We start from the raw sequence: 115343 nt of genomic DNA, 5'->3' as shown, positions 1-115343 counted from the left end.
GGGTTCCCTATCTGGTGGCCCTCGTCGCCTGCCAGGGGCATGTATTGGCGGATTCGGCCTACGTCCTGCTGCCGTCGTTGGCCGCGATCGTCTTCAAGGCGGTGGGGCGGAACCCGGTGGCGGGGCTGCTCGGTGCCTTTGTGTGCGTGGGGAGTGGCTATGACGGCGGGATTCTGCTCGGCACGCTCGATGTGACCACGACCGGTATCACGAGGAGCGCGGCCGATCTGCTGCCGGGTATCGACGGCTATCACGTCCATATCGCCATGAACTGGTTCTTCACCGCAACGACCGGACTCCTGCTGCCGCTGGTCGGCGGTTTCCTCATCGACCGGGTCCTCGAACCCCGGCTGGCGCCCTGGAATCCGCGGCACGACCCGGCGCGTTCCGGTGCGGAGGACGGGGCGGCCGAGGCCCTGGCGACGCCGGTGCAGCGCCGGGCGCTGCTGATCAGTGGTGGGGTGACGGTGACGGCCGCCGCGGCGATGGTCACCGCGTGGCTGCTGCCGGGCAGCCCGCTGCGCGGTGAGGACGGGGTACTGGCACCCTCCCCCTTCGTCGACAGCCTCGCCCTTGTGCTGTCCGGGCTGTTCTTCCTCTTCGGCATCGTCTACGCCCGCTGCGGTGGGGTGGGCAAGGAGGCGCGTGCCGTCTACCCGCATCTCGTCGGCGCGGTAAGGGACATGTCCGGGTTCGTGGTGCTCGTCTTCGCGATCGCGCAGACCGTCAATCTGCTGACGTGGAGCAACTTGGGCAAGCTGTTCGCCATTGGCCTCGCGGACGGTGCGAAGTCCGTCGGGCTCGGCGGATTCGGGATTCTGCTCGCGGTTGTCCTGGTGACCTCGCTGCTGAATCTGCTGATCACCTCGGGCTCCGCCCTGTGGTCGATCCTGGGCACCGTCATGGTGCCGGCCGGGATGCTGCTGGGCCTGTCGCCCGCCGCCGTGCACGCGGCGTTCCGGATCGGCGATTCCGTGACCGGGGCGATCACGCCGATGCAGGTCTTCTTGTACTTCGCGCTGGTCTCGGCGCAGAAGTACCAGCCCGAGCTGAGACTCGGCACGGTCATCTCCCGGCTGGTGCCGTTCGCCCTGTCCTTCGCGGCGGTCTGGACCGTGATCCTCACCGGGTTCTACTTCCTCGGCCTACCGCTGGGCCCCGGTGCCCCCATCCACCTGCCGTAAGCACATCCCCCGGCAACCGAGAAAACGAGACAAGGACTGCTGATCTTTGTGACCGAAAACGACCTCCTGTGGCTGCCGGCCCGGGAACTGGTGGAGCTCCAGCGGCGCCGTGAGGTGTCGGCGCGCGAGATCCTCGATGCGCACCTCGCGCAGATCGACGCGGTGAACCCGAAGGTCAACGCGATCATCACGCTCGCCGAGGACCGCGCCCGGGAGCTCGCCGCCCGCGCCGATGCCACCGCCGCACGGGGCGAACTGCTGGGTCCGCTGCACGGCCTCCCGGTCGCGCACAAGGACCTCGCCCCTACCAAGGGCATCCGGACGACCTACGGTTCTCCGCTCTACGCCGACCATGTGCCGGACCATGACGCGCTGGTCGTGGAGCAGTTGGTGCACGCGGGTGCCGTCACGGTGGGCAAGACGAATGTGCCCGAGTTCGGTGCGGGCATCCAGAGCACCAACGAGCTGTTCGGGCCCACCCGCAACCCGTACGACCTGAGTCTGACGGCCGGTGGCAGCAGCGGGGGTGCGGCGGCCGCCGTCGCGACGGGCATGGTGGCGCTCGCCGACGGCGGCGACACCGGCGGCTCGCTGCGCAACCCGGCGGCCTTCTGCAATGTGGTGGGGCTGCGGCCCTCGGTGGGCTCGGTTCCGATGTGGCCGGCCAACGATCCGTTCGCGCCGCTGAGCATCCAGGGCCCGATCGGCCGCACCGTCGACGATGTCGCGCTCCAGATGGCGGTGCTGACCCGGGCCGATCCGAGGTCTCCCTGGGGCCTGGGCGATCCGTCCCGGTTCCATGCCGGTCTGGAGGGCGACTTCTCGGACGTACCGGTGGCGTGGAGTCCGGACCTGGGCGGTCAGCTGGCGGTCGACGACGCGGTACGCACCGCGATGGGCCCGGTGCCCGGGGCGCTGGCCGGGATCTCCGGGAAGGTCGGCGTCGCGGCCCCGGACATGACCGGCGCCGACGAGGCGTTCCGCACATTGCGCGGCTGGTACCGGGCGCTCAACTACGGTGACCGGTACGCCGCGAACCCGGAGGCGTTCGGCGTCAGAGTGCGCCAGGACATCGAGAACGGGCTGGCGACGACCTCGGCCGGTCTGATGCGCGCGCACCAGCTGCGCGGGCTGCTCTTCCAGCGGTTCGTGGCATTCACCCGCGAGTACCGCTATCTGGTGACGGTCACGACCCAGGTGCTGCCGTGGAGCGCGGATCAGCTGTGGCCGGAGCGCATCGGGCACACCAGGAGCGAGAACTATCTCGACTGCATGCGCTCCATGTACTGGTTCACGGTGCTCGGTGTGCCCGCCCTGTCGGTGCCGGCCGGCTTCACGGCGGACGGGCTGCCGGTGGGGGTGCAGATCGTCGGGCGCAGCGGCGACGACCTCGGCGTGCTGCGGCTGGCCCGGCAGATCGAGCGGACGCTGGGTGCGGGGCTGCGGCGGCCGGCCGTCGCGCTCCCGGCCACCGGCGGCAGTACGGACGGCGCCCGCGTCACCCGCTGAGGCCGCTCGGCCGCCAGATGTCGAGGGGGACGACGCCACGGCTTCGTCCCCACACATCCAGCAGATGGCCGCACAGCTTGTCCTGGCGCAGCACCACGGAGCGGTCCGCGATCTCCGCGTAGGGCAGCGCCCGGCGCAGCTGCACCGCCCAGTCGTGGAGCGCGTCCACCGAGTGCAGGGTGACGGTGACCAGCAGGTTGTTCACGCCGGACAGCGCCGCGCAGCTGCGGGTCTCCGGGAAGGCGCCGAGCGTACGGCCGGCCTCCTCCAGCCGCTCGTCCGGGACGTTGAGCCACAGCAGGGCGCCGGTCGGCCAGCCCGCGAGGGGCCGGGCGATATCGCAGCGCAGCAGCAGGTCGCGGTTGCCCAGCAGCCGGTTCAGCCGGCGCTGCACGGTCCGGGGTGTGACACCCAGCTCCGCGGCGATATCGATATAGCGGCGCCGGCCGTCTTTGCTCAGCGCGACGATCAGTTCGCGCTCCCAGGTGCTGTACGCCGTGGCCTCGGCGCCCTGCGGTTCCGGCCGGGTGTGGAGCAGCGTCCGCTCCTGGCGCTGGTTGAGCACGCCCAGGCGCCACTGTGATCCGGTGCGGAAGTTGCGGGTCACCAGGTGGGAGCGGACCCGGACGACGCCCTCCTGCTGGGGCAGGCTCGTGAGGAGGTAGTCGGACATCGAGGCGAAGTCCGGGGTGAAGGCGATCGCGAACAGGTCGTAGGTGCCGGCGACATGCTGGAGGGTGAGCAGGTGGGGCCGGCGGGACAGCTCGGCCGACACCTGAGCGGCGCTGCCCGGCTCGCAGTGGATTTCGACGAAGGCCCGGCACGTCCGGTAGAGGAGGCCGGGGCCCAGCGCGGGGGTGACCCAGGCCAGGCCCTTGCTGCTGAGGCGCTCCCATCGGCGGGCGAGTGTCACCGCGTCCTGGCCGAGTACCTTTCCCAGCTCGCTCCAGGTCGCACGGGGCGCGGTCTGGAGGGCGTTGGCCAGCAGCAGATCGTCCTCGTCCAGGTGTTGCGGACGCGGCGCCTCGGTTTCGCTGCTCACCCGGCGAGTCTATAGAGGGGGCGACTTCGCTCTCCAGGATGCCGCCCATATGGCCGCCGGACCGTAATGCCGGCGGCGGGCAAAATACGCTCCGGACGCGGGGCGCAGATACCCCTGAATCGCCTTCAGGGGGTACGCGCGGGTCCGTGGGGCCGGGTTTGCGAAGCCGGGGTCGGTAGGGGTTGCCGCACGTTATGCGCGGAAATTAGGTTCCCACCGGGGAATACCGGTGGCCCACGGGGAACTTCGTACGGCGCGTGCCGGCTCTCCGCTTTGCGGGAACGCCGACCCGAGTGGTATCGGGATCCGCTCCGACCGCGACCGATCGAGAGGTTGCCTCATGACCTTGGCCAGTTCGGAACGAGTGACCATGTTCGTGCCGGATTTCCCTTTCGCCTATGACGACTGGCTGCGACATCCGGCCGGGCTCGGCACCGTCCCCCGGCACCGGCACGGCACTCCGGTGGCGGTGATCGGCGGCGGGATGTCCGGAATGACCGCGGCCTATGAGCTGATGCGGCTCGGGCTGCGGCCGGTGGTGTACGAGGCCGAGCAGCTGGGCGGGCGGATGCGCTCGGTGCCGTTCCCGGAATTTCCCGCGTTACAGGCCGAGATGGGCGCGATGCGCTTTCCGCTGTCGGCGACCACACTGTTCCATTACATCGACGCACTCGGGCTGCGTACGTCGCCGTTCCCCAATCCGCTGGCGTCCTGCACCCCTGCCACTCTGGTGCATCTGGAGGGACGCACACACCGGGCGCGGTCGGCGGCCGATCTGCCCTCGGAGTTCCAGGAAGTGGCCGATGCCTGGGCCAAGGCGTTGCAGGACCGCGCCGAACTCTCCAGCTTGCAGGACGCGATCCGCCGCCGCGATATACCCGTACTGAAGGCGATTTGGAATCAGCTGGTCAAGGAGTACGACGACCAGTCCTTCTACGGATTTCTCGCCACCAGTCCGGCTTTCGCGTCCTTCCGGCACCGGGAGATCTTCGGTCAGGTCGGTTTCGGTACGGGTGGCTGGGACACGGACTTCCCGAATTCCATCATCGAGATCCTCCGTGTCGTGTGCACCGCGGCGGACGACGACCAGATGACGATCGAGGGCGGCGCCCAGCAAGTGCCCCGTGGGCTGTGGGCACTTCGGCCCGACCGGCTCGCGCACTGGCCGGCCGGCACCTCGCTGGCCGGTCTGCACGGGGGCGCTCCGCGGCCCGCGGCCGTGGGCATCCGGCGCGATGCCGAGGGCTATACGGTGACCGACGCCGACGGGCGCCGGGACCGGTATCCGGCCGTGGTGTTCAGCCCGCACGTCTGGGCCCTGCTCAATCATGTGGACAGCGATCCGGAGCTGCTCCCGGCCGCCCTGTGGAGCGCCGTCGAGCGCACCCACTACATGGGTTCCTCCAAGGTGTTCGTGCTGACGGACCGGCCGTTCTGGCTGGACACCGATCCGGACACCGGCCGGATGGCGATGGGTATGACCCTCACGGACCGGATGCCGCGCAGTGTCTACCTCTTCGACTCGGGCCCGGACCGGCCGGGGGTGATGTGCCTGTCCTACACCTGGAACGATGACTCGCTGAAGTTCGCCACCTTGTCGGCGGAGCAGCGGCTGGAGCTGCTGCTGACCAAACTGGGTGAGATCTATCCCGGGGTGGACATCCGCTCGCACCTCATCAGCGCACCACTGGCGATCACCTGGGAGACCGAGCCGCGGTTCATGGGTGCCTTCAAGGCCAACCTGCCGGGTCACTATCGCTACCAGCGCCGCCTGTTCAGCCACTTCATGCAGCACGAGCTCGATCCGCGGCATCGCGGCTTCTTCCTGTGCGGGGACGACATCTCCTGGACCGGCGGGTTCGCCGAGGGCGCGGTGACCACGGCGCTGAACGCGGTCTGGGGCGTGGTCAACCACCTCGGCGGCAGCACGGCTCCGGAGAACCCCGGTCCCGGCGATGTCTTCCACGAGATCGCGCCGGTCCGGCTCCCGGAGTGAACGTGCGGGAATTTCGGGCCGCGTGACGAGGGCCTGCACCAGGCGGTGCAGGCCCTCGTCGGCTCTCCGCGGTCAGACGGTGCCGGAAGTCGCCGACACCGCCTGGGAGATGGCGGCGATGATGCGGGGCGCCTGGGCGTTCAGGTAGAAGTGCCCGCCGGGGTAGGTCTGCAACTCGAAGCGCCCCATGGTGTGATCGACCCAGGAGCGGGCTTCGTCGATGCTCACCTTCGGGTCGCTTTCCCCGATCATGGCGTAGACGGGGCAGTTGAGCGGCGGCCCCGGCTGATAGCGGTAGGTCTCCGCGGCCCGGTAGTCGCTGCGGATCGCGGGCAGCACCGCGCGGAGCATCTCGTCGTCGTCCAGCGTCTGGGACTCGGTGCCGTTGAGCGCCTTGATCTCCCGGACCAGTGCGGCGTCGTCGTACCGATGCGCCGTCTCCTCGCGGTGCCGGGACGGTGCCCGGCGGCCGGAGGCGAACAGCGCCTGGAGGGTGATGTCGCGCTGTTCGAGACGGAGTGCCACCTCGAAGGCGAGGGTGGCTCCCATGCTGTGTCCGAAGATGGCCAGCGGGCGGTCGGTCCAGGGCAGCAGCCGCTCGGTCACCTCGTCGGCGAGGTCCGCGATGTTGTCCAGGCAGGGCTCGGTCCGGCGGTCCTGACGGCCGGGGTACTGCACCGCCAGCACATCGATCGCCGGGGCGAGCGCCCGGGACACCGGGAAATAGAAGCTGGCCGAGCCGCCGGCGTGGGGCAGGCAGACCAGCCTGGTCGCCGCCTCCGGCGCGGGATGGAACCGTCGGATCCACAGATCCTCATCGGCGTGCGCGTTCACGTGTGCGTCCCCTCAGATTTCCGTACGGGTGAAACCCCTCGCTCGACAGTGCTTGCCGGCCGTGCCGTCGGCAACCCCTAACCCTCCGCGGACGCCCCTACGGTATGGGCGCGGAAACCACGATTTCCGGTCCGCAACAACGGACCGGAAATCGTGACGGTGTCATACCCCTGGCAGCGACGTTCGCGAACCGTCACCGACACGGGGGAGGGGCATTCACCGGAGGGTCGCCTCGCCCACCGTTTTGCATGGGCTCGGCGTCGCTATTCTCCGCGGCTTCTGGCGGTCTCCCTATCCGCCGGGCCGCTCTCCTCGGATTCCGCCTGCTGCTTGGGATCCTTGTAATTCGGGTCGTGAAGTTTGCGCCGCCCGTCCACCTTACGGACCGCCCAAATACTGGTCATGACGGCGAAGAAGGTCAGCGGCCAACCCATGACGAGCCGGGCGATGCCGAGCCAGGTGGTCTCGTCCATGTTGTAGAGCCAGCGCTCCACCGCGAACCGGGAGAAGCTCAGGAACGACCAGAGCAGCGTCGCCAGGTCGTAGTAGAACAGCGACTTGCGGTCCTTGCGCCAGAACGTGCCCTGGAGGTTGGCCGCCGACCAGACCTGGCCGATCAGGGGCCGGCGCACCAGGACGGACAGCAGCAGAATGCTCCCAATGCCAACGGTGATCCAGTTGCCCAGCAGGTAGTAGCCCTTGGCCTCGCCGACGAACACGGCGACGCCGGAGGTGATGAGGACGGTGCCGAGCCCGACGAACGCGGCGGCCAGCTTCTCCTTGCGCAGCAGCTGGAAGATGCCCACCAGGACCGCGGTGCCGATGGAGGCCCAGATGGCCGGCCACATGCTGGTCAGCGCGTTGACCACGATGTAGGTGATGACCGGCAGGATGGTCAGGATCGTGCCGTAGACCCCGCCGATGTACTCCCAGGCGTAGGCCAGCTGGTCCTGGAAGTTCTCCGGGACCTTCTTCGGCTCGTCCTTGGCACCCTCTTCCGGTGCGTCGGTCACGGACGAGGAATGCGACTCGGCCGAGTGGTTCACGTCTCCCCCAGGTGAGAGTTGCGGGCCTTGGCTCGGTGGCGCGTATGCGGCCTGGTCACATCGGTGTCGTGCACGGTTCGTTCTCCCCACGAGGCTCTTCAACGTGCTCCATGGTGGCCGGAGACGGCCCCTCGGACATCCCAGCTAGGTCCCAAGAAAAGGTGGAGGTAGCTCTACCCCCCGTCCGTCCGACGGGCCGCCGGAGATGCCCGGGGCGGCCGCTTCGCCCAGCGTCGGGGCACGGCCGCGTACGCATGGACGATTCACCGCATAGCGCCGGACCGTTCCACCCGGGCCCGGCGAGTTGAGCAGGCGTTTTACGCTGCGCGGCGGGCAATTTTGCAATTATTCATCCGTCGCCGAATTGGCGCCCGATTTGAGTAATGCGAGGGCATTTCTTCGACCGCTCTTCGCTGCGCCGCAGGACGGCTTGCGGGCAATAGGGAACGCCTTCATAAATGCCTGGCAAAAACTTTGGGATCTTGACTCCGCTACCTGTCGCCCATAAGTTCCTGGCCTGTCGCTTGGCAATTACCTTGAGGGGAGCATTCCATGACGGAGATTGACAGCAACGGGTCGGTGCGGGAATTGCGCTTCCCTATGGCCCGGCGCTGCCCCTTCGCCCCGCCACCGGAGTACGAAAGGCTGCGCGCGGACTCCCCGCTGGTGCGGGTACAGCTGCCGCACGGCGGTACCGCGTGGGTGGTGACCCGGCATGCCGAGGCCCAGCAGCTGCTGACCGATCCCCGGGTCAGCTCGGATGCGAACCGGCCGGGCTTCCCCAGCGTCCGGCCGCCCCAGGAGCCGCCGGCCGACGAGGGCACGGACGGCGCGGAACCGCTCACCGACGAGCAGCTCACCGAGCTGGCGGAGGTCGCCCAGTTCCACGAGGGCCAGTTCATCAACCTGGATCCGCCCCGGCACAGTCACTACCGGCGCATGCTGATCTCCGAGTTCGGCGCGCGGCGGATGAACGAGCTGCGGCCGGAGGTCCAGCGCATCACTGACCGGCTGGTCGATGACATGCTGGCGAAGGGCTCCCCGGCGGACCTCGTGGAGGATCTGGGGCTGCCGCTCTCCTCGCTGGTCATCTGCCGGTTACTGGGCGTCCCGTACGAGGATCACGAGTACTTCCAGTCCGCGACCAGGACCCTGGTCCAGCTGGACGCCGAGCCCGAGCAGCTCAAGGCGGCGATGGAGGGGCTCATCGACTTCCTCGACGAGCTGGTCAAGGCGGCCGTGCGGGAACCGGGCGACAACCTCATCGGCCGGTTGATCAACGAACAGATCGGCAGCGGTGAGCTGACCCGGGCGGCGCTGGTGGGCATGGCGTTCCTGCTGCTGACCGCCGGACACGAGGCGACCGCGAACATGCTTCCGCTGGGCATGCTGACCCTGCTGGAGCATCCGCGGCAGCTGGCCGAACTCCGCGAGGACCCCGCGCTGCTGCCCGGTGCCGTCGATGAGCTGCTGCGGTTTCACTCGGTGTCGGACTGGGCGGCCTTCGACCGGGTCGCCATTGAGGACATCGAGATCGGCGGCCGGAAAATCATGGCCGGTGAGGGCATTTTCGTGCTGAGCGCGTCGGCCAACCGTGACGAGCGGGCTTTCGCACACCCGGATACGTTCGACATCCACCGCAAGGCCCGGCACCACATCGCCTTCGGATACGGGGTGCACCAGTGCATCGGGCAGAATCTGGCCCGCGCCGAGCTGGAGATCGGTCTGGGCACCCTGCTGCGGCGGATTCCCTCGCTGCGGCTCGACAAGCCGATGGATGAACTGCCGTTCAAATACCAGAACTTCGTCTTCGGACTGCACGCGATGCCGGTCCGCTGGTAGCCGCTCCCCCGGCGGATCGCCGCCCCGAGCCACCGGCCCCCTGAGGGCCGGGGCCGGTGATCCGCCGGGGGCCCGGTCGTTATCTGCCGGCCTCCAATTCGCTGTCGAGGATGTCGAAGAGTTCCTCGGCGGTGGCGGCCCCCAGGGCGGGCTCCTCCGGCCGCTCTTCAGGGCGATGCGTTTCGGTCCATGTGGTGAGCAGTCCGCGCAGCCGGGCCGCGACACCGGCGTACTCCTCGTCGTCCGGGGCGACGGCCGCGAGCTCCGCCTCCAGCCGGCGGATTCCGGCGAACACCGAGGCGGTCCGGTCCGCTTCGCTCTCGATGAGACGGCCGGCCAAGTGCTCCGCGACCGCCTCGGGCGTGGGGTGGTCGAAGACCAGCGTGGCGGACAGCGTCACCCCGGTGGCGGCGGTCAGCCGGTTGCGCAGTTCGACCGCGGCGAGTGAATCCAGGCCGAGTTCGAGGAAGCCCCGTCCGCCGGCCACCGCATCCGGGCGGTCGTAGCCGAGGACCTCGGCGACCTGCGCGCGGACCAGGTCCCGCAGGGTGCGCCGCTGCTCGTCGGCGGAGAGCGCCGCCAGCCGGGTGGCCAGGGATTCCGCGGCCGGAGCCGGTGCCTGGGCGTCGGCGGCAGGCCGGGAGGGCGCCCGGACCACCCCGGCCAGCAGCGCGGGGACGCCGCCGGGGCGGGACCGCAGCACGGCCTGGTCGATCCGCAGCGGGACCAGAGTGGTCTCCGCGGTGGCGAGCGCGGCGTCGAACAATGCCAGGCCCTCGGCCGGGGCGAGCGGCGGGAAACCGGACCGGGTGGCCCGGCGCAGACCGGCCTCGCCGAGCCGGCCGGCCATCCCGTCGGCCTCGTCCCACAGCGTCCAGGCCAGCGCGGTCGCCGGGCGGCCGGTGGCCCGACGGTGCCGGGCCAGCGCTTCGAGGAACAGGTTGGCGGCCGCGTAGTTCGCCTGCCCCGCCCCGTCGAGCAAGGTGGCGGTGGAGGAGAACAGCACGAACCGGGTGAGTTCCAGGTCCGCGGTCAGTTCGTGCAGCAGCCAGGCCGCGTCCGCCTTGGGCCGGAAGACGCCGTCGAAGCGCTGTGGGGTCAGCGAGGTGAGTACCCCGTCGTCGAGCACCCCGGCGGCGTGCACCACGGCGCGCAGCGGGTGCGCGGCGGGGACCGCGGCGAGCAGCCCGGCCAGCGCCGTACGGTCGGAGACATCGCAGGCGGCCACGGTCACGGTGGCGCCGAGCGCGGTCAGCTCGGTGCGCAGGTCCGCCGCGGCCGGTGCGTCCAGTCCGCGGCGGCTGACCAGCAGCAGGTGCCGGACCCCGTGCGCGCTGACGAGGTGCCGGGCGATGAGCGCGCCGAGCCCGCCGGTGCCGCCGGTGATCAGCACGGTGCCGTCCGGGTCCCAGTCCGCACCGGTGTCCGGTGGGGTGACCCGCGCCAGCCGCGGCACGCACAACTGGCCGTCCTTCAGCGTCAGTTGGGGCTCATGGGCGGCCAGCGCACCGGCCACGGCCGGGCCGGAGGCCGTCCAGGAGTCCACGTCGAGCACCGTGATCCGGTCCGGGTGCTCGGCCTGCGCGGAGCGCACCAGGCCCCAGACCACCGAGGCGGCGAAGTCGTCGCCCTCGGTCACCAGGGCGAGCCGGGAGCCGGCGAACCGCTCGTCGGTGAGCCAGGACCGCAGCAGCGCGAGGACACGGTGGGCGGTGCGGCGGGCGGCCTCGGGTGGCGCGCCCTCGGCGGGAGCGCAGGGCACCACCAGGAGGTCCGGGACGTCCATGGCGGAGAGCTCGGTGTGACAGCGCGGGCGGACCCCGGCGGATCGCAGCGCCCGGCCGAGGGGGCCGTCGCCGTCGCCCAGGAGCGCCCAGTCGCCGGCGGGTGTGCCCGGGGTGGCCACCGTGGTCCAGTCCGGGCGGAACAGCGACTGCGCCACCACGCCCTTCCGGGCCGCCGCGGTCTGTTCGGCGGCGACCGGCCGGGAGACCAGGGAGCGCACCGAGGCAACCGGGGCGCCGGTGGGGTCGGCGAGGTCCAGGGCGACCGCGTGGTCCCCCGCGGCGGACAGCCGCACCCGCAGCGCCCGCGCACCGACGGCCCGCAGGGTCACCCCGGACCAGGCGAACGGCACCCAGGGCCGTCCGTCCCGTGGCAGGAACTCCCCCAGGTCCAGGGCGTGCAGGGCCGCGTCGAGGAGCGCCGGGGACAGCGCGAAGTCCGCGCTGTCGGCCGCCTCGGGCAGGGTGACCTCGGCGAACACCTCCGTGCCACGGCGCCAGGCGGCGCGCAGGCCCTGGAACTCCGGCCCGTAGTCGTAACCGCGCCGCACCATCCCGTCATACAGCCCGCCGAGATCGACCGGTGTGGCCCCTTCCGGCGGCCAGACGCGCAGGTCGGGGCCGTCGTGGTCCGGGGTGGTGGCGGTGAGCCGGCCGGTGGCGTGCCGGGTCCAGGGCACCTCGGCCGGATCGTCCTCGGCACGGGAGGACACCAGGACCCCGCGGTCGCCGTGTTCGTCCGGCGCGGCCAGCTCGACCTGGAGCCGTACCGCACCGGTTTCCGGCAGCACCAGCGGGCTTTCCAGGGTGAGTTCGGCCAGGACGGGGCAGTCCGCGCGGTCGCCGGCGTGCAGGGCGAGGTCGACGAAGGCGGTGCCCGGCAGGAGGACGGCGCCGTTGATGACGTGGTCGGCCAGCCAGGGGTGGGAGCGCAGCGAGAGACGGCCGGTGTAGCAGCGGGTGTCGTCCTGTGCGGACCCGATCACGGCGCCGAGCAGCGGATGGCCGGCCTCGGCCTGGCCGAGTGCGGCCGCGTCCAGCTCCTGGTCCCCGGTGTCCAGCCAGAACCGCCGCCGCTGGAAGGCATAGGTGGGCAGGTCCACCGGGTGGCCGGAACCGCCGTGGAACGCGGCCCAGTTCACTTCCGCGCCGTGCGCCCAGGCTCCGGCCAGGGCGCCGGTGACCTCGCGGGTCTCAGCGCGGTCGCGGCGGAGGGTGGGCAGGAACACGGGCCGGTCCTCGCCGGGCACACAGTCCGGTGCCATCGCGGACAGCACCGCGTCCGGCCCCACTTCCAGGAAGGTGCGGACCCCGTTGTCGGCCAGTGCGCGGATTCCGTCGGCGAAGCGGACGGCGCCGCGGACGTGGTCCACCCAGTAGTCCGGTGCGCAGAGCTCCTCGCCGGTGGCGATCCGGCCGGTGAGGTTGGAGACCACCGGAATCTTCGGTGGCTTGTAGGACATCACCCGGGTCACCCAGTGGAAGCTGTCCAGCATCGGCTGCATCCGCGGGGAGTGGAAGGCGTGGCTCACCCGCAGGCGCTGGGTCTTGTGGCCGCGCGCGGCGAGGGTGGCGGCGATCTCGGTGACGGCGTCCTCGTCGCCGGAGAGCACCACCGAGGCGGGCCCGTTGACCGCGGCGAGGCCCACCCGCCCCTCGAATCGGCCGAGTTCGGCGGTGACCTCCTCCTCGGTGGCCCGTACGGACACCATCGCGCCGCCGGCCGGGAGTTCCTGCATCAGCCGGCCACGGGCGGCGACCAGGGCGGCCGCGTCGGGCAGCGACCACACCCCTGACACATACGCGGCGGTGACCTCGCCGAGGGAGTGGCCCAGCAGGAAGTCCGGCCGCAGCCCCCAGGACTCCAGCAGCCGGAACAGCGCGGCCTCCAGGGCGAACAGCGCCGACTGGGCGTACACCGTCTCGTTCAGCAGGGCGGCCTCGGGGCTCTCCGGCTCCGCCCACACCACGGCGCGCAGCGGGCCGGGGAGATGGACGTCCAGCTCGGCACAGATCTCGTCCCAGGCACGGGCGAACACCGGGTGGGCGGCGTACAGTTCGCGGCCCATGCCGAGCCGCTGGGCGCCCTGGCCGGTGAACAGCACGGCGACCGCGCCGGGCTCCGACTGTCCTTGGCGGACCCCCGACCCCGGCGTGCCGGCGGCCAGGGCGTCCAGTTGGTGGGTGAGTTCCGCGTGGTCGGCGGCGACCAGCACCGCACGGTGTTCCAGCTGTGCCCGGGTGGTGCCCAGCGCGCGGCCGACATCGGCGAGGGCCGGCTCGGGGTGCTCGTCGAGGAAGGACTTCAGCCGGGCGGCCTGTGCCCGCAGGGCGTCGGGAGTGCGCGCGGAGACCGGCAGCGCGAGGACCGGGGGGTGTGCGGTGGCGGGCGGCGGTGCGGGGGCGGGCGGGGCCTGTTCCAGGATGACGTGTGCGTTGGTGCCGCTGAAGCCGAACGAGGAGATGCCGGCCCGGCGCGGCCGGTCCGTGCGCGGCCAGGGCCGGGCCTCGGTGAGCAGGGCGGCCGTGCCCTGCGCCCAGTCGACATGCGGGGTGGGCTCGGTGACATGCAGGGTGCGCGGCAGCAGTTCCTGCCGCATCGCCATGATCATTTTGATGATTCCGGCGGCACCGGCGGCGGCCTGGGTGTGGCCCAGGTTGGATTTGACCGAGCCCAGCCACAGCGGTTCGGTGCGTCCGGTGCCATAGGCGGCGATCAAGGACTGGGCCTCGATCGGGTCGCCGAGTTTGGTGCCGGTGCCGTGCGCCTCCACCGCGTCGACCTGGTGCGGTTCCAGTCCGGCGGCGTCCAGGGCCTGGCGGATCACCCGCTGCTGGGAGGGGCCGTTGGGCGCCGTGAGGCCGTTGGAGGCGCCGTCGGAGTTGACCGCCGAGCCGCGGACCAGGGCGAGTACGGGATGCCCGGCGCGGCGGGCATCGGAGAGCCGCTCCACGACCAGTACGCCGACGCCCTCGGACCAGCCGGTGCCGTCCGCGTCGGCCGAGAAGGGCTTGCACCGGCCGTCCGGGGCGAGGCCGCGCTGCCGGGAGAAGGACAGGAAGGTGCCGGGCGCGGCCATGACGGCCACCCCGCCGGCCAGGGCCACCGAGCACTCGCCCTGCCGCAGTGCCTGGCAGGCCAGATGCAGCGCGACCAGGGAACCCGAACAGGCGGTGTCCACCGTCATCGTGGGGCCTTCCAGGCCCAGGGCGTAGGCGACCCGGCCGGCGATGACGCTGGTGGTGTTGCCGGTGGAGAGATAGCCCTCCAGTCCGCCGGCCCGGGTCAGCCGGGGCCCGTACTCCTGCGGCTCGGCACCGAGGAAGACCCCGGCGCGGCTGCCGCGCAGCGCGGTCGGGTCGATTCCGGCCCGCTCCAGCGCCTCCCACGAGGTTTCCAGGACGAGCCGCTGCTGCGGGTCCATCGCCTGCGCCTCACGCGGGCCGATCCCGAAGAACTCCGCGTCGAACTCCGCCGCGTCGTGCAGGAATCCGCCGCGGCGGACGTACGTCCTGCCCGGGGCGTCCGGGTCCGGGTCGTACAGGGTCTCCGGATCCCAGCCGCGGTCCTCGGGCAGCCCGGCGACGACCTCGCCGCCCTCGGCGACCAGCCGCCACAGCTGTTCGGGGCCGCCGATCCCGCCGGGGTAGCGGCAGCCGATCCCTACGATGGCGATCGGGTCCGCGTCGTCGGCCCCAGCCGTCTGCCCTGTGCGCGCGGCGGTGGCTTCCGCGCCGTCCCCGCCGTCCGCGCCGTCCGCACCGTCCGCACCGAACAGTCCGATGCGCAGCTGCCGGGCCAGCCGTACCGGGGTCGGATAGTCGAAGGCCACGGTGACCGGGAGCGGCAGTCCGGTCACCGTCACCAGCCGGACATGCAGATCGGCCGCGGTGAGCGAGTCGAATCCGAGGTCGGTGAAGGGGCGGTCCGGGGCCAGGGTCCGCGGTGCGTCGTCGGGCCGGACGCGGCGCAGCGCCCCGAGGGCGTGGTGGCACACCAGGTCCAGCAGCGCCCGGTCCTGCTCGGACCGGGACGACCCGTGCAACTTCTGGATCAGTGAGGGGTTTTCGTCGAGGGCATTCATACGCGGACTCCGACCGAAGGGCCTGGGGATCAGGTGAGCGTGTGGTACTCCGCGCAGTCCTGGAGGACGGCGACCGGGGGGTGGAAGGTGTTCATCGGCTTCTTCCGGTCGAACGTGCCGGAGTGCGCGTACGCCACCAGGACGCCGTCGCGCTGCCGGACGAGCAGATCGGGCTTGCCGTCCAGGTCGATATCGGTCACCGCGAGCGCGTCCTCCAGCGGGTTCCAGTCCGCGCCGAGGTTGCCGACGGTGTACCAGGTGCCCTGACCGGCTCCGTCGCCGAGGAAGCCGTCCGGTCCGGGCGGGAATTCGTAGACGCACAGATCGCCGTTGTCGCGCAGGATCAGCAGATCGAGCCGGCCGGTGCCGGTCACATCGGCCATGCCGAAGGGGAAGTCGGTGGGTTCGGTGACGGTCAGCCGCTGGGGCGTCTTGTCGAAGGTGTCGTTCTCCACCACCTCGCCGGTGTTGCGGAACCAGTCCACATGGCCGAGTTCGCTCTCCCGGCCGAAGGTGTCGTCCTTGCCGTCCCCGCTGACGTCGGCGACGCCGATGCTCTCCCAGATGCGGCCGTCGTCGCGGCGGCCGGACATCCGGACCGGCTCGCTGAGGGTGTTCAGGCCGTTGAGGCCGCCCTTGTTCTCGTAGAGGTAGACCCCGTGCGGATGCTCGGTGTTGACCGATTCCTCGCTGCCGGCGAGCACACTGGCCAGGCCGTTGCCGCGGATGTCGATGGTCCGGATGATGAGGTGCTTCTCCCAGCTGAAGTCCGTACCGATCGTCACCGGGTCGAGAAAGGTGCGGGTGCCGTCGAACTTTCCGCTGTGCGGGAAGACCAGCAGTTCACCGTTGGTGTCATGGCGAACGAGCAGATCCCGCTTCCCGTCGCCGTTGAAGGATTTGCAATGGCCGTTCATGATCATCGCCGGCATGTCTCAACTCTCCTCGGTCAGCCGTTCTTGTGCGTGCTGGCGCGGGTACCCGGGGGTCAGTCGGTACCGGGATCCACCCCGTGGGACCGCAGGAACGCGGCGAGCCCCAGGGGGGTGGGCAGTGCGAAGAACTCGGCGAGCCGGACCTCCGCTCCGAAGGACTCCTGGATCCGCTGCACCAGCAGGGCGGCGAGCAGCGAATGCCCGCCCAGGACGAAGAAGTTCGCGTCGGCGGTGACGTCCTCCCGGCCGAGCAGCTCGCGGAACAGCGTGAGCAGCGCGTCGACCAGGGCATCCTCATGGTGTTCCGCCGCCGCGCCCTGGCCGGCCGCGGCGCGGCGGGCGGTGGCCAGCCGGGTGAGGTGGGGGTAGTCCACCTTCTCGTTGGCGTTGGTGGGGAGTTCATCGGTGAGCACGAAGTCGTGCGGCACCGCGGACGAGGGCAGCTTCGCCCTGGCGTGTTCCCACAGCCGCTCGGCGAGGCCCTCGGTGGGGTGGGCCACCACGAAGGCCACCAGCACGGCGTCCGCGCTGAGATCGCCGACGGTCACCACGGCGGCATCCGTCACCTCGGGATGCTCCCGCAACACCGCCTCGATTTCGGCGAGTTCCAGGCGGTTGCCGCGGAGTTTGATCTGTCGGTCCACCCGGCCGAGCACCTCCAGTGTTCCGTTGTCCCGCCAGCGGGCCAGGTCCCCGGTGCGGTAGAAGCGCCCGTACTCGGGGTGCTCGCCGAACCGTTCGGCGGTGAGTTCCGGGCGGTCGTGGTAGCCGATCGCGACTCCGGCGCCCGCCAGGCACAGTTCGCCGTGCACGCCGAGCGGGAGTTCCCGGCCGGCCGGATCCAGGACGAAGGCGGTGGTGTTCCGCAGCGGGGTGCCGGCGTGCACCGCCCCGTCACCGGCGTCGAGCCTGCCCGCGGTGGACCAGATGGTGGTCTCGGTGGGGCCGTAGACATTGCGGACCTCAGCGACGGTCTCCAGCAGTCGCGCCGCCAGGTCGGCGGGGAGCGCCTCGCCGCCGCACAGCACCCGCCGGCCGGCCAGCTGGTCGCCCACCTGACCGAGCACCGTCCGCCAGGTGGTGGGGGTGGCCTGCACGATGCCCACCTCGTGCCGGATCAACAGGTCCCTGAGCACGCTGCCGTTCACCCGGGCCTCGTCGGGGGCGACGGCCAGCCGTCCGCCGGAGGTCAGCGGGAGGAACAGCTCCAGCGCGGAGATGTCGAAGGCGAAGGTGGTCATCCAGAGCGTGGTGTCCTCGGGGCCTGGCGCGAGCGCGTCGAGGAAGTGCCGGACGAGATTGGCCAGGTTGCCGTGCGAGACCTTGGTGCCCTTGGGGCGGCCGGTGGAACCGGAGGTGTAGATGAGATACGCGCAGGAGGCGGGGTCGGGGTCCGCGGGGAGGGCGGTGGTCCCGCCTTCCGCGGCGCGGAGACCGGCCATGTCCAGGCGCGGGGTGCCGTCGGGCAGCGTGACCGTCTCACCGGCCAGTACGGCACGGGCGCCGGAATCCGAGAGCTGGTAGGCGATCCGGTCGGCGGGATGGTCGGGGTCGACCGGCAGGTAGGCGCCGCCGGCCAGCCATACGCCCAGGGCCGCTGCGGCGAGTTCGGGCCCGCGGCGGGCGGCCACGGCGACCACATCGCCCTCGGTCACCCCGGAGGCGCTCAGCAGCACCCGGGTGTCCACGGCCGCCTGCCACAGCTCGGCGTAGGTCACGTTGCGGTCGCCGTGCGCGACGGCGACCGCGTCCGGGGCGGCGGCCGCCCGTTCGGCGACGGTGCGCAGCACGGACGGGGTCGGTGCGTCGGTGGCGGTGCGGTTGGCCGCGGCGATGACCGTACGGTCCCGCTCCGACCACGAGGACAGTTCGCCGACGGGCCGGTCCGGTTCGGCGCCGACCGCGACCAGCAGCGCGTCATAGCGCTGGAGCAGGAGTGCGACATCGGCCCGGCGGTGGGACTCGACCCCGTACAGCGCCTCGATGGTGATGCGGTCCGGCTCCGACAGGATGTCGAATTCGAGGTTCATCCGGCTGTAGCCGTTGCGGACCATCAGCGCACGGGCCGGGAGGCCGCCGATGGTCGTCGCGTCGGAAAGCCCGCCCGGCAGGTAGTTGAACATGTGCCGGAACAGCGTGGTGCTCCACGCGGAGTTGACCCGCGGGATCTCCGGCAGCAGCAGGTCCACATGCACATCGACATGGGAGACCGCCTCCAGGAACACGTCCCGGGCCTGCCGCACCAGTGCGCGGAAGCTCTGTGCCGGGTCGGTCCGGACGCGCAGCGCCAGGATGTTCACGTAGTAGCCGATGGCGCCGGCGGCCTGCTGCCCGCGGATGTCCGCGGGCGAGCCGATCACGATGTCCGGCCCGGCGCCGTGCTGGGCGAGCAGCAGATAGTAGGCGGCGAGCAGGATGACGGGTTCGGAGGCCCGCAGTTCCCTGCGCAGCCGGCGGACGACGTCCCGGGCCCCGTCGGAGAGGTCGTGCGCGACGGTGGCCCCCTTCAGGGTGGTCTCCGCGCTCCCCTGCCGGTCCATCCACAGGTCCAGCGCACCGGCGTCGAAGCCGCTCAGATGGTCGCGCCAGAACTGGAAGCTCTCCGGGCGGGGTTCGTCGGCGGCGACCGCCGCGACCGGCACGATCGCCTCGCCGGAGAGATCCTTTCCGGCGAGGACCGCGTCGTAGAGCCGGGTCAGCTCACCCATCACGATCTGCGCGGACGCCACATCGAACACCAGGTGGTGGGCCACGACGCAGAGCACATCGCCCTCGGGCGCCTCGACCTGGCAGATCCGCAGCATGGGCCGGCCGTTGAACTTGAACGGGCGGGCGGCGAGCGCGGTGAGATCGTCCGCCAGCCCGTCCGCCGTCGACCGGCTCACCTCGATGTCGACCGTGGCGTCCGCCGGGGCCAGGATCGCCTTGCGCAGCCCGGCGCCCTCGTCATGGAAGACGGTGCGCAGCACCTCGTGCTTGCGCAGGAGCCGGGCGGCGGCCTCGCGCAGGGCCGTGGTCCGCAGCCGGCCGGCCACCTGGATGGCGGCCGGGATGTTGTTCACCCCGCTGTCCGGGACCAGCTTGTCGAGCAGCCACAACGCCTCCTCTTTCTGACTGGCCCGGGAGAGGGGCGTGCTCATGGGCTGCATGCGCGAGTTCCTTTCGACGTGCTGGGGTGCGGTCGGTCAGCTCAGCAGGCCGGTGACCGTGGTGGCGACGTCGGGCGTGCGCAGCAGATCGGCGTGCTCGACGGGGAAGCGGATCTCCTTGGCCACCCGGGCGGCCCGGTCGGCTTCGGAGAGGGGGTTGAGGCCACTGGTGACGGTCGCGGAGGTCATCGCGGTCAGCGCCTTCCAGCCGGCCGTCGGATCGAGGTCGCTGCCCCGTACGAAGAAGTGCAGGAACAGGCCGAAGGTGGCGACGAATTCCTCGCTGCGCTTGGCGTCCAGGCCCACCCGCGCGAAGGCCGCGCCGCCGACCTCCCGGAAGATCTCCAGCAGCCGCTCACCGAACTTCTTGATGTCGCCCTCGTCGGTCAGTGCCTGCCCCGCGGCCTGCTGGGCGTGCGCGATCTCCTCGGGCTTGAGCAGCCCGGACATCCCCTCCATGGTGGTCAGGAAGTGGTGACAGACCACATCACGCCGCGGCAGCTCGGGGTCGAAGCCGATGAGGGCGGGCGTCTCGCCCTGGCTGCGCCCGATGCGCTCGGCCAGCGCCGCCGCGTACACCGCTCCGACGCAGTAGCCCATGACGGCCCGGACCGGCCGGCCCTCCCGGAGCACATCCGCCGCCCAGCGTTCGACGTAGTCGGCGCCGGTCATTCCGGCGTCCTCCTCCGGGGCGGGCGGGAGTGTCTCCCAGAGCGAGAATTGCGGATGGGCGAGCGCGACGAAATCCGGAAAACCTGCCTGCGGCCTTCCGGTCACCGCGAAATCGACCGCGAGTACCAGATCCTTTCCGTCCGAAGTCAACGATTTCCACGAGCCAGGAACTGCCATGTGGATTCACTCTCCGAGCTGAGCGTGTCGGTGCACGCAGCGTATGGGCCGTCCCGGAGCCGGAACACCCCTAGGGAACCCCTTAACACCCCGAACCGGCCCAGGGGGAAGGCCGGTTCGCCGGACGGGACGGGCCCGTCCGGCGAGGACCTGAACAACACCCGGGCGGTGTCAGGCGAGTTCGGATTCCAGGAACTCGACGACCGCGTTGGGGGTCGGATAATCGTAGACAAGCGCGGCGGGCAGCGACAGTCCGGTGATGCGGTTCAGTGCATTACGGAATTCGACCGCGGACAGCGAATTGAAGCCGGCATCGAGGAAATCGAGGTCGGGTTCGACCGCCGAGGCGCTTTCGTGTCCCAATGCCCGGGCCGCGACACCGCGGGCGATGTCCAGCAGGGTCTCCTGCCGGTCCGCCGCGTCCAACTCCTTCAGATAGGCCCGCAATGCTTCCGGGTCCACGTCGTCACCGGTGTCCGCCGCGGGCTCCTGGGCGGGCCGGCGCACCTCGGGCAGGGCGCGCAGCAGCGAACCGGTCCGGGTGATGGCGAGTTCCGCCCAGTCCGCCTCGGCGACCGTGACGGACTGCTCGCCGCACCCGACCGCCCGGGCGAACACGCTCTCCGGGGCGGGCGCACCGTCCCAGCAGAGCACCGTCCCGCTGAGCCCTTCGGCCCGGCGCCGGCGCACCAGCTCCTCGCGGTACGCGCCCGCCGCGGTGACCGCGGCCTGCGACGGATCGCCCCAGGTGCTCGCCGCCGGGGCGAGCAGGACGAACGCCGAGGCGTCGCGGGCGAGTTCGTGCAGATTCTCGGACTCGCGCACGGCCCGCTCCAGCACCTGGCCGAACCGGTCGACGGTGGCGGAGCCGACCGGCTGGTCCTCGGCGCCGCCGATGCCGTGCACCACGGTGCTCAGCGGATGTGCCGCGGGGATGCGGTCCAGCAGCCGGGCCACCGCCTCGTGGTCGGTGAGGGCCTCGTCGATGATGGTCACCGGGACGCCGAGGGACTCCCCCGCGAGTGCGCGGGGCACCATCAGATGCGCGGCGCCGTTGCGGGCCAGCCAGCGGGCGACCGGTGCTCCGGCGGCGCCCAGTTCACCGGCGAGCAGCACGGTGCCCGTGGGCCGCCAGGGCCGGTGGGCGGTGCCCCGGCCCGCGTGGCCCAGGCGGCGGGCGAACACCCCGGAGGGGCGCAGGGCCAGCTCGTCCTCGCCGTCGGCATCGGCCAGCAGCTGGGCCAGCCAGGCGCCTTGGCGGGCGTCCAGGGTCTCCGGGAGATCGATCAGGCCGCCCCGGTGTCCGGACCGGGCCGCGGCGACCGCCCGGCCGAGGCCCCACACCAGTGCTGGTGCCGTTCCGGCCGTGCGGCCCGTACGGGTCAGCGAGACCGCGCCCCGGGTCAGGCACCACAGCGGTGTTGCCGGCGCCGCCTCGTCGAGCGCCTGGGTCAGCGCCAGGGTTCCGGCCACGCCGGACGGGACCGAGGGGTGCTCGGGGTGCGGCTGCTCGTCCAGTGCCCACAGGGAGACCACCCCGGCGATGCCTGCGGGGAGTCCGGCGAGCAGTCCGGTCAGCCGTTCCCGGTCGGCGTCCGCGCCGGTCACGGTGAGCTGCCGCACCTCGGCGCCGTGTGCCCGCAGCGCCTCGGCGACCGACCGTGCGCAGCCCCCTTCCCGGTGCTGCTCGGGGACGAGCAGCGCCCAGGTGCCGGACAGTTCCGCCGTGGGCAGTTCGCTGACCGCGTGCCAGTCGGCCCGGTAGCGCGTGCCGTCCGCCGCGGACTCGCCGCGGCGGAGGGCGGACAGGGCCGGCAGCAGCGCGCCGATCGGCTGGTTCTCGTCGAGGTCCAGGGTGCGCAGCAGCGCGCCGAGGTCCTCCTGTTCCACCAGCTCCCAGAAGCGGGACTCGACCGGGTCCGCTGCGTCCGGGCGGCTGTCACCGGCCGGGCCGTCGGCCTCGGGCCAGTACCGCTGCCGCTGGAAGGCGTAGGTGGGCAGGGCGACCCGGCGGCCACCGCCGCACAGCGGGAGCCAGTCCACCGTGGCGCCGCGGACATGGGCACCGGCGAGGGCCTGGAGCAGCGCCTCGCCCTCCGCCCGGTCCTTGCGCAGCGCGGGCAGGAACTCCCCGCCGGGCAGGCTCTCCTGGCCCATGGCGCTGAGCACGCCGCCGGGGCCGAGTTCGAGGAAGGTATCCAGCCCCTCGGTGTGCAGCGCCTGCATGCCGTCGTGGAAGCGCACGGCCTCCCGGACGTGCCGGACCCAGTAGCCGGGGTCGCGCAGCTGGTCCGGCTCGGCGGGCCGGCCGGTCAGGTTGGAGACCACGGGGATCCGCGGTTCGGCGTAGGTCAGGCTCTCGGCGACGGTGCGGAACTCGTCCAGGACGGGGTCCATCAGGGGCGAGTGGAACGCATGGCTGACCCGGAGCTGCTTGGTGCGGTACCCCTTGTCCGCCAGGGTCGCGGCGAGTTCGGTCACCGCGGCCCCGTCGCCGGAGAGCACCACGGCCTCCGGCCCGTTCACCGCGGCGATGCTCACCTGTCCGGAGAGCAGCGGCAGCACCACGTCCTCGGGGGCCCGTACGGCGACCATCACACCGCCGGCGGGCAGGCTCTGCATGAGCCGGCCGCGGGCCGCGACCAGCTTCGCCGCGTCCGCGAGCGGCCAGACACCCGCGAGATGGGCCGCGGTGACCTCACCGATGGAGTGGCCCAGCAGGGCGTCCGGGACCACACCGAGGGATTCCACCAGCCGGAACAGCGCGACCTCGACGGCGAACAGCGCGGCCTGGGCGTACTGGGTCTGGTCCAGCAGGGCCGCCTCGGGGCTGCCCGGTTCGGCCCACACCACCTCGCGCAGCGGCCGGGGCAGCAGTGCGTCGAATGCCGCGCACACCTCGTCCCAGGCGCGGGCGAACACCGGGTAATGCGCGTGGAGTTCGCGGCCCATCCCGAGGCGCTGGGCACCCTGGCCGGTGAAGAGCACACCGATCCGGCCCTCCCCCGCGACGCCGGAGGCCACACCCGCCGGGGTCGTCCCCGCGGCCAGTGCCCGGGCGCCGGTGAGCAGTGTCTCGCGGTCCCCGACCAGGACGGCGCGGTGCCGTAGCGCGGACCGGGTCGACACCAGGGAGAAGCCCACGTCCACCGGGTCCGGGTCGCCCTCGGCGAGGGCGGCCAGCCGGCCGGCCTGGGCCCGCAGGGCCTGGGCCGAGTGCGCGGAGAGCACCCACGGCAGCACCGCGGGGGCCGGCCCGGTGGCGGCGGCGGCCGGGGTACGGGCCGCCGAGGGCTGTTCCAGGATCAGATGCGCGTTGGTGCCGCTGATCCCGAACGAGGAGACCGCGGCCCGCCTGGGCTGTCCGGTCTCCGGCCACTCGCGTGCCTCGGTGAGCAGCTCGACCGCGCCGGACTCCCAGTCCACGTGGGTGGAGGGCCGGTCCACATGCAGCGTCCGCGGCAGTACGCCGTGCTGCATGGCGAGGACCATCTTCATCACCCCGGCCACACCGGCGGCGGCCTGGGTGTGCCCGATGTTGGACTTGATCGAGCCGAGCCACATCGGGTGGTCCTCGGGCCGGTCCTGCCCGTAGGTGGCCAGCAGGGCCTGTGCCTCGATGGGGTCACCGAGGGTGGTGCCCGTGCCGTGTGCCTCCACCGCGTCGATCTGGTCGGCGTTCAGACGGGCGTTGGCCAGGGCCTGGCGGATCAGCCGCTGCTGGGACGGGCCGTTCGGCGCGGTCATCCCGTTGGAGGCGCCGTCCTGGTTCACCGCCGAACCCCGCACCACGGCGAGCACCGGGTGCCCGTTGCGCACCGCGTCGGACAGCCGCTCGACGAGCAGGACGCCCGCGCCCTCGGCCCAGCCGGCGCCGTCGGCGGCGTCCGCGAAGGACTTGCACCGGCCGTCCGGGGCGAGCCCGCGCTGCCGGGAGAAGTCGATGAAGGTGCCCGGCGTCGCCATCACCGACACCCCGCCGGCCAGGGCGAGGGAGCACTCTCCCTGCCGCAGGGCCTGTACCGCGAGATGCAGGGCGACCAGCGAGGACGAACAGGCCGTGTCCACGGTGACCGCGGGGCCCTCCAGGCCGAAGGTGTAGGAGATCCGGCCGGAGACGGCGCCGCCGGCGACGCCGACGCCCACATAGCCGTCGAGCTGTTCGGACGCGGCGGTCAGCATGCCGTAGTCGTTGTACATCACCCCGGCGAACACACCGGTGCCACTGCCCTTGAGCGCCGCCGGGTCGATCCCGGCGCGCTCGAAGGTCTCCCAGGAGGTCTCCAGCAGCAGCCGCTGCTGCGGGTCCATCGCCAGGGCCTCCTTCGGGCTGATCCCGAAGAAGCCGGCGTCGAACCGCGCCGCGTCGTAGAGGAATCCGCCCTCGGTGCAGTAGCTGGTGCCCGGGTGGTCCGGGTCCGGGTCGAAGAGGCGCTCCATGTCCCAGCCCCGGTCCGCGGGGAAGGCGGAGACCGCGTCCGTGCCGCTGGTCAGCAGCTGCCACAGCTTCTCCGGTGAGTCGACGCCACCGGGGTAGCGGCAGCTCATCCCGATGATGGCGACCGGCTCATCGGCGCGGACGGCGGCGGGTGCACCGGCCGTGGTGCCGGCGGCCGCGCCGAGCAGTTCGTCCCGGACGAACCCGGCGAGCTCCAGCGGGGTCGGATAGTCGAACACCAGGGTCGCGGGCAGCCGGAGGCCGACCGCCGCGCCGAGCCGGTTGCGGAGTTCGACCGCGGTCAGCGAGTCGAAGCCGATCTCCTTGAACGGCCGGGAGGATTCCACGGCGTGCGGACCGGCGTAGCCGAGCACGGCCGCGACCTGGGCGCGGACCAGATCGAGCAGGGTGCGGTCCCGTTCCGCGGCGGACATCCCGGTCAGCCGCTCGCGCAGTTCGGAGGTGGCGGCGGCACCGCTGTCCACCTGCCGCCGGCCGGGCATCCGGACCAGGCCGCGCAGCAGCTCGGGCACCATCCCGGAACCGGCCTGCTGCCGCAGTGCGGCGAGGTCGAGCCGCGCGGGGACCAGCAGCGCGTCCCCCGCGGCGCGTGCCGCGTCGAACAGGGCGACGCCCTGCGCCGTGGACAGTCCGGTCATGCCGGAGCGGGACATCCGGGCGAGCGCGGCCTCGTCCAGCGTCTCGGTCAGACCGCTCGTCTCCGTCCAGCGGCCCCATGCCAGGGAGAGCGCGGGCAGCCCGGTGGCGCGCCGGTGTGCGGCGAGGGCGTCGACGAAGGCGTTGGCGGCGGCGTAGTTCGCCTGCCCGGAGCCGCCGAGGACACCGGCGGCGGAGGAGAACACCACGAAGGCCGCCAGGTCGAGGTCCCGGGTCAGCTCGTGCAGATGCCAGGCGGCGTCCACCTTGGGCCGCATCACCGCGTCCAGACGCTCCTGGTCCAGCGACTCCAGCACCCCGTCGTCCAGGGTGCCGGCGGCGCTGATCACGCCGGTCAGCGGACGGTCCTCGGGGATGGCGGCGAGCAGTTCGCGCAGCGCCGTACGGTCGGCCGCGTCGCAGGCGGCGATCTCCACTTCGGCGCCGAGTTCCCGCAGTGCGGCCGTCAGTTCGGCCGCGCCCTTGGCCGCGCTGCCGCTGCGGCTGGTCAGCAGGAGGTGCCGGACGCCGTGCTCGGTCACCAGATGACGGGCGAACAGCGCGCCCAGGGTTCCGGTGCCGCCGGTGATCAGTACGGTGCCGCCGGGGGTGAACTCGGGTGCGGGGTCGGCGGATACGGCCATCCTGGCCAGCCGCGGCAGCCGGATCTCACCGGCCCGCAGGGCGAGCTGGTCCGCGCCGAGGGCCAGCGCGGCGGGCAGGGCACGGGCAGAGGTCTCCAGCCCGTCGGAGTCCAGGAGGACGAACCGGCCGGGGTGTTCGGACTGGGCGGTGCGCAGCAGGCCCCAGACCGGGGCGTGCACCAGATCCGTGAGGTCCGCCCCGGGCCCGGCGGCCACCGCGCCCTGGGTGACAATCACCAGCCGGGCGTCGGCGAACCGCTCCTCGGCCAGCCATTCCTGGGCGAGTCCGAGCAGCCGGCCGGTCGCCTCCCGTACCGCCGCGGTGACCTCGGGTGCCTCCGGCGAGGCGCAGGAGAGGAGCACGACGTCGGGCACCGGCGCACCGGCGTCCATGGCGCGGCGCAGCGCGGCCAGTTCCGGGTACTCGTCGACCCGGGAGCCGGCCGCTTCGAGTGCCGCACGGTGGTCCGGCGCGGCCGCGCCCAGCAGGGCGACGGTGGCGGCCGGGAGGTCCGCCGGGACCGGCGCCGGGGTCCAGTCGACCCGGAAGAGGGCTTCGTGGAAGGTGGGGCCGGTCCCGTCGAGCGTGCCGGAGGTGAGCTGACGCAGCATCAGGGAGGCCACCGAGGCGACCGGGGCGCCGGTGGCGTCCGCGACGGTCACCGAGAGCGCGTTCGCGCCCGTCGGGGACAGGCGCACCCGCACCGTGCCGGCGCCCGCGGCGTGCAGCCGCACCCCGGACCAGGCGAACGGCAGCCACGGCCGGTCCCCGTTCCCGTCCTCGACGAACCCGCCGAGGGCGAGCGGGTGCAGGGCCGCGTCCAGCAGCGCGGGATGCAGTCCGAACGCGGCGCCCTCGTCCTCGGCCGCCTCGGGCAGCGCGACCTCGGCGAACAGCTCGCTGCCGCGTCGCCACACCGCGCGCAGGCCCCGGAACACCGGGCCGTAGGACAGGCCGGTGCCCTCGAACCGTTCGTAGAGCCCGTCGCAGTCGACGGGTTCGGCCCCCTCGGGCGGCCAGGACTCCGCGCGCGGACCGGCGGAGCCCGCGCCGGGGGCGAGCGTGCCGGTGGCGTGTGTGGTCCAGGGCTCCTCGTCGGGTGCGTCCTCCGGCCGGGAGCGCACGCTCAGCTCACGGCGGCCGGCGTCGTCGGGCCCGCCGACGGCGAGCTGGAGCCGGATGCCGCCCCGGTCCGGCAGTACCAGCGGGGCCGCGAGGGTGAGTTCCTCCAGGACCTCGCAGCCGACCTCGTCACCGGCGCGCACGGCCAGTTCCACGAACGCGGTGCCGGGCAGGACCGCCCGTCCGGCGACCACATGGTCGGCCAGCCAGGCGTGGGTGGACAGCGACAGCCGCCCGGTGAACAGCACTCCTTCGTCGTCGGCCAGGGTCACCACGGCGCCGAGCAGCGGGTGGCCGGCGGCGCTCAGCCCGAAGCCGGCGGCGTCACCGGTCGCGGTCATCGTGCCCTTCGGCCAGTACCGCTGCCGCTCGAAGGCGTAGGTCGGCAAGGTGACCGTGCCGTCCGCGGCCCCGCCGAACACGGCGGCCCAGTCCGGGCTCTGCCCGTGGGCATGCACCTGCCCGAGCGAGGTGAGGAACCGGGCCACGCCGCCCTCGTCGCGCCGCAGCGAACCGGTGACCAGCGCGGACTTGCCGGTGGCCTCGATGGTGTCCTGCACGCCGAGCGCGAGGACGGGGTGCGCGCTGACCTCGATCAGGGTGCCGTAGCCGGCGTCGAGCAGACCGCGGACGGCCGGCTCGAACAGGACGGTCTGCCGCAGACTGCGGTACCAGTAGTCCGCGTCCATGGTCGTGGTGTCCAGCCAGTCCCCGGTGAGCGTGGAGTACACCGGGATATCGGCGGCCCGCGGACGGACCGGGGCGAGCACCTCCAGCAGCCGTTCCCGGATCTGCTCCACCTGTGCCGAGTGCGAGGCGTAGTCCACCTCGATCCGGCGGGCGCGCACCCCGTCGGCCGCGCAGCCGTCCAGCAGCTCTTGCAGGGCCTGCGGTTCACCGGAGACGACCACCGAGCCCGGCCCGTTGACCGCGGCGACGGACAGCCGCTCGCCCCAGGCCCGCAGCCGCTCCCCGGCCTGGTCCAGCGACAGCGGAACGGACACCATGCCGCCGTGCCCGGCCAGTTCGATCAGGGTCTTGCTGCGCAGGGCGACCACCCGGGCCGCGTCCTCCAGGGACAGCGCCCCGGCCACACAGGCGGCCGCGATCTCGCCCTGGCTGTGCCCGACCACGGCGGACGGGGTGATGCCGCAGGACTGCCACAGCGCGGCCAGGGAGACCATCACCGCCCAGAGCGCGGGCTGCACCACGTCCACCCGGTCGAAGCCCGGGGCGCCCTCCGCGCCCCGCAGTACGTCGGTCAGCGACCAGTCGGTGAACGCCGACAGCGCGGTCTCGCACTCCCGTATCCGGTCGGCGAACACCGGGGCGGAGTCGAGCAGTTCCACGGCCATGCCGGCCCACTGCGATCCCTGGCCGGGGAAGAGGAAGGCGGCCTTGCCCCGGCTGCCGGTGATGCCTTCCACCAGGTTTCCGGCGGGTTCACCGTGTTCCAGCGCGGTCAGCCCGCCGAGCAGCTCCGCGCGGTCCGCGCCGACCACGACCGCCCGGTGTTCCAGGGCGGCCCGGGTGGTGGCCAGGGAGTATCCGACGGTGGCCGGGTCCAGCTCCGGCCGGTCCGCCACGAAGGCCCGCAGCTGTGCGGCCTGTGCCCGCAGCGCCCCGGCGGTCGCACCGGACAGGATCCAGGGCACGGTGCCGGTGGCGGCCAGGCCCGGGGTCCGGGCCGGGGCCTCCTCGGCGGCCGGGGGGCCGGCCTCCGCGTCGGGGGCCTCCTCCAGAATCAGGTGCACATTGGTGCCGCTGATGCCGAACGAGGACACCCCGGCGCGCCGCGGATGGTCGGCGCTCTCCCACGGCTTGGCCTCGGTGAGCAGTTCCACCGCGCCGGACTCCCAGTCCACATGCGGGGTGGGCGCGTCCACGTGCAGGGTCTTCGGCAGCACCCGGTGGCGCAGGGCCATCACCATCTTGATCACACCGGCGATACCGGCGGCCTGCTGGGCGTGCCCGATGTTGGACTTGACCGAGCCGAGCCACAGCGGCCGTTCCCCGGTCCGTGCCTTGCCGTACGTGGCGAGCAGCGCCTGTGCCTCGATGGGGTCACCGAGGGTGGTGCCGGTGCCGTGCGCCTCGACCGCGTCGACCTGGGCCGCGGTGATGCCCGCGTTCTCCAGGGCCCGGCGGATCACCCGTATCTGGGAGGGGCCGTTGGGCGCGGTCAGACCGTTCGAGGCGCCGTCCTGGTTCACCGCGGAACCGCGCAGCACCGCGAGCACCGGATGCCCGTTGCGCAGGGCGTCGGAGAGCCGCTCGACGAGCACCACCCCGACGCCCTCCGCCCAGCCGGTGCCGTCGGCCCCGGCCGCGAACGCCTTGCAGCGGCCGTCCGGGGACAGTCCGCGCTGCCGGGAGAAGCTGGTGAACACCCCCGGGGTGCCCATCACCGTGACCCCGCCGGCCAGGGCCAGGGAGCACTCCCCCTGCCGCAGCGCCTGGGCCGCCATGTGCAGGGCGACCAGCGAGGACGAGCAGGCGGTGTCCACGGTCACCGCGGGGCCCTCGAAGCCGAAGGAGTACGAGACCCGGCCGGACAGCACGCTGCTGGCCACACCGGTCATCGTGTAGCCCTCGGACGCGTCCGGGAGCTGCTGGATCACCGGGACGTACTCGGCGCCGCTGGCACCGAAGAAGACCCCGGTATCGCTGCCCCGCGCGCTGGTCGGGTCGATCCGCGCGTCTTCGAAGGCCGCCCAGGCGGCTTCCAGGACCACCCGCTGCTGGGGGTCCATCGCGAGCGCCTCGCGCGGGCTGATGCCGAAGAACGCGGCGTCGAAGTCGATCGCGTCGTAGACGAAGCCGCCCTGCTTGACATAGCTCTTGCCGGATTTCTCCGGGTCGGCGTCGTACAGCTCGTCGGTGTCCCAGCCGCGGTCGGCGGGGAAGTCGGAGATCGGGTCCGCACCGGCGGCGACCAGATCCCAGAGCTGCTCCGGGGTAGCGGCCCCCGGGTAGCGGCAGTTCATGCCGATGATCGCGAGCGGCTGCCGGCCCTTCTCCTCGGCCTCGCGCAGGCGCTGCCGGGTGTCGTGCAGATCAGCCGCGACCCGCTTGAGATAGTCGACCAGCTTCTCTTCATCCGCCATCAGGCGCGCCTTCCTTGTCGGTCTCCGGCTTGCGCATCAGGAGAGTCCGAGTTCGTCGTTGATGAACGCGAAGACCTCGTCGGTGCTCGCCGCTTGGAGCCTGTCCTTGACATCGGTCGGGCCGGCCGTGGACCGCCGGTCCTCCCACGCTTTGGTGAGGGCCTTCAGCCGGCCGGCGATGGAGGCTCCGGCGCCCTCGTCCGGGGACAGCCCGGCAAGGGCGCTCTCCAGCCGTTCGAGTTCGCCGAGCACCACGGCGGCCGGATCGGCGGCCTCGGGGGCCAGCGTCTCCTTGAGGTGCGCCGCCAGCACTTCCGCGTTGGGGTAGTCGAAGACCAGCGTGGCGGGCAGCCGGAGGCCGGCGGCCCCGTTCAGCCGGTTGCGGAACTCGACCGCGGTCAGCGAGTCGAAGCCCATCTCGTTGAACGCCCGGCCCGGTTCCACCGCGGCCGGCGAGCCGTGGCCGAGGACGGCCGCGGCCTGTTCCCGGACGAAGTCCAGCAGCACGCCGTCGATCTCCTCGGCGGTCAGACCGGTCAGCCGCTGGGCGAAGTCGTCCGCCGAGCGGGTGGCGGCCGCCACCGTCCGCCGGGCCGGGGCCCGCACCAGCCCGCGCAGCAGTGGGGGTACGGCCTCGGCGGGGGCGCCGCGGAACACCGAGACGTCCAGCCGGGCCGGCAGCATCGCCGGTTCGTCGGCCCGCAGTGCCGCGTCGAAGAGCGTCATGCCCTCTTCGGTGGACAGCGGGGGCATTCCGGCCCGGCTCATACGCCGGACATCGGCCTCGCCGAGGTGCCGGGTGATACCGCTGGTCTCCGTCCACAGGCCCCAGGCCAGCGCGGTGCCGGGCAGGCCGTTGGCCCGCCGGTGGGCGGCCAGCGCGTCCAGGAACACATTCGCCGCCGCGTAGTTGCCCTGCCCGGCGCCGCCGAAGGTGCCGGCCGCGGCGGAGTACAGGACGAAGGCGGCGAGATCCTGGCCGGCGGTGAGCTCGTGCAGATTCACCGCGGCGTCCACCTTGGGCCGCAGCACCGTGTCGAGCCGTTCCGGGGTCAGCGAGCCGATCACCCCGTCGTCCAGGACTCCGGCGGTGTGCACCACCGCGGTCAGCGGACGGTCGGCGGGGATGCCGGCGAGCAGTTCCCGCAGCGCCGGGCGGTCGGCCGCGTCGCAGGCGGCGATCTCCACCTCGGCGCCGAGTGCGCGCAGTTCGCTCTCCAGCTCCGCTGCGCCGTCCGCCGACCGGCCGGTGCGGCTGGTCAACAGCAGGTGCCGGACGCCGTGTTCGCGCACCAGGCGCCGGGCGGCCAGTCCGCCGAGGGTGCCGGTGCCGCCGGTGACGAGGACCGTGCCCCCTTCGTCGAGGGTCTCCGGCATGGTCAGCACGATCTTGCCGGTGTGCCGGGCCTTGGCGAGGTACCGGAAGGCGTCCGGGGCCCGCCGGACGTCCCAGGTGGTGACCGGGATCGGCCGCAGCGCACCGGAGTCGAGCAGGCGCACCACCTCCCGCAGCACCTCGCCGACCCGCTGCGGACCGGCGCCGATCATCAGGTCGAAGGCCTGGTACTCCACACCGGGGTAGGCGGCCGCGACCTCCTCGGGGGTGCGCACATCGGTCTTGCCCATTTCCAGGAAGCGGCCGCCGCGGGGCAGCAGACGCAGCGAGGCGTCCACGAACTCGCGGGCCAGCGCGTCCAGGACGACGTCCATCCCGCGGCCGCCGGTGGTGCGGCGGAACTTCTCCTCGAAGTCCAGGTCGCGGGAGGAGGCGAGGTGCTCCTCGTCCAGACCGCTCGCGCGCAGGGTGTCCCACTTTCCGGCGCTGGCCGTGCCGAAGACCTCCGCGCCGAGGTGCCGGGCGAGCTGTACGGCGGCCATGCCGACGCCGCCGGCCGCGTTGTGCACCAGCACCGACTCCCCGGCCTGGAGTCCGCCGAGTTCCACCAGACCGTAGTAGGCGGTGGAAAAGACGATCGGCACCGAGGCGGCCCGGACGTAGGACCAGTCGTCGGGGATCCGCGCCAGCATGCGGCCATCGGTGATGGCCACCGGCCCGAACGCCCCGGCGAACATGCCGATCACGCGGTCGCCGGGGGCGAAGTCGGTGACCTCGGGGCCGACTTCGAGGACCACACCGGCGGCCTCGATGCCCATGGCCGCCTTCTCCGGGTACATCCCGAGCGCGATCATGACGTCGCGGAAGTTCAGCCCGGCCGCCCGCACCCCGATCCGGACCTCGCCGGGAACCAGAGCGCGGTCCGCGTCCGAGGGCACCAGCGCGAGGTTGTCGAATGTTCCGGCGCTGGTGATGTCCAGCTTCCAGGCCGGGCCCCGGACCGGTGGCACCAGCGTGCCGCCGGAGGCCAGCGACGCCAGCCGCGGGGTCAGCAACTCGCCTTCACGCATGGCCAGTTGGGTTTCACCGGAGCCGAGCGCCGCGGCGAGCAGCTCCGGGCCGCCCAAGCCGTCCGAGTCGATCAGGACGATCCGCTCCGGGTTCTCCGACTGCGCGGACCGCAGCAGGCCCCAGACCGGGGCCGCGGCGAGATCCGCGATGCCCTCATCGGCGTGTGTCGCGACCGCGCCGCGGGTGACCACGGCCAGTGTGGTGTTCTCCAGACGCTCGTCGGCCAGCCACTCCCGCACCAGCTCCAGCATCCGGCCGGTCAACGCCCGTATCTCACGGGGCAGTTCGTCGGCATCGGTGTCGCCGGCGCACGGGACGAGTACCACCACCGGCGCCGGGGTGCCGGTGTCGAGCGCGGCGGTCAGCGCGGCCAGGCCGGCGTACCGAACGGCCGTCTCCGGTGCCCCGTCGAGTGCTCCGAGGGTCGCCCAGGCCGTGGTGTCGGCGGGTTCGGCGGCGACCGCGGGCCAGTCGATCCGGTACAGCGAGTCGGGCAGGGACGGTGCCGTGACCGTGGCGGCCGGGTCCTGACTGCGCAGGACCAGGGACTCCACGGTGGCGACCGGGGTGTTCGTCCCGTCCGCGGCGGCCACCGAGACGGCGTCCGTCCCGGCCGGTGCGATCCGCACCCGCAAGGTGGCGGCGCCGGCCGCGTGCAGCGTCAGACCGCTCCAGGCGAACGGGAGCCGTGCGCCCCCTTCACCGTCGAAGAAGGAGCCCAGCCCGGCCGCGTGCAGCGCGGCGTCCAGCAGGGCGGGATGCAGCCCGAAGGAGCCGGCGTCCTCGGCCGCCTCCTCGGGCAGGGCGACCTCGGCGAAGACCTCCTCGCCGCGCCGCCAGGCGGCCCGCAGGCCCTGGAAGACCGGGCCGTAGTTCATGCCTGCCTCGGCCAGGTGCGGGTAGTAGTCCGCGGTGTCGACGGGCTCGGCGCCGGCCGGGGGCCAGGCGGTTTCGGCGTAGCCGCCGGGGGCGCCGGCGGGGGCCAGGACACCGGTGGCGTGCCGGGTCCAGTCCTGCTCGGCGGCGGCCGAATCCGGCTGGGAGTGCACGCTCAGCGAGCGGCGGCCGTCCTCGTCCGCGGCGCCGACCACGACCTGGAGCCGGACCGCGCCCCGCTCGGGCAGCGCCAGCGGCGCCGCCAGCGTCAGCTCCTCCAGCAGACCGCAGCCGACCTCGTCACCGGCCCGTATCGCCATTTCGACGAACGCGGTGCCGGGCAGCAGGACCAGGTCGCCGATGGCGTGGTCGGCGAGCCAGGGGTGGCTGTGGGTGCCGATCCGCCCGGTGAACAGGACCTCGTCGGAGCCGGCCACCGCGACGGCGGCGCCGAGCAGCGGATGACCGGCGGCGCCCAGTCCGGCGGCGGTGACGTCACCGGCCGTGCCGGACGGCCGCGGCCAGTAGCGCTCGCCCTGGAAGGCGTAGGTGGGCAGGTCCACCCGCCGCGCACCGCGTCCGGAGAAGAAGGCCGTCCAGTCGGCCGGGACGCCCCGCAGCCGCAGCCGGGCCAGCGCGGTCACCGCGGCCCCGTCCTCGGCGCGGTCCCGGCGCAGCGTCGGCACCAGCACGGTGTCCTCGCCGGTCACACACTCCTGGCCCATCCCGGACAGCACGCCGTCCGGGCCGACTTCGAGGAAGGTCCGCACCCCGGCGGCCTCCAGGGCGCGCACCCCGTCGCAGAACCGCACCGCACCGCGGACATGGCCGACCCAGTAGTCCGGCGAGCACGCCTCCTCCGCGGTGAGCGGCCGGCCGGTCACGTTGGACACGATCTCCATGCGTGGTGCCCGGAAGGTCAGCCCGGCCACGGTCTGCCGGAAGGCGTCCAGCATCGGTTCCATCAGCGGGGAGTGGAAGGCATGGCTGACCGCCAGCCGCTTGGTGGTGACCCCCGCGGCGGCGAGGGTTTCCGCGACCTCCAGTACGGCCTTCTCCGCTCCGGAGATGACCACGGAGGCGGGGCCGTTCACGGCCGCGATACCGACCTCGTGCTCACGCCCGGCGAGCAGCGCGGTGACCTCGTCCTCGGTGGTGCGGACCGACACCATCGCGCCCTCGGCGGGCAGTTCCTGCATCAGCCGGCCGCGCGCGGCGACCAGGGCGCAGGCGTCCGGCAGCGACCACACCCCGGCCACATGGGCCGCGACCACTTCACCGATGGAGTGGCCGACCAGCCGGTCGGGGCGGACGCCCCAGGACTCCAGCAGCCGGTACAGGGCGACCTCGACCGCGAACAGGGCGGCCTGGGTGTACTGGGTCCGGTCCAGTAACGCGGCGTCCGGGGAACCGGGTTCGGCCCAGACGATCTCGCGGAGCGGACGGGGCAGCCACCGGTCCAGTTCGGCGGCGGCCTCGTCGAAGGCCCGCGCGAAGACCGGGTAGCGACGGTGCAGTCCGGCGCCCATGCCGGCCCGCTGGGCGCCCTGGCCGGTGAACATCACCGCGAGCGCACCGGTGGTGGCCGTGCCGGTCACCACCTCGGCCCCGGCGGCACCGGAGGCGAGCGCCGCCAGGCCGCGCCGGAGGTCGTCAAGGTCCGTGCCGATCACCGCGGCCCGGTGCTCGAAGGCCGTCCGGGAGGTGAGCAGCGACCAGGCGAGGTCGCCGGGCGCGGTGTCCGGGGCGTCCGTGAGGTGCTCCGCGAGCCGTGCGGCCTGATCGGCCAGTGCCTGCGGCGTCTTGCCGGAGAGCACCCACGGCAGCGGTCCGTCCGCCACCGCGTCGTCCACGGGGGGCACCGGAAGGTCCGGGGCCTGCTCCAGGATCAGATGGGCGTTGGTGCCGCTGAAGCCGAAGGAGGACACCCCGGCGCGCCGGGGCCGGTCCAGTTCGGGCCAGGCCCGGGCCGCGGTCACCAGTTCCACCGCGCCGCTGGACCAGTCCACATGGGTCGAGGGCGCGTCCACATGCAGGGTCTGCGGCAGCAGCCCGTGCCGCATGGCGAGCACCATCTTGATCACGCCGGCGACCCCGGCGGCGGCCTGCGTGTGCCCGATGTTCGACTTCACCGAACCGAGCCACAGCGGCCGGTCCCCGTCACGCTCCGCCCCGTACGTGCTGAGCAGCGCCTGCGCCTCGATGGGGTCGCCGAGGCGAGTGCCGGTGCCGTGCGCCTCCACGGCGTCCACCTCGGACGCCTGGAGACCGGCGGCGGCGAGGGCCTGCCGGATCACCCGGGCCTGGGAGGGCCCGTTGGGCGCGGTCAGGCCGTTGGAGGCACCGTCCTGGTTGATCGCGGAGCCCCGGACCACGGCGAGCACCGGATGGCCGTTGCGCACCGCGTCGGAGAGCCGCTCGACGAGCAGGACACCGACGCCCTCACCCCAGTTGGTGCCGTCGGCGCCCTCGGCGAAGGCCTTGCACTTGCCGTCGGGGGCGAGGCCGCGCAGTCGGCTGAACTCGATGAAGGAACCGGGGGTGGTCATCAGCGTCACCCCGCCGGCCAGGGCCAGCGAGCACTCCCCCGACCGCAGTGCGGCGGCCGCGAGATGCAGCGCCACCAGTGAGGAGGAGCAGGCGCTGTCGATGGTCATCGTGGGGCCTTCGAGGCCGAGGGCGTAGGCGACCCGGCCGGACATCACGCTGTAGCTGGTGCCGGTGCCCAGGAATCCGTCGGGTCCCTGTCCGGCGCCGGCCAGGACGCTCATGTAGTCGTTGCCGTTGGCGCCGACGAACACGCCGGTGTCGGTGCCGTGCACGGTCGCCGGGTCGATCCCGGCGGTCTCGATGGCCTCCCAGGCGACTTCGAGCAGCAGCCGCTGCTGCGGGTCCATCGAGATCGCCTCCCGCGGGCTGATCTCGAAGAAGCCGGCATCGAATTCGGCCAGGCCGTCGATGAAGCCGCCGTGCCGCACATAGCTGGCGCCGGCCTGGTCGGGGTCGCTGTCGTACATCCCCTCGGTGTCCCAGCCCCGGTCGGCGGGGAACGGGGTGATCCCGTCCCGCCCCTCGGCCAGGAGCTGCCACAGCTGCTCCGGGGTGCGGACCCCGCCGGGCAGCCGGCAGCCCATGCCGACGATGGCGATCGGTTCGTCGGACGCCGCGACGGCCGGAGTGGCCGACGGGGTGCCGGCGGAGTCCGTGATCTCGTCCCGCAGATGGCGGACGAGGACCGCCGGGGTCGGATAGTCGAAGATCATCGTGGCGGGCAGGGTCAGCCCCGACGCGGTGGTGAGCCGGTTGCGGAACTCCACCGCGCTCAGCGAGTCGAAGCCCAGATCCTTGAACGCCCGTGCCGGATCGACGAGTTCGGGACTGTCGTAGCCGAGGACGTCCGCTATCTGGGTGCGGACGAAGTCCAGCAGCGCCTTGTCCCGGTCGGCGTCGGTCAGCCCGGCGAGTTCCCTGCGCAGCGCCGAATCGGCGACCGCCGGGCCGTCACCCCCGCTCAGCAGACCGCGTGCCTCGGGCACTCCGGCGAACAGCGGGCTCGGCCGGACGAAGGTGAAACCGGGGATGAACCGGTCCCAGTCGACATCGGCGACGGTCAGACAGGTCTCGTCCTGGCCGAGCGCCGCGGCCAGCGCGCTGATGGCCAGCTCCGGCGCCATCGCGGGCAGTCCGCGCTGCCGGAGCTGGTCCTGTACGGCGGCGTCCTCCGCGAGGCCGCCCCCGCCCCAGGGTGCCCAGGCCACCGAGGTGGCGGTGAGTCCGCGGGCCCGGCGCTGTTCGGCGAGGGCATCGAGGTAGGCGTTGGCCGCGCCGTAACCGGCCTGGCCGCCGCTGCCCCAGACCCCGGCGACGGAGGAGAACAGCACAAACGCGTCCAGCTGCCGGTCGCCGAGGAGGGCGTCCAGGTGGGCCGCACCGGCGACCTTGGAGGCGAGGACCCCGTCGAGGTCCGCCTCGCCGAGCTCGGTGACCGGGACGACCGGCCCGCCGATGCCGGCGATGTGCAGCACCGCGGAGGGGGGTTCGGGCAGGCCGTCGAGCAGCCGGGCGAGGCTTTCGCGGTCGGCCACGTCGCAGGCGGCGAGGGTGACCTCGGCGCCCAGCGCGGTGAGTTCCGCGGCGAGTTCGGTGCTGCCGGGGGCGTCCGGGCCGCGGCGGCTGGTGAGCACCAGGTGCCCGGCCCCGTTGGCGGCGAGCCAGCGGGCGCACGCGGCGCCGAGCGCGCCGGTGCCGCCGGTGATCAGTACGGTGCCACGGGGCTTCCAGGGCGCGGCGTCCCGGTCGAGGCGGGCGCGGACCAGCCGGCGGGCGAACACCCCGGCCGGCCGGATCGCGAGCTGGTCCTCGTCTCCGCCGCCGCTGAGGACGGCACAGAGCCGGGCCGCCGCGGTCCGGTCCAGTTCCGCGGGCAGGTCGATGAGTCCGCCCCAGCGGTCGGACTGTTCCAGGGCGACGGTCCGGCCGAGCCCCCATACCTGGGCGAGTGCCGGCTCCCGCAGCGGGTCCGCCGCGCCGGTCGACACCGCCCCGCTGGTGACACACCACAGGGGCGCGCCGATACCCGCGTCGCCCAGGGCCTGTACCAGGGCCGGCGCCTCGGTGACGGTCAGCCGGGCCAGCACTCCGGCGATCTCACCGTCGAGTTCCGCCAAGGCGGCGGCGAGTTCCTCACGGCTGCCGCCGAGGGCGAACGGGACCACATGGGCGCCGTGCGCGGTGAGTGCCTCCGCGAGACGGTCGTCCTCGTCCGGTCCGGCGAGGAGCCAGGTGCCGGTGAGCGCGGCGGCGCCGGCCGGAACCGGCTTCCAGGAGATCCGGTAGGCCCACTTGTCCACCGTGGACTCGTGCTCCTGACGCCGGCGCCAGGCGGACAGCGCCGGCAGGATCGCGCCGAGCGGCTGGTCCTCGTCCAGCTCCAGGGTGTGCAGCAGTTCGGGGAGGTTCTCGCGGGCGACCAGGTCCCAGAACCGGGCGTCGTCCGCGGCGGCCGGACGGTCCGGCTCGCCGGTGACGGCCGCTTCGTCCAGCCAGTACCGCCGCCGCTGGAACGGGTAGGTGGGCAGCTCGACCCGCCGGGCTCCGGTGAGCAGCGGGTTCCAGTCCACGGTGGCGCCACGGGCGTACGCCCCGCCCACCGCCTCCAGCAGCGCGACGGGTTCGGTGCGGTTCTCGCGCAGGGCGGGCAGGAACCGGACGGTGTCGTGACCGGGCAGACAGTCCTGGCCCATGGCGGAGAGCACCCCGCCGGGCCCGAGTTCGAGGAAGGTGGTCACCCCTTCGGCGTGCCCGGCGAGCAGGCCGTCATGGAAGCGCACCGCCTCGCGGACGTGCCGCACCCAGTACTCGGGGTCGCACAGCTCCTGGGCGGTGGCGAGCCGTCCGGTCACGTTGGACACCACGGGCATCCGGGGCTCGGCGTAGGTGAGGCCCTTCGCGACCGCGCGGAAGGCGTCGAGCATGGGTTCCATCAGCGGCGAGTGGAAGGCATGGCTGACCCGCAGCCGCTTCACCTTGCGGCCGCGCGCCGACAGTTCCGCGGCGATCCGGCCGACCGCGTCCTCGGCGCCGGACAGCACCACGGACCCGGGCCCGTTGACGGCGGCGAGACCGACCTGGTCCTCGCCCGCCAGCAGGGGGCGGACCTCGTCCTCGGTGGCCCGTACGGACACCATGGCGCCGCCGGACGGGAGTTCCTGCATCAGCCGGCCACGGGCCGCCACCAGGGTGGCGGCGTCCTTCAGCGACCAGACTCCGGCCACATGGGCGGCGGTGACCTCACCGATGGAGTGGCCCATCAGGAGGTCCGGCGCCAGGCCCCAGGATTCGGTGAGCCGGTACAGCGCGACCTCGAGGGCGAACAGGGCGGCCTGGGTGTACTGCGTCTGGTCGAGGAGATCGTCGGTGCCGTGCACGACCTCGCGCAGCGGCTTCGGCAGCCGGCCGTCGAATGCGGCACAGACCTCGTCGAAGGCGCGGGCGAACACCGGGTACGTCGCATGCAGTTCCCGGCCCATTCCGGGCCGTTGGGAGCCCTGCCCGGTGAACAGCACGCCGAGCTTGCCGTCGGTGACGACATCGGCGACCACTCCGGCCGGGCGGCGTCCGGCGGCCAGCCCCCGGGCGGCGGACAGCAGTCCGTCCCGGTCGGCACCGAGGACCACCGCGCGGTGTTCCAGCGCGGAGCGGGTGTTGACCAGCGACCAGCCGATGTCCCCCGGCGTGGTCTCCGGCCGGTCCCCGGCGAACGACGCGACTTGGCCGGCCTGGGCGGCGAGCGCCTCTTCGGAACGGGCGGACAACACCCAGGGCACCGGCCCGGCGGTCGGCACCGGCTCCGCAGCGGACCCGGCCTCGGCGTCGGTCCCGTCGACTGCCACCGCTTCGGCCTGCTCCAGCACCACATGCGCATTGGTGCCGCTGAACCCGAAGGAGGACACCGCGGCCCGCCGGGGCTGCCCGGTCCGCGGCCACTCCCGCGCCTCGGTGAGCAGCTCCACCGCGCCCGCGGTCCAGTCCACATGAGTGGAGGGCCGGTCCACGTGCAGCGTCTTGGGCAGCACGCCGTGCCGCATGGCCAGCACCATCTTCATGATGCCGGCGACCCCGGCGGCGGCCTGGGTGTGCCCGAGGTTCGACTTGACCGAGCCGAGCCACAGCGGCCGCTCCCGGTCCTGTCCGTACGACGCCAGCAGCGCCTGCGCCTCGATCGGGTCACCGAGGGTGGTACCGGTGCCATGTGCCTCGACCGCGTCGATCTGGCCGGGGGCCAGTCCCGCGTTGACCAGGGCCTGTTCGATGACCCGTTGCTGGGCGGGGCCGTTCGGGGCGCTCAGCCCGTTCGAGGCGCCGTCGGAGTTCACCGCGGTACCGCGCACCACGGCCAGCACCGGGTGTCCGTTCCGCCGGGCGTCGGAGAGCTTCTCCACCAGCAGCACACCGGCGCCCTCGGCCCAGCCGGTGCCGTCGGCCGCGTCCGCGAAGGACTTGCACCGGCCGTCCGCGGCCAGCCCGCGCTGCCGGGAGAACTCGATGAAGGTCCACGGGGTGGCCATCACGGTCACCCCGCCGACCAGGGCCAGCGAACAGTCGCCCTTACGGAGGGCGTGCCCGGCCAGATGCAGCGCCACCAGCGACGACGAGCACGCGGTGTCCACGGTGATCGCGGGACCCTCGAAGCCGAAGTTGTAGGCGACCCGGCCGGAGAGCGCGGACCCGGAACTCGTGCTGCCGAAGTAGTCGTGGTACATGAGCCCGGCGAACACCCCGGTCCGGCTGCCGCGCAGGCTCGCCGGATCGATCCCGGCCCGCTCCAGGGCCTCCCAGGACGTCTCCAGCAGCAGCCGCTGCTGCGGGTCCACCGCGGGCGCGTCCTTGGGGCTGATCCCGAAGAAGGCGGGGTCGAAGTCGGCCGCCTCGTGCAGGAAGCCGCCCTCCTTCGCATACGACGTGCCCTCGGCCCGGCCCGTCGGGTCGTACAGACCCTCCGTGTCCCAGCCGCGGTCCACGGGGAACTCGCTGATTCCCTCGCCACCGGAGTCGAGCAGCCGCCACAGCTCCTCGGGCGAGGTCACCCCGCCCGGGTAGCGGCAGCTCATCCCGACGATGGCGAGCGGTTCATGGCTCTTCTCCTGGGCGTCCTGAAGGCGTTGACGCGTCTCGTAGAGATCGGCCGTCATCCGCTTGAGGTACTCGCGGAGCTTCTCCTCATTCGCCATCTGCTGCGGCCCTCCAGGTGACGCCCGCGACGTGTGCACGTGCCATATCAGGAACTCCCGAACTCTCGCTCAATGAAGTCGAAGACCTCGTCGTCGCTCGCCGCGTCCAGCGTCGCGGCGACCGTCCCCGCCCCGTCGTCCTCCTGCGCCCCGCCCAGCTCCGACAGCAGGCTCTGGAGCCGGACGGCGAGCCGGTCCCGGGCGACCTCGTCCGTGGCGATCTCGGGCAGCGAGAGTTCCAGCCGGTCGAGCCCGGCGAAGACGGAGAGGAGGGCGGACTGTTCGTCCCGTTCGCCGAGCAGCTCCGCACGGAGCTTCTCGGCGAGGACTTCCGAGGTCGGATAGTCGAAGACCAGGGTGGCCGGCAGCCGCAGTCCGGTGACCGCGGTCAGGGTGTTGCGCAGCTCCACAGCGGTCAGCGAGTCAAAACCGAGCTCACTGAACGGCCGCCCGCCGGGAACCTCTTCCGGCCCGGAGTAGCCCAGGACCGCGGCCACCTGCGTACGCACCACGGTGAGCAGCAGCTGCTGCCGCTCCGGATCGCTGAGCCCGGCGAGGCGCCCGCGCAGGTCCTCGGCCATGGCCTTCCCGCCGGCGGCGGAGCGGCGCACGCGCGCCCGGACCAGGTCCCGCATGACCGGTGGCAGCATCCCGTCGGCCGCACGGGCGTGCAGCGCGGCGGTGTTCAGCCGTACCGGAATCAGCAGGCTCTCCGCCGAGACGGTCCCGGCGTCGAACAGGGCCAGCCCCTCCGCGGAGGTCAGCGCGTCGATGCCGCCACTGCTCATCCGCCGCAGGTCGGCCTGGTCGAGCCCGCCGGTCATCTCACTGGTGTCGGCCCAGCGTCCCCATGCGAGCGAGACCGCCGGGAGGCCCAGCGAACGGCGATAGCCGGCGAGGGCGTCCAGGAAGCTGTTGGCCGCCGCATAGTTGGCCTGCCCCGGGGAACCGAGCACCCCGGCCGCCGAGGAGAACAGCACGAACGCGGAGAGCTCACGGCCCTTGGTGAGTTCATGCAGATTCACCGCGGCGTCCACCTTCGGCGCCAGCACCGCATCGAGCCGCTCCGGAGTGAGCGAACCGAACACCCCGTCGTCCAGGACGCCTGCCGTGTGCACCACTCCGGTGAGCGGGGCATCGGCGGGCAGCCCGTCCAGGACCCGGGCCAGGGCGTCCCGGTCCGCCGCATCACAGGCGACGATCTCCGCGCTCGCACCGAGCCCGGCGAGTTCCGCACACAGCTCCGCGGCGCCCTCGGCCGCCGGTCCCTGACGGCTCATCAACAGCAGGTGCCGCACCCCGTGTTCGGTGACCAGATGCCGCGCCACCAGGGCACCCAGGGCTCCGGTGCCCCCGGTGATCAGCACGGTGCCCTCGGTATTCCACCTCGGCGCACTCCCCTGTCCGGGCGCGGCGCACCGGGCCAGCCTGGGCACGAGAACACTCCCGCCGCGCAGGGCCAGCTGCGGTTCACCGCCGGCCACGGCGGCGCGCAGGGCAAGCCCGGCGTCCTCATTACCGAGGGCATCGGCATCGACATCGGAATCGGAATCACCGAGGGCATCGGCATCGATCAGCACGATCCGGTCCGGGTGCTCCGACTGCGCGGACCGGACGAGCCCCCAGATGGCCGCTGCCGCCGGGGAGACCGTCTCACCGTCCAGCAGCACCGCACCACGGGTCAGAATCGCCAACCGCGCGTCCTGATACCGCTCCTCGGCGAGCCAGCTCTGAAGCCGCTCCAGCACCAGGCGCGCGAGGACATGGGCACCATCGGCCAGGCCCTCCCCCGCGGTGTCCGGCACGGACCACAGCACCACGTCCGGGACCTCGTCCAGCTCAGCGAGCGCGGGCCAGTCGAGCGCGGGCGCGTCGAGAACGGCCTTCAGACCGATCCCGTTCTCGTCCAGCACGGCCCAGTTCCCGGCGGACACCGTCGTGGCGTCCGGGAGGGTCAGCGCAGTCCAGCGCAGCTGGAGCATCGACTCCCCGCGCCCGCCGGCCAGTTGCTCGGTACGCACCGGCCGGACGGTCAGCGTGTCGATGCCGGCCACGAGCGCACCGGTCTCGTCGAAGACCTTCACCCGCACACCGTCGCCGTCCCGGGTCAGCGTGGTACGCAGCGAGCCGGCGCCCACCGCATGCAGCCGGATCCCGCGCCAGGCGAACGGCAGCCCCGCTGCGGCGCCGTCGAGCAGTCCGACGGTCTGGAGCGCGGCATCGAGCAGGGCCGGATGCAGGGCGAACTTCGCCGCATCGGCGGTCGTTTCCTCGGGCAGTGTGACCTCGGCGTGCACCTCGTCCCCGCGCCGCCAGGCGGCCTGGACACCTTGGAACATGGGGCCGTAGCCGAAGCCGGCGGCAGCCAGCTCGTCATAGAAACCGTCCACGGAGACGGACTCGGCCCCGGCCGGCGGCCAGACCTCCGCACCCTCGCCGACCGGCACGGTGCTCCCGGCGGCCAGCACACCGACGGCGTGCCGGGTCCAGCTCTCCTCCGTGTCCTCCTCCAACCGGGAGTACACGGTCAGTGGCCGGCGGCCGTCCTCATCGGGCTCGGCGACGACGACGCGCAGCTGCACGCCGCCCCGCTCCGGCAGAACCAGCGGCTCCTGAAGGGTCAGTTCCTCGATGAGGTCGCAACCGAGCCGGTCGCCGGCCTGGAGGGCCAGTTCGACCAGAGCGGTTCCCGGCAGCAGCACGGTGTCCATGACGGCGTGGTCGGCCAGCCACGGATGCGTGGCCAGGGACAGCCGCCCGCTCAGGACGACGGCATCCGGCAGCGTCACGGTGGCGCCGAGCAGCGGGTGCTCGGCATTGCCCAGCCCGGCGGCCGTCATATCGCCGGCTCCGGTGGTCCCCTCCAGCCAGTAGCGCCGACGCTGGAAGGCGTAGGTCGGCAGCTCCACGGTGCGGGCGCCCGGGAACAGCGACGTCCATTCCACCGGAACGCCCCGGGCGTAGGCCACGCCGAGAGCATGCAGCAGGGCGACGGGTTCGGGGCGGTCCTTGCGGAGGCTCGGCTGGAGGGTGGTGGGGGCGGTGGTTGCGGCGGTCTGGGGTAGGCAGTCCTGCCCCATGGCGGAGAGGACGCCGTCCGGGCCGAGTTCGAGGTAGGTGGTGATGCCTTGGGCGTGGGCGGCCTGGATGCCGTCGTGGAAACGGACGGCTTCGCGGACGTGGCGGACCCAGTACTCGGGGTTGCGGAGTTCGGCGGGGTCGGCGAGGCGGCCGGTCACGTTCGAGACGATCGGCAACTGTGCGTCTGAGTAGGTGAGTTGGTTTAGAACCGTGCAGAATTCCGCCAGCATCGGGTCCATCAGCGGCGAGTGGAAGGCGTGGCTCACGCGCAGCCGCTTGACCTTGCGGCCCTCGGCCTCCAGGGCGGTGATGACCTGGTTCATCTCGGTCACGGCGCCGGAGAGCACGACGGACTCGGGGCCGTTGACCGCGGCGATACCGACCTGCGCACGACCTTCCAGCAGCGGCGCGACCTCATCCTCCGAGGCCCGCACCGAGACCATGACGCCGCCGGTGGGCAGGGCCTGCATCAGGCGCCCACGGGCCGCGACCAGCTTCGCTGCGTCCGCCAGCGACCAGACACCCGCCAGATGGGCGGCAGTGACCTCTCCAATGGAATGCCCCAGCAGCACAGCCGGTGTCACGCCAAGGGATTCGACAAGACGGAAGAGCGCGACTTCGAGGGCGAACAGCGCCGCCTGCGCGTACTGCGTCTGATCGAGCAGGTCTTCTTCGCCCCAGACCACTTCACGCAGGGGCCGCGGCAGCAGACCGTCCAGCTCCCCGCACACCTCGTCCCAGGCCCGCGCAAACACCGGGAAGGTGTCGTACAGCTCACGGCCCATTCCCAGTCGCTGCGCGCCCTGACCGGTGAACAGCACACCGAGTCGTGGGTCGCCGATGACATCGGCGTCCGGGGTGACGTTCCGGAGGGCGGTAAGGAGTTCCGTGCGGTCGGTGCCCAGGACCACCGCGCGGTGGTCCAGTGGGGTACGGGTGGTGACCAGCGAGAACCCGATGTCGGCCGGGCTCAGCTCCGGCTGTGCTGCCACGAAGGACGCCAGCCGTCCGGCCTGTGCGGCGAGGGACTCCGCGGAGCGGGCCGAGAGCACCCAGGGCACGACGCCGGTGTCGGAGCCGGTGTCCAAGCCAGCGTCGGAGCCGGTGTCCGAGCCGGAGCCGTTCGCGGTGGGCTCCTCGGCTGCCGTTCCGGGCGCCTCTTCCAGCACGACATGCGCATTGGTGCCGCTGATCCCGAAGGAGGACACGCCTGCCCGGCGCGGCCGCCCGGTGGCCGGCCAGTCGCGCGCCTCGGTGAGCAGTTCGACCGCTCCGGCCGTCCAGTCGACGTGCGAGGAGGGTTCATCGACATGCAGGGTCCGCGGAAGGACACCGCGTCGCATGGCCAGGACCATCTTCATCACACCGGCGACGCCCGCGGCGGCCTGGGTGTGCCCGATGTTCGACTTGACCGTACCCAGCCACAGCGGCTGTTCGCGGTCCTGGCCGTAGGTCGCCAGCAGCGCCTGGGCCTCGATCGGGTCGCCCAGCGTCGTACCGGTGCCGTGCGCCTCCACCGCGTCCACATCCGACGCGTCGAGTCCGGCATTGGCGAGCGCCTGACGGATCACCCGCTGCTGCGACGGGCCGTTCGGCGCCGTCAGACCATTGGACGCACCGTCCTGGTTCACCGCCGAACCCCGCACCACCGCAAGCACCGGATGACCGTTACGCACCGCGTCGGACAGCCGCTCCACCAGGAGCATTCCGCCGCCCTCGGCGAGGGTGGTGCCGTCCGCGCCCGAGGCGAAGGCCTTGACCCGGCCGTCGATCGCGAGGTTCCGCTGCCGCGAGAAGTCGACAAAGGTGCCCGGGGTCGACATCACCGAGGCGCCACCCGCCAGCGCGAGCTCGCACTCCCCCGCCCGCAGCGCCTGCATCGCCTGATGCAGCGCCACCAGCGAAGAGGAGCAGGCCGTGTCCACCGTGACCGCGGCCCCTTCAAAGCCGAAGGTGTATGCCACCCGGCCGGAGGCGACACTGCCGGACGTCCCCGTACCGAGGTGTCCTTCGACCTCCTCCGGTATGGAGTCGGTCTGCAAGCCGTAGTCGTGGTACATGATGCCGGCGAAGACACTGGTCCGGCTGCCGTGCAGGGAGGCCGGGGCGATCCCGGCCCGCTCGACGGCCTCCCAGGACATCTCCAGCAGGAGCCGCTGCTGCGGGTCCATGGCCAGTGCCTCGCGCGGGGAGATCCCGAAGAACGCCGGATCGAACTCGCCCGCGTCGTAGAGGAATCCGCCCTCGCGGGTGTACGTCTTGCCGGGCAGGCCGGGCTCGGGGTCATGGAGCCGGTCGAGGTCCCAGCCACGGTCGGCGGGGAACTCACCGATGGCGTCGGTACCGGCCGCCAGCAGCTGCCAGAGCTCCTCGGGCGAGGTGACACCACCGGGGTAACGGCAGGCCATACCGACGATCGCGATGGCCTCCTCGTCCGGGGCGGCGGCCCGTGTGGTGGGCACGACCGCCGCTTCCTCCTCCAGCAGTTCGCGACGCAGACAGTCGGTGAGTGCGAGGGGTGTCGGGTAGTCGAACACCAGGGTTGCGGGCAGCCGCAGCCCGGTGGCCCCGGTCAGCCGGTTCCGCAGCTCCACGGCGGTCAGCGAATCAAAACCGAGATCCTTGAACACCTGGTCCGTACGCACCGCGCCGGAGTCCTCGTAGCCCAGTACGGCCGCGACCTGAGCGGTCACCAGGTCGAGCAGCAGCGCCGCACCGTCCTCGGCCGGCAGCCCGGCCAGCCGCTCCCGCAGCGACGCGGCCTCACCGGCCGCTGCGGTGGCGCGCCGCACCGGCACCCGTACGACGTTCCGCAGCACCGCCGGCACCGCGCCGGAAGCGGCCAGACCCCGCAGGTCGAGCCGGATCGGCACGAGCAGCCCGGAGCCGGGCGCGGCACAGGCGAGGTCGAACAGGGCCACACCCTCGGCCTGGTCGAGCGCGAGCGCACCACCGCGAGCCATCCGCCGGACATCGGCGGAGCCGACCTCGCGAGTCATGGCACTGCGCTCCGCCCAGAACCCCCAGGCCAGGGAGGTACCCGGCAGGCCACTGAGACGACGGTGCTGAGCGAGGGCGTCAAGGAACGTATTCGCCGCGGCGTAGTTGCCCTGTCCGGCGCTGCCGAGCACACCGGCGGCCGAGGAGAACAGCACGAACGCGGACAGGTTCAGGTCCTGGGTCAGTTCGTGGAGGTTCCAGGCCGCGTCCACCTTGGGCCGAAGCACAGTGTCGAGACGCTCTGGGGTCAGCGAGCCGATGATGCCGTCGTCCAGGACACCGGCGGTGTGCACTACGCCCTTCAGCGGGGCGTCCGCAGGGATACCTGCCAGCACGGCGGCCAGCGCGTCCCGGTCAGCCGCGTCACACGCCACGACCTCAACCCGGGCACCCAGCTCAGTCAGCTCCGACTGCAACTCCCGGGCGCCGTCAGCGTCCAGGCCACGACGGCTCGTCAACACCAAGCTTCGGGCGCCGTGTTCAGACACCAGGTGCCGGGCGAACAGTGCACCCAGTGTGCCCGTGCCACCCGTGATCAGCACCGTGCCCTCGGTGTCCCACACCGGCGCACTATCCGCATCGGACGGTACGGACCTCGCCAGCCGCGGCACGGAAGCCACACCGTCCCGGATCGCCACCTGCGGCTCACCTGAAGCAACCGCCGCAGCGATGGCATCCACCGAGGACTGCTGCTCATCAAGGTCCAGCAGCACAAACTGATCCGGGTTCTCACTCTGCGCGGAACGCAACAGACCCCACACCGCGCCACCTACGGCATCCAGCGGTTCTCCCGCCACCGATACGGCACCACGGGTCGCCACCACCAGCTTCGAACGCGTGCAACGCTCATCAGCCAGCCACGACTGCACACTCTCCAGCACCCGGCCCACCGTGGCCCGGACCGCCGCCGGCACCTCCAACGCACCATCTGCGCCAGGCACCGCCAGCACGACATGCTCCGGCACCTCCACCGGCTCAGACCGAAGAGGCAACTCCGACCACTCCACGGTGAACAGGGCATCGGTGCTGTTGCCTTCGTTGAGCTGACTGGCGGTCACCGGCCTGGTCACCAGGGAGTCGACGGAGGCGACCACGGTTCCTGTGCCATCGGCGACCAGGACCGAGAATCCACCGCCGGCCGGGCTCAGTTTTACCCGCAGTGCGGCTGCTCCTACGGCGTTCAGGCGGACCGTGTTCCAGGCGAAGGGCAGCTGGGCGTGGCCCCCGGCCTCGGTGGCCGGGTGCAGACCGATCGCATGCAGCGCGGAGTCGAGCAGGGCCGGATGCAGCCCGAACTTGGCCGCGTCGGCAGCCATGTCCTCCGGCAGGGCGACCTCGGCGAAGATCTCCTCACCACGCCGCCAGGCTGCGCCCAGGCCCTGGAACACCGGGCCGTACGTCATGCCCACCGCGGCGAACTCGTCGTACACGCCGGTCACGGAGACCGGCTCAGCGCCGAGGGGAGGCCAGCTCTCCTCGCCGAAGTCCACCGGCTCGGCACCACCCAGCGCGAGCAGGCCGGTGGCGTGCCGGGTCCACTGCTGGTCTGCCGGAGCCTCCTCGGCACGGGAGTACACGGCGAGTTCACGGCGCCCGTCCGCATCGGACTCGGCGACGGTGACACGGAGTTGCAGACCTCCGGTCGCCGGAATGATCAGCGGGGCCTCAAGGGTGAGTTCCTCCAGCAGATCGCAGCCGACCTGGTCACCGGCCCGGATGGCGAGTTCCACCAGTCCGGTCCCGGGGAGCAGCACGGTGTCCATGACGGAGTGATCGGCCAGCCAGGGGTGGGTGGCCAGCGACAGGCGGCCGCTGAAGAGGAAGCCATCGCAGTCCGGCAGCGCCAGGGCGGCGCCGAGCAGCGGATGATCGGCCGCATCGAGTCCGAGTCCCGAGGCGTCCCCGCCGAAGAACACACCGGAGGGCCAGTAGCGCTTGTGCTGGAAGGCGTAAGTGGGCAGGTCGACCCGCCGCCGGCCGGCCGGGAGCAGGGTGCTCCAGTCCACCGGCACGCCGTGCGCCCAGAGCTGTCCGAGCGATTGCGCGAAGCGCGGCCAGCCACCTTCGTCGCGGCGCAGGGTCCCGGTCACTACGACGGGGCTGCCCGCTTCCTGCGCCGTGTCCTCGATGCCCGGAGTCAGTACGGGGTGCGCGCTGGACTCGACGAAAACGCCGTGCCCGTCGGCCAGCAGAGCCTGGACGGCCTCCTCGAACCGCACCGGATTGCGCAGGTTCTCGAACCAGTAGGCGGCGTCCAGTTCCTCGCCCGAGACGACTGACGCGTTCACCGCGGAGTAGAACGGGATGCGGCCTTCCTCGGGTGCCACCTCGGCCAGAACCGTCGCGAGCTCCTCGCGCAGCTCCTCGACCTGGGGGCCGTGCGAGGCGTAGTCCACCGGGATCTGCCGGGCCCGTACGTCCTGCTCGGCGCACTCCGCCAACAGCTCCTGCAAGGCTTCAGGCTCACCGGAAACCACGGTCGACGTCGGCCCGTTGATGGCCGCGACGGACACCCGCTCGCCCCACTTGGCGATGCGCTCCTGCACGGACTCGCGGGAGCCGGCGACCGAGACCATGCCGCCACGCCCGGCCAGCACACGCCCGATGGCCTGACTGCGCAACGCCACCACCCGGGCACCATCACGCAACGACAGAATGCCCGCGACACAGGCCGCCGCAATCTCACCCTGAGAGTGACCCACCACAGCCGACGGCACCACGCCACAGTCCTCCCAGACCGCAGCAAGCGACACCATCACCGCCCACAGCACCGGCTGCACCACATCAACCCGCGCCAACAGGTCCTCGTCGGAAAGAACCTCATCCAACTTCCAGGACACAAACTCCGACAGCGCCGCACCACACTCAGCCATCCGCCCCGCGAACACCGGGGAAGCGGCCATCAGTTCATCCGCCATCCCCAGCCACTGCGACCCCTGACCAGGGAAGACGAGCGCCACACGACTACCGGCTCCGGTACCGGTCGCCCCCCGCACCACACCCGCAGGATCCACCCCCGCAGCCAACCCACGAAGGCCGGAAAGCGCCTCCGCACCATCAGCGGCGAGCACCACCGCCCGGTACTCCAACCCCGCCCGCGTACTCAGCAGCGAGAACCCCACATCAACGGGATCCAGCCCCGGACGGTCCGCCACAAACGACGCCAACCGCCCTGCCTGAGCCAACAACGCCTGCTCCGAACGCGCCGACAACACCCACGGCACCACCCCAGCAGGCACGCCCTCAGCCGGTTCCACGGCCGAAGGCACCTCGTCGGGTGCCTGCTCCAGCACCACATGCGCATTCGTCCCGCTGATACCGAACGACGACACACCCGCCCGACGCAGCTGACCACTCTCCGGCCAATCCCGGGCCTCCGTCAGCAACTCCACCGCACCCGCGGACCAATCCACATGCGACGACGGCTCATCGACGTGCAGCGTCTTGGGCAGCACACCGTGCCGCAGCGCCATCACCATCTTGATGACACCGGCCGCGCCGGCCGCCGACTGGGTGTGTCCGATGTTCGACTTCACCGAACCCAGCCACAGCGGCCGGTCCTCCGGACGCCCCTGCCCATACGTCGCCAGCAGCGCCTGCGCCTCGATCGGGTCACCCAGCGTCGTACCGGTGCCGTGCGCCTCCACCGCGTCCACATCCGACGCGTCGAGCCCGGCATTGGCGAGCGCCTGACGGATCACCCGCTGCTGCGAGGGGCCGTTGGGGGCGGTCAGACCGTTGGACGCACCGTCCTGGTTCACCGCCGAACCCCGCACCACCGCAAGCACCGGATGACCGTTACGCCGGGCGTCCGACAGCCGCTCGACGAGCACCATGCCGGCGCCTTCGCCCCAGCCCGTGCCGTCTGCCGCGTCGGCGAAGGGCTTGCAGCGGCCGTCCGCGGCGAGGCCGCGCTGGCGGGAGAACTCGATGAATACGTCCGGGGTGGCCAGCACGGTGACCCCGCCGGCCAGTGCGAGTGAGCATTCGCCGGAGCGCAGTGCCTGGATCGCCAGGTGCAGGGCCACCAGGGAGGACGAGCAGGCGGTGTCCACGGTCAGTGCCGGGCCTTCGAGGCCGAAGGAGTACGAGATGCGGCCGGAGACCACGCTGCCCGCGGTGCCGGTGCTGGCGTATCCCTCGGTCTGGTCGAACACCGGGGCCAGCTGGGTGGAGTAGTCGTCGGAGGTCGCGCCGGCGAATACTCCGGTTTTGGTGCCGCGGACCGAGTGGGGGTCGATTCCGGCGCCCTCGAAGGCCTCCCAGGAGGTTTCCAGCAGCAGGCGCTGCTGGGGGTCCATGGCCAGGGCCTCGCGCGGGGAGATCCCGAAGAAGGCGGGGTCGAAGCCGGTGGCGTCGGCGAGGAAGCCGCCCGCGCGGGCGTAGGAGGTGCCGCGGTGGTCGGGGTCGGGGTGGTACAGCTCGTCGAGGTTCCAGCCGCGGTCCGTGGGGAAGCCGGACAGCGCGTCGGTGCCGTCGGCGAGCAGCCGCCAGAGGTCCTCGGGTGACTCCACTCCACCGGGGTAGCGGCAGGCCATGCCGACGATGGCGATCGGCTCGTCGTCGTCGGCGGCGGCGGAGGACCGCACGGGCGCGGGGGTGTCGGTCTGCCGGCCAAGGAGTTCGCCGCGGAGGTGGTTCACCAGGGCGAGCGAGTTCGGGTAGTCGAAGACGAGGGTGGCGGGCAGTCGCAGTGCGGTGCCGCCGTTGATCCGGTTTCGCAGCTCCACCGCGGTCAGCGAGTCGAAGCCGAGCTCGGAGAAGGCGCGCTCGGCCTCCACCGCCTCGGGGCCCGGGTAGCCGAGCACCGCGGCCACCTGTGTACGTACCAGGTCCAGCAGGGCCCGGTCCTGTTCGGCGGTGGACAGCGCGGCGAGCCGCTGGACGAGGGTGTTGCCGGCGTCCGGCGCGGTGAGCGCGGCGGCGCGCCGGGACGGGGCGCGTACCAGACCGCTGAGCACGGGCGGCAGTTCGGCCGCGGCGGCGCCCTTCAGTTCCAGCTTGGCGGGCGTGACCACCGCTCGGGCGACGGTGGCGGCCGCGTCGTACAGCGCGACGCCCTCCTCCGAGGTCATCGGCAGGACGCCACCGGAGGCGGCGCGCCGCACATCGTGCTCGGCCAGCTTCCCGGTCATGGCGCTGGCCTCGGCCCACAGGCCCCACGGCAGGGAGAGCGCGGGCAGGCCGAGCGCGCGGCGGTGTGCGGCCAGGGCGTCCAGGAAGGTGTTCGCGGCGGCGTAGTTGCCCTGGCCCGGGCCGCCGAACACGCCGGACACCGAGGAGAACAGTACGAAGGCGGAGAGGTCGAGGTCCTTGGTGAGTTCGTGGAGGTGCCAGGCGCCGTCCGCCTTCGGCCGCAGTACGTGGTCGAGCCGTTCGGGGGTGAGCGAGTCGATCACGCCGTCGGAGAGCACCCCGGCGGTGTGCACCACACCGGTCAGCGGGGTCTCCGCGGGGATGCCGGCGAGCAGCGCGGCCACCGCGGCCCGGTCGGCGATGTCGCAGGAGGCCAGGGTGATCTCGGCGCCGAGTGCGGTGAGTTCGGCGCGCAGGTCGGCCGCGCCGGGGGCGTCGGCGCCGCGCCGGCTGACCAGCAGGAGGTGGCGCACCTGGTGTTCGGCCACCAGGTGCCGGGCGATGACGGCGGCGAGGGTGCCGCTGGCTCCGGTGATCAGTACCGTGCCGTCCGGGTGCGGCGCCGGCGGGATGGTGAGGACCACCTTGCCGACCTGGCGGGCCTGGCTGATGTACCGGAAGGCGTCCGCGGCGCGGCGCACGTCCCAGGTGGTGAGCGGCAGCGGGCGCAGTACGCCGCGGTCGAACAGGGCGAGGATGTCGGTGAACATCTCGCGGGTGCGTTCCGGCCCGGCCTCGGGGAGGTCGAAGGCGCGGTAGCGGACGCCGGGGTAGGCGGTGGCGGTCGCGTCCGCGTCGCGGATATCGGCCTTGCCCATCTCGATGAACCGGCCGCCCGAGGGCAGCAGCCGCAGGGAGGCGTCCACGAACTCGCCGGCCAGGGAGTCGAGTACGACGTCCATGCCGCGGCCGCCGGTGGCGGCCAGGAACTGGTTCTCGAAGTCCAGGGTCCGGGAGGAGGCGATGTGGTCGTCGTCCAGGCCGAGGTCCCGCAGGGCGTCCCACTTCGCGGGGCCGGCGGTGCCGTAGACCTCGGCGCCGAGGTGGGTGGCCAGCTGTACCGCGGCCATGCCCACGCCGCCGGCGGCGGAGTTCACCAGCACGGTGTCGCCCGGCTGCACTCCGGCCAGATCGACCAGGGCGTAGTAGGCGGTGAGGAAGACGATCGGGGTGGCCGCGGCCTCGGCGAAGGACCAGCCCTCGGGGATGCGGACGATGGCCCGGTGGTCGGCGACGGCGAGGGGGCCGAAGGCTTCGGTGAACGTACCCATCACCCGGTCGCCGGGGGCGAGGCCGGTCACGCCGGAGCCGACCTCGACGATCACGCCGGCGCCTTCCAGGCCCATCGCTCCGGCGTCGCCGGGGTACATGTCCAGGGCGCTGAGCACGTCCCGGAAGTTGAGGCCGGCGGCGCGTACCTCGATCCGGACGTGGTGCCCGGCCAGTGGCCCGCAGGCGCGGTCGCTGTCCACCAGCGCGAGGGCGTCCAGGTTGCCCTTGGCGGTGCTGGTGAGCTGCCAGGCCCGGCCGTCCGGCGGGGTCAGCGGGGCGGCGGAGGCGGCCTTCATCAGACGGGTGGCGTGCAGGGTGCCGCCGCGCAGCGCGAGCTGTGGTTCGCCGGAGGCGAGGGCGGCGGGCAGCGCGTGGCAGGACGCGTCCTGGTCGTCGAGGTCGATGAGGAGAAAGCGGTCCGGGTGCTCGGTCTGCGCGGAGCGGACCAGTCCCCATACCGGGGCGGGTGCGAGGTCCGGGCTGCGCTCGTCGGTGACGGAGACCGCGCCCCGGGTGAGGATGACCAGCCGGGACGTGGCGAACCGCTCCTCGGCCAGCCAGCCGCGCAGGGCGGCCAGCGTCCGGGTGGTGGTCTCCCGTACCCGGTCCGGCAGTTCGCCGGGGGCGGCCTCCGGCAGGGCCCAGAGCACGGCGTCCGGCACGGCGTCCCGCGTGGCGAGGGCCGCGAAGTCCTCGGCCGTCACCACTTCGGTGCCGGCGGCGCGCAGTGTTCGGGCCACGGTGTCGGCGCCGCTGCCGACGGCGGCCCAGGTGACCGGGGCGGGCTCGCCGGCTTCGGGCAGCGTGATCCAGTCGAGGTGGAAGAGCGAGGACCAGTGGTCGCGGGCGGCGGACTTGAGGGTGCCGGAGACGGGCCGGATCGCCAGGGAGTCGATGGTGGCCACGGGCGTGCCGGTGTCGTCGGTGACGAGGACCGCGACCCCGCCGTCCGGGGACGGGGAGAGTCTGGCCCGCAGGGTGGCCGCGCCGACGGCGTGCAGCCGGACGCCGGTCCAGGAGAACGGCAGGCCGGGCCCGCCGTTGGTGAGGGACGCGCCGAGGCTCACGGTCTGTACGGCCGCGTCGAGCAGGGCCGGATGCAGTCCGAACCGGCCCGCCTGTTCCGCCGCTTCCGCGGGTAGCGCGACCTCGGCGAACACCTCGTCGCCGCGCCGCCACGCGGCCCGCACGCCCTGGAACACCGGTCCGTACGCGAATCCGGCGGCGGTCAGCTCCTCGTAGAAGCCGTCTACGGCGACGGGCTCGGCCTCGGCGGGCGGCCATGCCCCCGCGAGTCCGTCGGGCGTGCCGGTGCCGGCCGCCGCGGCGAGGAAGCCGGTGGCGTGCTGGGTCCAGGGCTCATCGGCGTCGGCGTCTTCGGGGCGGGAGAACACCGAGATCTCCCGGCGGCCGTCCGCGGCGGGCTCGCCGACGGTGACGCGGGTCTGCACCGCACCCTGGCCGGGGAGGGTGAGGGGCGTCTGGAGGGTGAGTTCCTCCAGGAGGTCGCAGCCGACCTGGTCCCCGGCGCGGATGGCGAGTTCGACCAGTGCGGTGCCCGGTACCAGCACGGTGCCGGAGACCGCGTGGTCGGCGAGCCAGGGGTGGGTGGCCAGCGACAGCCGGCCGGTGAAGAGGAAGCCGTCGGAGTCGGGCAGCGCCACGGCCGCGCCGAGGAGCGGGTGTCCGGCCGGGCCGAGGCCGGCGGCCGTGACATCCCCGGCGCCGGCGGAGCCTTCGAGCCAGTACCGCCGGCGCTGGAAGGCGTAGGTGGGCAGGGCGGTGCGCCGGCCGCCCCGGAGGTGGGGGGTCCAGTCGACGGTGGCGCCGCGTACGTGGGCACCGGCGAGGGTGTCGCGCAGCGCCTCGGGTTCGGGGCGGTCCGCGCGCAGGCTCGGCCGGAACGCGACGGTCTCCGGCAGACAGTCCTGGCCCATGGCGGAGAGCACCCCGCCGGGGCCGAGTTCGACGAAGAGGTCCACGCCTTCGCGGTGCGCGGCCCGGATGCCGTCGTGGAAACGCACGGCCTCCCGGACGTGGCGGACCCAGTACGCCGGATCGCGCAGTTCCTCGGGCTCGGCCAGGCGTCCGGTCACGTTGGACACCACCGCGAGCTGCGGTTCCTGGTAGGTGAGTTGCTCCGTGACGGCGCGGAACTCGGCGAGCATCGGCTCCATGAGCGGCGAGTGGAAGGCATGGCTCACCCGTAGCCGCTTGACCTTACGGCCCTCGGCCTCCAGGGCGGCGACGACCTGCTCCACCGCGTCCTCGGCACCCGAGAGCACGACGGACTCGGGGCCGTTGACGGCGGCGATCCCGACCTGCTCGCGGCCCTCCAGCAGCGGCAGGACCTCGTCCTCCGAGGCCCGCACCGACACCATCACCCCGCCGGCCGGCAGCGCCTGCATCAGCCGCCCACGGGCCGCGACCAGCTGCGCCGCGTCCGCCGTCGACCACACGCCCGCCAGGTAGGCGGCGGTGACCTCACCGATGGAGTGGCCCAGCAGCACGTCCGGGGTCAGGCCCCAGGACCGCATGAGCCGGTGGAGCGCGACCTCGACGGTGAACAGCGCGGCCTGGGCGTACTGGGTCTGGTGGAGAAGTTGCTGGTCCTCGCCCCAGACGACCTCCCGCAGCGGCCGGGGCAGCCGTGGGTCGAGCTCCGCGCACACCTCGTCCCACGCCTGCGCGAAGACGGGATAGGTCTCGTACAGCTCACGGCCCATACCGAGCCGCTGCGCTCCCTGGCCGGTGAACAGCACACCGACCCGGCCGTCGCCCGCGACCCCGCACAGCGCACCGGCGGCATCGACCCCGCGCTCGGCCAACTCCTCGACACGGGCGAGGAGTTCGGCACGCCCGGTCCCGAAGACGACCGCGCGGTGCTCCAGCGCGGCGCGGCTCGTCGCCAGGGAGAAGCCGATGTCGGCCGGGTCCAGATCCGGCCGGTCGGCCACGAAGGACATCAGTTCACGGGCCTGGGCGGCGAGGGCCTGCCGGGAACGGGCGGACAGCACCCACGGCAGCACCGCGGGAGCCGCCGGAGCGGCGGGCGCCGCCGGGGCTTCTTCCGGGGCCGGTTCGCGTTCCGGGGCCTGTTCGAGGATGACATGGGCGTTGGTGCCGCTGATCCCGAAGGACGACACCCCGGACCTGCGGGGCCGGCCGGTCTCCGGCCAGTCGCGGGCCTCGGTGAGCAGCCGCACCGCGCCGGCCGACCAGTCGACGTGCGGGGTGGGCTCGTCGACGTACAGGGTCTTGGGCAGCACACCGTGCCGCAGGGCCATCACCATCTTGATGACCCCGGCAGCTCCGGCGGCGGCCTGGGTGTGTCCGATGTTGGACTTCACCGAGCCGAGCCAGAGCGGCCGGTCGGCGGGGCGGTCCTGCCCGTAGGTCGCCAGCAGCGCCTGGGCCTCGATGGGGTCGCCGAGGGTCGTACCGGTGCCGTGTGCCTCCACCGCGTCGACCTGATCGGCCGACAGCCGGCTGCTGGCCAGGGCCTGCCGGATCACCCGCTGCTGCGAGGGGCCGTTGGGGGCGGTCAGACCGTTGGACGCGCCGTCCTGGTTCACCGCCGAACCCCGCACCACCGCGAGGATCGGGTGGCCGTTGCGCTGGGCGTCCGACAGCCGCTCGACCAGCAGCAGCCCGGCGCCCTCACCCCAGCCCGTACCGTCCGCGGCGCCCGCGAACGCCTTGCACCGGCCGTCCACGGCGAGACCACGCTGCCGGGAGAACTCCACGAACAGATCGGGGGTGGACATCACCGAGACGCCGCCGGCCACGGCCAGCGAGCACTCCCCCGCACGCAGCGCCTGCATCGCCCAGTGCAGCGCCACCAGCGAGGAGGAACAGGCGGTGTCCACGGTGATCGCGGGACCTTCGAGGCCGAAGGTGTAGGCGATACGGCCGGACAGCACACTCGCCGAGGCACCGGTGACGCCGTAGCCCTCGGCCACCTCGGGCGCCACCCGCAGCTGCGAGGCGTAATCCTGGTAGTTCACCCCGACGAAGACACCGGTCCGGCTGCCGCGCAGCGAGAGCCCGTCGATGCCGGCCCGCTCGAAGGTCTCCCAGGAGGCTTCGAGCAGCAGCCGCTGCTGCGGGTCCATCGCGGTCGCCTCACGCGGCGAGATCCCGAAGAACCCGGCATCGAACTCGCCGACGCCGTCCAGGAAGCCGCCTTCCCGGACGTAGGAGGTCCCACGGTGGTCGGGGTCCGGGTGGTAGAGACTCGCCACATCCCAGCCGCGGTCGGCCGGGAATTCGGTCATGGCGTCGGTACCGGAGGCCAGGATCCGCCACAGCTCTTCGGGAGAGTTCGCGCCGGGGAACCGGCACGCCATCGCGACGATCGCGATCGGCTCCCGCATCGCGCCCGCGAGCTTGCGGTTCTGTTCACGCAGCCGTTCGGTCTCCTTGAGCGATGCTCGCAGAGCCTCAGCGACGCGGTCTTTCTGCACGGCCATCGTGAACTCACAGTCCTCGCGTCATGTCGTCTTCGGCGCCGGAACCGTCGAGCGCGAGCTGGATCATGGCTTCCATGTCCATCGTGTCGAGCGATTCGCGGTCGTCGTCTTCGGTGGTCTCGGACGCTTCCTCGGTGATCCCGGCCAGTTCCAGCAGGGAGCTCATCAGCCCGGCCTCGGCAAGACGGTTCAGCGGAATCGAGGTCAGCATCCGGCGGATGGTCTCCTCGTCGTCGGCGGCACCGGAGCCGGCGTCCCCGTAGGGCGCGAAGTGCGTGCCGAGGTATTCGGCGAGCACCCGCGAGTTGGGGTAGTCGAAGATCGTGGTGGCCGGGAGTTTCAGCCCGGTGTCCCGGTTGAGCCGGTTCCGCAGCTCCACAGCGGTCAGCGAATCGAACCCGAGGTCCTTGAACGCCTTGCCCGCTTCCACCGCGTCGGCGTCGGCGTAGCCCAGCACGGCGACCACATGGCCACGCACCAGGTTCAGCAGCAGACGCGACCGCTGCGCAGGGGAGGCGGTCCGCAGCCGCTCCGGCAGTCCGTCCGCGCCGCCCTGGCCGGCCGCGGCACTGCGCCGGGTCCCGCGGACCAGGTTGCGCAGCAGCGGCGGGACCTCGTCGGTACGCAGGCCCGCGCCGAGCGCCGTGAGATCGAGCCGGACCGGCACGGTGAGCGCCCGTCCCCCCGCGACCGAGGCGTCGAACAGCGCCAGCGCCTCCGCCGAGGACATCGGGCGCAGACCGTCCCGGGCCTTACGCTGCCGGTCGGCCTCGCTGAGCGTGCCGGTCAGCCCGCTGCTCTCCTCCCACAGCCCCCACGCCAGGGACTCGGCAGGCAGCGCCTGGGCGCGACGGTATGCGGCGAGCGCGTCCAGGAACGCATTGGCGGTGGCGTAGTTGCCCTGGCCCGGTGCGCCGAACACACCGGCGGCCGAGGAGAACAAGACGAAGGCGGAGAGGTCGAGGTCCTTGGTGAGCTCGTGCAGATTCCAGGCGGCGTCCACCTTCGGCCGCAGTACCGCGTCGATCCGCTCCCGGGTCAGGGACCCGAGGACGCCGTCGTCCAGCACGCCCGCGGTGTGCACGACACCGCTCAGCGGGGCCTCCGCCGGGATACCGGCGAGCAGTCCGGCCAGCGCGTCCCGGTCGGCGGTGTCACAGCCGGCGATGGTCACCCGGGCGCCCAGAGCAGTGAGCTCCTCCCGCAGTGCGGCAGCGCCCTCGGCATCCGGGCCGCGGCGGCTGGTCAGCAGCAGATTCCGCACCTGGTGCTCGGTGACCAGATGCCGGGCGACCAGCGTGCCCAGGGTTCCGGTACCACCGGTGATCAGCACGGTGCCCTCCGGCTTCCACACCGGGCCGCCGTCCTTCGTCTCGGACGGCTCCAGCGTGGTGAGCCGCGGCACAGCCAACTCGCCCTCACGAATGGCCACTTGCGGCTCACCCAGGGCCACGGCCGCCGCCAGCGCACCACGCGACGCCAGCCGGTCATCGCTGTCGACCAGCACGAAATGATCCGGGTTCTCCGACTGCGCCGAACGCACCAACCCCCATACCGGTGCCGTCACCAGATCTACTTCCTCCCCCGTCACAGACACCGCGCTCCGGGTCAGAATCACCAACCGCGACCCGGCGAACCGTTCTTCAGCCAACCAGGCCCGCAGCGTCTCCAACACCCCATATGCGACCTCCCGAACCCCACCGGAAACCCCGACAACCCCTGAGTCCGGTACCGGGAGAACCACTACTTCAGGGGTCGGATCGAGCACCTTCAAGGCTTCCAGGTCCATGACGGTGCCACCCGACGCGGCACCAACCCCTAGGCCGTCGCCCCCGAGCACCACCAGGGAACTCCCCTCGGGGTCCACCGGCGCCGCGGTCGGGGCCACCCAGTCCAGCCCGTACAGCGACTCGCGGCGGCCGGCCACCTCGGCGATCCGCTCCACCGGCATGTCATCCCAGGTCACCGACGCAATGGAGGCGACGGGAGCGCCCTCGACATCCGCGATCCGTACGGCGTACCCGTCCCCGGCCGGGGTCAGCGCCACCCGCAGTGCGGTCGCCCCTACAGCATGCAGGCTCACCCCCGTCCAGGAGAGCGGCAGTTGCGCCCCGTCCGGTCCGGCACAGTGCAGCGCCGCATCGAGCAGTGCCGGATGCAACCCGAAGCCGCTCGGATCGCCCGCGTCCCCCTCGGGCAGGGCCACCTCGGCGAACAGCTCGGCACCGCGCCGCCAGACCGCCCGCAGCCCTTGGAACAACGGGCCGTAACCCAGCCCCAGTTCGGCCCGTTCGCGGTAGAAGTCCGCCGGATCGACGGGCTCGGCGTCCGTGGGAGGCCAGGTCCGTGCGTCAAAGCCGGCCGGCTCGGCGCTTCGGGTGAGGACACCGCTCGCGTGCCGGATCCACGCCTGCTCGTCCGGGACGTCCTCGGACCGCGAGTAGACACTGACCTCCCGGCCGCCGTCCGCGTCGGGCTCCGCGACCAGCACCCGCAGCAGCACGGCAGCACGGTCCGGGAGCACCAGCGGCGTGTGCACCGTGAGTTCACGGACGAGGTCGCAGCCGACCTGGTCCCCGGCCCGGATGGCAAGGTCAACGAACGCCGTCTCGGGCACCACTGCGGTGTTGAGAACGATCCGCTCGGCCAGCCAGGGGTGAGTGGCCAGCGACAGCCGCCCGGTGAGCACCTGGGTACCGGGCATCGAGACGGCCGCACCGAGCAGGGGGTGATCGGCACCGGCCAGTCCGGCGGCGGTGACATCGCCGACGGTGCCGGTGTCGTCCAGCCAGTAGCGCTGACGCTGGAAGGCGTAGGTGGGCAGGTCGGTCCGCCGGCCGGTGGGGAGCAGGGTGCTCCAGTCCATCGGGACGCCGTGCGCCCAGAGTTGGGCGAGGGAGTGCGCGAAGCGCGGCCAGCCGCCCTCGTCGCGGCGGAGGGTGCCAGTCACTACGACGGGGCTGCCGGACTCCTGTGCCGTGTCCTCGATTCCGGGAGTGAGGACGGGGTGCGCGCTGGACTCGACGAAGACGCCGTGGCCGTCGGCCAGCAGGGCCTGGACGGCTTCCTCGAACCGCACCGGATTGCGGAGGTTCTCGAACCAGTAGGAGGCGTCCAGCTCCTCGCCCGATATCAGCGAGGCCTTCACCGCGGAGTAGAAGGGGATACGGCCTTCCTCGGGTGCCACCTCAGCCAGGACCGTGGCGAGTTCCTCGCGCAGCTCCTCCACCTGGGGGCCGTGCGAGGCGTAGTCCACCGGGATCTGCCGGGCCCGTACGTCTTGCTCGGCACACTCCGTCAGCAGTGCCTGCAAGGCTTCGGGTTCGCCGGAGACTACGGTCGAGGTCGGCCCGTTGATGGCGGCCACGGATACCCGCTCGCCCCACTTGCCGATGCGCTCCTGCACGGACTCGCGGGAGCCGGCGATGGAGACCATGCCGCCACGCCCGGCCAGCACACACCCGATGGCCTGACTGCGCAACGCCACCACCCGGGCACCATCACGCAACGACAGAATGCCCGCGACACAGGCCGCCGCAATCTCACCCTGAGAGTGACCCACCACAGCCGACGGCACCACGCCACAGTCCTCCCAGACCGCAGCCAACGACACCATCACCGCCCACAGCACCGGCTGCACCACATCAACCCGCGCCAACATGTCCTCGTCGGAAAGAACCTCATCCAACTTCCAGGACACAAACTCCGACAGCGCGGCACCACACTCAGCCATTCGCCCCGCGAACACCGGGGAGACGGCCAGCAGTTCATCCGCCATACCGTGCCACTGCGACCCCTGACCAGGGAAGACGAGCGCCACACGACTACCGGCTCCGCTACCGGTCGAACCCCGCACCACACCCGCAGGATCCACCCCCGCAGCCAACCCACGAAGGCCCGAGAGCGCCTCCTCACCATCAGCGGCGAGCACCACCGCCCGGTACTCCAACCCCGCCCGCGTACTCAGCAGCGAGAACCCCACATCAGCCGGATCCAGCTCCGGACGGTCCGCCACAAACGACGCCAACCGCCCCGCCTGAGCCGACAACGCCTGCTCCGAACGCGCCGACAACACCCACGGAACCACCCCAGAAGGCACACCCCCAACAGGCTCGCCCTCAGCCGATTCCTCAGCCTCCGGCTCAACCACAGGTGCCTGCTCCAGCACCACATGCGCGTTCGTCCCACTGATGCCGAAGGACGACACACCCGCCCGCCGCAGCTGCCCACTCTCCGGCCACTCCCGGGCCTCCGTCAGCAACTCCACCGCACCCGCGGACCAGTCCACGTGCGACGACGGCTCATCGACGTGCAGGGTCTTCGGCAGCACACCGTGCCGCATGGCCAGCACCATCTTCATCACCCCGGCCACCCCGGCCGCGGCCTGGGTATGTCCGAGGTTGGACTTCACCGAACCCAGCCACAGCGGCCGGTCCTCCGGACGCCCCTGCCCATACGTCGCCAGCAGTGCCTGCGCCTCGATCGGGTCGCCGAGGGCGGTGCCGGTGCCGTGGGCCTCCACCGCGTCGACCTGGTCGGCGGAGAGCCGGGCGTTCGCCAGGGCCTGCTCCACGACGCGCTGCTGTGAGGGGCCGTTGGGGGCGGTCAGACCGTTGGAAGCACCGTCCTGGTTCACCGCCGTACCCCGCACCACCGCAAGGATCGGGTGGCCGTTGCGCTCGGCGTCCGACAGCCGCTCCACCAGGAGCATTCCGGCGCCCTCGGCGAGGGTGGTGCCGTCCGCGCCCGAGGCGAAGGCCTTGCAGCGCCCGTTGCGGGCCAGGTTCTGCTGGCGGGAGAAGTCGATGAACGTGTCGGGGGTGGACATCACGGTCACCCCGCCGGCCAGGGCCAGCGAGCACTCCCCGGTACGCAGCGCCTGTACCGCCAGATGCAGCGTCACAAGAGAAGAGGAGCAGGCGGTGTCCACGGTCACCGCCGGGCCCTCCAGGCCGAAGGAGTACGAGATCCGGCCGGACAGCACGCTGCCGATGCTCCCGGTGCCGAGGAATCCCGCGGCTTCGGGGGCGACCTGGTTCAGCCGTGACGCGTACTCGTGATACATCAGCCCGGCGAACACCCCGGTGGAACTGCCGCGCAGAGCCATCGGGTCGATTCCCGCATGCTCGAACGCCTCCCAGGACGCCTCCAGCAGCAGCCGCTGCTGGGGGTCCATGGCGGAGGCCTCATGCGGGGAAATGCCGAACATATCGGGGTCGAATTCGAGGGCGTCGTGCAGGAATCCGCCCTCGCGGACATAAGAGGTGTAGGGGCGCCCGGAATCCGGGTCGTGCAGGGATTCCAGGTCCCATCCCCGGTCGTCCGGGAAGGTGGTGACGGCGTCCCGGCCGTCGGCCACCAGCTGCCAGAGTTCCTCGGGTGAACTCACTCCTCCCGGGTACCGGCAGGCCATGCCGATAATGGCGATCGGCTCGTGCTGCTTCTCCTCGACCTCGCGCAACCTCTGGCGCGTGCGGCGGAGATCAGCCGTTGCTCGCTTGAGATAATCCCGGAGTTTGGCTTCATTCTCCATCCGGTACCTTCCCCCAAAACACTGTCAGGCGCTTGATCCGCACGCGTTAGGACATTCCGAGTTCGTTGTCGAGAGCATCGAAGAGTTCGTCGTCGGTGGCTGAGTCGAAGTCCTCTTCGGAGTTCTCCGGGCTCGCGCCGTTCCTGCTCTCGTCCCACTGCCACAAGATGCCGCGCAGCCGAGCGGTGATCTTGTCCCGGCCGGCGGCGTCGGGGTCGATCTCCGGCAGTCCGGCGGCGATCCGGTCGAGTTCGGCGAGCAGCCGGGCCGAGGGGTCCGCCTCGGCCGGTACCAGTTCCGCCCGCAGGAACTCGGCGAGCGCGACCGGGGTCGGATGGTCGAAGACGAGGGTGGCGGGCAGGGTCAGGCCACCGGCCGCGGCGAGCTGATTGCGCAGTTTCACGGCGGTCAGCGAGTCGAACCCCAGGTCCTTGAAGGGCCGGTGGTCCTCGACCTGATCGGCGGACTCGTAGGCGAGTACCGACGCGACATGAGTACGCACCAGGGCCAGCACGGTCTCCCGCTGCTTGTCCGCCGGCATGGCGATCAGCCGGTCCGCCCAGCCCTTCTCGCCCGGTCCCTCCGTGCCGGCCGACCGCCGGGTGTCGCCCGGCATCAGACCGTGCAGCAGGATCGGTCTCCGGTCCTTCGGCAGGGCCCGGATCGCCGGGATGTCCAGCGGAATCGGCACCAGCACCGGTTCGCCGGCCCGGCGGGCATGGTCGAAGAGGACCATGCCGAGTTCCGCGGTCATCGCTCCCGCCGAGATCCGCTCCGCCCGCATCTCCTCGCTCTGGTCCGCGGCCTGGACCCGCTCGGCCCAGACGCTCCACGCCATCGAGACGGCCGGCAGGCCCTGGGCGCGCCGGTGGTGTGCCAGGGCGTCCAAGAAGGCGTTGGCGGCGGCGTAGTTGCCCTGCCCGGCATTGCCGAAGTGCGCGGCCGCCGAGGAGAACAGGATGAACGCGGACAGGCCGAGGTCCTTGGTGAGCTCATGCAGGTTCCAGGCCGCGTCGACCTTGGGCCGCAGCACGGCGTCCAGATGCCCCGGCGTGAGCGAGGTGACCACACTGTCCTCGACCACCCCGGCCGCGTGCACGACCGCGGTCAGCGGACGGTCCTGCGGAACGGCCGCCAGCAGCTCCGCCAACGCGGTCCGGTCTGCGGCATCGCAGGCGGCGAGGGTGACTTCCGCCCCCAGTCCGGCCAGCTCGTCCCGCAGTTCGGTGGCCCCCGGGCTCGCCGCGCCACGGCGGCTGGTGAGCACGAGATGACGTATCCCGTGCTGGGTCACGAGGTGACGGGCCACCAGGGTGCCGATCATTCCCGTGCCGCCGGTGATCAGCACGGTGCCCTGTGCCTCGAAGGCCGGGGCCTCGCCGGTCAGGTGGACCCGGGCAAGCCGTACGGCGCGGGGTGTGCCGGCCCGGACCACGGCCTGCGGCTCGCCGGAGCCGATCACCTCCGGCAGGGCGGCGGCCGAGGCGTCCTGCTCGTCCAGATCGACGAGGACGAACCGTCCGGGATGCTCGGACTGGGCGGACCGGAACAGCCCCCAGCTCGATGCGTGCGGCAGATCGGTCACCGGGTCGGTGGCCTCGGCCGCCATGGCCCCGCTGGTCACCAGCACCAGACGGGAGGCGGCGAACCGGTCCTCGGCCAGCCAGCGCTGGATGAGTTCCAGGGCGTCGCGCACGGTGCCGTGTACCACCCCCGGGAGGAATTCGTCCTGCTCGCTGCGCGGGGCGGCGATCAGCACGGCCTCGGGTACGGGCGCGCCCGCCTTGACCGCCGCGGTGAGCGCGCCGAGATCGGCATAGGTAGCGCCATTCCCCGTGAACGCCGCCGACAGGCCCGCGCGGTCCGCACCGAGCACGGCCCAGGATCCCGTGAACTTCGGCCCGTGGAGGGCCGCCCACTCGGGCCGGAAGAGGGTGTCACGCGGTGCGGCACCGGTCAGCGCGGTGGCGGTGACGGCCCGGAGCCGCAGCGCGTCGACGGAGGCGATGGGCTCGCCGAGGCCGTCGGCGATATCCAGCGTCACCGCCCCCGTGGGCGCGGTGCGCAGGCAGGCCCGCAGGGTGCTCGCCCCGGTCGCGAAGAGCGAGACACCGTTCCAGGTGAACGGCATCCAGGGGCCACCGTCCTGCTCCGCGAGCGGGGACCACGACAGCGCGTGCAGTACGGAGTCGAGCAGGGCCGGGTGCAGCCCGAACCGCTCGGCCTCGTCCCGCTGGTCCTGCGGCAGGGTCACCTCCGCATAGAGGTCAGCACCCTGACGCCAGACCTCCCGCAGCCCCTGGAACACGGGACCGTAGTCCACTCCGGCCGCGGCCAGCTGGTCGTAAATACCGTCCAGGTCCACCGGGGTGGCTCCCTTAGGGGGCCACACCTCAAGGCCGGTGCCGCTGCCGTCGACGGTGTCCGGTCCGAGCAGCCCGGTGGCATGCCCGGTCCACGGCTCACCGTCGAGCGCATCATCGGCCCGCGAGTGCACGGTGACCGGTCGGCGTCCCTGATCGTCCGGAGCGCCCACGCTGACCTGGAGCTGCACCCCGCCCTGATCCGGGAGGATCAGCGGGGCCTCCAGCACAAGCTCCTCGACCCTGGGGCAGCCGACCTGGTCCCCCGCCCTGATGGCAAGGTCCACAAACCCGGTGCCGGGGAGGATGGTGACGCCCCGGACGGTGTGATCGGCGATCCAGGGGTGGGTGGCCGTACTGATCCGCCCGGTAAGGACGACCGTGTCCGTACCGGCCATCGAAACGGCGGCCGGGACGAGCGGATGCTCCACCGGTTGCAGTCCGAGACCGGCGGCATCCTGGGTGCCCGCCGAGACCGACAGCCAGTACCGCTGTCGCTGGAAGGCGTAGGTGGGGAGGCCGACCCGCCGGCCGGTGGGGAGCAGGGTGCTCCAGTCCACCGGGACACCATGCACCCAGAGTTGAGCGAGCGATTCCGCGAAGCGGGACCAGCCGCCTTCGTCGCGGCGGAGGGTGCCCGTTACGACGACGGGGGTGCCGGACTGCTGTGCCGTGTCCTCGATTCCGGGAGTGAGGACGGGGTGCGCGCTGGACTCGACGAAGACGCCGTGGCCGTCGGCCAGCAGGGCCTGGACCGCTTCCTCGAACCGTACGGTGTTGCGGAGGTTCTCGAACCAGTAGGAGGCGTCCAACTCCTCGCCGGAGACTACTGACGCGTTCACCGCCGAGTAGAACGGGATACGGCCCTGACCAGGGCGAACTTCGGCAAGAACCGTTGCCAGTTCCTCGCGCAGTTCCTCCACCTGGGGGCCGTGCGAGGCGTAGTCCACCGGGATCTGGCGGGCCCGTACGTCTTGCTCGGCACACTCCGCCAACAGCTCCTGCAAGGCTTCGGGTTCGCCGGAGACCACCGTCGAGGTCGGCCCGTTGATAGCGGCGACGGACACCCGCTCGCCCCACCTGGCGATGCGCTCCTGAACGGCCTCGCGCGAGCCGGCGACGGAGACCATGCCGCCGCGACCGGCCAGGACACGGCCGATGGCCTGACTGCGCAACGCCACCACGCGGGCACCATCACGCAGCGACAAGATCCCCGCAACGCAGGCCGCAGCAATCTCACCCTGAGAGTGACCCACCACAGCCGACGGCACCACACCGCAGTCCTCCCAGACCGCAGCCAACGACACCATCACCGCCCACAGCACCGGCTGCACCACATCAACCCGCGCCAACGCGTCCTCGTCGGACAGAACCTCATCCAACTTCCAGGACACAAACTCCGACAGCGCCGCACCACACTCAGCCATCCGCCCCGCGAACACCGGGGAGGCCGCCAGCAGTTCATCCGCCATACCGAGCCACTGCGACCCCTGACCAGGGAAGACGAGCGCTACACGGCTACCGGCCCCGGTACCGGTCGAACCCCGCACCACGCCCGCAGGGTCCACCCCCGCAGCCAGCCCACGAAGACCGGAAAGCGCCTCCGCACCATCAGCGGCGAGCACCACCGCCCGATACTCCAACCCCGCCCGCGTACTCAGCAGCGAGAACCCCACATCAACGGGATCCAGCCCCGGACGGCTCTCCACGAAGGACGCCAACCGGCCCGCCTGCGCGAGCAACGCTCGCTCGGAGCGTGCGGAGAGCACCCACGGCAGAACCCCGGGCCGCGCCTCCTCAGCCGGCTCCGCCGGCACCTCGTCAGGGGCCTGCTCCAGCACCACATGCGCATTCGTCCCGCTGATACCGAACGACGACACACCCGCCCGACGCAGCTGACCACTCTCCGGCCAATCCCGAGCCTCGGTCAGCAGCTCCACCGCGCCCGCGGACCAGTCCACATGCGACGACGGCTCATCGACGTGCAGCGTCTTCGGCAGCACACCGTGCCGCATGGCCAGCACCATCTTCATCACCCCGGCCACCCCGGCCGCGGCCTGGGCGTGCCCGATGTTCGACTTCACCGAACCCAGCCACAGCGGCTCTTCGCGGTCCTGGCCGTAGGTCGCCAGCAGCGCCTGGGCCTCGATCGGGTCGCCCAGCGTCGTTCCCGTGCCGTGCGCCTCCACCGCGTCCACATCCGACGCGTCGAGCCCGGCATTGGCGAGCGCCTGACGGATCACCCGCTGCTGCGAGGGGCCGTTGGGGGCGGTCAGACCGTTGGACGCACCGTCCTGGTTCACCGCCGAACCCCGCACCACCGCAAGCACCGGATGGCCATTACGCCGGGCATCCGACAGCCGCTCGACCAGCAGCAGGCCGACGCCCTCGCCCCAGCCCGCGCCGTCCGCGCTCTCCGCGAAGGCTTTGCTGCGGCCGTTCGGCGCGAGGGCGCGCTGGCGCGAGAACTCGATGAACTCCATCGGGGTGGACATCACGGTCACCCCGCCGGCCAGGGCCAGCGAGCACTCGCCGGACCGCAGTGCCTGGATCGCCCAGTGCAGGGCCACCAGCGAGGACGAGCAGGCGGTGTCGACGGTGACCGCGGGGCCCTCGAAGCCGAAGGTGTAGGAGATGCGGCCGGAGACCACGCTGCCCGCGGTGCCGGTGGCGAGGTGACCGTCCACCTCGGCGGAACTGTGGGCCAGGAAGGAGCCGTAGTCCTGGCCGTTGGTACCGACGAAGACGCCGGTGTCGGCGCCGCGCAGCGTCGTCGGGTCGATCCCCGCGTCCTCCAGGGCCTCCCAGGACGTTTCCAGCAGCAGCCGCTGCTGCGGGTCCATGGCGGTCGCCTCACGCGGAGAGATGCCGAAGAACCCGGGGTCGAAGTCGGCCACGTCCCGCAGGAAACCGCCTTCGCGGACGTAGGAGGTGCCGTGGTGGTCGGGGTCCGGGTGGTAGAGCCGCTCGACGTCCCAGCCGCGGTCGCCGGGGAAGGCGCTGACCGCGTCCTCGCCGCGGGCCAACAGTTCCCAGAGCTCCGCCGGAGAGGCGACGCCGCCGGGAAAGCGGCAGGCCATTCCGACGATGGCGATCGGATCGTCGTCCACGGCCCCGCGGGACCGCACCACGGTGGTGGCGGTCTGCCCGCCGAGCAGCTCTTCCCGCAGGAACCGCACGAGAGCGGCCGGGGTCGGATAGTCGAAGATCAGGGTCGCCGGGAGGCTGAGTCCGGTCGCGGTGTCCATGCGGTTGCGCAGTTCCACGGCGGTCAGCGAATCGAACCCGAGGTCCTTGAACGCACGGGATGCCTCCACCGCGCCGCTGCCCGCGTACCCGAGCACCAGGGCGACCTGGGCCGTGACCAGTTCGCGCAGCGCCCGGTCCTGGTCGGCCTGCGGCAGGCCGACGAGACGGTCCCGCAGCGCGTTCCCCGCACCGACTCCGGCCGCGGCGGCCCGCCGGCGCACCGGCACCAGTCCGCGCAGGACGGGCGCCACCTCCCCGGAGGCGGCGAGGGCCCGCAGGTCCAGCCGTATCGGGACGGACAGCGCGGTGTCCGTGGTGAGCGCGGCGTCGAACAGGGCCACGCCTTCCTCGGCGGTGAGCGGGACGAGTCCGCCGCGGGCCATCCGTCGCAGATCGGTGTCGCTGAGCTGCCGGGTGATCTCGCTGGTCTCGGCCCAGAGCCCCCACGCCAGGGAGGTGCCCGGCAGACCGCTGTTCCGGCGATGGCGGGCGAGCGTGTCCAGGAAGGTGTTGGCGGTGGCGTAGTTGCCCTGTCCGGCCGCGCCGAGTACCGCTGCCGCCGAGGAGAACAGCACGAACGCGGAGAGGTCGGCGTCCTGGGTGAGTTCGTGCAGGTTCCAGGCGGCGTCCACCTTGGGCCGCAGCACGGTGTTCAGGCTTTCCGCGGTGAGCGAGCCGAGGGTTCCGTCGGAGGTGACCCCCGCGGTGTGCACGACGCCGGTCAGCGGAGCGTCCGCCGGGATCCGCGCCAGCAGCTCGGCGAGGGCGTCGCGATCCGCCGCGTCGCAGGCGGCGATCTCCACCTGGGCGCCGAGCGCGGTGAGTTCCTCGCGGAGTGCGGCTGCACCCTCGGCGTCCGGGCCGCGCCGGCTCGTGAGCAGCAGGCTGCATACGCCGTGTGCGGTCACCAAATGCCGGGCGATCAGGGTGCCCAGGGTGCCGGTGCCGCCGGTTATCAGTACGGTGCCCTCGGGGTTCCAGACCGGGTCCGTGCCGGACGGTGCGGCTGTTCCGGCTGGTCCGGACGGTTGCAGCCCGGCGAGCCGAGGTACCGACAACGCGCCTTCCCGGACGGCCAGTTCGGTCTCACCGGTGGCCACGGCGGCATGAACCGCGGCGGAGGACTTCTCGTGGTCGTCGATATCGACCAGCACGAAGCGGCCCGGGTGCTCCGACTGCGCCGAGCGCACCAGCCCCCAGAGCGGCGCCATGGCCAGATCCACCGGCTCACCGGCGACCGAGACGGCGCCCCGGGTCACCACCACGAGCCGCGCGGTGGCGTTCCGGTCATCGGCGACCCAGCTCTGAAGCTGTTCCAGCAGTTGGTGGGTCACCGCACGCACGCCATCGGGAACGGTCGTCCCGTCCCCGTCCCCGGCCCCGGACGGATGCAGGAGCACCAGGCCGTCGTCGTCGCCGGCTTCGGAAACCTCCGGCAGTTCTGGCAGTTCCGGCAGTTCCGGCAGGGACACCCACTCCACCGCGAACAGCGCGTCGTGGTGGTCGCCCGGGACGGTCGTGGTCAGCTGCTCGGGAACCACCGGCTCCCAGCGCACCGCATCCGCGGAGGCGACCAGGCCGCCTGCCTCATCGGCGACGAGGAGCGCATACCCGTCGCCTGCCCTGCTCAGCTTCACCCGCAGCGCGGTGGCGCCCACCGCGTGCAGGCGCACCCCGGCCCAGGATGCGGGGAGCCGCAGCCCGCCGAGCGCTGGTTGCAGCGCGGCATCGAGCAGGGCCGGATGCAGTCCGAACTTCGCTGCGTCGGCGGCGACTTCGTCCGGCAGGGTGACCTCGGCGTAGATCTCGTCGCCGCGCCGCCAGGCGGCCTGGACGCCCTGGAACACGGGGCCGTGGTGGAATCCGGCGGCTCCGAGGGCGTCGTAGCAGGCGTCCACGGAGAGGACCTCGGCACCGGCCGGCGGCCAGACCGGTTCGCCGAACGCCGGCGTCGCGGCACCCTCCGCCAGCACACCCAGGGCATGCACGGTCCAGGACTGTTCCGGGGACTCCTCAAGCCGCGAGTACACCGCCAGTTCCCGGCGGCCGGCCGCGTCGGGCTCGGCGACGACGACGCGCAGCTGCACTCCGCCCCGCTCCGGCAGCACCAGCGGCATCCGTACGGTGAGTTCTTCGATCAGGTCGCAGCCGACCTGGTCCCCGGCCCGGATGGCGAGTTCGACCAGGGCCGAGCCGGGCAGCACGGCGGCGCCGAGTACGGCATGGTCGGCGAGCCAGGGGTGGGTGGCCAGGGACAGCCGGCCGGCCAGGACCACGGCGTCCGGCAGGGTCACGGTGGCACCGAGCAGCGGGTGATCGGCGGCGCCCAGACCCGCGGCGGTCATATCGCCGGCCCCGGCGTCCCCTTCCAGCCAGAAGTGCTGCCGCTGGAAGGCGTACGTCGGCAGCTCCACCCGGCGGCCGTCGGCAAGCATCGGCTGCCAGTCGACGGGGACCCCACGGACCCACAGCCCGGCGAGAGCCTCCGTGGCCACCTCGGGTTCGGGACGGTCCTTGCGCAGCGTGGGTACGAAGACCACGTCCTCCGCCAGGCAGTCCTGTCCCATGGCGGACAGGACGCCGTCCGGGCCGAGTTCGAGGAAGGTGGTGACGCCCTCGGCGTGCGCGGCCTGGATACCGTCGTGAAAACGGACGGCTTCCCGGACGTGCCGCACCCAGTACTCGGGGTCGCGGAGCTCGACGGAGTCGGCGAGGCGGCCGGTCACATTCGAGACGACCGGCAACTGAGCATCGGAGTAAGTGAGTTGGCCCAGGACGGCGCGGAACTCGGCCAGCATCGGGTCCATCAGCGGCGAGTGGAAGGCATGGCTCACCCGCAGCCGCTTGACCTTACGACCCTCCGCCTCCAGGGCGGTGATGACCTGGTTCATCTCGGTCTCGGCACCGGAGAGTACGACGGACTCGGGACCGTTGACGGCGGCGATCCCGACCAGGTCCCGGCCCTCCAGCAGCGGGGCCACCTCGTCCTCCGAGGCCCGCACCGACACCATCACACCGCCGGTCGGCAGGGCCTGCATCAGCCGCCCACGGGCCGCCACCAGCTTCGCCGCATCCGCCTGCGACCACACACCCGCCAGATAAGCAGCCGTCACCTCACCGATGGAGTGACCCAGCAACACAGCCGGAGCCACCCCACGCGACTCCACCAACCGATACAGCGCCACCTCCAGCGCAAACAGCGCCGCCTGCGCATACTGCGTCTGATCGAGGAGGTCGCCCTCACCCCGGACCACCTCCGTCAGCGGCCGCGGCAGCAGACCATCCAGTTCCCCGCAGACCTCATCCCAGGCCCGCGCAAACACTGGATACGTCTCATACAGCTCACGGCCCATCCCCAGCCGCTGCGCCCCCTGACCGGTGAACAGCGCACCGAGTTTGCCGTCGCTGACCAGCCCGGTGAGCACGCCGGGCGCAGCGTCACCGGTGGCCAGGGCGGACAGCGCGGTGCGCAGTCCGGTCCGGTCGGTGGCCAGGGCGACCGCGCGGTGGTCGAGGGCGGCACGCGTGGTGACCAGCGAGAAGCCGGTGTCCACGGGGTTCAGTTCCGGCTGCCCGTCCACGAAGGCGGCGAGTCCGGCTGCCTGTGCGGTGAGTGCCTGCCGGGAACGGGCGGACAGCGTCCAGGGCAGCAGACCGGACGGGTCGGATGCCACGGGGGCGGGGCCGGGCGCTGCGGGTTCGTCGGCCGGGGCCTGTTCGAGGACGACATGGGCGTTGGTGCCGCTGATGCCGAAGGAGGACACCCCGGCCCGGCGCGGCCGTTCGGCCGCCGGCCAGTCCCTGGCTTCGGCGAGGAGTTCCACCGCGCCGGCGGACCAGTCCACATGCGGTGAAGGGGCGTCCAGATGCAGGGTCTTGGGCAGCACGCCGTGCTGCATGGCGAGCACCATCTTGATGATGCCGGCGACTCCGGCGGCGGCCTGGGTGTGCCCGAGGTTGGACTTGATGCCGCCCAGCCACAGCGGGCGGTCCGCCGGGCGGTCCTGCCCGTAGGTCGCCAGCAGTGCCTGGGCCTCGATCGGGTCGCCGAGTGTCGTACCGGTGCCGTGCGCCTCCACCGCGTCCACGTCCGACGGCGAGAGATGCGCGTTGGCGAGTGCCTGGCGGATCACCCGCTGCTGCGAGGGGCCGTTGGGGGCGGTCAGACCGTTGGACGCACCGTCCTGGTTCACCGCCGAACCCCGCACCACCGCGAGCACCGGGTGGCCGTTGCGCTGGGCATCCGAAAGGCGCTCGACCAGCAGCAGGCCGACGCCCTCGCCCCAGCCGGTGCCGTCCGCGGCGGCGGCGAACGGCTTGCAGCGGCCGTCCGCCGCGAGACCGCGCTGGTAGGAGAAGTCGACGAAGGTGTCCGCGGTGGCCATCACGGTCACGCCGCCGGCCAGCGCGAGGTCACAGTCCCCCGCCCGGAGCGCCAGCACCGCCTGGTGCAGCGCCACCAGCGAGGAGGAACAGGCGGTGTCCACGGTGATCGCGGGGCCCTCGAAGCCGAACAGATAGGAGATCCGGCCGGAGACCACACTGCTCACCGCGCCGGTGCTCATAAAGCTGGCGATGTCGTCGGGGACATCGATGACCCGCGCGGCATAGTTGTGGTACATCAGCCCGGCATAAACGCCGGTCTTGCTGCCCCGCAGGGTGCCCGGGTCAATTCCGGCGCGTTCGAAGACCTCCCACGACGTTTCCAGGAGCAGCCGCTGCTGCGGGTCCATCGCGAGCGCCTCGTGCGGTGAAATTCCGAAGAATCCCGGGTCGAACTCCGCGGCATTCCGGAGGAATCCGCCCTCCCGGACATAGGAGGTGCCGGGGTTGGCGGGGTCGGGGTGGTAGAGCCCCTCCACGTCCCAGCCCCGGTCCGCCGGGAAGGCGGACATGCCGTCGCGGCCCTCGGACAACAGCGTCCACAGGTCTTCCGGAGAGGCGACCCCGCCGGGATAGCGGCAGGCCATGCCGACGATCGCGATCGGTTCCGATTCGAGTTCCCAGATCCGGCGGCGGCTCTGCCGCAGATCGATTGTGGCCTGCTTGAGATACTCGACAAGTTTCTTGTCGTTGGTCACCTGGTTCCGCCCCTTCGACCGGCACGAAAAATGTTCTGGAAGATCATGAGTTACCGAACTCCCGGTCAAAGACGTCCAGTAGTTCATCGGTGGAGGCGTCCCGGATATCGCTGTCCGTGTCGTCGCCGTATTCCGCCGCATCGCCATCGCGGTACTGGCTCAGCGCACGCTCCAGCCGCTTGGTGATATCCCTTCGGTCACCGCTCTCCGTCCGCAGCATCGAGAGACCGGCTTCCAGCTTTTCGATGGTGGCCAGCACCGTCGCGACGGGATCGGGCTCGTTCGCCGCCACCTCGCCGAGGATGTGATCCGCGAGCGCGGCGGAGGTCGGATAGTCGAAGATCAAGGTGGCCGGCAGCCGCAGACCGGTGGCCGTGTGCAAACGGTTGCGCAGTTCCACCGCGGTCAGCGAGTCGAAGCCCAGATCCGTGAACTGCTGATCCGCCTTCATCTTCGCGCTCTCCGCATGTCCGAGGACCGCGGCGACATGGGTGCGCACCAGATCGAGCACCATGCCGGACCGTTCGGCCGCCGGTACCGCCCCCAGCCGGTCGCCCAGCGATACCTCCGCCACGACCGGACCGGCTGCCGCCGCCCGCCGTGCGGGTGCCCGCACCACCCCGCGCAGCACCGCGGGGATGGCCCCCGACGCCGCCAGCTTCCGCGGGTCCAGGTCCATCGGGAGCACCACGGCCGGACCGGCCACGGTGGCCGCGTCGAGCAGTGCCACCCCCGCCTCGGAGGACAGCGGGACCAGCCCGCCGCTTCCGATGCGCCGCAGGTCGGCCTCGCCGAGCTTTCCGGTCATCCCGCTGCTCTGCGCCCACAGACCCCAGGGCAACGAGACCGCGGGCAGCCCCGCCGCCCTCCGGTGCGCGGCGAGCGCGTCCAGGAAGGTGTTGGCGGCGGCGTAGTTGCCCTGGCCCGGTGCGCCGAGGATCCCGGCGACCGACGAGAACAGTACGAACGCCGACAGGTCCAGGTCCTGGGTCAGCTCGTGCAGATTCCAGGCGGCGTCGACCTTGGGGCGCAGCACCCGGTCCACCCGGTCGGGGGTCAGCGAGGTGATCACCCCGTCGTCGGTGACTCCGGCGGTGTGCACCACCCCGGTCAGCGGAGCGTCCGCCGGAATCCCGGCCAGCACCGCGGCGAGCGCGTCCCGGTCGGCCACATCGCAGGCGAGGATCTCCACCCGGGCGCCGGCCGCGGTGAGTTGGGCCCGCAGTTCCCCGGCACCTTCGGCCGTCGGCCCGCTGCGGCTGGTCAGCACCAGGTTCCGTACGCCGTGCCCGGTCACCAAGTGGCGCGCGACCTCGGCGCCCAGCACGCCGGTACCGCCGGTGATCAGCACGGTGCCTCCGGTGTTCCACACCGGGGCGCTGTCCTGCCCGGACGCTTCGAGCACGGCGAGGCGCGGCACCGAGAGGACGCCCCGGCGGATCGCGGCCTGCGGTTCCCCGGCGGCGATCAGCGCGGGCAGCTTCTCCGGCGAGGTGTCCTCGTCGTCGAGGTCGGCCAGCACGATCCGGTCCGGGTGCTCCGACTGCGCGGAACGCAGCAGGCCCCAGACGGGCGTGGTCACCAGGTCGGCCGGTGCCCGGTCGGGTGAGACCGCCCCCCGGGTGAGGACGACCAGCCGGGTGCCTTCGAGGCGCTCGTCAGCCAGCCAGGACTGGACCGTGCCCAGGACACTGTGCACCGCGGCACGGGCCGCGGCCGGCACAGCCTCCGTCCCGGCACCGGACGCCGGCACCGCTACCGGCAGCACCACGAAGTCCGGTGCCGTGTCCTGGTCCGTCGCCTTCGCCGGCTCCGGGCAGGTGCTGACGTCCACACCCGCCCGCCGCAGAGGTTCGGCGATCTTCTCCGCGTCCGGGCCGACCACGGTCCAGCTACCGGACACCGGCTCGGCCGCTTCCTCTTCGAGAATGGACCAGGCGAGTTCGTACAGCGCTCCGCGCCGCGTGCTGGAGCCGAGCTGTTCGGCGGGCACCGGTCGGGTCACCAGGGAATCGATGGTGGCCACCGGCGCACCGGTCTCGTCTGCCACCAGGACCTGCACCCCGCCGTCACCCGACGGGGAGAGCCGGACGCGCAGTGCGGTCGCACCGACAGCGTGCAGCCGGACCCCGGTCCAGGCGAACGGCAGCCCCGATACGGCGTCCCCGAGCAGTCCCACGGTCTGGAGCGCGGCATCGAGCAGCGCCGGGTGCAGGGCGAACTTCGCCGCATCGGCGCCCGGCTCCTCGGGCAGGACCACTTCGGCGAACACCTCCGCACCCCGCCGCCAGGCCGCGCGCAGCCCCTGGAACACTGGCCCGTACGCGAAACCGACCGGCACCAACTCCTCGTAGAACCCATCCACCGGGATGCGCTCGGCATCGGCCGGCGGCCAGACGGTTTCGCTGAAGCGCACGGGTGTAACGGGTGTATCCGTCGCGACGGTCAGTGAACCGGTGGCATTCCGGGTCCACTCCTCGTCGGGCTCGTTCTCGTTACGGGAAAACACCGCGAGTTCACGGCGCCCGTCCCCGGCCGACTCCTCCCCCACCGTGACGCGCAGCTGCATTCCGCCGTGCGGCGGGAGGATCAGCGGGGCGTGCAGGGTGAGTTCGTCCAGGAGATCGCAGCCGACCTGGTCCCCGGCCTGGATGGCGAGTTCGACCAGGGCGGTTCCCGGCAGCAGAACGGTGTCCATGATGGTGTGGTCGGCCAGCCACGGATGCGTGGCCAGGGACAGCCGCCCGGTGAGGACCACGGCATCCGGCAGGGTGACCGCGGCACCGAGCAGCGGATGGTCCGCGGCACCCAGCCCGATCGAGGACACGTCGCGGCTCCCCGTACCGGCCTGTAGCCAGTAGTTCTGCCGCTGGAACGCGTAGGTGGGCAGCGCCACCCGGCGCGCCCCCGGGAACAGCGGGGTCCAGTCCACCGCCACGCCACGGGCCCACAGCCCGCCCAGTGCGTCAATCAGCGCTCCGGGCTCGGGACGGTCCTTGCGGAGGCTCGGCTGGAGGGTGGTGGGGGCGGTGGTTGCGGTGGTGGTTGCGACAGTCTGGGGTAGCGAGTCCTGGCCCATGGCGGACAGGACGCCGTCCGGGCCGAGTTCGAGGAAGGTGGTGATTCCTTCGGCGTGGGCGGCCTGGATGCCGTCGTGGAAACGGACGGCTTCGCGGACGTGGCGGACCCAGTACTCGGGGTTGCGGAGCTCGGCGGGGTCGGCGAGGCGGCCGGTCACATTCGAGACGACCGGCAACTGGAGGTCGGAGTAGGTGAGTTGGTCCAGGACCGCGCGGAATTCCGCCAGCATCGGGTCCATCAGCGGCGAGTGGAAGGCGTGGCTTACGCGCAGCCGCTTGACCTTGCGGCCCTCGGCCTCCAAGGCGGCGGCGATCTGCTCGACCTCGGTCTCGGCGCCAGAGATCACTACGGACTCGGGGCCGTTGACGGCGGCGATACCGACCTGTCCGCGGCCGTCCAGCAGCGGCCTGACCTCGTCCTCCGAAGCCCGCACCGACGCCATCACACCGCCGGCCGGTAGCGCCTGCATCATCCGCCCACGGGCCGCGACCAGCTTTGCCGCATCCGACAGCGACCAGACACCCGCCAGATAGGCAGCCGTCACCTCACCGATGGAGTGACCCAGCAGCACAGCCGGTGTCACGCCAAGGGACTCGACGAGCCGGTAGAGCGCGACTTCGAGGGCGAACAGCGCCGCCTGCGCGTACTGCGTCTGATCGAGCAAGTCTGCCTCGCCCCAGACCACTTCGCCCAAGGGCCGAGGCAGCAGACCGTCCAGCTCCGCGCACACTTCATCCCAGGCCCGCGCAAACACCGGGAAGGCGTCGTACAGCTCACGGCCCATCCCCAGCCGCTGCGCGCCCTGACCGGTGAACAGCACACCGACCCGGCCATCGCCGACGACCGCTGTGGGGTGTTCACCCGCGGCCAGTCGTCCGGTTGCGGCCAGCAGGGCGTCCCGGTCCATTCCGGTGACGACCGCGCGGTGCTCCAACGCCGCGCGGGTGGTGGCCAGCGAGAACCCGATGTCGGCCGGGGCCAGTTCCGGGTGTTCGGCGGTGAAGGCCACCAGTCGTTCCGCCTGCGCGTACAGGGCTTCCTGCGTCCGAGCCGAGAGCGTCCAGGACAGCGGACCAGCAGGCCCGCTCGCGCCGGACGCGGCCTCGGCGGTTTCCGACTTCGCGAGTTCCGCCGTGATGGGTTCCGTCGTGGCGCGTGCCGTCGTGGCGAGTTCCTCCAGGGGCGCCTGCTCAAGGATGACGTGGGCGTTGGTGCCGCTGATGCCGAAGGCGGAGATACCGGTCCGGCGCGGGCGGCCGGTCTCCGGCCACTTCCGTGTCTCGGTGAGCAGCTCCACCGCACCCGCGGTCCAGTCGACATGCGGGGTGGGCTCGTCCACGTGCAGGGTCTTGGGCAGCAGCCCCTGCTGGAGCGCGAAGACCATCTTGATGACTCCGGCCGCACCGGCGGCGGCCTGGGTGTGCCCGATGTTGGACTTGACCGCACCGAGCCACAACGGCTGGTCGGCGGGCCGGTTCTGCCCGTACGTGGCGAGCAGCGCCTGGGCCTCGATCGGGTCGCCGAGCGTCGTACCGGTGCCGTGCGCCTCCACCGCGTCCACGTCGGACGGTTCGAGTCCGGCGTTAGCGAGCGCCTGACGGATCACGCGCTGCTGCGAGGGGCCGTTGGGGGCGGTCAGACCGTTGGACGCACCGTCCTGGTTCACCGCCGAACCCCGCACCACCGCAAGCACCGGATGGCCATTGCGCCGGGCATCCGACAGCCGCTCGACGAGCACCATGCCGGCGCCTTCGGCCCAGCCGGTGCCGTCCGCGGCGCCGGCGAACGGCTTGCAGCGGCCGTCCGCCGCGAGACCGCGCTGCCGGGAGAACTCCACGAAGTTGCCCGGGGTGGCCATGACGCAGACACCACCGGCCAGGGCCATCGTGCACTCCCCGGAGCGCAGCGCCTGGATCGCCAAGTGCAGTGCCACCAGCGACGAGGAGCAGGCCGTGTCCACGGTCACCGCCGGCCCTTCGAGGCCGAGCGAGTAGGAGATACGGCCGGAGAGCACGCTGCCCGCGCCACCGGTGGTGAGGTAGCCCTCGATGTCCTCGGGGACGTTTCCGTCGGCGGGCGCATAGTCGTGGTAGTTGATTCCGGTGAACACCCCGGTCTGGCTGCCGCTCAGGGCCAGCGGGTCGATACCCGCGTTCTCGAAAGTCTCCCAGGCGGCCTCCAGCAGAATGCGCTGCTGCGGATCGGCCGCCAGGGCCTCCCGGGGGCTGATCCCGAAGAAGCCGGCATCGAACTCGCCCGCGTCATAAAGGAATCCGCCCTGCTGGGTGATGCTCTTCCCGGTTTCGGCGGAGTCGCTGCCGAACAGGTTGTCCAGGTCCCAGCCGCGGTTGACGGGGAAGCCGGAGATGGCGTCCCCACCGCTGGTCACGAGCTGCCAGAGGTCGTCCGGGGAAGCCACCCCTCCGGGGTAGCGGCAGGCCATGCCGACGATCACGATGGGGTCGTCGTCGACGGGCCGGGTCACCGGGACCGTGGCGACCGGTGCGGCCACCGTGCCCAGCAGTTCCTCGCGTACGTAGCGGGCGAGGGCCTCCGGGTTCGGGTAGTCGAAGATCAGCGTGGCCGGCAGGGTCAGCCCGGTGGCCGCGTTCAGCCGGTTCCGCAGTTCGACGGCGGTGAGCGAATCGAAGCCGAGTTCCTTGAAGGCCCGGGTGGTCCCCACGGCGTCGCCGCCGTCGTAGCCGAGCACGGCGGACGCCTGTCGACGGACCAGTTCCACAAGGGTCCGCTCGCGCTCCGCCTCGGTCATCGGGCGCAGTCGCTCGGCGAGGGTGTCGGCCGTTGCGCTTCCGGTGGTCACGGCACGCCGCCGGACCCGCACCAGGCTGCGCAGCAGCGACGGAACCTCTCCGGTGGCGGCGATGGCGTTCAGGTCGAGGTGGGCGGACAGCGCAACCGGCCGGCCCGTGCCCAGGGCAGCGTCGAACAGCGCGGCTCCTTCAGCCTGACCGAGCGGGATCATCCCGCCCCGGGCCATCCGCCGCAGGTCGGTTTCGCTGAGCTGCCCGGTCATCCCACTGGCGTCGGCCCACAGGCCCCAGGCCAGGGAGGTACCCGGCAGGCCACGGAGACGACGGTGCTCGGCGAGAGCGTCCAGGAACGTATTCGCTGCCGCGTAACTGCCTTGTCCGGCGCTGCCGAGCACTCCGGCGGCCGAGGAGAACAGTACGAATGCAGAGAGGTTCAGGTCCTGGGTCAGTTCGTGGAGGTTCCAGGCCGCGTCCACCTTGGGCCGAAGCACGGTGTCGAGGCGTTCTGGGGTCAGCGAACCGATGATGCCGTCGTCCAGGACACCGGCGGTGTGCACTACGCCCGTCAGCGGGGCGTCAGCAGGAATACCTGCCAGCACCGCCGCCAGCGCGTCCCGGTCAGCGGCGTCACACGCCACGACCTCAACCCGAGCGCCCAGCTCAGTCAGTTCGGACTGCAACTCCCGGGCGCCGCCCGCCTCCAGGCCACGACGGCTGGTCAACACCAATCTGCGGACACCGTGTTCGGACACGAGATGCCGGGCGAACAGTGCACCCAATGTGCCCGTGCCACCCGTGATCAGTACCGTGCCCTCGGAGTTCCATACCTGTGCGTCGTCCGACGGCGCACTCCGCACCAGCCGCGGCACGGAAACCACACCGTCCCGGATCGCCACCTGCGGCTCACCTGAAGCAACCGCCGCGGCGATGGCGTCCACCGAGGACTGCTGCTCATCAAGGTCAAGCAGCACAAACTGATCCGGGTTCTCACTCTGCGCGGAACGCAACAGACCCCACACCGCGCCACCCACGGCATCCAGCGGTTCTCCGGCCACGGAGACGGCACCCCGGGTCGCCACCACCAGCTTCGAACGCGTGCAACGCTCATCAGCCAGCCAGGACTGCACACTCTCCAGCACCCGGCCCACCGTGGCCCGGACCGCCGCCGGCACCTCCAACGCACCATCTGCGCCAGGCACCGCCAGCACGACATGCTCCGGCACCTCCACCGGCTCAGCCCGAAGCGGCAACTCCGACCACTCCACCCCGAACAGCGAATCCCGTTGCCCCGGGCCGACGACAGACACTTCCGCTTCGGAAATCGCCGTCCAGGCAATGGATTCGGCCGCGGCGACCACTTCGCCGTCGTGATCGGCGACTACGAGGGCGTAACCGTCCCCCGCGCTTGAGAGCTTGACCCGCAGCGCGGTCGCGCCTTCGGCGAACAGCGTCACACCGGTCCAATGAGTGGCGAGTTGCGTCCCGTCCGCGGATTCCTGGCGCGTCACCGGGTGCAGCGCGGCGTCGAGCAGCGCAGGGTGCAGACCAAATCGGCCCGCCTCGCCCGCGATCTCCTCCGTCAGGGCGACCTCGGCGAACAGGTCCGTACCGCGGCGCCAGGCCGCTCGGACGTTCTCGAAGACCGGGCCATGGGTGATCCCGGCGGCGGCGAGTTCGTCGTAGAGCCCGTCCACCGTCAAGGTGTCGGCGCCGGCCGGTGGCCAGACCGTCTCGCCGAATCCGACGGGTGCGGCACCCGCGGCCAGTACACCGGTGGCGTGCCGGGTCCAGGGCAGATCTGCTTCGGCGTCCTCATTGCGGGAGAACACGGCCAGCTCCCGGCACCCGTCCGCATCGGACTCGCCGACGGTGACCCGGAGTTGGAGCCCGGCACCGTCCGGAAGGAGAGCCGGGGCCAGCACGGTGAGTTCTTCCAGCAGATCGCAGCCAACGTGGTCACCAGCCCGGATGGCCAGCTCCACGAGGGCAGAGCTCGGCAGCACCACGGCACCGAGTACCGAGTGGTCGGCCAGCCAGGGGTGCGTGGCCAGGGACAGCCGCGCGGTGAACAGGTAGCCGTCGGACTCGGGCAGTGCCACGGCCGCGCCCAGCAGGGGATGCTGCGAGTCCGCCTGGCCGAGGCCGGTGGCGTCACCGGCCGCGACCACAGCGGCGGGCCAGTAGCGCTTGTGCTGGAAGGCGTAGGTGGGCAGGTCGACCCGCCGGCCGGCCGGGAGCAGGGTGCTCCAGTCCACCGGGACGCCATGCGCCCAGAGCTGACCGAGCGATTGCGCGAACCGGGACCAGCCACCCTCTTCACGACGCAGGGTCCCGGTCACCACGACGGGGTTGCCCGCCCTTTGCGCGGTGTCCTCGATCCCCGGGGTCAGTACAGGGTGCGCACTGCACTCCACGAAGACGCCGTGTCCGTCGGCCAGCAGCGCCTGGACGGCCTCCTCGAACCGCACCGTGTTGCGCAGGTTCTCGAACCAGTACGCAGCATCCAGCTCCTCGCCCGACACGGACGAAGCGTTCACCGCCGAGTAGAACGGAATACGGCCTTCCGCAGGCGCAACCTCGGCCAGAACCGTCGCGAGTTCCTCACGCAGCTCCTCGACCTGCGCGCCGTGCGAGGCGTAATCCACCGGGATCCGCCGCGCCCGCACCTCCTCCTCAGCACACTCCGCCAGCAGTTCCTGCAACGCATCCGGCTCACCGGAAACCACGGTCGAGGTCGGCCCGTTGATGGCGGCGACGGATACCCGCTCGCCCCACTTGGCGATGCGCTCCTGAACGGCCTCGCGGGAGCCGGCGACCGAGACCATGCCACCCCGCCCGGCCAACACCCGACCGATGGCCTGACTGCGCAACGCCGCCACCCGGGCACCATCACGCAGCGACAAGATCCCGGCGACGCAGGCCGCAGCGATCTCACCCTGAGAGTGGCCGACCACGGCAGCGGGCACCACGCCACAGTCCTCCCAGACCGCAGCCAACGACACCATCACCGCCCACAGCACCGGCTGCACCACATCAACCCGCGCCAACGCGTCCTCGTCCGACAGCACCGCCATCAGATCCCAGGACACGAACTCCGACAGCGCCGCACCACACTCAGCCATCCGCCCCGCGAACACCGGCGACGTAGCGAGCAGTTCATCCGCCATCCCCAGCCACTGCGAGCCCTGACCAGGGAACACCAGCACCGCACCAGAGGCTGCCGTAGCCGCCACGCTGCCCTGCACCACACCCGGACCGTCCAGGCCACCGGCAAGGCCGCGCAAGCCGCCGAGCAGCTGATCCCGCTCAGCGCCAACCACCACGGCCCGGTGCTCCAACTTCGCCCGGGTGCTCAGCAGGGAGAACCCGACATCAGCCAGGCCCACCTCCGGCCGCTCCTCCACGAAGGACGCCAACCGGCCCGCCTGAGCCGACAACGCCTGTTCCGAACGCGCCGACAGCACCCACGGCACCGGCCCCGGCTCCGGCCCGGCCACCGCCGGAGCAACCGACTCCACCCGCTCCTCTTCAGGAGCCTGCTCCAGCACCACATGCGCATTGGTCCCGCTGATGCCGAACGACGACACACCCGCCCGACGCGGACGACCGGTGTCCGGCCATTCGCGCGCCTCGGCGAGCAGTTCGACCGCGCCGGCGGCCCAGTCCACGTGCGGGGAGGGCTCGTCCACGTGCAGTGACTTGGGCAGGATGCCCCGCCGCATGGCGAGGATCATCTTCATCACGCCGGCGACTCCGGCCGCGGCCTGGGTGTGCCCGATGTTCGACTTGATGGATCCCAGCCACAGCGGCTGGTCTTCCGGGCGCTCCTGACCGTACGTGGCCAGCAGCGCCTGCGCCTCGATCGGGTCACCCAGCCGTGTGCCCGTGCCGTGCGCCTCCACCGCGTCCACCTCGGACGGGGACAGCCGTGCGCCGGCCAGGGCCTGCCGGATCACCCGCTGCTGCGAGGGGCCGTTCGGGGCGGTCAGACCGTTGGACGCACCGTCCTGGTTCACCGCCGAACCACGCACCACCGCCAGCACCCGGTGACCGTTGCGCCGGGCGTCCGAGAGGCGCTCCACGAGCAGCATGCCGACGCCCTCGCCCCAGCCCGTACCGTCCGCGGCCGCGGCGAACGGCTTGCAGCGGCCGTCCGCGGACAGGCCGCGCTGCCGGGAGAAGTCGATGAACGTATCGGGGGTGGCCATCACGGTCACTCCGCCGGCCAGGGCCAGCGAGCATTCACCGGACCGCAGTGCCTGCACCGCGAAGTGCAGGGCCACCAGAGAGGACGAGCACGCGGTGTCCACGGTGACCGCGGGGCCTTCGAACCCGAAGGAGTAGGCCAGCCGGCCGGAGGTCACACTGCCGGAGTTGCCGGTGCCCATGAAGCCCTCGACGCCCTCGCCCACGGACTGCAACTGGTGGACGTAGTCGTGGTACATGAGCCCGGCGTATACGCCGGTCGGGGTGCCGCGCAGGGTCGTGGGGTCGATTCCGGCGCTCTCCAGCGCTTCCCAGGACGTTTCCAGCAGGAGCCGCTGCTGCGGGTCCATGGCCAGCGCCTCGTTCGGGCTGATCCCGAAGAACGTGGGGTCGAAGTCCGCGGCGCCGTCCAGGAAACCTCCCTCGCGTGTGTACGAGGTGCCCTGGTGGTCGGGGTCCGGGTGGTACAGGGCGTCGAGGTTCCAGCCGCGGTCGCCGGGGAAGGCGGAGATGCCGTCTCGCCCGGATTCCAGCATGGCCCAGAGATCCTCGGGGCTGTGGACGTTGCCGGGGAGGTGGCAGGCCATACCGATGATGGCGATGGGTTCGTCCACCGTCGTGCCGGTGGCGACGCTGGTGACAGCCGGCTGGTCCCGGTCCCCGACCAGCTCGTCGCGCAGGTGGTCCAACAGCGCGGCCGGGGTCGGGTAGTCGAACACCAAGGTGGCGGGCAGCCGGAGGCCGGTCGCCGAGTTGAGCCGGTTGCGCAGCTCGACCGCGGTCAGCGAGTCGAATCCGAGGTCCTTGAAGACCTGGTCGATCCGGACCGCACCCGAATTCTCGTAGCCCAGTACGGCCGCCACCTGGGTGGTCACCAGGTCGAGCAGCAGCTCATCGCGTTCCTCGACGGGGAGGCCGAGCAGACGGTCGCCCAGCGATCCGGCGGAGGTGGCCTCGGCCGCGGTGCGACGTACGGGAGCCCGCACCACTCCGCGCAGGATCGCCGGTACCGCCCCGGAGGCCGCGAGGGCCCGCGCGTCCAGCCGGATCGGTGCGATCACGGCCTCGTCGGCGCCGACGGCCGCGTCGAACATCGCGGTGCCCTCGGCCGCGGAGATCGCCAGGAACCCGTCCCCGGCCATCCGCCGCCGATGGGTGTCCTCGACCTGGCCGGTCATCCCACTGGTGTCCGCCGCCCACGGCCCCCAGGCCAGGGAGGTACCCGGCAGGTCACCGAGGCGACGGTGCTGAGCGAGCGCGTCGAGGAAGGAGTTGGCCGCGGCGTAGTTGCCCTGTCCGGCGCTGCCGAGCACACCGGCAGCGGAGGAGAAGAGCACGAATGCCGAGAGGTCCAGGTCCTGGGTCAGCTCGTGCAGGTTCCAGGCGGCATCCACCTTCGGCCGAAGCACGGTGTCGAGGCGTTCCGGGGTCAGCGAGCCGATGATGCCGTCGTCCAGGACACCGGCCGTATGCACCACGCCCGTCAGAGGCGCGTCCGCCGGGATGTCCGCCAGCAGCGCCCCGAGGGCCTCCCGGTCAGCCGCGTCACACGCCACGACGTCGACCCGGGCACCCAGCTCGGTCAGTTCGGACTGCAACTCCCGGGCGCCGCCGGCCTCCAGGCCACGGCGGCTCGTCAACACCAGGCTGCGGACACCGTGTTCGGACACCAGATGACGGGCGAACAGTGCACCCAGGTTCCCGGTGCCACCGGTGATCAGCACCGTGCCCTCGGGGTTCCACACCGGCGCACCGTCCACCCCGGACGGCGCGGTCCGCGCCAGTCGCGGCACGGAGACCACACCGTTCCGGACCGCCAGCTGCGGCTCGCCGGACGCCACGGCCGCACGGACCGCCTGGAGCGAACTCGCCGCACCGTCCACGTCGACCAGCACGAGCCGGCCCGGATTCTCCGACTGAGCGGACCGCACCAGCCCCCACACCGCGGCCGCCGCCACCTCGACCGGCTCGCTCGCCATCGAGACGGCGCCCCGGGTCACGACCACCAGCGTCGAACCGTCGCACCGCTCATCCGCCAGCCAGGTCTGTACCCGCTGCAACACCTCAGCCGTAGCCCCGCGCACCGAGCCCGGAACATCCGCGCTCGCGCCCGTCTCCACGTCCGGGGACCACGCCACATGCCCCGGCACCGACTCCGCCGACGGATCCAGGACTCCCACACCCAGACCGGCCGCCGGCACCACATCCTCGTCGGCCACCGCCCACGAGCCGTCCACATCCCCGGCGGGCAGCGCGACCGGCGCCCACTCCACCGCGAACAACGCCTCCCGCTGTCCGCCGCCCGCACTCGCCAACTGCCCGGCGGCAGGCACCGGCCGGGTGGTCAGGGCGTCGATGGTGGCCACCGGGGCGCCCGCGTCATCGACGGCCAGGATCCGCATTCCGCCGTCGCCCGTCGGCGTCAGCCGGGCACGCAAGGAGGCCGCGCCGACGGCGTGCAGACGCACTCCGGCCCAGGCGAAGGGCAGACCGGGGCCGTCCGTACCGAGGTCGTCGCTGAGACCGAAGGTCTGGAGTACGGCGTCGAGCAGCGCAGGGTGCAGCCCGAACTCAGCTGCCTCCTCGGCCGCGCCCTCGGGCAGCGCGACCTCGACGAACAGCTCCGCGCCACGTCGCCACGCAGCCCGAACCCCCTGGAATACTGGGCCGTAGCCGAATCCGGCGTCGACGAGTTCCGCGTAGAAGCCGTCCACGGAGACGGCCTCGGCCCCGGCCGGCGGCCAGGCTGCTTCACCGAGGTCAGGGACCGGGGTGGCACCCGCCGTGGTCAGCACGCCCAGCGCATGCTGGGTCCACGGCTCCGCGCCGTCCTCACCACGGGAGAACATGGACAGCTCGCGTCGGCCGTGGGCGTCCGGACCGTCCACGGTGATCTGGATCTGTATGCCGCCGGCCGACGGAATGATCATGGGCGCCTGAAGGGTCAGTTCCTCCAGCAGATCGCAGCCGGCCTGGTCCCCGGCGCGGATGGCCAGCTCGACCAGCGCGGTGCCGGGCACCAGCACGGTGTCCATAACGGCGTGGTCGGCGAGCCAGGGGTGGGTGGCCAGCGACAGCCGGCCGGTGAAAAGGAACCCGTCGGACCCGGGCAGCGGCACCGCGGCGCTGAGCAGCGGGTGATCCGCGGCACCCAGACCGGCCGAGGTCATATCACCGGCGCCCGCGCCGGTACGGTCCAGCCAGTACCGCTGCCGCTGGAACGCGTAGGTGGGCAGCGGCACTTGGCGGGCGCCGGGGAAGAACGTCGCCCAGTCCACCACGACACCCCGCGCGTACACGGCACCCAGAGCCTGAAGAACCGCTTCCGGCTCGGACCGGTTCTTACGCAGACTCGGCTGAAGGGTGGCGGCCTCCGGCAGACAGTCCTGTCCCATGGCGGACAGGACGCCGCCGGGGCCGAGTTCGAGGAAGGTGGTGATGCCTGAGGCGTGGGCGGCCTGGATACCGTCGTGGAAGCGGACGGCTTCGCGGACGTGGCGGACCCAGTACTCGGGAGTGCGGAGTTCGGCGGGGTCGGCGAGGGAGCCGGTCACGTTCGAGACGACCGGCAACTGGAGGTCGGAGTAGGTGAGTTGGTCCAGGACCGTGCGGAACTCGGCCAGCATCGGCTCCATCAGGGGCGAGTGGAAGGCGTGGCTTACGCGCAGCCGCTTGACCTTACGGCCCTCGGCCTCCAGGGCGGCAGCGATCTGCTCGACCTCGGTCTCGGCACCGGAGATCACTACGGACTCGGGGCCATTGACGGCGGCGATACCGACCAGGTCCCGGCCTTCCAGCAGCGGCGCGACCTCGTCCTCCGAAGCCCGCACCGACGCCATCACACCGCCGGCCGGGAGCGCCTGCATCAGCCGCCCACGGGCCGCGACCAGCTTCGCCGCGTCCGCCAGCGACCAGACACCCGCCAGGTAGGCGGCAGTGACCTCACCGATGGAGTGGCCCAGCAGCACAGCCGGTGTCACGCCATGGGACTCGACGAGCCGGTAGAGCGCGACTTCGAGGGCGAACAGCGCTGCCTGCGCGTACTGCGTCTGATCGAGCAAGTCCGCCTCGCCCCAGACCACTTCACCCAAGGGCCGCGGCAGCAGACCATCCAGCTCCGCACACACCTCGTCCCAGACCCGCGCAAACACCGGATAGGCGTCGTACAGCTCACGGCCCATCCCCAGCCGCTGCGCCCCCTGACCGGTGAACAGCACGCCAAGACGGCCGTCACCCGCAACAGGCCCACTCACCGAGGGCAGGCTCTCCAGAGCCGCGAGCAGCGACTCCCGGTCCGAACCCGTGACCACGGCGCGGTATTCCAGCCCCGCACGGCTCGTCGCCAGAGAAAGCCCGACGTCAGCAAGCCCCAACTCCGGCTGCCGCGCCACAAACGCCCCAAGGCGCTCCGCCTGCCCCGCCAACGCCTGCTCCGAGCGCGCCGACAACACCCACGGCACCGGCCCCGGCCCCGCCAGCACCGGAGCAACCGACTCCACCCGCTCCTCTTCAGGAGCCTGCTCCAGCACCACATGCGCATTCGTCCCACTGATGCCGAACGACGACACACCTGCCCGACGCGGGCGGCCGGTGTCCGGCCACTCCTGCGCTTCGGCGAGCAGCTCCACCGCACCCGCGGTCCAGTCGACATGCGGGGTGGGCTCGTCCAGGTGCAGGGTCTTGGGCAGGATGCCCTGCCGCATGGCGAGGACCATCTTCATGACACCGGCGACACCGGCCGCGGCCTGGGTGTGCCCGAGGTTGGACTTGATCGCGCCGAGCCACAAGGGCTGGTCGGCGGGCCGGTCCTGGCCGTACGTGGCCAGCAGCGCCTGCGCCTCGATCGGGTCACCCAGCCGTGTGCCGGTGCCGTGCGCCTCCACCGCGTCCACCTCGGACGGGGACAGTCCCGCGCCGGCCAGGGCCTGCCGGATCACCCGCTGCTGCGAGGGGCCATTCGGGGCGGTCAGACCGTTGGACGCACCGTCCTGGTTCACCGCCGAACCGCGCACCACCGCCAGGACCGTATGGCCATTCCGCTGGGCATCGGAGAGCCGCTCCACGAGCAGCATGCCGACGCCCTCGCCCCAGCCCGTACCGTCCGCCGCTGCGGCGAACGGCTTGCAGCGGCCGTCCGCCGCGAGACCGCGCTGCCGGGAGAAGTCGACGAAGGTGTCGGGAGTGGACATCACCGAAACACCGCCGGCCAGCGCCATCGAGCATTCACCGGACCGCAGTGCCTGCATCGCCCAGTGCAGCGCCACCAGCGAGGCGGAGCACGCCGTGTCCACGGTGACCGCGGGGCCTTCGAAGCCGAGTGAGTAGGAGACCCGGCCGGACACCACGCTGGCCGAGGTTCCGGTGATCAGGTAGCCGTCCGCGTTGTCCGCCCCCTGGGCGAGGACCGAGCCGTAGTCCTGGCCGTTGGTGCCGACGAAGACACCGGCGTCACTGCCCCGCAGGGTGGTCGGGTCGATGCCCGCGTTCTCCAGGGTCTCCCAGGAGGTTTCCAGCAGGATCCGCTGCTGCGGATCCATCGCGGTCGCCTCCCGCGGCGAGACGCCGAAGAAGCCGGCATCGAAGTCACCGGCGTTGCCGAGGAAACCGCCCGCGCGCACATACGAGGTGCCCTTGTGCTCCGGGTCCGGGTGATACAGCCGCTCCACGTCCCAGCCACGATCGGCCGGGAAGTCACCGATCGCATCTCCGCCACGCGCCAGCAGTTCCCACAGCGCGTCGGGGCTGTCGATCCCGCCGGGGAACCGGCAGGCCATGCCGACGATGGCAATGGGCTCGTCGTCCACGGCAGCCGTGGCACGTACCGCGGGGGTGGCGATCTGGCCGCCGAGCAGCTCCTCCCGCAGATGGCGCACCATCGCGGACGGCGTGGGGTAGTCGAAAATCAGCGTGGCCGGCAGCCGCAGACCGGTGGCGTTGTCCATCCGGTTACGGAGTTCCACGGCGGTCAGCGAATCGAAGCCGAGGTCCTTGAACGCCCGGGACGCGTCGAGCCCGCTGCTGTCGGAGTAGCCCAGCACCAGGGCGACCTGGGCGGTGACAAGGTCCAGCAGCGCACGGTCCTGATCGGCCTTCGTCAGCCCGGCGAGCCGGTCCCGCAATGTGCTGCCGGCACCGCCACCGGCCGCGGCAGTGCGCCGCCGGACCGGTACGAGGCCGTGCAGGATCGCCGGTACCGAGGGCGCGGCGGCGAGAGCGCGCATGTCGAGACGGATCGGTACGGAGAGCGCCGATTCCACGCCGATCGCCGCGTCGAACAGGTCCACGCCTTCGGCGGCGGAGACCGGCAGCACACCGTCGGCGGCCATCCGCCGCAGGTCGGTTTCGCTGAGCTGCCCGGTCATCCCACTGGCATCGGCCCACAGACCCCAGGCCAGGGAGATACCCGGCAGGCCACTGACGCGACGATGCTGAGCGAGGGCGTCGAGGAAGGAGTTGGCCGCGGCGTAGTTGCCCTGTCCGGCACTGCCCAGCACACCGGCGGCCGAGGAGAACAGTACGAATGCCGAGAGGTCCAGGTCCTGGGTCAGCTCGTGGAGGTTCCAGGCGGCATCCACCTTGGGCCGAAGCACGGTGTCGAGACGCTCTGGGGTCAGCGAGCCGATGATGCCGTCGTCCAGAACACCGGCGGTGTGCACCACACCTGTCAGCGGGGCGTCAGCAGGGATACCTGCCAGCACGGCGGCCAGCGCGTCCCGGTCAGCCGCGTCACACGCCACCACCTCAACCCGGGCACCCAGCTCAGTCAGTTCGGACTGCAACTCCCGGGCGCCGCCAGCCTCCAGGCCACGACGACTGGTCAACACCAAGCTTCGGACGCCGTGTTCAGACACCAGATGCCGGGCAAGCAGTGCACCCAACGTGCCCGTGCCACCCGTGATCAGCACCGTGCCCTCGGAGCCCCACACCGGCGCGCTGTCCGACGGCGCACTCCGCACCAGCCGCGGCACGGACACCACACCGCCGCGAACCGCCACCTGCGGCTCACCGGAAGCAACCGCCGCAGCGACGGCCTCCACCGAGGACTGCTCGTCATCAAGGTCAAGCAGCACAAACTGGCCGGGGTTCTCGGCCTGGGCGGTGCGCAGCAGACCCCACACCGCCGCACCCACCGCATCCAGCGGCTCCCCCGCCACCGAGACAGCACCACGGGTCGCCACCACCAGCTTCGAACGCGTGCAACGCTCATCAGCCAGCCACGACTGCACGCTTTCCAGCACCCGGCCCGCTGTGGCCCGGACGGCCACCGGCACCTCCAACGCACCACCATCCGTGCGAGGAACCGCCAGCACGACATGCTCCGGCACGTCCACCAGCTCACTCAGCACGTCCGCACCCGACGCACCCAAGGCCACAGCCGGCCCGGCATCCTCACCAAGGACGGCCCACGAACCCGCCGCCACCGGCTCAGACCGAAGCGGCAACTCCGACCACTCCACCCCGAACAGCGAGTCCCGGTGCCGCACCCCGGCGTTGGCGAACTGCTCGGCGGAGACCGCGTCCCACGCCACCATGTCCGCCGAGGCCACCAGGCCGCCGGCCTCGTCCGTCGCAGTCAGTGCATAGCCGTCACCGGCCTTGGTCAGCTGTACCCGCAAGGACACCGCGCCCACCGCGTGCAGCCGCACCCCGGACCAGGAGACCGGCAGCCGCAGCCCGTCGATCACCGGCTGTAGGGCCGCGTCCAGCAACGCCGGATGCAGGCCGAACTCGCCCGCCCGGTCGGCGATTTCCTCGGGCAGCGCGACCTCGGCGAAGACCTCATCGCCACGACGCCACATCGCTCGCACGCCGCCGAACACCGGCCCGTGCGCAAAGCCGGCCGCGGCCAGCTCCCCGTACAGCCCTTCCACGGAGACGGCTTCCGCGCCGGCCGGCGGCCATACCGGAGCGTCGACGCTCCCGAGGGGTGTCCCCGCGGCCAGCACACCGTCGGCATGCCGGGTCCAGGGCTCGTCCACCGCTACCTCATCGCGGGCGAACACCGCGATCTCACGGCGACCGTCCACCGCGGACTGGCCGAGCGCGACCCGCAGCTGCACTCCGCCACCTTCGGGCAGGATCAGCGGCGCCCGCACGGTGAGTTCTTCCAGCAGGTCGCAGCCGACCTGGTCACCGGCCCGAATGGCCAGCTCCACCAGCGCCGAACCCGGCAGCACGGCGGCGCCGAGTACGGAGTGGTCGGCGAGCCAGGGGTGGGTGGCCAGGGACAGCCGGCCGGTGAAGAGGAACCCGTCCGAATCCGGCAGGGCGACGGCAGCGCTGAGCAGCGGGTGGTCCGCAGCGCCCAGACCGGCCGAGGTCACATCGCCGGTACCCACACCGGTGCGGTCCAGCCAGTACCGCTGCCGCTGGAACGCATAGGTGGGCAGCGCCACTTGGCGGGCGCCGGGGAAGAATGTCGTCCAGTCGACCACAACGCCCCGCGCGTACGCGGCGCCAAGGGCTTGGAGGATGGCTTCCGCCTCAGACCGGTCTTTACGCAGAGCGGGGAGGAAGGCCGCGGGAGTGCCCTCGGCCTCACGGAGGCAGTCCTGTCCCATGGCCGACAGGACGCCGTCCGGGCCGAGTTCGAGGAAGGTGGTGACGCCCTCGGCGTGCGCGGCCTGGATGCCGTCGTGGAAACGGACGGCTTCCCGGACATGCCGCACCCAGTACTCGGGGTCGCGGAGCTCGACGGAGTCGGCCACCGATCCGGTCACATTCGACACGACCGGCAACTGGGCGTCTTCGTACGTGAGTTGCTCCAGAACCGCGCGGAATTCCGCCAGCATCGGCTCCATCAACGGCGAGTGGAAGGCATGGCTCACCCGCAGCCGCTTGACCTTACGACCCTCCGCCTCCAAGGCGGCAGCAATCTGCTCCACCTCGGCCTCAGCACCCGAGAGCACCACAGCCTCAGGACCATTGACGGCAGCGATCCCGACCAGGTCCCGGCCCTCCAGCAGCGGCGCGACCTCGTCCTCCGAGGCCCGCACCGACACCATCACACCACCGGTCGCCAGGGCCTGCATCAGCCGCCCACGGGCCGCCACCAGCTTCGCCGCATCCGCCAGCGACCACACACCCGCCAGATAAGCAGCCGTCACCTCACCGATGGAGTGACCCAGCAACACAGCCGGAGCCACCCCACGCGACTCCACCAACCGATACAGCGCCACCTCCAGCGCAAACAGCGCCGCCTGCGCATACTGCGTCTGATCGAGGAGGTCGCCCTCACCCCGGACCACCTCCGTCAGCGGCCGCGGCAGCAGGCCATCCAGCTCCGCACACACCTCATCCCAGGCCCGCGCAAACACCGGATACGTCTCATACAGCTCACGGCCCATCCCCAGCCGCTGCGCCCCCTGACCGGTGAACAGCACACCAAGACGGCCCTCACCCGGCACAGGCCCGCTCACCGAAGGCAGGCTCCCCAGCGCCGCGACCAGCGACTCGCGATCCGAACCCGTAACCACGGCACGGTATTCCAGCCCCGCACGGCTCATCGCCAGAGAGAACCCGACGTCAGCAACCCCCAACTCCGGCTGCCGCGCCACAAACGCCCCAAGGCGCTCCGCCTGCCCCGCCAACGCCTGCTCCGAGCGCGCCGAAAGTACCCACGGCACCGGCCCCGGCCCCAGCCCCGCCACCGCCGGAGCGACCGACCCCACCCGCTCCTCTTCAGGAGCCTGCTCCAGCACCACATGCGCATTCGTCCCGCTGATGCCGAACGACGACACACCTGCCCGGCGCGGTTGGTCGCTCTCCGGCCACTCCTGGGCCTCGGTCAGCAGCTCCACCGCGTTCGCGGACCAGTCCACATGCGACGACGGCTCATCGACGTGCAGCGTCTTGGGCAGCACACCGTTCCGCAGCGCCATGACCATCTTGATGACACCGGCCGCGCCGGCCGCGGCCTGGCTGTGTCCGATGTTCGACTTGACCGTTCCCAGCCACAGGGGCCGGTCCTCGGGGCGGTCTTGGCCATACGTGGCCAGCAGCGCCTGGGCCTCGATCGGGTCGCCGAGCGTCGTACCGGTGCCGTGTGCCTCCACCGCGTCGACCTGGGCGGCGGTCACGCCCGCGTTGGCGAGTGCCTGGTCGATGACGCGCTGCTGCGAGGGGCCGTTCGGCGCAGTCAGACCGTTGGAGGCACCGTCCTGGTTCACCGCCGAGCCCCGCACCACCGCGAGGATCGGGTGACCGTTGCGCTCGGCGTCCGACAGCCGCTCCACCAGCAGGATTCCGGCGCCTTCGGAGAGCACGGTGCCGTCTGCGCCGGTGCCGAAGGCCCGGACCTCACCGCTGCGTGCCAGGTTCTGCTGGCGGCTGAAGTCGACGAAGGTGACCGGGGTGGACATCACGGTGACGCCGCCGGCCAGCGCCATCGAGCATTCGCCGGAGCGCAGCGCCTGGATCGCGAGGTGCAGGGAGACGAGCGAGGAGGAACAGGCGGTGTCCACGGATACGGCCGGGCCTTCGAGGCCGAGCAGATAGGCCACCCGTCCGGAGAAAATGCTGCCGTCGGAACCGCTGCCCAAAAAGGCGGCCACTTCCTCCGATATGCCGGAGACTCCGGTGCCGTAGTCGTGGTACATGACGCCGGCGAATACACCGGTTTTGCTCCCCTTCAGCGAGAGGGGGTCGATCCCGGCGCGTTCGACGGCTTCCCAGGAGACCTCCAGCATCAGCCGCTGCTGTGGGTCCATGGCCAGCGCTTCGCGCGGAGAGATACCGAAGAATGCCGGGTCGAACTCCGCGGCCTCGTGCAGGAATCCGCCCTGCCGGACGTAGGAAGTACCGCGGTGTGCGGGGTCCGGGTTGTACAGCGAGTCGATGTCCCAGCCACGGTCGGCGGGGAATTCGGTGATGCCGTGCTCGCCCTGGGACACCAGGTCCCAGAGGTCCTCCGGTGACGACACCCCGCCCGGGTACCGGCAGGCCATTCCGACGATCGCGATCGGCTCGGATTCGAGCTCCCAGACGCGACGGCGGCTCTCTCGCAGGTCGATCGCCGCCTGCTTCAGATACTCGACAAGCTTCTCGTTGTTCGTCACCTGCACCGGCCCCCTCAGGCTGGAAAGAAAGTGTTGGACAGAATCGCGGTCAGGACTTTCCGAACTCCTGGTCGAAGAAGTCCAGTAGTTCATCGGCGGAGGCATCCCGGATATCGCTGTGGGTCTCGCGTTGATCCGTTGCCGAGCCGCCGTCGCGATACCTGCTCAAGGCCCGCTCGAGGCGTTTCGTGATGGTCGTTCGTTCACGGCTTTCCGTTTCCAGCGTCAGCAGAGCGTTTTCCAGCTTGGTGAGGGTCGCCAGCGCAGTGGCGACCGCATCGGGTTCGTCATCGACGAGCCCGGCGAGAAGGTGGTTCGCCAGCGCCGTGGAGGTCGGGAAGTCGAACACCAACGTGGCCGGCAGCCGCAGCCCGGTCTCCGTATGGAGGCCGTTGCGCAGTTCCACCGCGGTCAGTGAATCGAAGCCCAGCTCGCTGAAGCTCTGATCCGCGCTGACCATGTCGGCACCGGAGTGCCCCAGCACCATGGCCGTGTGGTGGCGCACCAACTCCAGGACCATGGCGGCGCGTTCGGCGGCCGGCACCTCCGCCAGCCGGTCGCGCAGGGACTTCGCCGAGGCGGTCCCGGCACTCACCGTACGGCGCACGGGGGCGCGGACGAGGCCGCGCAAGATCGCGGGCACCTCCCCGGCCGCCGCGGCCTTCCTGGCGTCCAGCGCCACGGGGATCACCACCGGAGTTCCGGCGGCGCCCACGACGTCGAACAGCGCCACGCCCTCCTCCGAGGACATCGGCGGCAGCCCCTCCCGGTTCATCCGCCGCAGATCGGTGTCGGTGAGCTTCCTGGTGAGGTCGCTGCGCTCCGACCAGAGCCCCCAGGCCAGTGACAGCGCGGGGAGGCCGTGGGCGTGCCGGTCCTCGGCCAGCGCGTCGAGGAAGGTGCTCGCCGCCGCGTAGTTGGCCTGGCCGGGCGCGCCGAGCACCCCGGAGGCCGAGGAGAACAGCACAAACGCCGACAGGTCCAGGTCCTTGGTGAGTTCATGCAGATTCCAGGCCGCGTCGACCTTGGGCCGCAGTACGGTCTCGATCCGCTCCGGGGTCAGCGCGCTGATCAGTCCGTCGTCCAGAACACCGGCGGTGTGCACCACACCTGTCAGCGGCGCGTCCGCCGGGATCCCGGCGAGCAGTGCGCCGAGCGCGTCCCGGTCGGCCGCGTCACAGGCGACCACCTCCACGTGGGCACCGAGCGCGGTCAGCTCCTCTTGGAGGCGCGGGGCTCCGTCGGCTGCCAGGCCCCGGCGGCCGGCCAGCATCAGCCGCTTCGCACCGTGCTCGGCGACCAGGTGCCGGGCGATCAGACCGGCCAGCATGCCGGCGCCACCGGTGATCAGCACCGTGCCGTGACCGGCCCATACGGGTTCCCGGTCGGCGTCCACCGGCCCGAACCGGGCCAGCCGGGGCACGGCAGCGCCCCCGCCACGCACCGCCAGTTGCGGTTCCGCCTCGCCCAGCAGCCCGGGCAGCGCCCGCAGCGACGCCACCTCGTCATCGACGTCGGCGAGCACGATCCGGCCCGGGTTCTCGGACTGCGCCGACCGCACCAGCCCCCAGACGGGAGCGAGCGCGAGATCCGGGCCCGTCTCACCGGACACGGCGACCGCGCCCTGGGTGAGGACCACCAGCTTCGCGTCGGCGAACCGGCTCTCGGCCAGCCAGGTCTGCACCGTCCCCAGCACCTGGTGCACCGCCGAGCGCACGGCGTCCGGCACCGCACCGGGACCGGCCGCCGGGACCGGCAGCAGCACATACTCCGGCACCGTGTCCTGCTTGCCGAGCACCGCCAGATCCGCCGCGGTGCCGGCCTCGATTCCGGCAGCCCGCAGGGCACCCGCGAACTCGTCGGCGGCGGGCCCGACCACGGCCATGGACGTCTCGATGACCCGTCCGGAGCGGCTGGGCAGCTCCGTCCAGTCGAGCCGGAAGACCGCGTCCCGGCCACTGCCGGCGGCCCGCAGCTGGTCGGCCGCGACCTCACGCATGACCAGCGACTCGACGGTCGCCACGGGGGCCCCGGTGGCGTCGCTCACCTCGACCCGCACACCGCTCTCACCGGCCTTGCTCAGCCTGGCGCGCAGTGCGGTGGCGCCCACCGCGTGCAGCTGGACCCCGGTCCAGGCGAACGGCAGCCCCGGCCCCTCGTCGCCGTGGGCTTCGCCCAGGCCCACGGTGTGCAGCACCGCGTCGAGGAGTGCCGGGTGCAGACCAAACCGGCCCGCCTCTCCGACGGCTTCCTCGGGCAGGGCGACCTCCGCGAAGATGTCCTCCCCGCGCCGCCACGCCGCCCGCAGCCCCTGGAACACCGGGCCGTACTCGTAGCCCGCCTCGGCGAGTTCCCCGTAGAACCCGTCCACCGGGACGGCTTCCGCACCGGCCGGCGGCCAGGACTCCTCGCCGCGAGCGGCCGGCGCGCCGGTGCCGACGGCCAGCACACCGGTGGCATGCCGGGTCCACGACTGGTCGGCCGCCGCGTCCTCGTCGCGGGAGAACACCGCGAGGCTGCGGCGCCCGTTCTCGTCGGGCTCACCGACGGTGACCCGCAGCTGCACCCCACCGGTCGGCGCGATGACCAGCGGGCTCTCCAGAGTGAGCTCCTCCAGCAGGTCGCAACCCACCTGGTCCCCGGCACGGATGGCCAGTTCGACCAGTCCGGTGCCCGGCACCAGCACCGTGTCCAGCACCCGGTGATCGGCCAGCCAGCGGTGCGTGGACAGCGACAGCCGCCCCGTGAACAGGAAGCCGTCCGAGTCCGGCAGCGCCACCGCGGCACCGAGCAGCGGATGGTCGGCCGCGCCCAGCCCCACCGAGGACACATCCCCGGCGCCGGACGAGGTCTCCAGCCAGTAGCGCTGTCGCTGGAAGGCGTAGGTGGGCAGGCCGATCCGCCGGCCGGTGGGGAGCAGGGTGCTCCAGTCCACCGGGACGCCGTGCGCCCAGAGCCGGCCCAGCGATTGCGCGAACCGGGACCAGCCGCCTTCGTCTCGGCGCAGGGTCCCCGTCACCACGACGGGGTTGCCGGACTCCTGTGCCGTGTCCTCGATTCCAGGGGTGAGGACGGGGTGCGCGCTGCACTCCACGAAGACGCCGTGCCCGTCGGCGACCAGCGCCCGGACGGCTTCCTCGAACCGTACGGTGTTGCGCAGGTTCTCGAACCAGTAGGAGGCATCCAGCTCCTCGCCCGAGACCACCGACGCACTCACCGCCGAGTAGAACGGGATCCGGCCCTGACCAGGGCGGACTTCGGCAAGAACCGTCGCCAGCTCCTCGCGCAACAACTCGACCTGGGCGCCGTGCGAGGCGTAGTCCACCGGAATCGTCCGGGCCCGCACCTCCTGCTCGGCACACTCGGCCAGCAGCTCCTGCAAGGCATCGGGGTCACCCGAAACCACCGTGGCGGACGGCCCGTTGAGGGCGGCCACGGACAGCTGCTCACCCCACCTGGCGATGCGCTCCTGAACGGACTCGCGGGAGCCGGCGACCGAGACCATGCCGCCGCGACCGGCCAGGACACGGCCGATGGCCTGGCTGCGCAATGCCACCACGCGGGCACCATCACGCAACGACAGAATGCCAGCGACGCAGGCCGCAGCGATCTCACCCTGAGAGTGGCCGACCACGGCAGCGGGCACCACGCCACAGTCCTCCCAGACCGCAGCCAACGACACCATCACCGCCCACAGCACCGGCTGCACCACATCAACCCGCGCCAACGCGTCCTCGTCCGACAGCACCGCCATCAGATCCCAGGACACAAACTCCGACAGCGCCACACCACACTCAGCCATCCGCCCCGCGAACACCGGGGAAGCGGCCATCAGTTCGTCCGCCATCCCCAGCCACTGCGAACCCTGACCAGGGAACACCAGCACCGCACCGGAAGCCGCCGTGGCCGCCACACTGCCGTGCACCACACCGGGGGCACCCTCCAGGCCACCACCGGCAAACCCACCGGCAAGGCCACGCAGGCCGCTCAGCAGCTGGTCCCGCTCGGTGCCGACCACCACGGCCCGGTGCTCCAGCTCCGCCCGCGAAGCCAGCAGCGAGAACCCGACCTCGGCCGCAGACATCTCCGGGCGCTCCGCCACAAAGGACGCCAGCCGGTCCGCCTGCGCCACCAGCGCCTGCTCCGAACGCGCCGACAGCACCCACGGCACCGCCCCGGAAGGCACACCGCCGGCCGGTTCCACGGCCGCCGGCTCAGTCACCGGGGCCTGCTCCAGCACCACATGCGCGTTCGTGCCGCTGATGCCGAACGACGACACACCGGCTCGCCAGGGTTCACCGGTCTTCGGCCACTGGCGGAGTTCGGTCAGCAGCTCGACGGTGCCGGCGGACCAGTCGACGTGCGGGGTGGGCTCATCGACGTGCAGGGTCTTCGGCAACACACCGTGCCGCATGGCCAGCACCATCTTCATCACCCCGGCCACCCCGGCGGCGGCCTGGGTGTGCCCGATGTTGGACTTGACCGAACCCAGCCACAGCGGCCGGTCAGCCATCCGCTCCCGGCCGTACGTCGCTATCAGCGCCTGGGCTTCGATGGGGTCGCCGAGGGTGGTGCCGGTGCCGTGGGCCTCCACCGCGTCGACCTGATGGACAGTCACCCCGGCGTTGGCCAGGGCCTGTTCGATGACGCGCTGCTGCGAGGGGCCGTTCGGTGCGGTGAGGCCGTTGGAGGCACCGTCCTGGTTCACCGCTGTGCCCCGGACCACCGCCAGGACGGTATGGCCGTTGCGCCGGGCGTCCGACAGGCGCTCGACCAGGACCATGCCGACGCCCTCGCCCCAGCCGGTGCCGTCCGCCGCGGCGGCGAAGGCCTTGCAGCGGCCGTCCGCGGACAGGCCGCGCTGCCGGGAGAAGTCGACGAAGGTGTCCGGGGTGGACATCACCGAGACGCCGCCGGCCAGCGCCAGGGTGCATTCCCCGGTGCGCAGCGCCTGGATGGCCCAGTGCAGGGCGACCAGTGAGGAGGAGCAGGCCGTGTCGACGGTCACGGCGGGGCCTTCGAAGCCGAAGGTGTAGGAGACCCGGCCGGAGAGGACGCTGCCCGCGCTGCCGGTCCCGACATAGCCTTCGAGGTCCTCGGGGATCTGGCCGCTCGGCGGGGCGTAGTCGTGGTAGCTCACGCCGGCGAACACGCCGGTTTTGCTGCCGCGCAGGGTGGTCGGGTCGATACCGGCGTTCTCGAAGGTCTCCCAGACGGTCTCCAGCAGGATCCGCTGCTGGGGGTCGGTGGCCAGCGCCTCGCGCGGGTTGATCTCGAAGAAGCCCGCGTCGAAATCGGCGACGTCGTAGAGGAATCCGCCTTCGCGGGTGTAGGTCTTTCCGCTGCGGCCGGGGTCCGGGTCGTAGATGCCCTCGACGTCCCAGCCGCGGTTCTCCGGGAAGTCGCTGATGGCGTCGCCGCCGGAGACCAGCAGGTGCCACAGGTCGTCGGGGGAGGCCACCTGGCCGGGGAACCGGCAGCCCATTCCGACGATGACGATGGGGTCGTCGTCGGCCGCCGGCGCGGTGGATTGCACGGCGACGGGCGCGGCCGAGGTGCCGCCGAGCAGCTGTTCCCGCAGGTGCCGGACGAGGGCGACGGGGGTGGGGTAGTCGAAGACCAGGGTCGCGGACAGGCTCAGACCGGTCGCGGTGTCCAGGCGGTTGCGCAGTTCGACCGCGGTCAGGGAGTCGAAGCCGAGGTCCCGGAAGGCGCGGGAGGTCTCCACCGCGCCGCCACCGGCGTATCCGAGGACCAGGGCGATCTGGGCGGTGACCAGGTCCAGCAGGGCCCGGTCCTGGTCGGCCTGCGGCAGTCCGGCCAGCCGCTCCCGCAGGGAGTCGCCGGTGCCGGCCCCGGCCGCCGCGGCGGTGCGCCGGCGGAACGGCACCAGGCCGTGCAGCATCGGCGGGAAGTCACCGGTGACGGCGAGGACGTTGATGTCCAGGCGCACCGGTACGACCAGCGGTGCGCCGGAGCGGACGGCGCCGTCGAACATCCGCATGCCCTCGTCGGGGGTCTGCGCCACGATTCCCTTACGGGCCATGCGCCGCAGGTCGTTCTCGCCGAGGCCGCCGGCCATTCCGCCGCCGTCCTGCGCCCACAGGCCCCAGGCCAGCGAGACACACGGCAGGCCGAGGCCGTGGCGGTGTTCGGCCAGGGCGTCGAGGAAGGCGTTGGCCGCCACGTAGTTCGCCTGACCGGGGGCGTCGAAGACGCTGCACGCGGCGGAGAACAGGATGAACGCGGACAGGTCGAGGTCGCGGGTCAGCTCGTGCAGGTTCCAGGCGGCGTCGACCTTGGGGCGCAGCACCTTGTCCATGCGCTCCGGGTTCAGCGAGGCGAGGACGCCGTCGTCCAGGACGCCCGCGGTGTGCACGACGCCCGTCAGCGGGGCGTCCGCCGGGACCGTGGCCAGCAGGGCGGCCAGCGCCTCCCGGTCCGCGGTGTCACAGGCGGCGATGGTCACCCGGGCGCCGAGTGCGGCCAGCTCGTCGCGCAGTTCCGCGGCGCCTTCGGCGGCCAGGCCGCGCCGGCTGGTCAGCAGCAGATGCCGGACGCCGAGGTCGGCCACGAGATGGCGGGCGGTGATCGCGCCCAGGCTGCCGGTGCCGCCGGTGACCAGCACGGTGCCGTCCGCGGTCCACACCGGCTCGGGTTCCCGCTCGGGGGCGGGCAGTTGGGCGAGGCGGGGTGCCGAGACGCGACCGCCGCGGATCGCCAGCTCCGGTTCACCGGCGTCGGCCACGGCAGGCAGCGCGTCCAGGGAACGGGTGTCGTCGTCGATGTCGACGAGGACGAGCCGGTCGGGATTCTCCGACTGCGCGGAGTGCACCAGGCCCCAGGCCGGGGCCGTCACCAGATCGACGGGTTCCTCGGCGACCGAGACCGCGCCGCGGGTGAGCACCACGAGCCGGGTGCCGGCGAACCGCTCCTCGGCCAGCCACCACTGGAGGCGGGCCAGCAGCTGATGGGTGGCTTCCCGTACGGCATCGGGCACGGCGCCGGGGGTGGCTCCGATTACCGGCAGCACCACGGTGTCCGGTACCGGGGCGTCGGTGTCGTCCGGGTCGAGGACAGCGGCGCCCAGGGCGGCGGCGAGGGCGGGGTCGTCGCCCAGTACCGCCCAGGAGCCGCCGGTGCGTTCGGTGACCGGGACGGGTGCCCAGTCCAGCCGGTACAGCGAGTCCGGGGTGTCCGCGTCGGTGGCGAGTACGTCGGCGGTCACGGCGCGGCGGGTGACCCGGTCCACGGAGGCGACGACGGCGTTGTCCGCGTCGGCGGCCACTACGGAGAAGCCGTCCGCACCGGCCGGGGAGATCTTGACCCGCAGGGTGGTGGCGCCGACGGCGTGCAGCCGGAAGCCGGTCCACGAGGCGGGCAGCCGGGGGCCGTCGGCGGCGGCCTCGGCCCGGCCCAGGGTCTGGAGCACGGCTTCCAGCAGGGCGGGGTGCAGCCCGTAGGTGTCCGCCTGGGCGGCCGGTTCGTCGGGGAGGGCGACCTCGGCGTACAGGTCCTCGCCGCGCCGCCAGGCCGCGCGGACGCCCTGGAAGACCGGCCCGTAGCCGAAGCCGGTCGCCGCCAGCTCGTCGTAGAGCCCCTCCACCAGGAGGGGTTCGGCGGCGGCCGGGGGCCAGGAGGTCTCCGGGAAGACGGGCGCGGACGCGGTGCCCCCGGCGGCGAGGACACCGGTGGCGTGCCGGGTCCAGGGCCGGGTGTCCTCGGCGTCCTCGGGCTTCGAGAACACCGAGAGTTGCCGTCGGCCGTTGTCGTCCGGCGCGTCCACGGTGAGCTGGATCCGCACTCCGCCGTGGGCGGGCAGGACCAGCGGGTCGAACGTGGTCAGTTCCTCGATCAGCGTGCAGCCGGCCTGGTCACCGGCCTGGACGGCCAGCTCGACGAGGGCGGAGCCCGGCAGCACGGCGGTGCCCAGGACGACATGGTCGGCCAGCCAGGGGTGGGTGGCGAGGGACAGCCGGCCGGTCAGCAGGAAGCCGTCGGAGCCGGGCAGCGGCAGCACCGCGCCGAGCAGCGGATGGTTTCCCGCCCCGAGCCCGGCGGAGGTCACATCGGCGCCTCCGGCGGCGCCCTCCAGCCAGTAACGGCCGTGCTGGAAGGCGTAGGTCGGCAGGTCCACCCGCCGTCCCCCGGGCAGCAGGGCGGACCAGTCCACGCGGACGCCCCGGGTCCAGAGCCCGGTCAGCGCCTTGAGCAGTGCCCCGGGTTCGGTGAGCGGTGTCCGCAGGCTCGGCTGGAAGGTGACGGTGTCGTCCTCGGGCAGGCAGTCGCGTCCCATGGCGGAGAGCACGCCGCCGGGGCCGAGTTCGAGGAAGGTGGTGACGCCGTCGGCGTGGGCGGCCTGGATGCCGTCGTGGAAACGGACGGCTTCCCGGACGTGGCGGACCCAGTACTCCGGGTCGCGGAGTTCGGCGGGGTCGGCGAGCCGGCCGGTCACATTGGACACCACCGGCAACCGGGGCTCGGCGTAGGTGAGTTGCCCGACGACCGTGCGGAACTCCGCCAGCATCGGCTCCATGAGCGGCGAGTGGAAGGCATGACTCACCCGCAGCCCCTTCACCTTCCGGCCGCGCGCCTCCAGTACCGCGACCACCTGCTCCACCGGCTCCGCGGCACCGGAGAACACCACCGATGCCGGGCCGTTCACCGCTGCGATACCGATCTGCTCGCGGCCCTCCAGGAGCGCGCGCACCTCGTCCTCGGCGGCCGCCGCCGACACCATCACGCCGCCGCTCGGCAGGGCCTGCATCAGCCGCCCGCGAGCCGCGACCAGCTTCGCCGCGTCCGCCGGCGACCAGACACCCGCGAGATGGGCCGCGGTGACCTCACCGATGGAGTGGCCCAGCAGCACGTCGGGGGCCACGCCGTAGGACTCGACGAGCCGGAAGAGGGCGACCTCCAGCGCGAACAGTGCCGGCTGCGCGTACTGCGTCTGGTGGAGGAGTTCCTCCTTGCCGCTGCCGGGCGCGGCCCAGACGACCTCGGTCAGCGGGCGCGGCAGCAGACCGTCGAACTCCGCGCACACCTCGTCCCAGGCCCGTGCGAACACCGGGTACGCCGCGTGGAGTTCGCGGCCCATGCCCGGCCGCTGTGCGCCCTGGCCGGTGAACAGCGCGGCGAGCCGTCCCTCGCTCACGGCCCGCGGCTGTGCGGTGTCCTCGGCCAGCGCCCGGATTCCGGCGAGCAGTTCTTCCCGGCCGGTGCCGGTGACCGCCGCGCGGTAGTCCAGTCCGGCGCGCGTGGTCACCAGCGAGAAGCCGATGTCGACCGGGTCCAGCTCGGGACGGGCCGCCACGTGGGACGCCAGGCGCCCGGCCTGGGCGGCCAGTGCCTCCCGGGACCGTGCGGACAGCACCCAGGGGACGATCCCGGTGCCGGATGCCGCGGTGGCCGGTACGTCCTCCGGGTCCGTCGGCTGCCCGGCGTCCTGCTCCGGCTCCGGCTCCGGCTCCGGTGCCTGCTCCAGGACGACATGCGCGTTGGTGCCGCTGATCCCGAAGGAGGACACGCCCGCCCGGCGGGGGTGGCCCGAATCCGGCCACTCGCGTGCCCGGGTGAGCAGCTCCACCGAGCCGGCCGACCAGTCCACATGCGGCGAGGGCTCATCCACGTGCAGGGTCTGCGGCAGCACCCCGTGCCGCATGGCGAGCACCATCTTCATCACCCCGGCCACCCCGGCGGCGGCCTGGGTGTGCCCGAGGTTCGACTTGATCGAGCCCAGGTAGAGCGGCTGTTCCTCCGGCCGGTCCTGTCCGTACGTGGCCAGCAGTGCCTGGGCCTCGATCGGGTCACCCAGCTTCGTGCCGGTGCCGTGGGCCTCCACCGCGTCCACATCGCCCGTGGACAGCCGGGCGTTGGCCAGCGCCTGCCGGATCACCCGCTGCTGCGCGGGGCCGTTCGGCGCGGTCAGTCCGCTGCTCGCGCCGTCCTGGTTGACCGCGGAGCCCCGCACCACGGCGAGGATGGGATGCCCGTTGCGGCGGGCGTCGGACAGCCGCTCCACCAGCAGCACACCGGCGCCCTCGCCCCAGCCGGTACCGTCCGCGGCCGCCGCGAACGACTTGCAGCGGCCGTCCGCCGCGAGACCGCGCTGCCGCGAGAAGTCGATGAAGGTCTCCGGGGTGAACATCACGGTCACCCCGCCGGCCAGCGCCATGCTGCACTCGCCGGCCCGCAGGGCCTGAATCGCCCAGTGCAGCGCCACCAGCGAGGAGGAGCAGGCGGTGTCCACCGTCACCGCCTGGCCCTCCAGGCCGAAGAGGTAGGCCACCCGGCCCGAGACGACGCTGGAGTCGGCGCCGTTGCCCTGGAACGCCGCGATGTCCTCGGCGACACCGGAGACGCCGGAGCCGTAGTCGTGGTACATCACGCCGGTGAACACGCCGGTCTTGCTGCCCCGCAGCGAGGTCGGGTCGATGCCGGCACGTTCGATGGCTTCCCAGGACACCTCCAGCAGCAGCCGCTGCTGGGGGTCCATGGCCACCGCCTCGTGCGGGGAGATGCCGAAGAACCCGGGGTCGAATTCCGCCGCCCCGTGGAGGAATCCGCCCTCCCGGGTGTACGAGGTGCCGAGGTGCTCGGGGTCGGGGTGGTACAGCGAGTCCACGTCCCAGCCGCGGTCGACGGGGAACTCCGAGACGCCGTCGGTCCCGGCGGACACCGCGTCCCACAGTTCCTCCGGCGAGGACACCCCACCCGGATAGCGGCACGCCATTCCTACGATGGCGATCGGCTCGGACTCTTTCCGCTCGGTTTCGGTCAACCGTGCCCGGGTATCCCGAAGCTCAGCCGTTGTCCGCTTGAGGTACTCGAGCAGCTTTCCCTCGTTGTTCGCCACCGTATTCCACTCCACTGAATCGGTCGGAGGACCTTTACGTCGATGACACCGAAAGACACCGAACGCCACGACACCGGTACGGCGCACACGGCGGCGGCAGACCCTGCCGCGCCGGGCGCCGCATCATTCGCCCTGATGAGGGCGCGCATTGAGGCCGAGCAGTCGGCTTCCCAAGAATTCCAAGCTCGACAGATCCCCCTTCGACTCACTGCGGGCCACGCTACGGAATCGCCGGTGGGTACTCCAACCCCTAGCCGTCCCCTAAGGGATATCGCGCAACCCTGAGATAAGGGTGGGGCGATGAGGGCTGATCAGGGGTTGATACCGGCGGTCCCGGTCAGGGTCGCGGTGAATTACCCGGTGTACGGGTGTGAAGCGGAGAAGTTCCGCGCGTGGATACGGATCGCACGGAAGGCCGGGTGGCGAAATACTGGCCGCTGCTCCCGCACGCTCCGGGCCCGCCGGCAACCCCACGGCCGTACCGCTCAGCAGTGATGGCGCGGCCATTTTCCCTGCTCACGGCAGCAACGGGTAGATGGGCGGCCCCTGGGCACCAGAGCCGGAGAACGAACGAAGCGCACGCAATCCCACTTCTCTTGCGGCTCTCAGGCTAGAGCCGGGATCCACGCGCCGGCTACCCCTATCCGGTACCCACGAACCCCCTAATTTGCGCCATGCGCCGATGTCCGATGGGGCGTCACATCGGTGACAGGCGAGGAGCGGACCGGATACGCTGAAGCCGCTACGGCGGTCATCCGCAACGGTGTTGACGACCGCAGCACGAGACAAGGGGAGGATTCATATGCCCAGGGGGGCGGCCCGCGTCCGGGTCCTCGCGTTAGCACTGGTACTGCTGACCGTGGGATGCACGGACAAGGGGCATTCCAATAAAGCGACCGATCTCAAGGACAAAGCTTCGGCCTGTGTGAAGGCACTGCGGATCGTCGATCTGGTGCCGGATCCGAAGAAGGCCGAGGACTACGAGAAAAAGGGCAAGGATTTACGCGAGCTGGCGAAGGACGTACGTGACCGTGATGTCGCGGCGGCCATGCGCCAGGTGGCCCATCAATACGGCATGGCACGAACCGAGGCCGCGCGTGATTTCGGCCGGGTGGCGGTATGGGTCAAGGCAACCGTCACCAATATCAAAGCGCTGAAAAAGGTGTGTGCCTGACCATGGGGCAGACTGAAGCGCAAGCCGGGGACTCCCCCATCGCGCCGGCCGTCGAGCGGGACTCCGGTAGGGCGGCGCGGACCGCCGTGCTGTTCCCCGGCATGGGCCGGTTCGATTTCGCGAGCGCCGGCCGGTTCCTGGTGCTCGACCCGTACGCCCGCGCCCGGCTCGCGGTCGCCGACGAGGTGCTCGGCTTCTCCGTACTGGAACGGTTCCACGAGGCCGGCGCCGACTACTCCGAGTACGCCCAGCTGGCGTTTCTGATCGCTTCGCTCGCCGCCGCGGACCGGGCCGAGGACCGGTTCGGTATGCGGCCGGACGTCTGTGCCGGAGCCAGCTTCGGACAGAAGGCAGCGGCCGTGTACGCCGGTTCGCTCGATTTCCCCGATGCCGTACGGATGACGGCGGAGCTGGCGCGCTGCGAGAAGGAATACTTCACCACCGAGCACTCGGACGTGGTGACACACGCCGTTTACCGCGTCCCGGACGAGGAGTTCCACGCCCTGCTGGACGAAATGCGGGCACGGGGCGACTGGTTCGACATCTCCGGCGAGCTGGACCGCGGGTTCTACATGGTGTCCCTGCCCGAATCGCGGCTGGAGGATTTCATCCGTGCGGTGCGGGACCTCGGCGGGTACTCGATGTACACCATGCGCCCGCCGGTGCATTCCCGTGCGTTCGGCGCGCTGCGCCGCAAGGCGGAGGCCGAGGTCTTCACCCGGTACCGGATCAAGGCGCCCCGGCTCCCCGTCATCTCGGACGCCGACGGCACGGTCGTGGACTCCGCCGAGGCGATGCGCACCATGCTGCTGGACACCTTCGACCGGGCGATCCACTGGCCGGCCATGGTGACCTCGATGGCCGCCCTCGGCGTGGGCACCCTCCATGTCACCGGCGCCGATGACATGTTCCACCGGCTGAACTGCACCGCCCGCGCCTTCGACGTCCGCACGGTCAACCCGAAGAACGCCCTGCGCCCGGGCCCACCGAAGCTCCGGAGCCGGGCGGCCTGAGGCCGGGCGGCCTGAGGCCGGGCCGCCTGAGGCCGGGCCGCCGCCCGAAGCCGGTCCGATGAGTCGGTACGGTCCCCCGGCTCCGGCCCACCGGACAGGCCCCCAGGACAGCCCTAGTCCAGATTCGCGCTGTTCAAATAAGCAAGGACCGCGAGCACCCGGCGGTTGGTGTCATTGGAGTTGGTCAGATTCAGCTTGCTGAAGACGCTGGCGATGTGTTTGCTCACCGCGCCTTCGCTGATGTAGAGGCGATGGGAGACCGCCGCGTTGGAACAGCCCTCTGCCATCAGCTCCAGAACCTCCCGTTCCCGGGCGGTCAGGGTGCCCAGCGGCTCCTGATGGGCGTTGCTCTCCACCAGTTTGGAGATGACCTCCGGGTCCATCGCGGTACCGCCCTCGGCGACCCGGCGCAGCGCGTCCACGAACTGCGTGGCGTTGAACACCCGGTCCTTCAGCAGATATCCGATGGCACCGGACCCGTCGGCCAGCAGTTCGCGCGCATAGAGCTGCTCGACGTGCTGGGACAGCACCAGTACGGGCAGGCCGGGGATCCGCCGGCGGGCCTCGTGCGCCGCCTGGAGCCCCTCGTCGGTGAACGTGGGCGGTAGCCGGACATCCACGATCGCGATGTCGGGCCGGTGCTCCTGCACGGCCGTGAGCAGCTCCGGGCCGGTCTCGACCGCGGAGACCACCTCGAAGCCGTGCGCGGTGAGCAGATGGGTCAGACCTTCGCGAAGCAGGTAGAGGTCCTCTACGAGGACAACACGCACGGAATCTCCAGAGTGACTGTGGTGGGGCCGCCAAGTGGACTGTGCACGGCGAGACTTCCGTCGAAGGTAGCGAGCCGCCGCTGGACGCCGCGCAGCCCGCTGCCCTTCGCCGGATCGGCGCCCCCGACCCCGTTGTCGGTGAGCGCGATTCGCAGCTGGTTCGCCGTGTAGCGCACATCGATGTGCACACGGCCCGCGTCGGCGTGTTTGGAAACATTGGTGAGCAGTTCGGACACCGCGAAGTAGGCGGCGGATTCGACCGGACGCTCGGGACGGCCGGGCAGCTCGATCCGCAGACCGACGGAGAGCGGCGAGTCCAGGGCCAGCCCGCGGATGGCGTCCGCGATCCCGCGTTCGGCGAGCACCGGCGGGTTGATCCCGCGGATCAGATGGCGTAACTCGATGAGTGCTTTCGCGGAGGCTTCCCTGGCGGTCCCGACCATCGTCTTGGCGGCAGCCGGGTCCCGTTCGATGAGTGCCTCGATGGCGCCGAGTTTCATCCCCATGGCCACCCACTGCGCCTGCGCCCCGTCGTGCAGATCCCGTTCGATCCGGCGCAGCTCCGAGGACAGCGTCTCCCGGGCCTCCATCCGGGTCTCGGTGAGCTGGTCCACCCGGCGGCCGAGCAGCGCCGACTTGGTCGGCCCGAGGAGGAGCCAGCTCCACAGGCCGTGCAGCCGCAGCAGCGGGAGGGCGAGCAGACACCCGGTGAGGGTGCCGACCACACCGATCAGGGGGGCGGTCACGATCGGGTAGTCGCCGAGGACCGGGACACCGCGGGTCAGCAGGGGCCAGCTCTCGAAGGTGTGGAAGTCGACGAAGAGCTGAAGCAGCGATGCCCAGGCCCAGGACCAGATCAGACCGAAGAAGCAGTATCCGGTGACCAGGACGGGGACCGCGGCGAGCAGCACGCCTACCACCGGGTCGAGCAGCAGCCAGAGCAGGTCCCGCCAGGTGGCCAGGTCCCGGGCGTTCTGCCGGTAGCGCAGGGACCGCAGCGCCATCTCCGGGGTGCGGTACAGCGTGCGGCCGATCTGGTACGTGCCGTCGGGCCGGGGCGGTGGCAGGACCGGTTCGGGAAGATAGGGCCGGTCGATCCGGATGCCGGTCCACTCCTGGATCTGCTGCCGGCGCCAGGAGGTGAGCTGCCGCCCGGCGACCAGCACGGTCGGCCAGGCCCACAGCAGGATCGGCACCATCGCCAGCACATGCATGAGGGCGGCGGCCATTTCGGCGACCGCGAGTCCGGCGGTCAGGGCCAGCCGCCAGGTGGCGAGCCCCCCGCGGCCGATCCAGATCAGCGCACGCCGTATTCCGGAGTCGGCGGCGGACGCGAGGAGTTGGCAGGTCCAACGGCCGTGCAGATGGAGCAGGGCCGGCCCGAAGCCGAAGCCGGCCAGTGCCGTCGCCACGGCGACCGGGACGGTGATCCCGGGGTGTCCCGGCCGGTACCACGGGGAGGTGGCGCCCACCACGACCAGGGTGAGCGGCAGCAGCGCCGTGATGCTGCCGGCGACGGGGTTGATCAGCATCCACAGGATGTCCCGCGAGGTCGCCGGGTCCTTGACCAGCCAGTCCCAGCGCCGTTCGTAGGAGAGCTTCTTCGGGGTCAGGTAGAGCCGGTTCTTGTAGCGGTACCAGCCGTCGGGTTCGGGTTCGGGTGGTGGCGGCGGGGGCTGGTACGGCACCGGGATGTCCACCCCGCACCACCGCCCGGCGAGGGCGCGGTAGACGTTGAGCGGATCGCGGTACCACTGGGCGAGCGACTGGATGCCGAAGAGCGTGCCGAGGCCGACGGCGGCCAGCATCGGCCCGGCGGTGAGTCCCAGCCCGAAGAGCACGAGGCCGCGCAGGGGCGCCCAGAGGTGCCGTCCGAACATCGCTCTCCCCGTGTTTCCGATGCCCCCCGGCGGGAGCGATCGCCGCCTGCCACAATACCGACCGGAGGCAGCGGTTCCCGGTTTCTTTTGGCCGACACCCCTGTCCTCAATAGGGAGGCATTGGCCGGGAATCGATCGTCAATTCCCGGGGAACCGCGCGCTATCCACGATCCGGGGCATATCCGCGACGCGTACCGTGGCGGATCGGCCCCTTCCGCACGGCCATCCGGATCACCACCGCTCTCCGCCCCACGCCCCAACAGCTGGCTGGAAAAGGCGCCTTGACCCCTTCGAGGATGGCCAAGTGAAGCCGCCGACGGCACTTTGTCCGCGGAGTCCGGATCATCTCTCCCCGGTAAGGAATGAGATATCGGGTAACCGGGGTAGAGGTAGCTCCACCCGTCGTGTAGCCGTAGGTTGATTCACGGAATGGATCGCCACGGCATATTTTCTGCTTACGACGATTCACGATACGCAAAGGTCCATACCGGCTCCCCTCCCTCATCGCCAGGAGGTATTCGATGCGGTCGTCGCGCGGTGCAACCGTCGCACCGGCCCGGGTCTACGGCGTCGGCGTCCGCGCCGGTCACCTCGTCGTGCATGACCCCCTGACCGGGACGACCCACCACCGGAACCAGCTGATCACGGTGGGCCGCACGATGCTGCGGGCGAGCGAGGTCGCCGCGCACCCGGTGGCCGACCTGGCCGCGCTGGGTGGCTCGTCGGCCCTCGGGGTGCGCTGGTCCCCGGTGGTGCAGCGCGATCCGTCCCCCACGTGCGTGCCGGCGGATTCCGTGCACCGCCGTGCGGCACGCGCGCTGGCCTGCGTCGGGCTGCTCACCGTGGACCTGCACGAGGTCGATCCGCTGCCCACCCCCGCGCTCACCGACATCGCCGGCCATCTCACCGACGACGGCTGCACGGTCAGCCTCACCACCGAACGCTGCCCGGCCGAGCGCCACGCGGAAGCGCTCGCCGACTGTGTCGACGCACTGCGCATCTGCGTGGACACCGCTCTCACCCGGCAGCATCGATTAGGGCCCGACGAGCGCGAGCACCGCCTCAGATCCCTGATCTCCGGCACCCGTGCCACCGTCGCGGCCGGGCTGCCCACCCAGCTGTACACCCGCGTCATCCCGCCCCCGCCGGGGAACGCGGCGACCCAGTGGCTGGTCGAGCTGGCGGACGCCGTCGGCGCGCACGGGGTGACCTTCGCCCGCCCCCAGGAGGACGGCACGCTGGCGATGCCGGACCCGGCCGACTGGGTCGCCGACGCACCGCCCTGCGGGACGCTCAAGCCGCTGGACCTTCCGCTGGACACGGTGTGTCTGCGCGCCGATATCTGAGGAAACCGAGGAAGCAGAGGAAGCCGAGGAAACGGAGGAAGCCGTCCGCCGCGCCCGTACCGGCGCGCGGCTTCGACTCCCTTACTACAGCCGCCAGTTGGCGCCATGCACCCCCGTCAGTCAGGCGATATCCGCGATGTCCGCCGGGAGCCCGACCGGCAGATCCGCCCGGCGCTTGATGTTCAGCTTCCGGTACACCCTCGTCAGATGCTGTTCCACGGTGCTCACGGTGATGTGCAGCTTCCGGCCGATCTCCCGGTTCGTCCGCCCCAGCGCGGCAAGCGCGGCCACCCGGCGCTCGGCCTCGCTCAGCACGGCCATGCCCTCGGCGTCCTCCCACTGGCTCGTGGCCGGCTCACTGTTCAGCGGCTCCCTGGTGGCGAGCAGCTGATGGGACAACTGCTCGGCATGGCAGCTCTTGGCCAGTTGCAGCGCGCGGCGCCGGATCAGCTGGGCCCGGTCCAGTTTGCCGAGGATCTGCCAGACCTGACCGAGTTCGACGAATGCCTGGGCCAGCTGGTAGCGGTCCCCGCCGGCCTGCAACAGATCGACCACCTCGCCGAGCAGCGGCAGCCGTTGTTTGAGGTCGCTGACCGAGGCGAGGATGCCGAGGGAGATCCCGCGCATCCGGGTGGAGTCCGGCCCGATCATGCGCAGTTGATCCTTGATGAGCTCCCTGGCCCGGTCGGTCTGACCGACCCGGACCAGGGCCTGGGCCAGGTCTCCGCGCCAGGGCAGCGTCATCGGGTGATCAAGCTTCCACTTGACCACGAGATCACCCACGGCCTCGAAATCCTCCAGCGCGGCATGCGGCCGGTCCGTCGCGAGATGAAAATGCCCCCGCGCCGTCCGGTACTGGAGCCCGTAACGGGTGTCCATCATGGACTGCGGGATCATGTGGTCGAGAAATACCTCGGCTCGGGCGAAATGGCCGCGCATCGTCGCGGCGTGTATCGCGTGGGACAGCGGTGAACCGATCGCCACACCCCAGCTGCGTGCGGAGAGGGCCGTCAAGGCGCTGCAAGCGTCCCGTTCCGCATCGGCCAGATCGCCGAGCCGGAGGCTGACCGCGGCCCGGGTGTCCAGCAGCACCCCGCGCCAGGCGGCGGCGTGCTGGCCCTCGGCCTTCTGGAGCAGCTCATTGCACCAGTACATCGCGCGCTCGAACCGCTCGGCAGCGAGGAGTTCATGCAGCGCGGAGATCACGGATGCCAGCGGAGTCTCCCGGACCCGTGCCTTTTGCAGCACCTGCTCGGGTCCGTCCACGACCGGGGTGTGCGCGGTGCCACGAGGAAGAACGGCGGTGTGCGGCCGGCGCACCGGGGCCGGGGAAGCCGTGGGTTCAGCCATCGCGGCGTGCCGTTCGACCCGGGCGAAGATCTGCGGATACCAGCGGGCGAGCCACCGGCGGGTCAGTCTCCGTTCGGCCGGATCGCGGGAGCCGTCTGCCTCGGGCGGGGTCCCCAGGCATTCCAGCGCGCGCACCGCTTCCTCGGGGCGGCCGTGCCATGCCAGCGAACGGACCAGCCGCATCACCTCACGGCAGCTGAGCAACTCCTTCTCCAGCGCCGTCTGCAAGGGCCCGTGGTGCCGGCTCGCGGCCGCGGGGCTGATCGTCCACTGCACCCAGGCGAGCCGCGCGGTGAGCATGGCGCGCTTGTGCTCGTCGCCGCAGGAGCGGCTGGCGAACTCCAGGTACTGCACGGCCTCCGCCACCTTGCCGCCCGCCAGCGCCTGCTCCGCGTGGGCCAGCGCCTGATCGGCGGCGGCATGCAGCACCCGGGCGGCCCAGGGCTCTTCGGCCTCGCCGGCGGCCAGCAGGTAGCCCACCACGTCCGAGGGCGCCACGCCGTCGTGGTGCAGCAATTCGGCCGCTCGGCGGTTCAGCGCGGAACGCTCCTCGGGCGTGAGTTCGTCCAGTACGGCGGTCCGTGTGCCGTGGTACCGGAACTGGGCGTCGGTGGTCAGCCCCGCCAGTTCCAGCGTTTCCAGCGCACCGCCCACGACCGACGGCCGGACGTCCAGGAAGCGGGCCAGCAGCGCGGGGGCGGCGAACTCGCCGAGCACCGCGACCGCCCGTGCCGTCCGCAGCAGTTGCGGGCCGCCGCGACGCAGGATCGCCAGCACGGCCCTGGTGAAGGCCGGCCCGGTGACCGGCTCGACCGCCGCTCCGGCGGCCGCTTCCTGGTCGGGCGCCAGGCTGTCGTCGATCAGGGCGTGCGTCAGCAGGGGATTGCCCCCGGTCACGGCGTAGCTGCCGGGTGCCTGCTGATCGGCCACCAGGGAGTCCAGCCGCTGCGCGAGAAGCTGCCCGACGCCCTCCGGAGACAACGGGGACAGCGTGAACTGCCGGGAATGCGACCGCCGGAGCGCCTCCGCCACCAGCTCGGACGGAGGTTCGGTCCCCTGGCTGAGCAGCAGCATCACCCGCGCCGTGCCGATCCGGTGCTGGAGGTAGGTCAGCACGTGCAGCGAGGCGCTGTCAGCGAACTGGTGATCGTCCACGGTGATCACCAACGGCCCCTGCCGGCTCAGTTCGAGCAGCCCGACGCACAGGTCGTGCGCGGCCCTGGTCCCGGACTGCGCGGAGGACGGTGCTTCGCTCCCCACCTGGGGCGTGGTCAGGCCGGCCAGGTGGGACAGCGACTCGGTGGCTTCCGGCGGGGTGGTCGCCCCGCTGAGGAACTGCTCGATCACACCGAAGCGGAGCGATTGCTCGCTGGGCGCGCCCGAGGCCCGCAACAGCGTGGCGCCGGCCGCCACCGC

At 71.9% G+C, this 115343-nt stretch carries 23 protein-coding genes and 1 pseudogene (2 of these 24 cut by a window edge); 7 read left to right on the top strand and 17 right to left on the bottom strand.

The window, feature by feature from the left end:
- A protein-coding gene (locus tag AC3EUV_RS21715; protein WP_432143692.1) for an AbgT family transporter crosses the window boundary here: on the top strand, nucleotides 1–1184 show its 3' portion. It extends 370 nt beyond the left edge of the window; the window shows 1184 of its 1554 coding nt (coding positions 371–1554); the start codon falls outside the window, past its left edge; it ends in the stop codon at nucleotides 1182–1184.
- A gap of 48 nt (nucleotides 1185–1232) precedes the next feature.
- The gene (locus AC3EUV_RS21710; protein ID WP_435603643.1) at nucleotides 1233–2693 is read left to right on the top strand and encodes an amidase family protein; all 1461 of its coding nucleotides are present in this window, start codon (nucleotides 1233–1235) and stop codon (nucleotides 2691–2693) included.
- Here AC3EUV_RS21710 and AC3EUV_RS21705 read toward each other — a convergent pair.
- Nucleotides 2683–3735 carry an Lrp/AsnC family transcriptional regulator gene (locus AC3EUV_RS21705; protein WP_432143694.1) on the bottom strand — a complete coding sequence of 351 codons (1053 nt, stop codon included), beginning with the start codon at nucleotides 3733–3735 and terminating at the stop codon, nucleotides 2683–2685. The genes AC3EUV_RS21710 and AC3EUV_RS21705 overlap by 11 nt on opposite strands.
- Before the next feature lie 340 nt (nucleotides 3736–4075).
- Between AC3EUV_RS21705 and AC3EUV_RS21700 the strand changes: the two genes are divergently transcribed.
- On the top strand, nucleotides 4076–5731 hold the full coding sequence (locus AC3EUV_RS21700) for a flavin monoamine oxidase family protein (RefSeq protein WP_435603642.1): 1656 nt from the start codon (nucleotides 4076–4078) through the stop codon (nucleotides 5729–5731).
- A 72-nt stretch (nucleotides 5732–5803) separates the two neighbouring features.
- Here the strand turns inward: AC3EUV_RS21700 and AC3EUV_RS21695 are convergent, their stop codons facing one another.
- A complete protein-coding gene (locus tag AC3EUV_RS21695; RefSeq protein WP_432143696.1) occupies nucleotides 5804–6565 on the bottom strand; it encodes a thioesterase II family protein in 762 nt (253 codons plus the stop codon).
- A 263-nt stretch (nucleotides 6566–6828) separates the two neighbouring features.
- Nucleotides 6829–7578 (bottom strand): DUF3159 domain-containing protein, encoded by a 750-nt coding sequence (locus AC3EUV_RS21690; RefSeq protein WP_432143697.1) that lies wholly within the window; start codon nucleotides 7576–7578, stop codon nucleotides 6829–6831.
- Between the two features lie 585 nt (nucleotides 7579–8163).
- On the opposite strand from AC3EUV_RS21690, the gene AC3EUV_RS21685 reads away from it, so the two are divergent.
- A complete protein-coding gene (locus tag AC3EUV_RS21685; RefSeq protein WP_432143698.1) occupies nucleotides 8164–9453 on the top strand; it encodes a cytochrome P450 in 1290 nt (429 codons plus the stop codon).
- Between the two features lie 79 nt (nucleotides 9454–9532).
- On the opposite strand, the pseudogene AC3EUV_RS21680 reads toward AC3EUV_RS21685, so the two are convergent.
- The 11 genes and pseudogenes from AC3EUV_RS21680 to AC3EUV_RS21630 all read right to left on the bottom strand — a co-directional run.
- Nucleotides 9533–15121, bottom strand: a pseudogene (locus AC3EUV_RS21680) (type I polyketide synthase); the annotation flags it as partial.
- A gap of 230 nt (nucleotides 15122–15351) precedes the next feature.
- On the bottom strand, nucleotides 15352–16254 hold the full coding sequence (locus AC3EUV_RS21675) for an FG-GAP repeat domain-containing protein (RefSeq protein WP_432143699.1): 903 nt from the start codon (nucleotides 16252–16254) through the stop codon (nucleotides 15352–15354).
- Between the two features lie 56 nt (nucleotides 16255–16310).
- Nucleotides 16311–19406 carry a non-ribosomal peptide synthetase gene (locus AC3EUV_RS21670; RefSeq protein WP_435603641.1) on the bottom strand — a complete coding sequence of 1032 codons (3096 nt, stop codon included), beginning with the start codon at nucleotides 19404–19406 and terminating at the stop codon, nucleotides 16311–16313.
- Between the two features lie 36 nt (nucleotides 19407–19442).
- A complete protein-coding gene (locus AC3EUV_RS21665) occupies nucleotides 19443–20228 on the bottom strand; it encodes a hypothetical protein (protein ID WP_435603640.1) in 786 nt (261 codons plus the stop codon).
- Nucleotides 20229–20426: 198 nt separating this feature from the next.
- Nucleotides 20427–30227, bottom strand: a complete 9801-nt coding sequence (locus AC3EUV_RS21660) for a type I polyketide synthase (protein ID WP_435603647.1) — start codon at nucleotides 30225–30227, stop codon at nucleotides 20427–20429.
- Between the two features lie 33 nt (nucleotides 30228–30260).
- On the bottom strand, nucleotides 30261–41276 hold the full coding sequence (locus AC3EUV_RS21655) for a type I polyketide synthase (RefSeq protein WP_435603639.1): 11016 nt from the start codon (nucleotides 41274–41276) through the stop codon (nucleotides 30261–30263).
- Nucleotides 41277–41284: 8 nt separating this feature from the next.
- Nucleotides 41285–58198: an SDR family NAD(P)-dependent oxidoreductase gene (locus AC3EUV_RS21650; RefSeq protein WP_435603638.1), complete on the bottom strand. Its 16914-nt coding sequence runs from the start codon at nucleotides 58196–58198 to the stop codon at nucleotides 41285–41287.
- A gap of 7 nt (nucleotides 58199–58205) precedes the next feature.
- A complete protein-coding gene (locus AC3EUV_RS21645) occupies nucleotides 58206–63731 on the bottom strand; it encodes a type I polyketide synthase (protein ID WP_435603637.1) in 5526 nt (1841 codons plus the stop codon).
- A 46-nt stretch (nucleotides 63732–63777) separates the two neighbouring features.
- Nucleotides 63778–74424, bottom strand: coding sequence for an SDR family NAD(P)-dependent oxidoreductase (locus AC3EUV_RS21640; RefSeq protein ID WP_435603636.1), 10647 nt, complete (start codon nucleotides 74422–74424; stop codon nucleotides 63778–63780).
- A 43-nt stretch (nucleotides 74425–74467) separates the two neighbouring features.
- Nucleotides 74468–95539 carry an SDR family NAD(P)-dependent oxidoreductase gene (locus AC3EUV_RS21635; protein ID WP_435603635.1) on the bottom strand — a complete coding sequence of 7024 codons (21072 nt, stop codon included), beginning with the start codon at nucleotides 95537–95539 and terminating at the stop codon, nucleotides 74468–74470.
- Nucleotides 95540–95588: 49 nt separating this feature from the next.
- Nucleotides 95589–106394, bottom strand: coding sequence for an SDR family NAD(P)-dependent oxidoreductase (locus AC3EUV_RS21630; RefSeq protein ID WP_435603634.1), 10806 nt, complete (start codon nucleotides 106392–106394; stop codon nucleotides 95589–95591).
- Between the two features lie 802 nt (nucleotides 106395–107196).
- Between AC3EUV_RS21630 and AC3EUV_RS21625 the strand changes: the two genes are divergently transcribed.
- Both AC3EUV_RS21625 and AC3EUV_RS21620 read left to right on the top strand, forming a co-directional pair.
- Entirely contained in the window at nucleotides 107197–107568 is a 372-nt protein-coding gene (locus AC3EUV_RS21625; protein WP_432145772.1) for a hypothetical protein, read from the top strand.
- Nucleotides 107569–107570: 2 nt separating this feature from the next.
- Nucleotides 107571–108581, top strand: coding sequence for an ACP S-malonyltransferase (locus AC3EUV_RS21620; protein WP_435603633.1), 1011 nt, complete (start codon nucleotides 107571–107573; stop codon nucleotides 108579–108581).
- A gap of 113 nt (nucleotides 108582–108694) precedes the next feature.
- Here the strand turns inward: AC3EUV_RS21620 and AC3EUV_RS21615 are convergent, their stop codons facing one another.
- A complete protein-coding gene (locus tag AC3EUV_RS21615) occupies nucleotides 108695–109351 on the bottom strand; it encodes a response regulator transcription factor (RefSeq protein WP_387242307.1) in 657 nt (218 codons plus the stop codon).
- Nucleotides 109333–111231 (bottom strand): sensor histidine kinase, encoded by a 1899-nt coding sequence (locus AC3EUV_RS21610; RefSeq protein ID WP_435603632.1) that lies wholly within the window; start codon nucleotides 111229–111231, stop codon nucleotides 109333–109335. Before AC3EUV_RS21610 ends, AC3EUV_RS21615 begins: the two co-directional genes overlap by 19 nt.
- A 521-nt stretch (nucleotides 111232–111752) precedes the next feature.
- Here AC3EUV_RS21610 and AC3EUV_RS21605 point away from each other — a divergent pair.
- The gene (locus tag AC3EUV_RS21605; RefSeq protein WP_435603631.1) at nucleotides 111753–112577 is read left to right on the top strand and encodes a hypothetical protein; all 825 of its coding nucleotides are present in this window, start codon (nucleotides 111753–111755) and stop codon (nucleotides 112575–112577) included.
- Between the two features lie 120 nt (nucleotides 112578–112697).
- On the opposite strand, the gene AC3EUV_RS21600 is transcribed toward AC3EUV_RS21605, so the two are convergent.
- Nucleotides 112698–115343, bottom strand: partial view of a helix-turn-helix transcriptional regulator gene (locus AC3EUV_RS21600; protein WP_432145768.1) — the 3' portion only. Its footprint extends 144 nt past the window's final position; only the last 2646 of its 2790 coding nucleotides appear in the window; the start codon falls outside the window, past its right edge — the gene reads right to left on this strand; its stop codon occupies nucleotides 112698–112700.

Source organism: Streptomyces sp. bgisy130, from assembly GCF_057708345.1.
This window is presented reverse-complemented; position numbering and strand designations above follow the sequence as displayed.

Bases quoted from the DNA above. Each gene is read 5' to 3' on its own strand.
- AC3EUV_RS21700 (WP_435603642.1), top strand. From the start codon at position 4,076: ATGACCTTGGCCAGTTCGGAACGAGTGACCATGTTCGTGCCGGATTTC.
- AC3EUV_RS21685 (WP_432143698.1), top strand. From the start codon at position 8,164: ATGACGGAGATTGACAGCAACGGGTCGGTGCGGGAATTGCGCTTCCCT.
- AC3EUV_RS21675 (WP_432143699.1), bottom strand. From the start codon at position 16,254: ATGCCGGCGATGATCATGAACGGCCATTGCAAATCCTTCAACGGCGAC.
- AC3EUV_RS21670 (WP_435603641.1), bottom strand. From the start codon at position 19,406: ATGCAGCCCATGAGCACGCCCCTCTCCCGGGCCAGTCAGAAAGAGGAG.
- AC3EUV_RS21650 (WP_435603638.1), bottom strand. From the start codon at position 58,198: ATGGCCGTGCAGAAAGACCGCGTCGCTGAGGCTCTGCGAGCATCGCTC.
- AC3EUV_RS21645 (WP_435603637.1), bottom strand. From the start codon at position 63,731: ATGGAGAATGAAGCCAAACTCCGGGATTATCTCAAGCGAGCAACGGCT.
- AC3EUV_RS21625 (WP_432145772.1), top strand. From the start codon at position 107,197: ATGCCCAGGGGGGCGGCCCGCGTCCGGGTCCTCGCGTTAGCACTGGTA.
- AC3EUV_RS21620 (WP_435603633.1), top strand. From the start codon at position 107,571: ATGGGGCAGACTGAAGCGCAAGCCGGGGACTCCCCCATCGCGCCGGCC.
- AC3EUV_RS21610 (WP_435603632.1), bottom strand. From the start codon at position 111,231: ATGTTCGGACGGCACCTCTGGGCGCCCCTGCGCGGCCTCGTGCTCTTC.
- AC3EUV_RS21605 (WP_435603631.1), top strand. From the start codon at position 111,753: ATGCGGTCGTCGCGCGGTGCAACCGTCGCACCGGCCCGGGTCTACGGC.